The organism is Nocardia pseudobrasiliensis NBRC 108224 (assembly GCF_001613105.1).
In the GTDB taxonomy this organism is placed as follows: Bacteria; Actinomycetota; Actinomycetes; order Mycobacteriales; family Mycobacteriaceae; genus Nocardia; species Nocardia pseudobrasiliensis.
In genome coordinates, this window is record NZ_BDBS01000027.1 from 57672 (window position 1) to 173014 (window position 115343).

The following is a 115343-nucleotide window of genomic DNA, read 5'->3' on the forward strand; positions in this document are numbered from 1 at the left end:
GTCGAGCGCGCCGTCGCACGACGGGCTCGCGGGCGCCTCGGCGGCGGACTTCTGGAACAGATCGGCGATCGCGGCCTGCGTGTCCTTGTCGTCGACCTTGGCGACGGAGTTCGACGAACAGCCGACGGCGATCAGGACGGGCAGCAGGAGCAGCAAACGACGCATATGCGGTAAACCCTTCGACTTCTTCGGTCGGTGACCCCTCATCGGTCACCGAAGCTAAGAAGTGCTATCACGCTTCGCGGCTGTCGGCCACACGAAGGGGAAGTGCGTGATAGTGCCGCTGTTGCTGGTCAATTGCGACAACCTCAGATTAGGCACAATTCCGCGGTTTGTACGCAGAACGGACAGACTCACAGCGAATTGTCAGCATTCGCGCTCAGTTGCCCTGCGCGGCGGTGTATTTCGCGCCGAGCTCGCGGAAGCGATCCATCGCCCGAGCGGCGTGCTCGCCGTCGTTGACGCGGATGGCGAGCATCGGCGCGTACTCGTCACCGGCCAACTCCAGCCGGGCCCAGGACTTCTTGTCCGGGATCGACACGCCGCGAATATCGCTCCAGCGGAAGTCGGTGTCGCCCAGGATGTTCCGGATCGACACGCCGCCGGGACCGACCCGCACCCGAGGCCGCGTCAACAACAGCACCGCCCCGGCCAGCAGCAGGCCGAAGCAGACCAGCGCGACCTGATCGGCCACGCGCAGATTCACCCCGGTCGAGGTGTGCGGGGTCGCGAGACCCGCGATGGTGAAGGCGATCGCGATGACCGCCGCCACAATGCGCGCGGTGCGCGCCGAACGCCGCGGACGGACGATCAGATCCCATTCGGGTCCGTCGCCGTCGGCCCGCGGCGGTTCGCGCTTCCAGATTCGGACGACCGGCACGCGATCACACGCCCTGGCGCAGCGCCCGCAGGGTCAGGGCCGCGTCCAGCGCGGCCGCCGCGGCCTGTTCGCCCTTGTCCTCGGCCGAATCCGGCAGCCCGGCGCGATCGAGCGCCTGATGCTCGGTGTTGACCGTCAGCACCCCATTGGTCACCGGCGTGCTCTCGTCCAGCGACACCCGCGTCAGCCCCGCCGTCACGGCATCGCACACATACTCGAAATGCGGTGTCTCCCCGCGGATCACGACACCCAGCGCCACCACCGCGTCATGACTGCGGGCCAGGGCCTGCGCCACCACCGGCAACTCCATCGCCCCCGCACACCGCACCACGGTGATCTCCTCGACACCGGCCTGCCGCGCCACCCGCTCGGCATTGGCCACGAGCGTGTCGCAGATCTTGGTATGCCAGCGCGAGGCGACGATACCGAGCTTCAGCTCCTTGGCATCATCCAGCGCGAAATCCGGTACGCCAGTACCGCTCATCGTGAAGCTCCGCCTTTCTGTGTTTATTTGCCGCGCCTTCGGCGCGGCGGTTCGCGGCCCCCTGAGGCTCGGTTCTTCCCTCCTCCGCTTCGCTCCCCCGCTCCGTCAGTCCAGAAGTGAGCCGGGGCCGCGAACCTTCAGGTGCGGGGCCTCAGGACGATACGGAACCCTTGCGCTGTCCCATCATTGTGCTGTCTCGCCGAGGTCCAGGTCGTCCAGGCCGACCAGGTCGTGGCCCATGCGGTCGCGCTTGGTGCGTAGGTAGTGCAGGTTTTCCGGTGTGGCGCGGACGGGCATGGGGACGCGTTCGGTGATGCTCAGGCCGTAGCCGTCCAGGCCGACGCGTTTGGCCGGATTGTTGGTCAGCAGGCGCATCGAGGTGATGCCGAGGTCGACCAGGATCTGGGCCCCGGTGCCGTAGTCGCGGGCGTCAGCGGGCAGGCCGAGTTCGATATTGGCGTCGACGGTGTCGTGGCCGCTGTCCTGCAGCTGGTAGGCCTGCAGCTTGTGCATCAGGCCGATACCGCGGCCCTCGTGTCCGCGCATGTACAGCACCACGCCGCGGCCCTCCTTGGCCACCATCTCCATGGCCGCGTCCAGCTGCGGGCCGCAGTCGCAGCGCAGCGAGCCGAACACGTCGCCGGTCAGACATTCCGAATGCACCCGCACGAGCACATCCTCGCCGCCGTCGACGGTGAAATCGCCGAGTACCAGCGCGACGTGTTCGACCTCGTCGTAGATGCTCTTGTAGCCGACCGCGCGGAAAGCGCCGTGGCGGGTCGGAATCCGGGCCTCGGCGACCCGCTCGACCTGCTTCTCGTGCTTGCGCCGCCAGGCGATCATGTCGGCGATGGAGATCAGCGCGAGATCGTGCTCGTCGGCGAATACGCGCAACTCCTCGGTGCGCGCCATATCGCCCTCGTTCTTCTGACTGACGATCTCACAGATGACGCCCGCGGGTCCGAGCCCGGCCATGCGCGCCAGATCCACGGCGGCCTCGGTGTGGCCGGGGCGGCGCAGCACGCCACCGTCCTTGGCGCGCAACGGAACCACGTGTCCGGGACGGGTGAAGTCGGTGGACTTGGCCAGCGGATCGGCCAGCAGCCGCATGGTGGTGGCGCGGTCGGCGCCGGAGATGCCCGTGCTCACACCCTCGCGCGCGTCCACCGACACGGTGTAGGCGGTGCCGTGCTTGTCCTGATTGACCGCGTACATCGGCGGCAGGCCCAGCCGATCGCAGTCCGCACCGGTCAGCGGCACACAGATGTAGCCGGAGGTGTAGCGGATCATGAAGGCGACCAACTCGGGGGTGGCCTTCTCCGCGGCGAAGATGAGGTCGCCCTCGTTCTCGCGGCCCTCGTCGTCGACGACGACGACCGCTTTACCCGCGGCTATATCGGCGACGGCGCGCTCGATGGTGTCGAACCTGGTCACGTCTGTTGTGCTCCATCTCGATTTCGGTGCCACTCAACCCTACGGCCTGGGCAGCGGCGTCGGTTCAGCGGGCGAATCACCCACGCTGCTGCAGCCGTTCCACGTATTTGGCGATGATGTCGACCTCGAGGTTGACCGTGGCGCCGACCGGGGCGGCGCCCAGGGTGGTCAGTTCTCGGGTGGTGGGGATGAGCGAGACCTCGAACCAGTCGCTGTGGCCGGGCTCGCGGGCCTCGTCGACGCCGATGCCGGAGACGGTCAGCGAAATACCGTCGACGGTGATCGACCCCTTCTCCACCACATAGCGAGCGAGGTTGTCGGGCAACGAGATTCGCACCACCTCCCAGTTCTCCGCGGGGGTGCGCGACAGGATGGTGCCGGTGCCGTCGACGTGGCCCTGCACGATATGCCCGCCCAGGCGGCTGTTCACCGCGGCCGCGCGCTCGAGGTTCACCTTCGAACCGGCGTCGAGTTTGCCGATGCCCGAACGGTTGAGCGTCTCGCCCATCACATCGGTGGTGAAGGAATCGCCGCCCACGAGGTCGACGACGGTCAGGCAGACGCCGTTCACGGCGATGGAATCGCCGTGCTTGGCATCGGAGGTCACCAGGGGGCCACGAATGGTCAGCCGGGCCGAGTCGGCCAGCGGCTCGCTCGCGACGATCTCGCCCAGTTCCTCGACGATGCCTGTGAACATCTCAGTCTTCTCCCGTCACCGATGCCCGCAGCTCGGGCCTCCCGCTTGCGCCAACAGCCGGGACCGCGCGGCTGTTCCCGCCGCCGAACCCGTGCGTCATCAGCGTAACGACGCCGGGTCGTAGGCAACACCCGGCCGCCGGGTTCGGACTTCGATTCCGTGAAACGCCGAAGAAGCAGACGACAAGACCCGCAAGGGGGGATAACAAATAAATTTGCCCCGAAATTCACCGGCTTGCCATACCCGAAGTTATTCGATAAGGAATTAATCCGACCGGTCCGAAAATACGCCCCGATAGTTTCCTGCACGGCGATTCGAACGCCCAGATGATAGGGGTGAAATGGAATGTTTACCCAATTGACGACGCGCTTACACGCAAAGCTTGCGTCTCGACAGAATCGGCAGCAATATTGTTATGCAGTTGATTCCAAACGTTCAACTTCTGCGAACAACAGGGGGTAGGCGTGACCACGTTTCTCGATTCGACACTCGAGGCTCGCTGCCATCAGTACCGAAGCGAATTCCATCTGCCGGCATCGATCGACCCGGCCTCACGCCACATCCTGCTGGAGATCGGTACGCGCTACTGCGCCGTGACCATGCCGGCCGAACTGGGCGAGCATGTGCGGCAGCGGTTGCGACAGGCCGAGCTGGCCGGGCCGATCGTCCATCATCCGCGCGCCGGACGCTGGACCTTCATCACCGGCGCCGCCCGCCCGGGCGCGCTCACGACGTCGATCTCGGCCGAGCTGTTCCGGCTCTACGCGACGGTCGCCTGCACCGGCAGCCAGGTGGTGCTGCCCTCGGCCGACGACGAGCGCACGGGTTACCGCACCTGGATCCAGGCCCCCGAATCGGCGGCCGCCGTGCCGCCGCTGGAGGCGGTCGTCGACGCCGCCCGCGCGGTCGGGGCGCGAAAACCCCGGGCGCACTGACTAGTTCGCGGCCTCCACCGCGACCACTCGGTCCCGCAGCTTCGCCACGGTGGCGGACGGATCCTCGGTGCCGTACACCGCGGAGCCCGCGACGAAGCAGTCCACGCCAGCCTCGGCGGCCTGTTCGATGGTGTCCATATTGATGCCGCCGTCGATCTCGACCACCAGGCGCAGTTCACCGGCATCGACCAGATTGCGCACGATGCGCGCCTTGTCGAGGACGTGCGCGATGAACGACTGCCCGCCGAATCCGGGTTCGACGCTCATCACCAGCAGGGTGTCGAAGTTGCGCAGGATCTCGAGGTACGGCTCGATCGGGGTGTTCGGCTTGACCGACAGTCCGGCCTTGGCCCCGGCCGCGCGGATATCGCGCGCCACCGCGACCGGATCGTCGGTGGCCTCGGCGTGGAAGGTCACGTTGTAGGCGCCCGCCTCGGCGTACGGCGGCGCCCAGCGGGCCGGATCCTCGATCATCAGATGGCAGTCCAGCGGAATGTCGGTGACCTTCAACAGACTCTGCACCACCGGCAGCCCGAGGGTGAGGTTCGGCACGAAGTGGTTGTCCATCACATCCACGTGCAGCCAATCCGCACCCGCGACCGCGTCGACCTCCTCGGCCAGATGCGCGAAGTCGGCGGACAGGATGGACGGGGCGATCATCGGAGACGGGCGATGGAACGACGCGTTCGCGGAGGTGGACACAGGCGCAGAGTGTAGCGATGCCCGGTCACAGCATGGACACTGCGGGGATACCCCCGATTACCTGCGGCGAATTTGGGTAGCCTTCTCAGGGTGATCAATATTTCGGCGGAACAGGGACTGCGCAGTACCCCGGTGGAGATCGGCGTTGCCGCTACCGTGTCACAGTTGCCGATCGTGCGCGGACTCGCCGAAACCCTCGTGCTACTCAGCGATTTCACGCTCGACGAAGTGGCCGACATCCGGCTCGCGGTCGACGAGGCCTGCTCGACCCTCATCGCGCTGGCCGCACCCGGCACCACACTGCAGTGCCGGTTCACCGTGGGCGACAAGGATCTCCTGGTGCGCGTGACCGGAGTCGCCGCGAGTGAGGGCCTGCCCGACGAGCACGCCTTCGGCTGGCATGTGCTGCGCACGCTCACCGACGAGATCGCCGCGAGCCAGCAGGCCTTCGACGAGCAGCTGTCCGGCTACCCGACGATCGTGGAATTCCGGCGGGTCCGGGGGAAGGCGTAGTGGCTGACGAGGACACCGTGTTCGATTCCACTCCCGCCCAGCCGGCCGATCCGGCCGAACCCCCGGCGGCGATGGAGGCGGTCGCCACCAACGAGACCACCGACGACGAGAACGAGAACGACGAGAACGAGATCGACACCGACGAGGTGGAAGAGGTCACCCAGTCGGTTTCCGGATATGACGACGTCACAGCGCTTTTCGAACAGCTGGCCGCGGCCGCTGACAACGCGCAGCGCCGGGCCGTGCTACGCGCGGAGCTGATTCAGCGCTGCATTCCGCTGGCCGACCATATCGCCCGTAAGTTCAGCGGCCGCGGTGAGCCGTTCGACGATCTGACCCAGGTCGCCCGTGTCGGCCTGGTGCACGCGGTGGATCGCTTCGACATCTCGCGCGGTTCGAACTTCCTGTCCTTCGCCGTGCCGACGATCATGGGCGAGGTCCGCCGGTACTTCCGCGACAACACCTGGGCCATGCGGGTTCCCCGGCGTGTCAAGGAGACTCATCTGCGCATCGGCGCGGCCATCGACGCGCTGTCGCAGTCGCTGGGCCGCTCCCCCACCGCCAAGGAGATCGCCGTCGAACTGGGCATTTCCGCCGACGAGGTCACCCAGGCCGTCATCGCGGGCAATGCCTATCAGCCCTCCTCGATCGATGCGGTCTCGGTCGGTCGCGATTCGGAGGCCTCCCTGCTCGACACGCTCGGCGAGGAGGAGTCCCAGTTCGACCGCGTCGAGGAATATGTGGCGATCCGCCCGCTGCTGGCGGGCCTGCCCGAACGCGAGCGCCGGATCCTGACCATGCGTTTCTTCGAATCCATGACCCAGACCCAGATCGCCCAGCGCATGGGCATCTCCCAGATGCACGTTTCCCGCATCCTCGCCAAAACCCTCGCCCGCCTGCGCGAGCAGTCCGCCCGGGAGTGAATCGTTGCGTACGATCATGATCACCTAAGCCCTCGGGAGTCAGGGGATCAACGTGCCGCAGGGATTGCCGTTCGAATCGCTGTACCGGCACGGTTTCGCGCGGGTCGCGGTGGCGGTGCCGCGGCTGCGCGTGGCGGATCCGGAGTTCAACGCGGAACAGACGCTGCTGCTGGCTCGACGGGCGGCCGCGGACGGGGTGATGCTGACCGTATTTCCCGAGCTCGGCGTGTCCGGTTACACCGCCGATGATCTGTTTCATCAAGACGCGCTCGACCACGGCGTCGAGCGGGCGTTGGCGCGGATCATGGCCGCCAGCGCCGAGCTGGCGACCGTACTCGTCGTCGGCGCGCCGGTGCGCACGCAGGGGCGGCTGTTCAACTGCGGCATCGTGATTCGAGGCGGGCGGGTGCTCGGGGCGGTGCCCAAGAGCTATCTGCCCAACTATCGCGAGTTCTACGAGAAGCGGCAGTTCGCGGCCGCGCGGGAGGCGCTCGACGAGCACATCACGATCGCCGGGCAGCGCGTGCCGTTCGGCGCGGATCTGCTGTTCACGACCGATCTCGACGGGTTCGTATTCCATCTGGAGATCTGCGAGGACGGCTGGGTTCCGTTGCCGCCCAGCGGTTTCGCGGCGCTGGCCGGGGCGACCGTGCTGGTGAACCTGTCGGCGAGCAATATCGTCGTCGGCAAGGCCGACTATCGGCGGCAGCTGTGCACCTCGCATTCGGCCCGCTACATCGCGGCATATCTGTATTCGGCGGCCGGGCACGGCGAATCGACCACCGATCTGGCCTGGGACGGGCAGGCCCTGGTCTGCGAGAACGGTGAATTGCTCGCCGAGGGAGAACGTTTCGCCGATCATCCGCAGCTGGTGACCGCCGACCTGGACCTGTGTCGCCTGGCCGCCGACCGGCTGCGCATGACCAGCTTCGCCGACAATGCCGGTGACCACCGCGACCGGCTCACCCGCCTGCGCCGCATCGCGGTCGAGCTGCCGATCCCGTCCGAGCCCGTGCCGCTGCGCCGCGAAATCCCGCGCTTCCCCTACGTTCCCGCCGATCCGGCGGTCCGCAACGAACGCTGCGCCGCGGTGCACCACATCCAGGTCGAGGGCCTGAGCACCCGCCTGGCCGCCACCGGTTCCGAACGCGTGGTGATCGGCGTATCCGGCGGCCTGGACTCGACGCTGGCCCTGATCGTCGCGGTCAAGACCATGGATCGCCTCGGCCTGCCGCGCTCGAATGTGCTCGCCTACACCATGCCCGGCTTCGCCACCGGCTCGCGCACCCGCACCGACGCGCATCGGCTCATGCGCGCCCTGGGCGTATCGGCCCACGAGATCGATATCCGCCCGTCGGCGACCCAGATGTTGAAGGATCTGAATCACCCTGCCGCGCAAGGCGTTCCGCAATACGACGTGACCTACGAGAACGTCCAGGCGGGCGAGCGGACCTCACATCTTTTCCGCCTGGCCAACCAGAACCACGCCCTGGTCCTGGGCACGGGCGATCTGAGCGAACTCGCGCTGGGCTGGTGCACCTTCGGAGTCGGCGACCATATGGCGCACTACAGCGTCAACGCCTCGGTCCCCAAAACCCTCATCAAATACCTCATCGCCTGGGCGGTCGACACCGGCGAGTTGGGCACGGCCGCCGACGAGGCGCTGACGTCGATCCTCGCCACCGAGATCTCACCGGAACTGGTTCCCGCGCAAGCGGATTCGACCGATGACTCCCAGCCCGGACAAAGCTCGGAGGCCACCGTCGGCCCCTACGAACTACAGGATTTCCACCTGTACTATCTGCTGCGCTTCGGCTACCTGCCCAGCCGCATCGCCTACCTGGCTCGGCACGCCTGGTCCGATCGGACGCGGGGCCGCTGGCCGGATCTGATCCGTCCCGAGGATCGCAACGAATACGATCTGCCGGCAATCAAACATTGGCTCGCCGAATTCCTGCGCCGCTTCATCCAGACCAGCCAGTTCAAACGCTCCACGCTGCCCAATGCCCCGAAGGTCGGCTCCGGCGGATCGCTGTCGCCGCGCGGTGACTGGCGAGCGCCCAGCGATGCGGTGGCCACCGCCTGGCTGGACGAATTGGATCGCAACGTGCCCTAGGGCGTCTTCTTCAGCTCCTCGGCGAGCATCACGATGATGCCGCTGGGACCGCGAACATAGGTCAGCTTGTAGAGGTCCTCGTATGTCGCCACGCCACGAAGCGGACGGCAGCCGTGCCGCGCGGCGATCTCGAGGGCCTTGTCGATATCGTCGACGGAGAAGGCGACGCGGTGCATGCCGATGTCGTTGGGACGAGTGGGCTTCGACTCGATCGCTTCGGGGTGGATGTACTCGAACAGCTCGAGGCGACCGTTACCGTCCGGCGTCTGGAGCATCGCGATATTCGCGTGGTTGCCATCGAGGTCGACGGCCGTATCGGTCCACTCACCGCTGACCGTGTCACGGCCGACGACCGTGAGGCCCAGGTCGGTGAAAAAGGCGATCGCCGCCTCGAGGTCGCGAACGGTGATGCCGACGTTTTCCAGTTTGATCGCCATGCCTCGCATGCTAGCCGGGAGTCGCGATCGCCTGGCCGCTGTTTCCTTCAATCTCGCGTTGGACCACTGCAATTGGCGGATCGTCCGGGAATGAATCAGCGCCGCACCGCGTTTCGACGATGTCGTGATCGGCCCGGTGCCGATCGGAAGCCTGGACGAGTTCGATCCCCAGATCACCCTCGGCCCGAAACCACGCCCGCCCGGCGGCGCGCCCTGTTCACCGGAGCACCGGGATCCAGGGCGCCCGAGCCTGCCTCAGACGACGGTGAAGTTGCCCTCGCTGTTGAGCGCCTTCTGGATCTCCTCGGCCTTCACCTGATGGTCGGCCTCGACCGTCACCTTCGAAACGCCCTTCATATTGAGGTCCACGATCACCGAGTGCACATCGGGGATGGTGTGAATACTCTTCTCGACCGTACCGACACAGCCCCAGCAATGCAGCCCGTCAACGGAGAATGTTGCCTTCGACATGCGTTTCCTCCCGATCTCGTGAATGGAGCGCGGAGTACTGACCATCGGCACCGGGGCCGACCCGGACCGGAGTCTAACCCCTCTCATACCGATCGGCTATATCTCGGGCGACATGCGCCGATCGGTCGAGTCTCGGGCCGCGGCGTGCGTCGATCGACTACATCTCCGGCAGCGGTTTACGCAGGGCCGCCATGAACATGGCGTCCGTGCCGTGGCGGTGCGGCCACAGTTGGGCGGCCGGACCGTCGCCGAGGTCGCCGACGCCGGGCAGCAGGTCGCGGGTGTCGAGCTGTTCGGCGCCGGTGCGGCGCACCAGGTCGGCCACCACCGCGACCGTCTCGGGCAGGTGCGGCGAACAGGTCGAGTACACGACCACACCGCCCGGGCGCAGCAGATCCCATGCGGCGGTAAGCAATTCGCGCTGGAGCACGGTGAGGTCGCGGACGTCGGCCGGGGTGCGGCGCCAGCGGGCCTCCGGGCGGCGACGCAGCGCGCCCAGGCCCGTGCAGGGCGCGTCGACCAGGATGCGGTCGTAGCCGGGTTCGAGGCCGCTGTCGCGACCGTCGACAACGTGTACGGTCACCGGCTGCCCGGTTGTCGCGGTGCGGACCAGCGCCGCGCGATGCTCGGCCGGTTCGACGGCGTCGACGTGGAAGCCATCGATATCGGCGAGCGCGCCCAGCAGGGCCGTCTTACCGCCCGGTCCGGCGCACAGATCCAGCCAGCGGCCGCCGTCGGGGCCCAGCAGCGGTGCGCGGGTCAGCGACAGCGCCACCAATTGACTGCCCTCGTCCTGGACCGCGGCCATCCCCTCGCGCACCGGTTCGAGTTTGCCCGGATCGCCGCCGTCGAGATACACCGCGTACGGCGACCAGCGGCCCTCCTCGCCCCCCGTGACAAGGGCCAGCTCCTCGGCGGTGATTTCGCCCGGACGGGCCACCAGATGCACGGCCGGTCGCTCGTCGTCGGCAGCCAGCAGATCGCCCAGCTCACCCGCGCGCGCACCCAGCGCATCCGCGAAGGACTGCGCGATCCAGACCGGATGGGCGTATTCGAAGGCCAAGCGCCCCAGGGGATCTCGCGGCGCGAGATCGCTCACCCACTGTTCGGGCGTACGCTCGGCCACCCTCCGCAGCACGGCATTGACGAATCCGGCCTTACCGGAACCGAATTCGGCCCGCACCAGATCCACGGAGGTATCCACTGCCGCATGCGCACCCACCCGGGTCCGCAACATCTGATAGGCCCCCAGCCGCAACACATCCAGCAGCGGACCATCGATCTCCGCGACCGCCCGCCCAGCGCCCGCCGCGATCACAGCATCGAGCAACCCCAGCGACCGGCACGCCCCATATCCCAACTCGGTGGCGAACGCCGCATCCCGCCCGGACACCTTCCGCTCCCGAAGCAATGCGGGCAGCACCAGATTGGCATAAGCGTCCCGCTCCCGAACCGCCCGCAACACATCCCGAGCCACCAACCGCGCGGCATCGACCGCCGACTCATTGCGAGCACGCCGATGGCCCGAACCGCTCCGATCCCGCCCCGAACCGCCCGCCTGCGAGCCCGCGCCACCTTCCCGACCGGGCCGTCCCGCCGAACCCGAACGATCCTCCCGCGCAACGAAGTTCGTCCCCGCCGCGCGCCCCCCAGAACGCCCACGTATGTCGCCCTCGCCCCGACCACGCCCGCTACGCCCCGAGCCACCGGTCGCTTGCTGCCCCCGCTGCGATTCAGCCCCCGCTCGTCCCGCGCGCTTCGCGCCACCGCCACCATCGGCCCCAGCCCCGGCGGAAGACTTCCCGGCGCGATTGGACCCATTGCCGCCGTTCGCCTTCATCCTCGCGGCGAACTTCCCCGCGCGCTTCGACCCATCACCGCCATTGGTCTCCGCCCGCGCGGCGAACTTCCCCGCGGGCTTCGACCGGTCACCGCCATCGGCGCGCCGCGGGTGGGATCCGCGATCGTCTCCGTCGCCCAGCCCCGCCGACGATTGCGCGGAATCGCCCGCGCCGGTTCGCTTTTCGCCGTCTCCCCGCTCCGGGCGGGTCATCCGATCACCGTGCCCGGCTGCAGGCGGGCGCCGCGGGCCCAGTCCAGGGCCGACATCATGCGCTTGCCCTCGGGCTGCACCTCGGTGAGGCGGACGGCGGTGGTGGCGGTGCCGACGTAGACGCCCGATTTGCGGACTTCGACGGTGCGGTTGGGCAGTGACTCCTCGACCAGTTCGACCGGGGCGAGTTTGAGGCGTTTACCCTCCACCTCGGTCCACGCGCCGGGGGCGGGGGTCACCGCGCGGATGCGGCGGTTGATCGCGAGCGCGGGCTGATCCCAGCGGATGTGGCCCGCGTCGGCGTCGATCTTCGGCGCGTAGGACACGCCCTCGGTCGCCTGCGGAACCGCCTGCACGGTGCCGTCCTCGATGCCGTCCAGGGTCGATTCCAGCAGGTGCGCACCGGATTCCGCGAGGCGATCCAGCAGAATCCCGGCGGTGTCGGTGACCGCGATCTTCTCGGTGAGCACGCCGAAGACCGGGCCGGTGTCGAGTCCGGCCTCGATGCGGAAGGTGGACGCGCCGGTGAATTCGTCACCGGCCATTATCGCCGCCTGCACCGGCGCGGCGCCGCGCCAGGCGGGCAGCAGCGAGAAGTGCAGATTCACCCAGCCGTGGCGTGGGATGTCGAGCACCTGCTGGGGCAGCAGCGCACCGTAGGCCACGACCGGACAGCAGTCCGGGGCCAATTCGGTGAGCTGGGCGATGAATTCGGGTTCCTTGGGCTTGTGCGGGGTCAGCACCGGAATGCCGTGCTCATCGGCCAACCGGCCGATCGGCGAGCGGGTCACCTTGCGACCTCGGCCCGCCACGGCATCCGGCCGGGTGACCACCGCGACCACCTCGTGACGCCCGGATTCGATCAATCGCCGCAGCGAGGGCACGGCCGGTTCCGGCGTGCCCGCGAATACCAAGCGCATCAGCTGCTCCGCTCCGCCGCCGCGGCGGCCTTGGTAGCGGCCACCTCGGCGGCCGTCATCACCGTCTTACCCGTGGTGAACCACTCCGATTCGCGCACCGCGCGCATCGCCTCCTTGCGTGTCGCCGGATTCAGACGGTCCAGGTACAGCACACCGTCCAGATGATCGGTCTCGTGTTGTACGCAGCGCGCCAGCAGCGCCTCACCCTCGAATTCCACTGCGGCGCCGGTCATATCGACCCCGCGCGCACGTACTCGCAGCGCGCGGGTGACGTCGTGGCGCAGCCCCGGGATCGACAGACAGCCCTCCGGCCCGGTCTGCTCCTCCTCGCCGAGCACCTCGTAGGTCGGATTCACCAGATGCCCCTTGGCATCGCCGGTGTCGTAGACGAAAACCCGCAGACCGACCCCGATCTGCGGTCCCGCCATACCGACACCGCCGCTGGCGTGCATGGTGTCGGTCAGGTCGGCCACCAACTGGCGCAGTTCCCTGTCGAAGGAGGTGACCTCGTCCGCGCGAGCGCGCAGGACGGGATCGCCGAACAGGCGAACAGGCTGGACGGTCACGAGAAACTCCCCGGGCGAGCGAATACGGACGTCTCATTTTACGGACGCCGTTCGATCAGGAGTGCGCCCCCAGGATGACCTCCGGGATTCCGGTGCCCAGCGGCACGAATTTGCAGACCGGTTCCCGCGCGTGATCAGGGTCGAGGGCGTTGAGCAGCAACCGCTGCACATAGGGGTCGTAGACCATGTGGAAATGCCCGGTCAGGTTGATCGGACACAGATCCTGCAGCACCAGATTCGTCGCCCCGGGACCGTGCAGGGCGATGTTGTCGAAGGGCTGGATCATCTCGTCGACCCGGCTGCCGATCGTGGTGTAACGCACACCGGCGACGGTGTCGCCGCCCGCGTTCAGCTCCACCATGAACGGCGCGCCCTGCGCCTGCTGCACCGCGGCCTTGGAGGTGACCTTCTCGAACGCGTCCCACAGCGGCGGCACCGCGTTCGCGGCCGGAACCAGGCCGTACATGATGCCGCCGTAGCTGGGCGAGGCCAGGCCGATCCACTGCGCGACCTTCTCCGCGCCACCGGCCTTGTTGACGTAGAAGCGAGTCACGGTGGCGCCCTGGGAGAATCCGACCAGATCCACCTGCGGCGCACCGGTCGCCGCGAGCACCCGATCGACGAATTCGCCGACCTGGCGGACCGACAGGCGCAGATCCTCGGTCCCGTAACTGGTCGCGCCGGGCTTACCGCCGTAATTCAGCGCGAAGACACAGAAACCGGCGTCGTGGATCTGGGGCGAGATCGCCGACCAGTCGGCGTAGGCGGACGCGTCGGTGCCGTGGGCGAGTACGACCGGGCGGGGATGTTCGGCGGTCGGTTTGCAGCCGAAGTCGTTGGCCCCCAAGGGAGCCGCGTCGGGATGGGCCTTCACATACCACGACGCGGTCAGATGTTCCGGCTGCACCGGACCGTACTGGGTGGGCACGAACGCGGGATGGTAGGGGGCGTCGTCGGATTTCGGATCGGCCAAGGCGGACGCGCCGGTGCCCAGCACCAGCGCGCACACCGCCGCACCCGTGATCATTCGCCGCCGCCGTTGTGAAATACCCTGAGCCAACCGACTCCGCCGCTGTACCATGTCACGATCATTCCGCATGAATGTCGGAATTACGCGCCGCGGCACAGCGTTTCGGAGCCGCTACTTTTCCTGGGTATCGTCGTCGGCCAGGATCCGGTAGAGCGCACGCCGCGCCTCGGTGAGCACCTCGGCCGCCTTGTTCGCCTGCTCCGGAGTTCCGGCGCGAGCCACCTGCGCGACCGCGCCCATCAGCTGACCGACCAGCTCGCGCAGGTCCAGCGCCTGATCGCCGACGCCGTCGCGGACCTCCTGCCAGGGATCGCCGAGTTCCTCGCTGTGCGCGCTGATGTATTCGGTGCCCTCATCGGTCAGCTTGGCGGTCTTGCGACCCGAGACGCGCTCGATGACGACCAGACCCTCGTCCTCGAGCTGCGCCAGCGCCGGATAGATGGAACCCGGGCTGGGCCGCCAGACATCCTCACTGCGCTCGCGGATCTGTTGAATCAGTTCGTAGCCGTGCATCGGACGCTCCTGCAACAGCAGCAGGATCGCCGCGCGTACATCACCGCGGCGACCCCGACCGCCGCGCCCGCGGGCCCGGCCGAAGTGCGCGCCCGGACCGAAGCCGGGACCGAAATCCGGACCGAACGGTCCGAATTCGCCCCCGAAGCCACGCCGGCCGCGCGGGTGACGGTGGAACTGTTCGGGGCCGCCCACTTCGCGACCCGGACGACGGCCGCGCCAACGGCCGCGCATCTCCATGTTCTCCATGTTTTCCATGGCTAGCCTCCTCAGGCTGGTTCTTACGTTGACGCTATTGACGATATATCGGCAATGCATCATCGACAAGTGTGAGGAGGCACACGAACCGACCGACTCGTACTATGCGGTCGATACCCAGTTGCCGTGGAATCCAGCCGGTACCCGATGCGGCAGATGCACTCGCGCGACGTCATCGAGCGTGCCCGCATCCAGAATGGCCAGGTCGGTGGTGTCGGAGGCCGCGTCGTAGACGAAGCCCATCAGTACGCCGTCGTCCTCGGCGGAATCCGGGGCCGAGGGCTCGAATACGAATTCACCCAGGGCCGTTCCGGGCTGGAACGACCGCACGGCCGTGGTGCCGCCGATCAGATCGTGCTTGTACAGTTCCGCGCCGCCGTCCAGTCCGGCGCCCACGCCCGGTGCGTAACCATAGCGATGCCGCTTACCGAGCAGACGCTCGTCGACTCGCGGGAACTCCTGCGGGCGATCGTCGATCGGACCCTGGCGAACCTTGCCGGAATCGAGGTCGACCTCCCAGCGATCCAGGGTCGGCGGGCCGTCGTTGGGTCCGGTCAGATCGGCGTCGAACATCTTCGGATGCCGGATCACGTCCAGCACGATGACGCCGCCCTCCTCGTAGGCGTTCATCGGATGGAAGACATAGCAGGGCTCGATGTCGAACCAGCGCACGTCCGCGTTGCCGCCCGATCGCGGCATGACGCCCAGCCGCGCCCGATAGCGCGAATTCCAGCGGTAGGGCATCCGACGCACGCGTGGGACCCGATGATTGCGCGCCGCGGGCGGATTCGGCAGCGGCACCCGGCCGACCATGGCCGACAACATCAGTCGCACCGGCAGCCGCAGCAGGCGCGGCACCGAGATCTCCGCCGCTTGGCGCGGATCGAAGGTGACCGGCAGATCGTAGAAGATCACATAGTTCTCGGTGAGCGAGAAATCGTGCATCATCGGCGCACCGCCGACCTCGATGTCCACGGTGCGCTTGGCCCGGCCGTCGGTGCCGATGATCGAGTACTGCACCCTGTTGCCGCGGTTGAAGGTATACGAAACCGCGTGCATGTCACCGGTTTCCGGGTCGTGCTTGGGATGGGCGGTATAGCCGCCGGACAGGGTTCCGTCGAAATCGCAGACACCGACGGTGTCGAGTTCCTCGGACAATTCGTAGTTGGCCAGCCCCGCCTCGACCAGCGCGATCGTGCGACCGGCATGGCCGATGACATTGGTGTTGGCGCCCATGCCCGCGACATTCTCCAGTCCGGGCAGCGGCTTCTCGCCGAGCGCGGCGGAGGTGACCGGACCGCGCACGAACCGGTTGCGATACCACTCGGCCCGTCCGTCGCGCAGACGCACGCCGTGCACCATGCCGTCGCCGAGGAACCAGTGGTACAGGTCGCGATCCAGTTCACCGACCGGATTCGGCCCGTTGCGCAGATAGCGGCCGTCGAGATATTCGGGTATGGCCCCGGTGACCAACAGATCGGTGAGCGTGTGCTCCTGCTGGATCGGCGCGAAGACGCCTTCTAGATAGCGATTGCCCATGGCGAACCCCCAGTGCGGAATAACATCGTTATGGGCTTAGAATAACGGCGTTATGGAGGTGTGGCAACGGTGAATTCCCGCTCTCGGCCGTCGAATTCGGCCATGCGCGAGCAGTTGATCGAGGCCGGGATCCGGCTACTCGAGACCGACGGTCCCGAATCACTGCAGGCCCGGCGGATCGCGAGCGCGGTCGGCGCGTCGACGATGGCGGTGTACACGCACTTCGGCGGCATGACCGAGCTGTCCAGTGCCATTGTCGCCGAGGCGTTCACCCGATTCGGCGCGGCGCTGGCGGCGGTGCCGCCGAGCGCGGATCCGGTGGCCGACTTCTTCGTCATGGGTTCGGCCTACCGCGGCTACGCGCTGGAGAATCCGCAGCGCTATCAACTGATGTTCGGACTGGCCGCACCAGCCGAGGCGCCCGCGAAATCCTGCGATTTCACGTCCGGTCCGGTCACCGAGGGCATCGGCGCGGAGACCTTCGAGCAGTTGGTCGCGGTGGTCGAGCGCATGATCGCCGCCGAGCGGATTCGCGCCGACTCCGCACGCGAGGTGGCGGCGCGACTGTGGAGCCTCATCCACGGCGTTGTCCTGCTGGAACTTTCGGGCAATTTCGGCGACGAGGGACGGGCGCTGGGGACAGTCCTGCTGCCCGCGACGGTCGACCTCCTCGCCGGAATGGACGCCGATCGAGCGCTACTGGACGCGTCGCTGCGACAGGCCGCAGAGACGATCGCGCACCGGGAGAGCTGAATCTCAGGGCACGGATATGTGGCGAGGACAGCGAAAGACCATGGCGCATGGGAACCTCGAGTCGGCGGGTCGGCACTCAGCGACGGGCTCCGGGACCTGGATCCACCCACGGCTAGCACTCAGCCGATGTCGATGGGATCTATCTGCACGCGTAGCGGGGCGTCGGAGCGGTGGGTGCTGCGTACGGCCTGGGCGGCGATCAGGGCACGGGACAGCGTGTTGCCGCCGGAGCGGTTGACTCGCAGGATCATTCGTTCGACCTCGGCGGGGGAATCGCCGGAGGAGAAGGGTTTGCGGGCTCCGAACGGCAGCGGGACCGGGCCCAGGACTTCGACCTCGGGGGGAAGTTTCGCCTCGCCCAGTAGTTCGGCGATCGAGTCGGCCGTGCCGTCGATCGCGGCCAGACGCACCGCGGGCGGGAAGCGGACCTCGCTGCGGGCCGACAGCTCGAAATCGGCGTGCCCCACCGGATCCCATCGCACCAGCGCCTGTACGGTCGGCACCGCCGGATCGGCCATGACGATCACCTGACCGCTCGACCGAACCAGCGCCGCCGCGGACATCCAGCGCCGCAACGCGTCCTCGGCCGCGCGCAGATCGGCCCGACCCAGCAGCGCCCAGCCGTCCAGCAGCAGCGCCACCCCGTATCCCCCGGGCGCGGTCGGCTCGGCGCCGATCGTCGCCACCACGACCTGCGGTCCCTCCGGCACCGAATCCAAGACGGCCGCACCCCCGGACCCCCGGATCGGCACTCCCGGAAACGCTCGCCCGAGCTCCTCCTGGGTCCGCGCCGCGCCGATCACCACGGCCCGCAATGCCCGCGAGCCGCAGGACCCGCAGCGGAACGCCGCCTCGGTCTTCCCACACCAGCGACAGTTCGGACTGTGCGCGACCTCCCCGGAGGCATTGCGGGAGAGCGCGACTCCCGTATCCCGGGCAGACCCCTCCAGCACCTGCGCACGGCCGCCGGGATACCCCTGCCGATCGGCCGAACGGCCACCGTCCCGCTGATCGGTGGGCCGAAAACCGAGCGTCTGTTGTTCGGCCGAATCGGAAGCCCGGGCCTGGCCGCCAGCGTGCTGATCGGCCGAACGGGACCGATCCGACGTCCGGGCATCTCGTCCGGGCCGATCGGGCTGTGCGCCAGCGCTTCTCGTGCGGCCGGTCGGGGCATTGTCGGGCAGGGCCAAGGGGCCGTTGCAGTGTCGGCAGCGCGCGGGGGTGCGGCATTTCGCGCAGGACAGGGCCGGGACGTAACCCCGGCGCGGGACCTGGACGAGGACGGATTCGCCTGCCGCGAGGGCCTTTCGGGCGGCGGTGAAGGCGATGCCCGGGATTCGGACCGCTCGGGCGACGGGGTCGCGTTCCAGCGCGATATCGCTGTCGCCCGGGGCGCTGATGCGAGGCATGTGCTCGCGGATCACGGCTCGGTCGGCCAGTAGATCGTGCGCCCAGCCGGATTCCACCACCGCCTGCATTTCCGCGGTCCGCGTGAACCCCCCGGCCAGGAACGCCGCCCCCGTCTCGTGCGCCCGCAGCATCGCCACCTCACGCGTATGCGGATACGGCGCGCGCGGCTCGGCGTACATATCGTCCCCGTCGTCCCAAACGGCAATCAGCCCAAGATCTTTCATCGGCACGAACACCGCACTGCGAGTCCCCACCACCACCCGAGCACTCCCCCGCAACGCCGCCAGCCACCGCCGATACCGAGCCGCGGGCCCCAACCCCGCCGCCAAGCCGACCACGACATCCCCCAGCAACTCCGTACAAACCCGCAGCACCCGATCCAAATCCCGCTGATCCGGCACCATCACCACGGCACTACGGCCACCCTCCACGGTCACCGCCGCCAACTCCGCCAACCGCCGAGCCCACTCCTCCCCCGGCACCGCCTGCCAAGCCGCCCGCGGCCCCCGCCCTTTCCCCAAAGCACTCAGAAACGACTCGGCATGCCGATACTTCGCCCACCCGGAGTACCGCGAAATATCAATGGGGGCTTCGCCATCGGACCCAGCGGAAGCATCACCCTCCGGGGAGGAAACCGATCCGAGCCGGGCATCCGTCGTCGATGAGAAATCCATCCCAGGCGAAGGGGCCATCTCAGTGCGTTGCCGGGCAGCGTCGGGCGGATCGGCCGAGTCCTCCGCTCCCGCAACCTGATCAACGGCACTCACCGAGTCTGACCGGGTTGCGACTTCGGCCTGGTCGGTATCGGCGTCATCGTCGGCGGGGAGGGCGGCGGTTTTGGATTTCGCTGGTTCCGCTTCGGCCTTCGCGTGGCGTGGCGGAATGGCCAGGCGGAGGACGTCGGCTCGGGTACCGGCGTAGCGGGCGGCTACGGCGTTGACGAGGGTGAGGGTTTCGGGGGTGAGGACTTGTTCAGGGGAGACTACCCGTTCCAGGCGGACGAGTTTGCCGGTGTGGTCGGAGGTTTCGAGGCGGGCGAGGATGAAGCCGTCGATGAGGCGGCCCGAGAAACGCACGCGGACGCGCACGCCGGGTTGAGCGTGCGCGTCCAGTTCGGGTGGGACCAGATAGTCGAAATCCCGGTCCAGATGGGCCGGTTCGAGCAGCGGCAGCACACGCGCGATGGGGCGCGCTACTGCCGCCGCTTCCGGCACCGGAGGGGTGACCAATCAGAGGCCGACAGCTGCGCGCAGCTTGTCGGCACGGTCGGTGTGCTCCCAGGGCAGGTCGACGTCGGTGCGGCCGAAGTGGCCGTAGGCCGCGGTGGGGGCGTAGATCGGACGCAGCAGGTCCAGGTCGCGGATGATCGCACCGGGGCGCAGATCGAAGACCTCGGCCAGGGCCGCGGAAATCTTTGCCGGGTCGACCTTTTCGGTGCCGAAGGTCTCGACGAACAGACCCACGGGCGCGGCCTTGCCGATGGCGTAGGCCACCTGGACCTCGACCCGGTCGGCCAGATCGGCGGCGACCACGTTCTTGGCGACCCAGCGCATGGCGTAGGCGGCCGAACGGTCGACCTTCGACGGATCCTTGCCCGAGAACGCGCCGCCGCCGTGACGGGCGTAGCCGCCGTAGGTGTCGACGATGATCTTGCGGCCGGTCAGGCCCGCATCGCCCATCGGACCACCGAGGACGAACTTGCCGGTCGGGTTCACCAGCAGGCGGATATTCGAAGTGTCCAGCGGCTCAGGCAGTTCCAGATCGGCCAGCACCGCATCGACGACCTTCTCGCGGATGTCGGGGGCGAGCAGGTTGTCCAGATCGATATCTGCCGCGTGCTGGGTGGAGATGACCACGGTGTCCAGCCGGACCGGGCGGGTGCCGTCGTATTCGATGGTGACCTGGGTCTTGCCGTCCGGACGCAGGTACGGCAGCACACCGGACTTGCGAACCTCGGTCAGCCGCCGCGAGAGCCGATGCGCCAGCGCGATCGGCAGCGGCATGAGCTCGGGAGTCTCCTTGGTGGCGTACCCGAACATCAGACCCTGATCGCCCGCGCCCTGCCGCTCGATCTCGTCGTCGGAACCGCCGACGCGCGCCTCGTGCGAATGGTCAACGCCCTGAGCGATATCCGGCGACTGCGCGCCGATCGCGACGTTCACGCCGCAGGACGCGCCGTCGAAGCCCTTGGCCGAGGAGTCGTAGCCGATCTCGAGCACCTTCTCGCGCACGATGGTCGGGATATCGGCGTAGGCCGACGTGGTGACCTCACCGGCGACATGGACCTGGCCCGTTGTGACCAAGGTCTCCACGGCGACACGGCTGCGCGGATCCTGCGTGAGCAGCGCGTCGAGAATGGAATCGCTGATGGCATCACAGATCTTGTCCGGGTGACCCTCGGTCACGGACTCGCTAGTGAATAGCCGGCTACCGGACGTGCGCACAGTTAATCCCTCTCCCTCAACGGGTTTCTGTCTCCGGATCGCGGCGGTAACGGCATGAGGTCATCGCGCGGTCCTTCGACTCAGACTATTCCAAACCACCGACGGGGTGGGCGATGACGCCGCTGTCGCGACGCCCCCACCAGCGACATCACCTCCACAGGGCTCCGTTTCGGCGGCCGGTGCGCTGACGCACACAATGCCATGACGCATGGTGTGCTGTTTTTCAGGATATGCCGGAACCGGCGGCGCGTCAGCGCAGCAGGGGTCCCAGCGCATCCAGCACGCGGCTGGCCAACAGGGCCTTCGATCCATGATCGAGAGCCTGTTCGGTGCCGTCGGCACCGAGCAGCCAGCCGTCGTTGTTATCCACTTCGAAGGCCTTACCCTCGCCGACCGCATTCACGACCAGCAGGTCACAGCCCTTCCGCTTCAGTTTCGCACGGGCGTGGGTGAGTACATCGCCCTGTTCGTCCCCGGTCTCGGCCGCGAAGCCGACGATCGCCAGCCCCGGCAGCCTGCCGTCTCGCCGAGCCTGCACCAATCCGGCGAGAATGTCGCGGTTTTTGGTCAGGTCGATCGAATTCGGCTCTCCGGCACCCTTTTTGATTTTCGCGGCCGCGACGTTGGCGGGGCGGAAATCGGCCACCGCGGCGGCCATGATGACGGCGTCGGCCCCCGCGGCGTGCTTGTCCACCGCGATCCCCATCTGCTCGGCCGTGGTGACATGAACCACCTCGACACCGGCGGGGGGTTCGAGGCCGATGGTATTGCCCGCGACCAAGATCACATGCGCGCCGCGCTGCGCGGCCACCCGAGCCATGGCGTAACCCTGCTTACCGGAGCTGCGGTTACCCAGGAAGCGCACCGGATCCAGCGGTTCGCGCGTACCGCCCGCGGACACCACCACGCGACGGCCCTCGAGATCCCGGGGAATCGCGTCGACCCGTTCGAGCAGCAGCGAGGCCAATCCGAAGATCTCCTCGGGTTCGGGCAACCGGCCCGGACCGGTATCGGCGCCGGTGAGCCGACCGGCGGCGGGTTCCATCACGGTCGAGCCGTGCGCGCGCAGCGTCGCCACATTCGCCACCGTGGCCGGATGCTCCCACATCTCGGTGTGCATGGCCGGAGCGAACAGCACGGGACATCGCGCGGTCAGCAGCGTCGCGGTCAACAGATCGTCGGCACGGCCCATCGCGGCGCGCGCCATCAGATCGGCGGTCGCCGGGGCGATCACCACGAGGTCGGCCTCCTGGCCGATGCGCACATGCGGAACCGCGGGGACATCGGCGAATACGCCCGTGTCGACCCGGTTTCCGGACAGCGCCTCGAAGGTCGCCTTCCCGACGAACTGCAGAGCGGAATCCGTCGGGATCACCCGGACGTCATGCCCGGTCTCGGTGAATTTGCGAATGAGGGAACAGGCCTTGTAGGCGGCGATACCGCCGCCCACGCCGACAACGATCCGCATCTGACTACGCCTCTTCGGGTCCGGGTGCTAGGGCGGGGGCGGCGGCGTGCGCTCTACTCGCCTTCGGAGTGCTCGAGCAGATCGGAGTGGATCTCGCGCAGCGCCACCGACAACGGCTTCTCCTGCAGGCCCGGCTCGACCAGGGGGCCCACGTACTCGAGGATCCCGTCGCCGAGCTGGTTGTAGTAATCGTTGATCTGGCGGGCCCGCTTGGCCGCGTAGATGACCAGCGCGTACTTCGACGACGTGCGCTCGAGCAGCTCGTCGATCGGCGGGTTGGTCAGGCCGACCGGGGTGTCGTACGCGGGCGCGGTCTGGGTGTCGCTCACTAGTGAGGCTCCTGCGGGTCTCGGATGATGTGAGTTCGGCCGGATCCGGCCGCGCTCATCGTGAATTTGTGCTAACGAACAACGATACCAACTGCCCGCAGGCGCTGGTCAGCTCGTCGTTCACGATCACGGTGTCGAACTCGTCACAGGCGGCCAATTCCATCCGCGCCGTCTGCAGGCGACGCTCGATGACCTCCGGCGATTCGGTGCCGCGCCCGGTCAGTCGGGCGACGAGTTCTTCCCAGGTGGGCGGCGCGAGGAAGACCAGATGCGCTTCCGGCATCACCTTGCGGATCTGCCGCGCCCCCTCGAGATCCACCTCCACCAGAATGTTCTTGCCCGCCGCGACCGCATCGCGCACGGGTGCGGCCGGAGTTCCCGACCGCTGCAGGCCGCCGTGAATCTCGGCCCACTCGAGCAGTTCCCCCTGTTCGATCATGGCGTCGAACTCGGCCCGGGTGACGAATCGGTAGTCCCGGCCGTCGACCTCCCCGGGCCGGGGTGCCCGAGTGGTGGCCGACACACTGAAGACCAAGTCCGGCAGTCGTTCTCGGACGCACCGGACGATCGTGGACTTGCCGACGGCCGAGGGGCCGACCAGTACTACCAGCCGACCCTTCTGCGTGTGCTCGACCACCCTCGTGATCAGGCTTGGTCGAACTTCTGCAGCAGCGCCTTGCGCTGCCGATCGCCCAGACCCCGCAGGCGACGGGTGGGGGCGATCTCGAGCTCGCTCATGATCTCGGCGGCCTTGACCTTGCCGACCTTGGGCAGGGCCTCGAGCAGCGCCGACACCTTCATCTTGCCCAGGACCTCGTCCGTCTCGGCGTCCTTCAGGACCGTCTTAAGGTCGGTGCCGCCACGCTTCAAGCGCTCCTTGAGCTCTGCCCGAGCGCGGCGAGCGGCAGCCGCCTTCTCCAAAGCAGCGGCGCGCTGCTCGTCAGTCAGCTGGGGAAGGGCCACGGTTCCTCCGTCTCATCGTTCATTGCATGATCTCCCGCCGGTAACCCGGCGGTCTGTGCGACCGTACCCACGCCGCGTGCCGATTGCGAACCCACCCCCCAGGTCAGCGCCGGATTCGGGCACGGTATCGCGCGTGTGGACAACGATCCGAGGGGGCACGACGCGATATCGCAGATCCTACCGCCGATCTCGCGATTTACGTCATGACCTGGGTTTTTTCACCCTCTGACCGGCGTTGTCGCAGTACAGCCGGGGTACCCGCGGTGGATGTAACCGGGCCGTTATCCCGCGACCTGGAATTTTCTTGAAATCCTCGGCGTGTCGCGAATTTTTGCCCCCGCGTGTCGCGCGTCACGCCCCGACCGCGTTCCGAGTCGCGTGACCGAATCGATGGCAGCCGCGCGCGCATGGCTCGAAATGCGGTCTCACAGGCCCCCTGACGCGGGAAAACATATGGCCGCGGTTCCCGATTCGATCGGGGGTTCGAAAACCGTAGCGGGCCACAGAAACAGAACAGGCCGGTCTCTTTTCGAGACCGGCCTGTTCCATGGTCACGCCTGCAAGAAGGCGAACTCCTCGTTGAGCTGATGCACCCTGGTGCGCAGCGCCGCGACCGACGGCCCGGACGCGAGGACCTCGCGAGATACATTGGGCAGCACCGCCGTATAGCTGTCCGGCGATACGAGCGCCCGGATCGACTCCGCTCCCCCGCCCTGCGCTCCCACGCCGGGCATGAGGATCGGACCGTTGAGCTTGCTCAGATCCGGGGCCTCGGTCAGCGTCGCGCCGACGACCACGCCCACCGAGCCGAACGCAGCGCCCACATTGCAGGCGGCCGCGTCGTCGACCATCGTCTGCGCGACCGTGCGCCCGTCGGCGGTAACCGTGCGCTGCAGGGCGGCCGCCTCGGGGTTGGAGGTGGCCGCGAGCACGATCACGCCGCGCCCGCCCGCCATTGCCAATTCGATTGCGGGAGTAAGCGATCCGAAGCCGAGGTAGGGCGAGACGGTGACCGCGTCACTGGCCAGCGGACCATCGCCGAGCCAGGCCGCCGCGTAGGCGGCCATGGTCGACCCGATATCGCCGCGCTTGGCGTCGGCCAGCACGAGCGTGCCCGCCGCGCGCAACGCCGCGATCGTGTCCTCGAGCACCATGAGCCCGCCCGAGCCGTATGCCTCGAAAAAGGCCACCTGTGGTTTGACCACCGCCACGCGACCCTCGAAGGCCTCGACGCAGATATCGGAGAAGCGCTTGAGCCCCTCGACGTCCTCGCTCAGGCCCCAGGCGCGCAGCAGCGACGGATGTGGATCGATACCAACGCACAGCGAACCGTGCCGCGCGGTGGCCTCCCGCATCCGCTCACCGAACGAGGTCACCGGGCCTCCGCGTCGGCGCCGGCGAGGGCCGGCTCCGGCTCGAGCAGCTCCTCGTCGATCACCAGGGGATTGCGGCCCATCGGCGGGGTGGCGCGGAAGCCGACGGTCGAGTAACCACCGACCTTCCGCATGCCCCGGATGTCACCGCCGCCCGGCAAGGCGGCCTCACCGGTCTCGACAGCGCGGCGCTTACGGGGCTTGACCCGCCCTGCGCCCACCGGCCGGGCACCTGCCCCAAACCCGATGGCTCCCACCGTTACGTTCCTCTCCTGAGTCAGCCACGCAGTACGGCGTGCAGCTCTTGCAGTGAGCGCACCCCGATTCCGCCGTTGATCGTTGCCTCGATGCCCTGCACGGCCGCGGCCGCGCCCTGCACAGTCGTGATGCACGGGATGTTCGCACCCACCGCGGCGGTTCGGATCTCGTAGCCGTCGACCCGAGGTCCGGAATTGCCGTAAGGGGTGTTGAACACGATGTCGATCTCACCATCCTTGATCTGGTCCACGATCGTCGGTGCGTCGGTAGGCGACGGCTCCGAGTGCTTGCGCACCCGTTCACACGGAATTCCGTTGCGCCGCAACATTTCCGCCGTTCCTTCGGTAGCCAGAATTCGGAAGCCCAGGTCGTGCAGCCGCTTGACCGGGAACACCATGGCTCGCTTGTCGCGGTTGGCAATCGACACAAACACCGTACCCTCTGTCGGCAGTGAGCCGTAAGCCGCGGTCTGACTCTTGGCGAAAGCCGTACCGAAATCGGCGTCGATACCCATCACCTCGCCGGTCGACTTCATCTCCGGCGACAGCAGCGAGTCGATTCCCGAGCCGTCCGGTCGGCGGAACCGGTGGAACGGCAGCACCGCTTCCTTCACCGCGACGGGCGCGTCCATCGGCGCGTGGCCGCCGTCGCCCTCGGCGGGCAGCATGCCCTCCTTGCGCAGCTCGGCGATGGTGGCGCCCAACATGATTCGCGCCGCGGCCTTGGCCAGCGGCACCGCGGTGGCCTTGGAGACGAATGGAACCGTCCGGCTCGCGCGGGGATTGGCCTCGAGCACGTAGAGCACGTCGTCCTTGAGCGCGTACTGCACATTGAGCAGGCCGCGCACGCCGATGCCCTTGGCCAGCGCGGTGGTGCTGCGGCGCACGGCCTCGATATCGCTGCGGCCCAGGGTGATCGGCGGCAGCGCACACGCCGAGTCGCCGGAGTGGATACCGGCCTCCTCGATATGTTCCATCACGCCGCCGAGGTAGACCTCCTCGCCGTCGCACAGGGCGTCGACGTCGATCTCGATGGCGTCCTCCAGGAACCGGTCCACCAGCACCGGATGATCCGGATTCAGCTCGGTGGCCCGGGAGATATAGCCCTCGAGCGAGGCCTCGTCGTAGACGATCTCCATACCGCGCCCGCCGAGCACGTAGGACGGCCGCACCAGCACCGGATAGCCGATGCCCGTCGCGATCTTCTTGGCCTGCTCGACCGTGGTGGCGGTGCCGTACTTCGGCGCGGGCAGTCCGGCCTCGACCAGCACATGCCCGAATTCGCCGCGGTCCTCGGCCAGGTCGATCGCCGCCGCGGAGGTGCCGACCACCGGCACGCCGGCGTCGGAGAGCCGCTGCGCCAGGCCCAGCGGGGTCTGCCCGCCCAACTGCACGATCACGCCCGCGACCGTGCCCGACTCGCGCTCGGCGTGATACACCTCGAGCACATCCTCGAAGGTCAGCGGCTCGAAGTAGAGGCGATCGGCGGTGTCGTAGTCGGTGGAGACGGTCTCCGGATTGCAGTTGACCATTACCGTCTCGTATCCGGCGTCGCGCAGCGTGTGGGCGGCGTGCACGCAGGAGTAGTCGAATTCGATGCCCTGGCCGATGCGGTTGGGACCCGAACCCAGGATGAGCACCTTGTCGCGCTCGAGCTGCGGGGCGACCTCGGATTCGGCCGCGGGATCCAGCTCGTAGCTCGAATAGTGGTAAGGGGTCTTGGCCTCGAATTCGGCCGCGCAGGTGTCGACGGTCTTGTAGACCGGCCGGATGCCGAGCCGGTGACGCAGCTCGCGCACGCCGTCCTCACCCGCCAATTCCGGTCGCAGCGCGGCGATCTGACGATCGGACAGGCCGTTGTGCTTGGCGAACCGCAGCAGCGGCTCGTCCAGTACCGGCGCGGCGAGGATCGACACCCGCAGATCCACCAGGCCCGCGACCTCGGCCACGAACCACGGGTCGATCCCCGAGGCGGCCGCGACCTCTTCGATGCTCGCGCCCAGTCGCAGCGCCCGCTCGACCTGATACAGGCGGCCCTCGGTGGGCACGCGCAGATCGTCGAGGATCGCGGCCGGATCGGTCCACTCGCCGTCGGGCTGGGTCCAGAAGCCCGCGGCCTTGGTTTCGAGCGAACGCAGCACCTTGCCCAGCGCCTCGGAGAAGTTGCGGCCCAGGCTCATCGCCTCGCCGACCGACTTCATGGTCGTGGTCAGGGTCTCGTCGGCGCCGACGAACTTCTCGAAGGCGAACCGCGGCGCCTTGACCACCACGTAGTCGAGCGTCGGCTCGAAACAGGCGGGGGTTTCCTTGGTGATGTCGTTGACGATCTCGTCGAGGGTGTAACCGATGGCCAGCTTCGCGGCGATCTTGGCGATCGGGAAGCCGGTCGCCTTGGACGCCAGCGCGGACGAGCGCGAGACGCGCGGATTCATCTCGATGACGATCAGGCGACCGTCGCGGGGGTCGACCGCGAACTGGATATTGCAGCCACCGGTGTCGACGCCGACCTCGCGCAGGATGGCGATGCCCAGATCGCGCATCTTCTGGTATTCGCGGTCGGTGAGGGTCATCGCGGGCGCCACGGTCACCGAATCACCGGTGTGCACGCCCATCGGGTCCACGTTCTCGATCGAGCAGACCACCACGACATTGTCGCGGCCGTCGCGCATCAGCTCGAGCTCGTATTCCTTCCAGCCCAGGATGGATTCCTCGATGAGCACATTCGCGGTCGGCGAGGCCGCGAGGCCGCCGCCGGCGATGCGATCGAGGTCGGCATCGTTGTAGGCCATGCCCGAGCCCAGCCCGCCCATGGTGAACGAGGGCCGCACGACCACCGGGAAGCCCAGTTCCGCAACGGTTTCGCGCACCTCCTCCATGGTGTAGCAGACCCTGGAGCGGGCGCTCTCCCCGCCGACCTTGGCGACGATGTCCTTGAACTTCTGCCGGTCCTCACCGCGCTGGATGGCCTCGAAGTCCGCGCCGATCAGCTCGACGTTGTACTTCTCCAGTACGCCGCGCTCGTGCAGCGCGACCGCGGTGTTGAGCGCGGTCTGGCCGCCCAGCGTCGCCAGAATCGCGTCGGGGCGCTCCTTGTCGATGACCTTCTCGACGAATTCCGCGGTGATGGGCTCGACGTAGGTCGAGTCGGCGAACTCCGGATCGGTCATGATCGTGGCGGGGTTGGAGTTGACCAGCGATACCCGCAGGCCCTCCGCCCGCAACACCCGGCACGCCTGGGTGCCGGAGTAGTCGAATTCGCAGGCCTGGCCGATCACGATCGGGCCCGAGCCGATCACCAGGATGTGCTTCAAATCCTCGCGGCGTGGCATCAGACTCCCTCCATGAGACCGGCGAAGCGGTCGAAAAGATAGGCGGCGTCGTGCGGACCCGCGGCGGCCTCGGGGTGGTACTGCACGGAGAAGGCGCGACCGTCGACCAGCCGCACGCCCTCGACCGTGCCGTCGTTGGCACAGGTGTGGCTGACCTCGGCGACGCCGAAGGGAGTGTCGAAGCGCTGTCCGGCCTCGCCCTCGAGCGCGAAGCCGTGGTTCTGCGCGGTGATCGAGATCTGTCCGGTGGCGTGGTCGACGACCGGCACGTTGATGCCGCGGTGGCCGAACTTCATCTTGTAGGTCTTCAAACCCAGCGCACGGCCCAGGATCTGGTTGCCGAAACAGATGCCGAACAGCGGAAGCCCCTCGCCCAGAACGGCTTTGGTGAGATCCACCGCGGCGTCCTGGGTGGCCGGATCGCCCGGACCGTTGGACAGGAACACACCGTTGGGCTCGAGTTCCTTGATCTGGTCCAGCGTCACATTCGACGGGACCACGTGCACCCGCATACCGCGCTCGGCGAACATGCGCGGGGTATTGGTCTTGATCCCCAGATCGACCGCGACGACGGTGAACCGATGCGCGTCGGCGGGCTCGATCGTGTAGACGTTGTCGGTGCTGACCTCCTCGGCCAGATCCGCGCCGAGCATCGAGGCCTGGCCGTTGACCCGGGCCAGCAGTTCGTCGGTCGAGGCGTCGGCGGCCGAGCCGGAGAAGATGCCCGCCTTCATCGAACCGCGCGAGCGCAGATGCCGCACCAGCGCGCGGGTGTCGATCCCCGCGATGCCGACCACGTGCTGGCGTTCCAGCTCGTCCTGCAGCGTGGTGGTCGAGCGCCAGTTCGAGGCGCGCTTGGCGGGGTCGCGCACGGCGTAACCGGCGACCCAGATCTTCTGCGACTCGTCGTCCTCGTCGTTCCAGCCCGTATTGCCGATCTGCGGGGCCGTGGCCACCACGATCTGGCGGTGATAACTCGGATCGGTCAGGGTCTCCTGATATCCGGTCATCGCGGTGCAGAACACCGCCTCGCCCAGGGTCTCTCCGGTGGCCCCGAAGGACGCGCCGCGGAATACGCGACCATCCTCGAGCACCATCACAGCGGTCGAACCACTCATGCTCTCTCGTCTCCCGTCGTCGTGCCGGTCGTGTTCGCCGTCCAGGCCGGATACACCGTCTTGTCGTCCCCTCGGAATCCGGTGTCCACCTCGGTCCCGGTCGGCAGTTTCCAGCGAATTACCAGCACACCCTCTGCTGTCATCACCTTGCCCGCATGTCCCCGCTCGGTACGCACCGCGGTGATGGATTCGTTCGGAATCCAGATCGCCGCCGCACCGTCGCGCTCCAGCAGGATGCCCCGCTCGAAGCGGGTGAGCTCCGCCGTGGCCCGGAACCCCAGATCGCCCACCGCGATTCGGTTCTGCCAGCTCGGGGCCAGCGTGGTTCCGGTGTAGAGGCCCGTGGTCGGTTCCAGCAGTTGCGCGCCCAGTTCGGCGGGCACCGGCGGCAATTCACCGACCGAGGCCGCCTGCTTGCGCGCCTTGTTCTGCCAGGCCCGATACATCAGCCACAGGCACAGCAGAAACAGTGCCAGCAGCCCGAGCACCCACAGCAGTCGCTCCATTTACAGACCCACTCTCGCCTTGCCGTCGCGAGCCGTGATCCGCCCGCGCAGCAACGTCGCCGTCACCCGCGCGGGCAGGGTCATCGCCTCGAAAGGCGTGTTGTCGGAAATGCTCGCGAGCTCCGTTGCCCGCACGGTCCATTCCGTCTCCGGATCGACCAGCGTCAGGTTGGCCGGTTCGCCGACCGCCAGCGGCCGGCCCTGATCATCCAGACCCGCGATGCGCGAAGGGTTCTCGCTCATCACCCGCGCCACCCCGCGCCAGTCCAGCAGCCCGGTGCGCACCATCGTCTCGACGATGACCGACAGCGCGGTCTCGAGTCCCAGCATGCCGGGGCGGGCGGCGGCGAATTCGCAGCACTTGTCCTGTTCGGCATGTGGGGCGTGGTCGGTGGCCACGCAATCGATGACGCCCTCGGCCAGCGCCCGGCGCAGCGCCTGGGCATCGCTGGCCTCGCGCAGCGGCGGATTGACCTTGTTGACCGCGTCGTAGGTCTCCAGCCGCGAATCATCGAGCAGCAGATGATGCGGGGTGACCTCGGCGCTGATCGAAATGCCTTGGCCCTTCGCCCATTTCAGCAGTTCGACGGTGCCCGCGGTGGAGGCGTGGCAGATGTGCACGCGCGCACCGGCGTCGCGGGCCAGCAGCGCGTCGCGGGCCACGATCGACTCCTCGGCCGCGCGCGGCCAGCCGTGCAGACCCAACCGCGCGGCATTCGGGCCCTCGTGCGCCACCGCGCCCTTGGTCAGCCGCGGCTCCTCGGCGTGCTGGGCGATGAGCACACCGAGGGTGTTCGCGTACTCGAGCGCCCGCCGCATGATCAGCGGGTCGTAGACGCAGTGGCCGTCGTCGGAGAACATCCGCACCCCGGCCGCGCCCGCGGCCATGGTGCCCATCTCGGCCAGTTGCTTACCCTCGAGGCCCACGGTCACCGCGCCGACCGGATAGACGTCGACCAGGCCGACCTCCTGCCCGCGCCGCCACACGTGATCGGTGACCACGACGCTGTCGGCGACCGGGCTGGTATTGGCCATGGCGAACACCGCGGTGTAACCGCCGAGCGCCGCGGCGGCCGAACCGGTTTCGATGGTTTCGGTGTCCTCGCGGCCCGGCTCGCGCAGATGCGTGTGCAGGTCGACGAAACCGGGGAGCAGGATCTGCCCGGTTCCGTCGATGACCTCCGCGTCGGCCTCGTCCAGATCCGCGGCGATCTCGCGGATCTCACCGTCGACGATCAACACATCGACGGGTTCGCCCTCGCCGTACAGGCGGACACTCTTGATCACGATATTTCTCATGCCACCGCCTCCCCGGCTCCGATCAGCAGGCGGAACAGCACCGCCATGCGCATGTGCACGCCATTGGTGACCTGTTGCAGCACCGCCGCTTTCGGCGAATCGGCCACCGAGTGCGCGATTTCCATACCGCGCAGCATCGGACCCGGGTGCAGCACCACCGCGTGCTCGTCGAGCAGCGCCAGACGTCGCTCGTTCAGTCCGTAGTTGATCGAGTACTCGCGCGCCGACGGGAAGAATCCGCCGTTCATCCGCTCGGCCTGCACGCGCAGCATCATGACCGCGTCCGCCCCCGGCAGTTCGGCGTCGAGGGAGTGCGAAACCCGCACGGGCCAGGCGTCCACGCCGACCGGCAGCAGCGTACGCGGCGCGACGAGCACCACCTCGGCTCCGAGAATGCTCAGCAGGAACGCGTTCGAGCGGGCCACCCGGCTGTGCAGGATGTCACCGACCAGCACGATCCGCTTATCCGCCAGATCGCCGAGGCGCTGACGCAGGGTGAGCGCGTCGAGCAGGGCCTGGGTCGGATGCTCGTGCATACCGTCGCCGGCGTTGATGATCGCCGGACCCACGCCCGCGTAACCGCCGCGCCCGGAATCCAATTCGCCGAACCAGCGCGCGATCTGATGGGCCGCGCCGGAGGCCGGATGCCGCACGATCAGCGCGTCGGCGCCCGCGGCGTGCAGAGTCAGCGCGGTATCGCGCAGCGATTCGCCCTTGGACACCGAGGAGCTCGAGGCGCTGACATTGATCACATCCGCGCTCATCCACTTGCCCGCGACCTCGAACGAGACCCGGGTCCGAGTGGAGTTCTCGAAGAACACGGTCATCACCGTGCGCCCGCGCAACGTCGGCAACTTACGCACCTCACGCCCCAGCAGGGCCTGCTCGAAACGCTGGGCATCATCCAGCAATTCGGTGGCGGCGTCGCGATCCAGATCGGTGACGGAGAGAAGATGCCTCACTTCCCCTCCCCCTGATGCAGATACACGCTGTCGCGGCCGTCGTGTTCGGTCAAGAGCACGGAGATGTCCTCGCTGCGGGCGGTCGGGACGTTCTTGCCGACGTAGTCGGCGCGGATGGGTAGTTCGCGATGGCCGCGATCGATGAGCACCGCCAGCTGCACCGCGCGGGGACGGCCCAGATCGCGCAGGCCGTCGAGGGCCGATCGCACGCTGCGACCGGAGAACAGTACGTCGTCGACCAGAACCACCAGCGCGTCCTCGATCCCACCCTCGGGCACCGAGGTGCGCTCGAGCGGGCGGTGCGGGCGATTGCGCAGATCATCGCGATACAGGGTGATGTCCAGCGAGCCGACGGCCGGGCGCACGCCGGAGAACTCCTCGATCCGATCGGCCAGCCGTGTGGCCAAACCGGTTCCGCGCGTGGGGATTCCGATCAGCACTACGCGAGGGATGCTGGGATCCGCGGAGTCGAGGGCGGTCTTCTCGATGATCTGATGCGCCATGCGCGCGATGGTCCGGCCGACATCCTGGGCGGACAACAGCTCACGCCCGGCCCGCACCCATTCGGGATCGTGCCGCTGCGAATATTCGCCCGCGCTCGACCTGGCGGCCCGGTCCTCGGGCACGCTCATGCCGACCTCCTTCCCCGCCTCACCGGACGGTCCTTTAAAGGATGTCTTCCGGCGGGAAACTCTAGCAGCGCGCCCGCGATCGACCGCCATCGGGGGTGGCCGGTGTGAGGGCCGCCACCTGGGCGAATACGGACATATGGGCATGCGACGGCGACCGCTGAGTTCGCGCCACGGCATGGACATCGCCGATTCGCCTGGCAACCATGTGGTAATCCGCAGGCAGAGGAGGTGCGACATGCGTATTCGAATCGCCGCCGGCACGATCCTGATCGTCGCGGCGACCGCGGTGCCACTCGGCGTCGGCACGGCGTCGGCCGTCTCGATCGGACCCGACGCCATGACCGACGGCACGGCGCTCTCGCTCACCCACGAAGAGACCGCGGCCGTATCCCGGATGAGGCTCGGCCCCGCGATCGCCCAGCTCGTCCCCGGCCGCGGCTGGACCCCGGCCGGGCGGGCCGATCTCGCCGAGACATTGACCTCGGCCGCCGACACCGCCGCGACGAAGCCGGGGGCCTATCTGTTCGTCTCGCTGGTGGGCGATCCATCCGACCCGGACCATGTCGACGCCGGATACCGAGAGCCGACGGGCCCGTGCTGTGTCGAATCGCATTTCACCGTGGTCGCGCAGCAGTGATTCATCCGGTGACCGTCGCGAGCACCCGGGCGATGACGGCCGGGTCGGTCAGCAGGTCGTTGTGCTTCAGACAGCCGGTCTCGATATTGGTCGCACCCGCCAGCTGCGCGCTGTGGTGCGGCACGACCTGCTCGTCGCACGACGACCACAGCGCGGTGTAGGCGGTGGGGCCCGGCGTCTCGACGCCGGAGTTCAGCTTGGTGATCACATACGAACCGGGCGTCATATCCCGGCACCCCTGATCCCAGGTGGCGCACAGCCAGGCCACCTCGGTGCCGTGGTTCGGGCTCGCCAGTGTGACCAGATGCGAAATCCGGTTTCCCCCACCGAATTTCGCGACCCAGCGCGCCGACAGACCGCCCAGGCTGTGGGCGACGATATCGACCCGGCCCGCACCGGTCTGCCGCAGCACCTGATCGACATAGGCGCTCAGCTGCCCGGCGACCACCTCATTGGTGGATCGGGCCGTGTCGTAGTCCCAGGCGAACATCCGATCGGCCGGATAGCCGCCGGTGCGGAACGCCGCCTGCGCCGAACCCCAGACTCCCGCATCGGCATTGCGGCCGTGGATGAAGATCACCGGCGTGGCGGGCGCGCCGGCCCGGGCGGGCGCGGCGGTCGTCATACCGCTCAGCGCGGCAGCGACGGCCAGGACGGCAATGAGCAAGCGGCGCACCCGCGTAATCCCCTCGTTGATGAAACCCGTTCGCACGCAACAGATATCACAGGCACGCGCCGAACGCGCGCGAAACGGCCACAGCCGCGTTCGTACGCCGTAAATCTCCGTATGCCATGCTGTCAGGGTGAGCAATGAAGCTGACTTCTCCGAACCGCGGCGCATCACCTTCACCGGGTACGGCGGCATCACGCTGGCGGGCGAGTCCTGGGGACCCGAGGACGGCCCGCTCGCGGTGTTCCTGCACGGCGGCGGCCAGACCCGCCACTCCTGGAAGGAATCCGGGGCCGCGCTGGCCAAGGCCGGCATGCGGGCGGTGCTGCTCGACGCGCGCGGACACGGGGAAAGTGACTGGGCGCCCGACGGCAACTACCGCCGCGAGGCCATGACCGCCGATCTGCTGGGCATCCTCGCCGAACTGGGCCGCCCCGCGATCGTGGTCGGCGCGAGCATGGGCGGATTGACCGCGCTGCTGGCCACCGCGCGCCCGGGCAGCGAGCGTATCGCCGGACTGGTGCTGGTCGATGTGGTACCGCGGCCGGAACACAAAGGCGTCGAGCGCGTCCTGAACTTCCTCGGCGCCAACCCCGAGGGCTTCGCCAGCCTCGACGAGGCCGCCGACGCCGTCGCCGCCTATCTGCCGCATCGCCCGCGCCCGCGTACCACCGAGGGTCTGCGCCGCAATCTGCGTCTGTGCGAGGACGGCCGGTGGTACTGGCACTGGGATCCGGCCATGATGTCCGGCGGCGGCGAGGACGTCGAACGGCATACCGAACTGCTCGAGCAGGCGGCCCGGCAGCTGAGCATCCCGGTGCTGCTGGTGCGCGGGCGGCTGTCCGACGTGGTCAGCGAGCAGGGCGTGGCCGAGTTCCGAAACCTGGTGCCGCATATGGAGTACGTCGAGATCGGCGGCGCGGCGCATACGGCCGCCAGCGATGTCAACGACGAATTCTCCGACGCCGTGGTCGATTTCGTCCGCGCCCACCTCGAGACGCGCTGACCCGCTACAGCGTGACCGGAGCGCCGTACACCACGGCACTGGTCGGACCGTTGTCGGTGAACAGGACCATCCGCACATACATACGCACCGACACCGGTCCCAGCGCCGCGGTCACGGCGACCCGGGTACCCGAAAGATCCGCGTACGCGGCCGAACTCGTCATCGCGAACTTCGCGAGGCTACGGTCCACGACGCCACCCGGGTCGATCACCACCTTGGCATCCTCCTCGGGCCAGGCCGTCCCCCCGGATCCGACCGAACCGCCCGGTGCGACCGCGCCGGTGGGATCGACGGCGACCGTGGGCCCGATGGTGATATTCGCGGCGGGCGCGTTGCCGATCAGCTGCACGCCCCACAGCGTTGCGGGCCGGGCGAATTCGAGGCCCACATCCAGAATCGCGCCCCGAACCCGCGCACCGATCGGCCCGTCGACCGAGCCGATACCGATGCCGTCCACGAACGCCTCCCGGCTGAGCGGATTGCCGTCCAACGCCGGCACCGCACGCACCCGGGTATCGGCCGAACTGACGGTCAGCGCGAATCCGTCTGGCGTACGCACACTTTCATGCTGGTCGATACGGATCTCGGTCGCGTGCGCCGAGCCCGAATCCGGGGCGGCGACCGCCAGCGCGGCGGCCACCAGAACCGTCGTCACACCTCTCACGGCTGGGGCGACACCGGTTCCGGCACCGAGAACGGATGACCGCCGAGGATGAACGGCACCGGTTCGGGATCCGGCACATTCACCGCGGGGGCGTTCGAGCCGCCCCCGGCCGGATCGCCGTCGGCCCACGCCACCGCCGCCGGGCCGATCGCGACCGCAGCCAGCGCCAGCACGCACGCCATACGCACTCTGTTCACGACATCGCTCCTCTCACAGTTGAACCGGATCGCTGTACACGACCCGGGTGATCCGACCGCCGTCGGTGCTCATGCTCATCCGCACATAGATCCGCAGCTGAACCTGCCCGATCGCCCCGCTCACCGCCACGCGCGTACCCGAAAGGTCCAGATACGCACCGGGATTGGACAGCGCGACCTTGGCCACGCTGCGCTCGACGCTGCCGCCGGGGCGCAGGTTGACCTTGACCGCGTCCGAGGGGATCACGGTCACGTTCACTCCGCCGGATACGCTCACATTCGGACCGCCCGCGCCCACACCCGCGGTCACGGTGTTGGTGACCGACAGGCTCGGGGTGGCGATATCGACCTCGACTCCGGTGAGCGCCACCGGATATCCGATCTCGAAGCCGACATCGAGCACCGCGCCGCGCACGGTCGCGCCTGCGGGACCGTCGACCTGCCCGACCGCGATGCCGTCGAGGAAGGCCTCACGACCGAGCGGACTGCTCTCCAGCGGCGGCACGCTGCGCACCCGGGTATTGCCCTCGGTGACCATGACCGAGTAGCCGTCCAGGGTGTCGGCTCTTTCCTGATGGTCGATCCGCACGCCCAGCGACGCCGGATCCACGAACCCCGCGGCCGCGGGCGTCGCACCGGCGACCACCGCGACGCCGACAGCGCCGACAGCGGCCACCAGATATCCCGCGCGACCAATTCCTCGCCACGGCGACACACGAATATTCACGCCGACTCCTGCTCGAATCGCTGAAATGTAGCTGCAATCTCCCCGACGCATTACGAATGCAGATGCAAATTGATCGCGTCGATAATATCCGATAGGGATATTACGGGTTGGTTAACTTTCGGGGTACGCCGCGTTGAATCCTGCAACTTGACGCCGACTTATCGCTACCACCTGGAACTATCTGTCAGGACGTGCTCGGGATCACAGCGCCTACCGTTGGCCGGACAGAGGCCTAATACCAAGCTAGAGGCAGGTGCGCTACGCGGTCGCCGGACCTCCGATCCACAGCGTCGACGCAATCCCGAATGAACCGGAGGTTAATACACAGAGATTCAACCATTACCCCGCTCACGAAGTCGCATTCGGACAAATCAGTCACCTCCGGTCCGAAATGGCGGAATTCCAATACCGAAAACGTGATCTTGGCCACAGCCGAGATATATTTGCTTGTAAATTACGGAATTCCATCGCATACCATCACCTCGTATTCGCGATGGACGCATTTCGAATACGCCGTCCACAACCCGACACAATGTCTAACGAAGGAGTAGTGCAATGGGCACTGAGACCAAGGAACTGATCGATTTCTCGCAGGTCGAGATCATCGACTTCGCCGACTCCGTCAGCATGCCGGAGGTCGGCGCCTCGAGTGGCTGGGTCTGCTGCTCGTCGTCGAGCTCGTCGTCCTGCTGCTGAGTTAGGTCCGTCGCCGGAGCAACGCTCGGAGCGAGAACCTGTTCGCTGTCGGAAACGGGGAGGTCGATGTGGTCGGGATCGGATTCGAGACGGATGACCGGCAAGTAGTAGCCGTGCTGCGTCACACCGTCGATCCGGTGTTCCGGTGGTTGCGTGACGGCCACGGCGTATTCGATTCGTATCTTCGGGGGGCCCTGGACGATTCGTCCGCCCTGCGGATCACGATCTGCACTCGCGCCGGGGACTTGACCGATGCCATCGGGGACTGGATCGGCAATGCCGCGGGTGTCCAACCCGATTCGATCGCCTACCACGCCGTCACCGAGCCGGTCGATCATCAACCGGTCCGGACCCGTATGTCCGAAGGCCTGCTGCGGTGGAGTGCGGAGGCCGGCGACCGTACTCCACTGCACTGCGCGGTCTCGCTCATGTCGGCGGTCGCCGATCTGCATCCGGCCGGGCGCGCGCACGGACTGATCTCGTTCAAATCCCATGTCGAGGGCCTGTCCAACAATCTGCTGTCCCCCGACAACCGCCAGCGGCTCGACGCCACCGCGCGCCGCTGGATCGATGCCGAGGCGGACTGGCTGGGCCAGACCGCCGAAGCGGCCCATTCGCCGTGGACGATCCCACTGGCCTGGTCGTTCGGCCACTTCCAGGCGCTCGGCGCCACACCCGCACCCGCGGCGTCCGGCGCGGCCGTGCGCTCGCGGTTCCACACCACCTACGGCGAACTGATCGACGACTACGACGAGCCCTGGTTCCGCGCCCTGCGCGAACTGCTGAGCTTCGTCTACGCGAATCTGTTCCCCCTCATCGGGATCGGCCTGAAACTGCGCCTCGCCGCGGCCACGATCCTCACCGAATACAGCGCGCGGACCGGCTGGGATCCCGCCGCGATCTTCGCCAAGCTCGACCGCGAGGCCACCCCACCGGACCTCGCCCACTACGCGCCCACCCGATACGAAGGGATCGACGTCTCGCTATGAGCAACCGCGGCCAGGCGATATCGTTCACCGTCGCCTCATTGATCCTGCTGTTCCTGCTGAATACGGCCTATCCCACGCTGTGGCGCCACGGTTACCGCCTCGCCTTCGCGTATCTGTGCGTACTGGTCGTGATCAGCCTCGCGACAACGGTTTTCGCCTGGCGCAGCCCGCCCGCGCGACCGGGCGCACAGCCGCAACCGGCCCGGATGAACTTCACCTGGATCGTGGTGATCGAGGCCGCCGCGCTGGGGGCGGGCAATTCCTACATCCTCAACAACCACTACGACTCGGTCTGGATGGTGCCGTGGTCGGCCTTCGTCGTCGGCGCGCACTTCCTGATCATGATGTGGTCGTATCGGCGGCCCATCTACGGCGGTATCGCCGCGGCGATCCTGGCCGGCACGGCCGTCGGGGCCGTCGCGGGCGCCAGCGGCTATCGGCACGGCATGGTGGCCACGGTGCTCACGGTGCTGTTCACGACGCTGACCGCCTCGTTGCTGATCGCCTACTCGCGCACCCCGCGCGGATCCACCGCGTGAGGTCCGGTTCATGAAGACCCCGCTACCCCTGGCGGCCCTGCGGCGCAATGTCGTCGCGTATCGGCCGCTCGCGCCCGAGTCGACGCGCGACTGGTGTGTCGAATACCGTGCCGTCCTCGACGAATCCGCGACCGTCGCCGGGGAACTGCACACCCTGGCCTACCGGGCCGTCGCCGATGTCGACGCCGATACCGCCCGCGTCCTGGTCGATCTGCAGCGCCGCCTGCGCGACGGCAGACGCCTGCCCGATCTGCCCGAGGCGCTGCGCGCCGATATCCGCCTCGCCGACGCGGCCACCCGCCACGCCAAGCTGCGGCGGCGACTGGCCGAACTGGAACAGGAACTGCACGACACCGCCGAGGACCGGATCGCCGACGAACGCGCCACGCTGGCAACGCTTCTCATGCGACCGGAATTCGCCGAGACCGCCGCCCTGAGCTCCCCCGACCAGTACCGCGGGGTCACCGGCTACGCCGCCACCGGCGGCCGGGACCGCTCCAAGAGCGCCCGTCGCGCCGAACATCGATTACTGGATCTGGCCTATCGAGCCATGCTGCGCACCACCCCGTTCGGTCGGCTCACCGCCGTCAGCGTGCACCCCGACGACGCCGCGAGCGGCAGCTCACTGTGGGAGCTGGCCGGCGCCGCGCCGACCGGAATCATCCGCGTACTGCATCCCTCGTTCTCCCAGCAGTATTCGATCCAGGGCGGCGAGCGGCCCGGATCGCGATGGCAGCTCAATCACAGCGTGTCGCGCGCGCCGGACTCCGGTGTCGTCCGCTTCGCGGCCGTCGGACCCGATGGGCTGGTCCGCCAGATCCGTTTGCCGGAAACGGCTTTCGTGCGCGCGCTGCTCGCGGTCGCCGACACCGGACCCATGCCGATCGACGAGCTGACCGCGCGGCTGGCCGAACAACTACCCGGTCCGAGCGCGCAGGCTCTGACCGGGGCCGTGGACAATTGCGTCACCAACGGCCTGCTCGTCCCCGCCCCCGACACCTTCCGGCCGGTGACCTCACTGGATCTCGACGACGAATTCGGCCGTGATCTGGCCGACGCCGCCGCGGCCACCGGCGACGAGCGGGTCCGGCGCATCCTCGAGGTGCGTACCGCGCTCGAGACCCGGGCGACCGTCGTGGGCCGCCCCATTCAGCCCACGGTGTACGAGGATTCGCTGGCAGCGCCGACACCGACCGATCTGCGGGCGGCCCGCGACTCGATCGACGGCCTGGACGCAAGTCTGCGCCTGCGCTCGGTCTACGACCGCAATGTCGATCTGCGCCTGATCAGCACCGCCGCCTACTGCGAACTGTTCGGCGCGGATCAGCAGCTGCCGCTGCTCACGGTCGCACGCACGCTGGTGGAGAAGACCTACACCCGCTATCAACTCGCGCTGCGCGACGATATCGCCGAGCGCGATCTGGGCCGACTGGTGCACAGCCCGGCCTATCCGACGCTGCGGGCGCTGCGCCACGAAATCGACGCCGCGGTCGGCGAACGCGTGCGCGCGGCGGCGAACGCGCCCGAGGTGCGCTACTCACCCACCGATGCGGCCGCCCTGCTCGCCGCCGCACCGGCCGAGCTCGATGAGCTGTTCGAGCTGTCGTACGCGGTGTATCTGCAACGGTTTCCCGGGGGCGTCGTCGTCAACGACGGCTATGCGGGTAACGGTTCGATGCTGGCCCGCTTCCTGCACGACCGGATTCCCGAACACGCGGGCGCGCTCGACCTGTTCCGCGACCGAATCCGCGCGTGGCCGCGCCCGATACAACAGGTCACCGATCTGCACGGCATGTCGGTCAATCACTGCCCAGCCCTCACCCCGGAGACCGCCACGGCGCAGCGGTGGTCACGGCTGCGCCTGCGGGTGCGTCCCGACGGGCTCGGCCTCGAGATCCTCGACGAGGACGATCGTCTCGTCGCGCCGATGTCGTTCGGAACCGGTATGCCGGAACGGTTTCCGTATCACGTGCGGCTGGTGAGCTGGCAGCAGCTCGGCGGGCGGCTGATCCGTACACCGATGACGGCCCGGCATCGGGCGGTCGGCGCGGATCCGGATCGGGTGAGCGCGGTACCGCGGCTGCGCGTGGGCGATGTGGTGTTGGACCGCCGCCGCTGGTACGGCCTGACGCCCCTGTTCGCGGGACTGCTGTCCGAACGTCGCCCGGCGCACGCCCTCGCCGGACTACGCCGCCGCTGCGCGGAATTCGGCCTGCCCGAACAGTTCTTCGTCAAACGCGATCTGTGGCGGATCGATCCGCAACGCCCGCACCCGAAACCGGTCTTCGTCGACGCGGCGAGCCTGCTGTCGGTGAGCACCCTCGGCAAACGCCTCGGCGACGAGCGGGACTTCACCCATATCGAGGAGGCCCTGCCCGCCGGATATCCCGGCCGCGCCGCCGCCGAGATCGTGCTGCACGAGGACGTCCGCCGTGTCCGCTGATCGCTATCTGGTGTTGCGCCCCGGCGTGCACGTCGCACATGTGCCCGGCGAGGGCACGTTCTTCGGCGGCAGCGTGGGCAAATTCGTATTGAAGACCGCCGTGCGGGCCGATGAGGTCTTCCTGCGCTACGAACCCGAACTCGTGCGCGGGATCGCCGAGACCGAGTTGCGCGCCCACTGCGATCGCCGCGGCGACGATCCCGATTCGGTGCTGTCGCTGATCCAGGTGCTGGTGCACCGCGATCTCGTGCGAGTGCTGGATCCCAACGGATTCGACACCTTCGTCGGCCAATCGGAATGGTCGGCGCGGCATCCCGGGATCAGCGCCGAGATCGATGGCCGCCTGTCCGATCCGGAGACCGCCAAGGCCCGGCTGGCGAATGCGACCGCGGTGGTCGAGATCGACGAGGAGCATCGCGAGCCCGTCGCGGCGACATTGGCGCTGTGCGGCATCTCTCGCGATCGAATTCGCTTCTCCGACACCGCATCCCGGGATCGGATCACCGTGACCGCGGGCGCGGCGATCGGCATCGGTGAGCTCGACCTCACCGACTGGCCCGCGGTGATTCTCAGCGGCACCGGCGATCCGGGCGGCAATCGACTCGCCCTGCTGCGCGAGCGGCTGCGCTGCTGGCGGCCCGAACTGTCGGATGCCTCGCGCCCGGCCGCGCGCTCGCTCGCGCCCCGCCTGGCCGCCCTGGCCGCGGTCGAGGAACTCGCCGGACTCACCACCGGCACGGCGCAATTCGTGTGCGCGGAACCACTGACGGTCGACCGGGTGCGGTACCCGGCCACCGGCGACGGCACCGGCGACACCCTGTCGCTGGCCCAATACTGGCAGGGCGACTGGAGTTTCGGCGTGCGCCTGGTCGACGGCGACCGGCTGCCGCAGCTACCGGTGCGCACCGCGGCGGCCCGGTCGGTACGCGCGGCGGCGGCCGCGGTCCCGGATCAGGTCTGCTGGGCCGCCGAACACGATGCGGCGCGGGTGGAGGCGGTGCTCGCGGCGGCCCGGGTGGACCTGTCGGTCGGTACGCGGCCCGGCGAGATCGCCTGTGCGGGAACGTCTCCCGAACTCGCGGTGGCCGACGGATACCTACGGGCGGCCCCGCTGACGCACTGGCGGCCGCATCAATACTCCGAGGTCGAGGCGATCCTCGCCCGTCGGATGTGGGTCGATCTCGAACAGCGTCTGGTCGATCGGGTAGAGGTCGCGATCGCGCCGGTGGGCGACACGGGCTGGCAGGCGTCCCGAACCCGTTCGCGCGGTGGGGAATTCACGGCCTTCGGCCGATCGGTCGAGGAAGCGGTGTTCTGCGCGGTCGCCTCGGCCTTCGTCGCGGCGCTGCTGGCCGACGAACCGGTGGGCTATATCGCGACCCCGGCGGTCAACACCATGGCGCTCAATGCCCTCGACGCCGCGGAACTCGACCGGCTCACGATGACATTGCACACGACGTTTCCCGAACTCGCGCGGCGCACACCACGATTCGCGGAGCCGGACCCGTTCCACGGACACACCCCGATCCATGCCGCGGTACTGCCGATCGGAGCGCACGATGTCTGACCCGACCGGTTACCGCGCCATTCACGGCGCCGATTTCCTGCGGCTGCACGATCATTGCCGCCGCACGGCCGCCGCCGGTACGCCCGCGCTACCGGTGTACGCGCTCGGCGATCGCGTCGCGGTCGGCCCCGGCTACCGCGGCGGGGACCGGGCCTGCCTGGGCTGTCTGGAATATCGCCTACGGCTCGCGACCGACGCGGCGAATCTGACTCACCCGTGGGTACGCCTGTGGTCGGGCACTCCCGCATTGTCGGTCCGGCTGACCGTCGAGGCCGTACTCGCCGATCTGCAGGGGACCGACACCCTGGACTCGAGCGACGCGACCCAGCCGTGCTACCTCATCGATCGGCGTGGCGCGCGACTGCACCGCCTGCACCGATCCGTGGGCTGCTACGCCTGCCGCCACCGCGCTCAGCACGAGCCCGCGGCCGAGGCATCGCTCGGACCGAGCTTGCGTGGCGCCCGCTTCCAGGACCGCGCACCGCGTGACGAATTCGTCCACGCCCTGCACGACGACCTGGTCGGCCCGATCACCGGCCTCGTTCGGGTGCACACCGCCTACGGCGCGATGACCGGAGCCATGCTGCCGCAGTCGCCGAATATGGGCTTCGGCCGGGCGATCCGCTTCGATCAGGCCGCCTTCGTCGCGGTGATGGAAGCCTATGAGCGGCTGTGCGGTCACCCGTTCACCGCCGACCGTCTCCTCTCCCGCCACGAACTGCCCGATACCGCGATCCTGCTCGGCGAACTCGACCTCGGCGGCTACCACGACGACCAACTGGCCGCGCGCACCAGCCGCATCCGCACGCCGCGCGCTCCGGCGCGGCTGTGGGTCGCGGGACGCACGGCCGTCTCGGGCCAGATCGTCCACGTCCCGGCCGATATCGCCTTCTACAACTACGAACCGGCCTTCGGCGTGGACTACCATCGCGCGCGCCGCAGCCGGGAACGCGGCCGCGACAAGGACTTCCAGGAATCCTCGAGCGGTTCGGCGCTGGGCGCGAGCTTTGCCGAGGCGGGCCTGCACGCCCTGCTCGAGGTGCTGGAGCGGGATGCGTTCCTGCGCTTCTGGTATCGGCGCGACGTGCTGCCGAGGCTGGCGCTCACCGCACTGCCGCCCACACCGGCCGAACTGGTCGAGGAGATCGCCGCCGCCGGCTTCGAGCCGATCGCGGTGGTCATGCCCGGCCCGGGTGGCGTCGCGGTGCTGGGGGCCTTCGCCTTCCAGCGCGACGGGCGCTTCCCGTATGTGTTCTGCGCGGCCGGATCCGGACTCACCTGGGAGGCCGCGCTCACGGCCGGGCTGTGGGAACTGGTCAATATCATCCGCACTCCGCGCGATCGCACCCACGCGCAGATCGCCGCCGCGCTCAGGACCCGGTGGGACGTGCGGACCATCGACGATCACATCGATTACCACCTGCTCCCCCACAACGGGTTCCGGGTGCGTGCGAAATGCCGCGGCCCGCGGCTGACCCTGTCGCAACTGACGCGTTTCGCTCCGAATCCGGAACTTCCGCAGTCGCTTTCGGCGCTGGAGCTGATCGCGGCCATTACCGAGCGGCTGCACCGCGCCGGTCTCGGCGAACCGGTGTTCATCGATCAGGGCAATGTCGAGCTCACCGATCTCGGCCTGCACGCCGTCAAATGCGTCGTCCCCGGCGCGCTGCCGATGACCTTCGGTACCGCGCATCTGCGAGTGAGAGGACTCGAAACCTTGCGCACCATCGGCCGGGCGGATCTGCTCCGCGACACGCGCCAGCTCGAACCCCATCCGTTCCCGTGACCGCCGACGGCCTCTCGGCGATCGATGTCGCGCGCCGATTCGGCATCGCGAAGAATGTCGCCGCCGCGGTCCTGACACCGGGCGCGGAGATCGACTCCTCGGGCGCCACACCCGGGCCCGTGGTGCGCTCGGCCGCCGCCGGGGCGGCCGAGCGCGTCCTGGCCGCCACACCGTACGGGGAGGCCGCCGTCGCACCGCGCGTGGCCCCGGACGCGGTGCTGGCCAATGCCTTCCGGGTACGCCGCTACGAGCGCTCCGGCGAGTACGCCTTTCACGCGGCGCTACCCTCGGTGCGGGCGAAATACCCGGTGGCGCTGCGCGATCGAGACGGGCTGGTCTACGACCCGTGGGCGGACACCTGGAACGGCGAACCCCGCACAACCACGGCCGATTTCACGCTGGAGGGGTGGGCCGAACGGCTGCCCGATTTCTACGGCCCGCTGCGCACGGTGCTGATCCGCCTGGAAATCGGTTTCGCCCTGCGGCACTGCGCGGAGATGCTGGCGATCTTCCGCCAGCGCATCGCCGACATCGATCCCGGGCTCACCGAATCACCTCCCGCCGTGCGCTTCTCGGTGGCCCAAGAGGACGGTGCGGTGCCCCTCGAGCGGCGCGGCACGCCCGCGGGCGCGGGATCCTGGAGCGGCGTACTCGGGCGGCGCAGCGCGGGGCGCATGCCGCGCGGGCTGCCGGGCATGTATCTCACCGCCTCCCCCGGCTGCACCGGCGACGAACTGCGCTATATCGCCGACTGGCTGCTACCCGCGCCGAATGCCCTGGGCGACAACGATTCGACGCTCACAGTCGTCTATCGAACGAGTACCGATCGCTGGCGCGTCATCCGGCGCGGTCCCGGCGCGGGCGCGGTCACCGGCGAATTCCCCTCCGCGTCACTGGATCGTATCCTCGCCGGGCACGGCGGCCCGAACACCGCGCGCAACGGCAACTATCTGCACCGCGCCGAACTACTGGTCTTCGTGACCGCGGATCTGCTGCGCATCCACCGGCTCGGCGGCGAGGACGCCGTCTACCGGTCCTACGTCGCGGCCGGATGGCTGATCCAGGGACTCACCTATCCCGCCGCCGCGGCCGCTCGAATTCTGCGTCCCACCCGCAGTTTCGACGATGTCTCGGTCACCTCCGCCCTGGACCTGCCGCGCGAACACCATGTCCTGCTCGCCTGCGTCGTGGGCCGCTCACCGCAGCAGGGAATCGAGGTGCCGCTGTGAGCACGCCCGCTTCGGTCCACATCCACCTACCGGCCTTCGACCCCACACTCGAGGACACGGTGATCACCGAATTCGCCACGCGGTACCCGCACGACGACTGGTTCTTCCTGCGCTACTGGCTGCACGGACCGCATCTGCGCGTGCGCGCCCTGCACCCCGCACATCTGACGGATCTGCGCGACGCGGCCGAAAAGGCTTTCGCCACACACGTTTGCGCCACATCGGGAATGGACCAGGCGCGCTACGAGGCGACCGTGGGCGCGCTGGCACGGGCCGGTGAGGGCGGCCGGTCCATAGATCCGGGCGCGGTGCGCCCGCCCGGAGTCGTATCCGCGCAATTCGTTCCGGAGTACGACCGCTACGGCGGGCGCGAGCGCTATCCCGCGATCCTCGAGACCTTCGTGCGCTCCACCCGGATCGCGCTGCCCACGCTCTACAACGCTACCGCCAACACCCGCATGAACGCCGCGCTGCATTTCCTGCTGCGCGTATTGGCCGAGCGCACGGCCGAATTCGGGCCCGCGGCCGCGCATGCCCTGGCCACCGCCGGGCGACAGTTCTGGCAGCGCCGGGAGGCGGCCACACCGCCCCCGATTCCGGAGGTCCTCGTCGCCTCGGCCGGGCGGACCTATCGAGCGCTGTTGCGCGACGGCGCGACCGATCCGCAGTTCCCGCCCGAATCCGAACCAGCCGTAGCGATCTCGATCATCCACATGCACAACAACCGCCTCGGCTGCGGCGGCCGCCCCGAAACGATCCTGTTCCGCCTCGCCGAGGCCGTGACCGAAACAGAGGACCCCTGATGGATTTCGGCGTTTCCTTCCTCCCCGACGTCGGCCCCGCTCAGCTCGATCCGCGGGTCTACTACGACAATGTGCTCGAAATCAGCCGAGCCGCGGACGATCTCGGCCTGCGCTATGTCAAGATGACCGAGCATTTCCTGCATCCCTATGGCGGCTACTGCCCGAGCCCGTTCATGTTCCTGTCCGCGGTCGCCGCGCAGACCCGCCGCATCCGGCTCATGACCGGCTGCACCCTGCCCAACTTCCACCACCCGATCAAACTCGCCTCGTACGCGGCCATGGTCGACGCACTGAGCCACGGTCGCCTCGACGTCGGCTTCGCCCGCGCCTATCTGCCCTACGAATTCGACGCCTTCGGAATCTCCATGGACGGCAGCCGGACCCGCTTCGCCGACACCGTGCGCGCGGTGGTGGGTCTGTGGGAAGCCGAACGCTTCTCGATGTCGAGCGAATTCTTCGATATCGCCGACGCGACGATCCTGCCGCGACCGGTGCAGCCGCACGGCATCCCGACCCTGATCGCCGCGGTGCGCACGCCCGAGAGCTTCGCGACCATCGGCGCGGACGGTCACGGTCTGCTGGTCACCCCGGGCGGACTGGTCGCCCCGGTGGAGCTGATCCGCCGCTACCGCGAATCCTTCGTGGCCCGCCGCCCGGCCGTGCCGAAACCGCGCGTGGTGATCAGCCTGCCGCTGCTGATCGACGCCGATTCCGATCGCGCCGCCGACCTCGCCGACGCCTGTCTGGGCGAATACGTGCGGGTGTGGTCCGACGCGGTCACCGCCTGGGACGATCGCTCCTCCCGCGACTACCAGAGCTATTCGGGGATGGCCCAGTTCCTGCGCGCGATGACCGGCACCGAACTGCGCCTGACCGGCTCGGCGATCGTCGGAAATCCCGGCGAGGTGGTGGACGCGATCGTCGCGCTCGACGAGAAATTCGACGGCCTCGACACCGTGCTGTGGCAGCTCGACTACGGGAACCTGCCGCGCGAGGCCGCACTCACCAGCCTGCGACACCTCGTCGACGACGTCGTCCCCAAACTGCCCGCGCGCCTGCGCTGAACGATAGGACCGCCCTTGCATCCGCTACTGGAAATCGAAGGCCTGACCGTCACCCTCGGCGACCGCGACATCGTCTCGGGGGTGAGCCTGAGCGTCCAACCGGGCGAATCGGTGGCGCTGCTGGGCGCCAACGGCGCCGGTAAGACCACCCTGCTCGACGCCGCACTCGGCATCGGGCCCAGCAGCACCGGCTGGGTGTCGATGTCGGGACTGCCCCCGGCGCAGGCGGTCGCCGCCGGGCGGGTGACGGCGTGCCTGCAGGACGGTGGCCTGCTGCACGATCTCACCGTCGCCGCCATGATCGACTATTTCGCCACCCTCGCCGGGACCTCGTTCGGCGGGGTCGACCGGTTCATGGACCGATTCGGCCTCACCGCGGTGGCCAAATCCAAGATCGCGGTGCTGTCCGGCGGTGAGCGGCGACGGCTGCAGGTGGCGCTGGCCCTGAGCACCGCCGCGCCGCTGGTGATTCTCGACGAGCCGACCGCGGCCATGGATGTCGAAGCGCGCGCGGCCATTTGGGACTACATCCTGGAATATCTCGACGGTGAGCGGGCGCTGCTGTTCTCCACGCATCTGATCGAGGAGGCCGAGCGCTACGCCGATCGGGTGATCTTCCTGCGCCAGGGCTCGATCGTGCACGACACCACGGTCTCGGCCCTGCGCGCCGACCACGCGGAATTGTCGGTGATCACCGCGCGCCTGCGGCAGCCCTGCTCGACCGCCGAACTGCGCTCGCTGGCCGGGACACCGCAGGTGAGCGTGCGCGGGCGGCTGGTGGAGGTCATGACCCGCGAGCCGGATGCGGTGCAGCGAATCCTGGTCGCGCACTCCGGCTTCGACGACATCCGGGTCGAGCGCGCCTCGCTGGAGAAGATCCTGTTCGGCACCCCCGGAGGAGAGAACTGACCATGTCGACCCACCTGCTGCCCCGATGGATCGGCCTGGACCTGCGCCGCATCGCCCACAACGGCCGCTTCGCGGCCTTCTCCCTGATCCTGCCCGCCCTGTTCTTCGTGATCTTCGGCATTCGCGACGATCTGAAGACCTACCACTACCCCGGCGGCAATGCCACGGCCTACGTGATGGTCTCGATGGCGGCCTACGCCTCGGCCATGGCCTCGACCTCGGCCGCGGCGCAGATCTCGGCCGAACGCTGGCAGGGCTGGGTGCGCCAATTACGCGCGCTGCCACCGTCGTTGCACAGCTATGTGGTGGTGCGCGTCGCGGTCGCTGCGGTCCAGGCGGCGATCTCGGAGATTCCGGTGTTCGCGCTCGGGGCGCTGCTCGGCGCGCAGATGAATACCGCGGGCTGGATTCTGTGCCCGATCGTGTGCTGGCTCGGATCGATGATGTTCGCCGCCTTCGGCGTCGTCATCGGATTCACCATGCGTTCCCAGAACGCCATGCAGATCGTCGGGCCCGGACTGACGCTGCTGGCGGCCCTCGGCGGGTTGTTCGTGCCGATCAATTCCGGTCCACTGCAGATCGTTTCGGCCGTCTCACCGCTGTACGGCGTCGGCTTCCTGGCCCGCCAGCCGATCGTGCAGTCCACCGCCGTCGCGGGCGCGGTCGTCAACATCACGGTCTGGTTGATCGCGGCCGTACTCGCCAGCGGCTGGGCGGTGAGCAGACTGGTCGGGCGAACCGTGCGATAGTCGCCTACCCGCCGGGGCATCGCGGTGTGACCAGACCGGATTCGTAGGCGGCCACGACGGCCTGGGCGCGGCTGTTGAGTTCGAGTTTGGTCATCACCCGGTTGACATGGGTCTTGACCGTGCCCTCGCTGATACTCAGCCGCCGGGCGATGTCGTTGTTACCCGCCCCGGTGCCGACCAGCCGCAATATCTCGCGCTCGCGCGTGGTCAGCGCCTCCAGTTCGGGGCACAGCGCGGGTTCGGCCGATTCGCCCTGCCGCAGATAGTTCTCGATCAGCCGCCGGGTGACCGTCGGCGCGAACAGCATGTCCCCCTCGGCGATCGACCGGATCGCGCCCAGCAGCCGTTCTGGTTCGGAATCCTTGAGGATGAACCCCGACGCGCCCGCGCGCAGCGCCTGGAAGACGTACTCGTCGAGGTCGAAGGTGGTCAACACGAGAATCCGCGGCCGCGGATCGCATTCGGCGAGGATGCGACGGGTGGCGGCGATGCCGTTGACGCCCGGCATGCGGATATCCATCACCACCACATCGGGTTTCGTCTGCGCGGCCAGCGCCACGGCCCGCTCACCGTCACCGGCCTCGCCCGCGACCGACAGATCCGGATCGGCGTTGAGCAGGGTGACCAGGCCCGCGCGGATCAGCGGTAGATCATCGACGACAAGTACGCTGATCATCCGCCGGGTAAACCTCCGAAGCACACCGACCAGGGCACCGCCAACTCTACCGTGTATCCCCCTTCGGCCCGCGGCCGCGCGATGAGCGTTCCGCCGTAAACCCGCGCGCGCTCGCGCATTCCGAGCAAACCGTGTCCGCCCGCGGCGGGATCCCGCGCGACGATCGAGCCCCGGTCGTTGGTGACGGTCGCGGTCAGCTTCCGCGAATCGCGATGCACCGCGACGGTGACCCGGCACGGGCCCGCGTGCTTGATGACATTGGTCAGCGCCTCCTGGATGACGCGATACACCGTGAGCTGCAGGCCCGTCGGCAGATCGTCGACCGATCCGGTGATTGTCAGGGTGGCGTCCACGCCTACCCCGCGAACCCGCTCGATCAGCGCCTCCAGCCGACCGAACCCGGGGGCCGGTTCGGCGTCGGGCGGGGAATCACTGGTGCGCAACAGCTTCAGCACCCGACGCAACTCCTCCAGGGTTTCCCGGCTGGTGTCGCCGATGGTGTGCACGGCGGCCCGGGCCGCGGGCGGGTCGCTGTCGAAGACGTACTTCGCCACCCCGGCCTGCATGGAGATCACCGAGATGTGATGGGCGACAACATCGTGCAGCTCCCGGGCGATCTCGATCCGTTCCTGGGAGACGGCGTGTTCGATGCGGAACCGCTGCTCGCGCCGCAATTGCTCGGTGGCCTCGGCCAATTGCCGATTGCGCAACGCCAGCCGCCGCGACACGCTCGCCAATACCCACACCACCGGCGGCATTCCGAGTCCCTGGGCGATCGCCACCGCCGCCGGTATGTCCGGTAGCCAGGCGCTGTAGAACAGCACCGCCCCGAACAGCACCGCACCCACCGCCGTCTGCCGGACCGAGCGCGTCGCCGCCAGGGTGTAGAAGGCCACCAGCGGCCCGTACACATTGAAACTCGGGTAGTAATCCAGCGTCAGGTACGCCAGGTACCCGGCCGCCGACGTGACGAGCGTGAGCATCGGCGCGATCCGACGCGCCGCCAGCGGCAGGCAGACCCACCCGGTCAGCAGGAACGCCCACGGATCGAACCGCAGAAATCCCGCCGGTTCATATGCGCTGCCCACCCAGCAGGTGGCACCGAACAGGATCAGGGCCACGGCCGCATCCATGATTCGCGGATTGCGCCAACTCAGCACGGGCCCATCGTATGAGACCCGGCGACAACACAATTGCATTCGGGTGACCACTACAGCCCAGGTTTACCCGAGATCCTTTCCTGGATGGATGTGCCCGGACGCCGATCTGTAATAACGTGTTCGGCGGGTGGGGATTCACCGGGGAGGGTGAAAAACGATGGCTGGGCAAGCGAAGCCGGCGCCGAGGGCGGAGGGGACTCCCGGACTGCCGGGTACCGAACCCTATATCTGTCTGATGGTCGTCGAATCCGACGATCGAAAGCCCGGCGGGTCGATCCGTTGCGGTTTCGTCGTCACGGCGCGGGCCGCGCCGAAGCTGACCGACGCGATCATCGCCGAACTACCGGCGGTCGGAACCAGAAGACCGAGTTCCGGGTGGATCCATATCGCGCAGACCCGTTCCAGATTCGGGCCGGACGGCATCACCCGGTTCCGGCTCGGCTGGCAGGATGTCGCCGGGAACGGTCGCTACCTCATCACACCCGGGCTGCCGCCGATCGCGGTCGCGACCGATACGAAACTGCTGCGGGCGCTGATCGATACCGGAATTGCCCAGGTGGCGCGAGCCATTCGCGAAGAATACGAATGAGCCATAGGCGCAACCGATTACGGCAATTGCCAGGGCAGTTCGGCGAGCGCGGCCAATTCCGCGGCGTCGTACTGTCCGTGGACCCCGGGCAGGGCGGCGAGGTATTCGATGACCCGCTCTTGGTCCCACTCGTGCGCCTCGCGCAGCCCCGCGGCGAGCATGGCGAGATATCCCGGCGCGGGACGACGCAATCGTACCGTCGCGGGATCCCAAGGCGCGGTGAAGGTTACGATCGGACACCCCTCCAGATCTCCGACGTGCAGCAGCGTTTCGTAGCGTCCGGATCCCAACCGCAGGCATCCGGCGGCCAGCAATTGATCCAGATCCGGTTCGTACCATTGCCCCGGCACCCGGTACATCTCCTGGGTGAGCAGATCCGCGAACTGCGTGCGGCCGAGCAGATATCCGCGCGCCGCGGCCCCGACCGGCCAATCGGGCTCGGGGCTGTCGGCATAGAACGCGACGCCACCACCCCACACCGGGCTCTGCCAGGCGAAGTAGATCGTCCCGGGCAGGCGCAGCGGCACGGTCCGCCGCGGCGGTGTGCCGTCGCGGAATCCGGGATAGGTGTGCGCGGTCCAGGGCGGCGTACCGCCCGCGATGTAGTACGCCAGCCTGCGCGCGTGGAGATTGGAACCGTATGCGGCGTACCAGATGTGTCCGTCGTCGATGGATTCGATGATAGTCACGCCGGTCGCGGCCGATGAGTTCGCGCGGCCCGACCGGTCTGCACTGACGAACCCGGCGATCGAGCGGAGGAGAAACCGTGCGGGACGATGTGTGGTCGATGGTGCACGCGGAGCGCTGGGCGCTGATCGAGGATCTGTCGCGGCTCGACGACAAGCAGTGGGAGACGCCGTCGCTGTGCCCCGGCTGGAGTGTGCGCGAGGTGGCCGCGCATCTGGTGAACGCGGCCCGCACAACACGGCTGAGCTTCGTAATCGGGCTCGCCCGCGCGGGATTCGACTTCCACCGCCAGAACGCGCGCGGGGTGGCCCGTGAGCTCGGCGCGTCGCCGCAGGAGACATTGCGGCGGCTGCGCGGGGTCGCGGATCGGCGGAGCACTCCCCCCGCACCCCTCGACACCCGTCTGGTCGAGGAGGTCGTACACGGCGAGGACATCCGTCGCCCCCTGGGACTCACCCGCGCCTACCCGCAGGACGCCGTCCTCCGCGCGCTTCGCCTACAGGCGCGCACCTCGGCATCCTTCGGCGGCGCCAGGGAACTGCTGCGCGGCGTCCGGGTGGTGGCGACCGACGCCGATCTGTCGATCGGAGACGGTCCACAGGTGCGCGGGGCCGTCCTGCCGTTGCTGCTGGCGGTCAGTGGTCGGCCGGTGGGACAGGACGAACTCGACGGGCCCGGCGTGGCCGCGTTGCTCAGAACACGAAACGATTGAGCACGTCGTAGTCACGCAGCGGGGTCGCGCAGACCAACCGATACATCAGCCGTTGCGCGGTGGCGGGAATCTTCTCGTACCCCGCCAGCGCCGATCGACGGTCCAGCAGGCGCAGTCGCGGATTCCATCGTTCCAGGTCGTGGCCGTCCCGAATGCCCCAGGTGACAATGCCTTTGGTGAACAGTTTCGACAGCCGCGGACCCATGGGCGACAACGTGTCGAACAGCATCTCTCCCTGCGGAAACCGATCGGTCAGCCGCCGGAGCAGCGCGCGCACCTCGGATTCGCGCAGGTACATGAGCAGTCCCTCGGCGACGATCAGCGCGGGACGGTCGGTCGGCGTCTGTTCCAGCCAGCCCGCATCGGTCACCGACGAACCGATCATGCGATAGCCGTCACCGTCGCTGTAGAGCTTGCGCCGCAAGGCCACGACGCCGGGCTGATCGACATCGAACCAGCGCACCTCGCGCGGCGGCCGCAGCCGGAACGCCCGCGTGTCCATACCGCAACCCAGATGCAGTACAACGGCATCGGGGTGACGGCCGAGAAACTCCGCGCACCAGGCATCCAGCTGCGCGGCCCGCAGGGCGACCACCCATTGATTCGTCCCGGGCCGCATGGCGCGATGCATCCGGGCCCAGTCGTAGTCGATCCGGTCCACCGCCGCCGCGTCGTCGCCGAGAACAGGTCGCGAGAACCCTTGCGGCCCAGCAATCTTCACGCGCATCTACCATGAGTCCATGACGGGTACGCCAGAACGATTCGGTTGCGCAGCCTGCTACGGGGACGACGAGCACGCGACGTGGCAGCACTTCCGGAACAATTGCCCACGCGACCGCAACCTCGTCGAGGACTCGCATTTCATCGTCGGCCTGCTGCACTGTGGGCAGTGCGATCAGCGATTCGTCTCGGTCTTCACCGAATTCATCGACTGGACCGCGGGCGAGGACCCGCAGTACACCACGATCATGCCCCTCACCGAATCCGAGGCCACCGCCCTGCTCGACGGCAGTCTGCAGGTTCACGCCATCGGCGACCTCGGCGCGAATCGCCAACATCTGCACCATGATTGGCCCTCGGGCACACCTCCGCAGCTGTCCTGGGGCCGTGGGAGGTTCCCGATCGTCGAGGGCCGCTGAGCGCTCTCAGCGCAGATCGCAGTCGCCGCCCAGGACACGGTACGCGAGGGTGGTGAGATGTTCGCCGGTGACGAACGAGCGGGCCCGCATCAGCGACAGCGCCACGGCGGGAGAGCAGCCGTGATCCGCCGCGACCATTCCCATCGCGCGGTGCAAGACCAGTAACCCGTCGTCATCGTCGGAGGCGGGGGCGCGAATGCCGAGTTCGGCCACATCACCATCGTCGAGACCGTTGAGTATGGTTTCGATCAGCGCATCGGCCAGGCATTCGGCGGCCCGGGGCATATCGAGATCCAACTGCGGCCGGGCAGCGAAGGCGCACAACGCACCGCTCTGCGCGCCCGCCCCGAGAAAGGGGACCGCCACCACCACGGCAATGCCCAATTCGGCTGCGGCCGGGCCGAATATCGGCCAGCGATCGATCATCTCCGCACCCACGGCCGTCACCGGTCGCCGATCGGCCACCGCGGACCGGGCCGGACCGTCGCCGAGGGTCAATTCCACATTCTGAGCCGTCCACGACAGTCGATCCGACGCCGCGACCATGACCTCACTGTCCTGCCGGTCGAACAGCGTCAGCCCCGCGCTGTCCATCGATAATTCGGACGCGACCGCGGCCATCAACACCGGCAGGACATTCTCCTCGGGACGCTCCGACCAGCGTTGCAGCTGCATCGCGTGGTGGCGATACAGCCGAGCGCACGCCCGATGCCGATTCTCGATTTGCCTGTGCAGATGGCCCAGGCGCAATCGCAACGACCGCAGGCTCTCGGGAGGAAGTCGGGCCTCGTTCTCGAACCGCGCGGCCACTCCGGCGGCGCGAGCCGCCCGCCGGAGCTCGTCGCTGAAGCGGGCCCACGCCCGACCCACCGAACTCTCCGAATCGGATGACATCAGCGATAGCCTGATGCGCTCATGATGGAAAGTCTGTCCCGAACAACACCCCCAACGCAACGCACACTCCGCAGCGAATCGATTTTCACAGCTCGATTCGTTCGATTTTCGGTCCCCCGGTTTCGGACGTTATCGACGCGGGTAATCAACTGCCTCGCTCGCTACCCGAAAGCCTTACGACTCGGGTTATTTCGATGACATAAGACGGGTCGGCCCGGACAGCGTCCGGGCCGACCACGGTGATCTCGGTCAGTTACGCCCGGTGACTTCCTGGGCGATGGCCGCGAGGCGGGTCTGAGTGGCCGAGACCACGCCCTGACGGTTCTTGTTGGCCTCCTCGTAGGCGAGGATCGCGCGCAGGTCGGACGGGTCGGACAATTCCTTGATCGCCGCGACGGCCTGGTTGACGGTCAGCTCGTCGTAGCGCGGGACGGGCAGCTCATCGGGTTCCAGGACGCCGGTGGCGGTCCGGACCGAATGCAGCGCATCGGCGGTGGCATCGGCGCCCTCGCGACGGGCGACCCGTTCGGCGGCCTCCAGCGCGGCGTCGCGGGAGGCGGTGACGGTCTTGACCGCGACACCACCCGCGTGTGCGCCGCGCGCGAGCAGCTCGCTGAGCGCGGGCGGGGTGGTCCGGAAGGCGTCCAGGGCCCGGTCGATGCCGCGAGCGGACAGGGTCACCGGGATATTGACCAGCTTGACCGCGGTCCCGGCGGCCGCCTGAACCGGGGTGCGGCGCAAGGCCGCCGGTCCGCCGAGGGCATCCTCGGCCAGAACCGTGGTCAACCACTCCACGGTCGCGGTGTGCGCGGTGATCAGCCGCTCCGCCAGGGCCGTGACCTCCGGCTGCTGTGCCGTGGTCGCGAGGGCCTTCAGGTAGCGGGCGCGGTCGAGGAGCTGGTGTTCGAGCATGAGGTCGCCCAGCAGGGCCTCGTCGAAGGGCTGGGCCTGTTCGACCAGCGCCTTGACCGCCGCGACCGCGCGGCCCAGCAGGGGGCCGACCAGCTGCGGGACGCCGCCCAGGCCGCGGATGGCCGCCTCGATCGCCTCGGCGCGGGCGCGGGCATTGTCGGCGTTCTCGGACAGTTCGCGACGTACCGCCTCGGTGCGGGCCTGCGCGATTCGCGTTGTGGCGATCTGGATTTCGGTGTTGGTGAGATCGCGGACAGCGCGCAGCTGAGCCAGCAGAGTTGTGGTGTCGTGTGTGCTCATGGGATCTCGTCCTTCAACGTTGACGCATAGAGGGGGGCGCAACGGTGCACCGCTATCGGGACTACCCAGCCTCGAGGGCGGGTAACAGATAAGAAGGGGCGGGTAACGGATGGGAGCGAATCAGAGCGACACGGGAACCCCGTCGGCGAGCCACTGGCGGATCTGCCGCGCGGCGCGGTCGGCGACCGGGTGGCCGGGCGCTCGGGTGACCAGATCGCTGAGGGCGAACATATCCAACACCCGACCCAAGTAGCCGAATTCGGCTGGGGCGCCGAGATCTTCGGGAAGGTAATCGGCGAATGCCGCGGCGAAGCCGCGCAGGAACGGCTGCGGATAATCACCACCGAAGCGGACCATATTGGCGGCATCGGCATACGGACAACCCGAATAGCTGAACTCCCAATCCAGTACCGCATCGACACGCCAACCCGCCGAAATACGGCTGACGAGTAAGTTTTTCGGATTCATATCCGAATGCACCAGGCGGGCTTGATCATCCACCGCCGCCAGCGCCGGCGCGTGGGCGGCGCACAGTTCTGCCCATTCGGCGCGCTCCGACAGTTCCAGGCGCTCATCGGGAGTCGCGGTCATGCACCGCTCGGCGAACACGGGCAACTGCTGCGACCACGGCGGCTCGGCCGAGAGGGTCAGCTCGGAATCGCCGAAGAATCCCGGCCGATCGAATCGCACCGCGCTGATACCCGCCGCCACCCGGCCGACCTCCTCGCCCAGGACGTGAAAATCCCGGTGGCTCAGGGTTTTATCCGTCAGCACCCGGTCGAGCGGCGTCCCCGCCACATAGTCGAGCAGCATCATCGAATGCGGTTCGTCGGCCGACGACGCCGTCACGGCGATCACCCCCGGCACCGGAACATGCCGCCCTGCCGCCGACATGACCGCCGCCTCGATCCCGTGCTCACCCATCCCCATCCGAACCACCACCGAGCGCTCGGACAGGACGAACAACCAAGTCTCGTGCGAGTATCCACCCGCCAGCACCCGGCGCTCGAGCACCCGGTCGCCGAGAATCTCACCGATCCACTGCTTCTCCTCCCACCGCATACGCTCAGTGTTCCTCATCGGCCCCGGCCGCGGAAAGATAGCTACGCTGTCGCCATGCCCGCTTCCCCGCGACTGGTGCAGCTGGTGGTCTTCGACGGCTTCCAGTTGCTGGATCTGTCCGGGCCCGCGGATGTCTTCAACGCCGCGGCGGTACTGAGCGGCAAACCGCTCTACGACCTGGAGATCGTGGCCGCGCGACCCGGACCGATCCGAGCGTTCAGCGGCCTTGAGGTCACGGCGACCCGCACGCTCGGCGATACCGCGGCGACCGCGGACACCCTGATCGTGACGGGCGGGTTGACATTCGATCCGGCGCGGTCCGATACCGCCCTGGTCGAGGGCATCCGCGACAGCGCGCGCCGGACCCGGCGCATCGGATCGGTGTGCACGGGAGCGTTTCTCCTGGCCGAGGCCGGCCTGTTGGCCGGGCGTCGAGCGACCACGCACTGGGCGGGTGGAGCGGTGCTCGGTGAGCTGTATCCCGATATCCGCGTCGAGCCGGATCGGATCTACGTCCGCGACGGGGAGATCTGGACCTCGGCGGGAGTCACCGCCGGTATCGACCTCGCCATCGCCATGGTGGCCGACGATCACGGCACCGATCTGGCCCGGGAGATATCGCGCTGGCTCGTGGTCTATCTACACCGTCCCGGAGGACAGAGTCAGTTCAGCGCCCCGGTCGCGGCCGGACCGCCACGCCGGACACCGATGCGCGCGCTGCAGATATGGATCGAGGAGAATCTCGCATGCGATCTCACCGTCGAGGCCCTCGCACGGCAGTCGGGTATGAGCACACGCAACTTCTCCCGGGTATTCGCCGCCGAATTCGGTTCCACCCCAGCCCGTTACGTCGAGCGGGCGCGCGTCGCGGCCGCGCGACGTCTGCTCGAGACCAGCGATTACACCCTGGATCGAGTGGCGGCCGAGGTCGGGCTGGGCAGGCCGGAAACGCTCTATCGGACATTCCAGCGTCAGCTCGGCGTGGCTCCGGGTGAGTATCGGCAGCGGTTCGCCCGTCGCTGGCCGGATCTGCAATAAATGTGTCGTGGCGGCCGCCCGGTCCGCTCTCGCATGCTCGATGCATGCAGATTGCGTTCGTGACCTACCCCGGAATGACCGCGCTCGATGCCATCGGCCCCTACGAGGTCCTGCGCGCACTTCCGGATGCCGAGGTGCGTTTCGTCTGGCACGAGATCGGCCCGATCACAACCGATTCCGGCGTGCTGATGCTGGGCGCCACCCACTCGTTCGCGGAAACGCCCGCACCCGACATCGTCCTGGTTCCGGGTTCGGGGGCCGCGACGGCGTCCACCGCGCGGGATGAAGGGCTCCTCGACTGGTTGCGGACGGTCCATGCGACGACATCGTGGACGCTGTCGGTGTGCAGCGGCGCGGTGATCCTCGCCGCGGCGGGACTACTGGAGGGCAAGAGCGCGACCACCCATTGGCGCGCACTGGATCTGTTGCGGCCGTTCGGGGTTCGACCTCAGGCGGACGCGCGCATCGTCCACGAGGGCAAGATCGTCACGGCCGCCGGTGTCTCGGCGGGGATCGACCTGGGACTTTTCATGGCGGGCGAGATCGCCGGGCGAGCGTACGCCGAGGCGATCCAGCTGTCCCTGGAGTACGACCCGCAACCGCCGTTCGACTCGGGGCATATCAGCAAAGCGTCGCTGAAGACCAAGGCCCAGGCGCACAAGATCATGATGCGGCACGGCATGTTCCGCCCGGCCGAGATCACGGCGGCCACGAGGTTGGCCTGGGATACGGCCTTGTCGCGGCTGTCCGCACGCGTTCGCGAATAACTCCCGCGGACGACCATCGCCGAACTGCGCGAGCGGTTCGATCTCGAGGGCGCGATACGTTCCTGCCGACGATGCACCAGCGGGGTCTAAACGCATTGCCCCCGTTCAGGGTCGAAGTGCGTGTCCGGCGGGCAATTGCGCTCGTAGGCGTTCGTCCGGGCGACGCACGACATGAACTTGGTGGTGTCGCCCGTCGGGTGGGGGTAGTTGCCGTCCTCTTTGTCCGAACAGTCGTACCAGTCGACCAAGCGATCTTCATCAGGCATGAGTGAATCCCTTCTCAGTGCTGGTATCGGGTTGCTCCATCAGAGCACGCGAACAGTGTTCGGTGTCGGGCTTTCCATGAAGCGCCCCTCCTCCCGGGCGCGTCGGCCGCAGGTCGAATGCCCTGCGGCACAACCGTTCCGACACGCCGGAAACAACTCACCTCCACGTGAGACACGGTCTAAGGCCGCAGTCGGTCGGTCAGGAACCCTCGGAAATGCGGGCAGGTCATGATGTCGTCGTGGGTGCATTCGCCCGAGAGCATGTCGAGTGCGGCCTGGGCTCGGGCGATTCGGGCCAGCAGCTCGTCCCGGTGGCGGGCGATGAGTTCATTGCGGGCCGGGGCGGAACGGGCGGCCAGGATGGTTCGGATGTCGGCGAGGCCGAAGCCCGCGTCCTTGGCGATCAGGATCGCGGCCACCCGGTGTACGTCGGCGTCGGTGTAGCGGCGGCGATCCCCCGCGCGAGCCGGGGTCAGCAGACCTTCGGACTCCCAATGTCGCAGCACATGGGTCGGCAAGCCGAACCGGGCCGCCACCTCACCGATTGACTTCATGTGCACATTAAGTCGCAGACTGATCGACATGTCTACACTGCTCAGCCTGCTCGACGCCTTCGACGAACTGCCTCAGGCCCGTGACGTGCGTGAACGGACCTATCAGGGATTGGGCGACGCGGTGGTCGATGTCGGTTGCGGGGGTGGGCGGGCCGTCGGCGAACTGCTCGCGCGCGGGGTGCGGGCCATCGGCATCGATATGGACGCCGACATGATCGCGGCCGCCGTCGAACGCTGCCCCACAGGCGAATTCCACGTCGGCGACGCCACCGCGCTGCCGCTGGACGACGGCTCGGTGACCGGCTACCGCGCCGATAAACTCCTGCACTCGCTCCCCGAACCCGAACTGGCCGTTCAGGAAGCCCGCCGAGTCCTGGCCCCGAACGGCCGCGCGGTCCTCACCGGCCAGGACTGGGACACCTTCCTCATCGACTCCGACGATCCGGCCCTGACCCGCAGCCTCATCCACGCCCGCGCGGAGCGCGTATCCCACCCACTGATCGCCAGACGATACCGAAACCTTCTGTTGGACACCGGCTTCACCGATATCGTCGTCGAAATACACACGATCGTGTGGACCGACGCCACGGCGCTGCACATGCTCGCCAATATCGGCGGCGAGGGCGCGTGGCTGGACGAGCAGACCGCCCGGGCGCGCGAGGACCGGCTGTTCGTGGCCCTGCCGATCTTCGTCGTCTCGGGCATACGCGCGGATTGATGGAACCCGGCCACTTTCCCATGATCGGATAGAGCCCTGCCGACGGGACGATCAGGCTCGGTCGAACCCGCCGCCGCGCAGGCTCGCGGTGAACTCGTCCCACTCGGCGGGGGTGAAGATCAAGGCCGGTCCGGCTGGGTTCTTGGAGTCGCCGGGGCTCATAGCACTACTTTACCCGGCACAAATGTCGTAGCCTTGAGCACTAAGCCAGACTCATGCTCCGTACTCTTTCGCGAGCCTCAAGATCCGGAGGCGTGATTCATTATGGTCCAGCGCTATACGATCGATTTCTTTAGCCGCGTATCGGTACCGGCTCAGCTCCGCTTCGCGTTCCAGATACAAATCACCCACGAACCCCTCGACGTACACCAACGGAGGCTCGATCAGCTTGGTGAACGAGAGCTCTGAGAACTCGAGGAAGACGAAGGGGCCTGTTGTGGAACCGAGGTGGTGTCGAGCGTCGAAGGGCACCAATCGAATCGAGACGTTCGGCAGCTCCATGCGAGTCAACAGATGCTCCATTTGTTCTGCCATTACTCCGCGGCCGCCAACCTCGTCTCGCAGCGCAGCCTCGGAGAGGAACACATTGATCGTGAACGCACCTTCCTCCAGTCGCGTCCACCTGTGCCGGGCGATTTCTATTCGCTTCTCAATCGTTTCGGGAGATATTTGAGGATCCTCGGTCCAGGCTAGAGCGCGCCGATACTCCGGCGTCTGAAGCAATCCCGGCAAGAGCGCATGCCGCCATATCATCAACTGACGGACTGACTCCTCGAGGTGGAGATAGTACTCGAAGTGATAGAGAACAGCATCGGCGTGAGCGCGCCACCACCCGCCGCCCTGCTTGCCGATCACCCGGGCCTCAGATGCCAGTGCCAGGATCGTCCGGCGCTCCTCATCACTGACCCGGTAGCCATCACACAGTGCGTTCATGAAGAGATCGTTCGCAGATCTGAGCGACAGTCCGTCTTCCAGACGTCCCATTGTCTGCGGCGATATCCCGATGATACGAGCCGCCTGTGCCTGGTTGATCCTCGCCCGCTCTCGCATCATGTTCAGCTGCCGTCCCAGTGTCCGACGCGCGAGAGTAGAGCCCACTGCTGCCATGTCGTGAACCTCGCTAAACATCGAGTAGTTTTTTGGAAGGCCCCACCATGGAAGTCTTCGCTTAGCAAGGGGTTTCGCCGAACGAGCGCTTCCGCAGCCCAGGATAACCGGAGTAAAACGGAAAGCAACAACAGAATCGGAGAATCGATTTACGAAAGGACTGATCGCGCAACTGTTTTCGTGGCGCGCCGCTGGGCGGCGACGTCGCGATAGCGCGCGGGGCCGAAGGTTCCGAAGTACTCGGTGAAGATATTGCGAGTGCGGCGGGTCGGCAGGCCCATATCCGTCAGGAGGGCATCGATGTGGCGGGTGAGGTGCTGGCCGATGTAATAGCCCTGTGGGCGGGCGGGGAATTCCGCGGCGAGCCAATCCTGCGCTTGCTGGATCTCGGCGGTCATCTCCGCGGTGGTCGGTAATACCAGCTCGCCCGCGAAGACCTGAGCGAGCCAATGCGCGGACATTTCGGCGGTGAGCGTGCACGCGGTCGAGCTGGCGAAACCGATACAAGCCAGGCGTGGTTCGGTGGGTGAGAGGATATGGCGGTACAGCGCGAAACGACCGCCGGGGGCCACCGCCTCGCGCAACTCCGGTGCGAGGAACCGGAGATCCTGCCGGAATCCCGTGGCGCAGACGACAATATCGGCGGTTACGCGCTTACCGCTCGCCAACACCACCTCATCGCCGTCCAATGCCGCCACCCTATCGCGCAACATATCCACGCGACCGGCACGCGCCAGCGAATAGAACTCCGAGACGAAGCCGAGATTGTCCCGGCCGCGATCGAATGGTTCATCGGGCACCATCGCGGCGGGCATGCGCAGGAGCGTCCGGAACAAGCGGCCGATGAACCGCCAGAACAGCCACGGCAGTACCGCTCCCGGCCCGTGCAGGAAACGCTCCACCCGGTTGAGCCGATAGTACGGAACGAACATCTCGGAGATACGTCCCAGCGTGAAATGATCCGTGGGAATCCCACCGGGCAGATAACGTGGCACCATCCAGTGCGGGCGACGGAATACCAGCGTGGACCGTCGCCCGTACTTGGCGGCCCAGGTGGCGGCGTCGAGCGCCGACTTCCCCGCACCGACCACGACGACGCGCTTGTCCTCGAGCAATGCCGGATCGGTGACCGTGCTGGAGTGCATGACAGCGCCGGTAAAGCTCTCTCCCCCTTCGAATTCCGGCATTACCGGCACGGAATAGGTCCCCGCGCACACCACGACGTAATCGCAGTCGAGCCGGATCGCACCGTCGGGGCCGCGCGCCTCAACCTCGAAACCGGTGTCGTTGCGCTCCACTCGGAGCACCTCGGTCGACAGCCGCAGCAGGTCACCGAGTTCGAACCGGGCGACATACGAGCCGAGATAATCGCGCACCTGCTCGGCGGTGGGAAACTGATCGGCGGAAGGATCCCAGAGATGGTCTGTATAGACATAGGTCTGCTGCGAATTGTTCGTGCGCAGACCGGGATACGCGCGTGATTCGGCCCAGACGCCGCCGATCATGGGCTCTTTCTCGATTACCGTGACATCGAACCCGTCGTCGCGCAGAATGCGTGCGGTCACCAGACCGGAGATGCCCGCACCGACGATCACGACGCGTCCGAATTCCACCGACATACATTCCCCCCGTGAGGCGACCCGGGGAAGTCTATCGGCTCACTGTTGCACGCGTAACCCTCGCAGGGGCCACCAAAACCATTGGCCCAGCCGCATCGCCACCGCGGGCAGCAGGAAGGTCCGCACCACCAAGGTATCAAGCAGCAAACCGATTCCTATGATGGAGCCGATCTGCATAATATTGGCATTACTGCTGGTGACCAGCGCGAACATGGTGATGCCGAATACAATCCCCGCGGTGGTCACCACGCCCCCGGTCCCGGCGAACGCCCGGATCAAACCGGTAGCCAATCCCCCGCCCGCCTCCTCCTTGAATCGCGAGGTGAACAGCAGGTTGTAATCGGCCCCGACGGCGACCAGCGCGATGAACGTCAGCGGCGGCACGGCCCAGTGCAGCGGCTGCCCGAGCAGATGCTGCCAGATCAGTACGCCCACTCCGAGCGCCGAAACATACGACAGCAGTACGGTTCCCAGCACCGCCACCGCCGCCACGAGACTGCGCAGCACGATCAGCACGATCAGGAACACCAGGATCAGCACGATGATCATCAGCAGCCGGAAGTCGTGATCGGCGATGACCTGGATATCGGCCATCGTCGCGCCGACGCCGCCCACCGACACCGAACTCCCCTGCAGCGAAGTGTCTTTGATCGCCGCCTTCGCCGCGGCGAGGATCGCACGGGACCGATCGATGCCCTGGCCGCTGAAGCTCTCGTTCTCCCCGTACACGATGACCCGCGCGGTGCGCCCGTCACCGGAGATCAGCAGCTTCATCGCTGTCTGGAAGCGCGGATCGGAAAGGGCCTGCTGCGGTAGATGAAACGGGCCCGAGCCCATGGCCGTGGTATCGCGGCCGATGTCCTGCAGATAGGCCGTGATATCGCGCAGCTGCGGAACCAGCAGGCGCACCGTGGCGATCATCGCGCTCGCCATCGTGCGCATCTGCGCGATCGAATTCTCCATCGCCGGAATGCCCTGTCCCAGACTGGATATGGCGCCGGAGGTGAGATCGGTCCCCGCCGAGAGCTGATCCAGCGCGGTCGACAGCTGCCCGACGGCGTCGAGCGAATCGAACAGCTGCCTGGCCGTACTGCAGGCCGGATCGTTCCCGCAGTTCGGATTGCCGTCCACGAAGGGCCTTGCGGGACCGACGGTTTCGGTCACGGTGGATGCCAGCTGTTGCATCTGCTGGGTCTGGGTACGCAGATCCCCCATACCCGCCGACAGCCCGCGCAGGCCCGCGCCGCCCGCGTCGACCTGCCGCGACATGGCGTCGAGCCCGCCGATCAGCTGCTGCAAGCCTCCGGTGAGCGAGGACAGATCATCGAGCCGCTGCTCGATCACCGAGGAACTCAGATCCAGGCGATTGCCGATGTATCCGGCCTGATACAGCACCGAGCCCTGTTCCAGCCGGGTACCCAGCGGACGCGTAATGCTCTGCACCGCACTGACATCGGCGATCCGAGCGACACTCGCGCTCACCTGTTCCACGGCGGTCAGATCCGAGGCGTCGCGCAGATCGTGGTCGGCGGAGATCAGCAGGAAATCCGGGGACATCCGGTTCTTCGGGAAATGCCGGTCGGCGGCCTGATAGCCGAGATTACTCGCAGTGTCGTCGGGCTGCATGGCCCGTTCGTTGTAGCTGATCCGAATACTCGGCAGCGCCGCGGCGCAGACCAGCAGTAGGGCGAGGCAGGCCGTGGCAATCGGGATCGGCCAGCGCGCGACCGACGCGCCGATGCGCCGCCACCGCAGCGGTGAGCGGGTGGGCCGGGGTTCGAGAAAGCCCAGATGCCTGCAGATTTCGACGAGAGCGGGTGTGAGGGTGAGCGCGGCCGCGCCGCCGACCAGCATGCCGATCGCGCAGGCCATACCGGACGTGCGCAGCAGGCCCAGCTGACTGGTCCGCATGCAGGCGCAGGCGGCGGCGATCGTCAGAGCCGAGGCGAGGATCACCGGCGCGACCGATCGGAACGCGTTGTGATAGGCGTCCAGATACGCCCGGCCCGCGCGGCGACCCTCCTGATAGCGGCCGAGGAAGAAGATGGCGTAATCGGTCCCCGCGCCGAGGATCATGGCCGAGGCGAGCGCGCTGGCGAAGATCGATACCTCGATGACGCCGTGCTCACCCAGCAGCGCGATCACCGCGCGGGCGACCGCGAGCGCGATGCCGACCGTCATCAGCGGCACCGCCGCCGCGACCAGCGACCGGTACACCACGAGCAGCAACAGCAGAATCAGTACGCCCGTGACGACGGTCAGCACGACCATGCTGTGGTCGGCCGTGGCGATCTCGTCGCCCGCGGTGGCCGACGGTCCGGTCACGAAGACATTGAGGCCCAAGGGTTTCGGGTGCGCCGAGACGATCGCGCGAACGGCCTCGATGGACCGCTGCGCCTGGGTGGTGCCCATCTCGCCGGTGAGGCGCAACATGACGTAGGCGGCCTTGCCGTCGGCGCTCTGATTCGCCACCGCCGTCTGCGGATTCGACCAGACGTCCATGGCCGACTGCACATGCGATCGGTCGCGCTGCAATTCGGCCAGCAACTCGCTGTAGTACCGATGATCGGCGTCGCCGAGCGGATCCTTCGGCCGTTCCAGCAGTACGAAAACGACATTGTTGGTATCGGATTCGTGGAAATCGGCGCCCATTTTCTTCAACGTGACCGCCGAGGCCGCATTCGCGGGCACGAATTCCCGCGAATGATCGGCGATCACCCGCTCCAACTGCGGAATCGCCAGATTCATCGCCCCGGCCAGTCCGACCCACGCGAGGACCACCAGTGGAGCCCAGCGCCGCACGAGACCGCCGACTGTCGGCCGTCCCACGCCCGCCGACGCACTACCGTCCCTACCGCGCAGAATACCGATGAGCGCGATCACGAATCGTCGCGCGGCGGTGAACACCGCGAATCGGCGCAGTGCCGCCGCGCAGGTGCGTTCGTCCTTCTGAAGCATCAGACGACCTCTCGGACTAAACCGTCACCAGATTGCAGCCCACCGCCGCGCGCGGCCCGGCGGCCGAATCGCGGGCCTGTTCCTTACCGTCCACGAGAATGCGGCAGGTCAGCGCGCCCTGCTCGGATTGCGCGACCACACCGGCCGGAATGGGTCGTCCGCCGGTGCGGATCTCCCGCGTCCACGGCAGCGATTGCGAGACCCGCTGGGGCGTGGACCGGTCGTCGAGATACACGATCTGTCCGGGGGCATCGCCGGTGACCTCGTAGACGACCGCGCGATCGCCCATATCCACATTCACGGCTCGACCGCCGCGCGGCTCGGCGGGCCCGGCCACCGCGACGTCCTTGCGCTGGGAAACGATCAGCCCGACAACCGTGAGCGCGGCGACCACGACGACCACGATCCAATACCGAGCCAACCGGGACGGCCCCGGCGATAACTCGATTCGACCGTTCTGCCGCTTCACGTGACAGACCGTAACACTTAAATTTCCGGACGGAACGGTCGTGTGACGCAGGTTATTACGCCGCGTAGTAAGTGGCAGTTGTCACCTATTGCAGGTGATGATCTCGAATCGCGCCACTGAGATCCGTGCCGTTGATATTCAGATACAACTGCCGCTCGGTGACCGACAACGACATGGAATTGCGCCGCTCGAGCACCGCGACGGCCGCATCGATGAATTCCCGCTCGAAACTGTGCAGCACGATATCCTGCACCCGGTGAATCTTCTTGCCGGACAACGCGTTACGCACCTTCTCCGGATCACGATGGGTGTAGATCACCAACCGCTCGGCCGATTTACTCCCCCGATGAATCCGATCCGCATCGGGCGCACCGATATCGATCCAGGTCGTGATCCGCCCTGTGAGATCGCGCACGAGCACCGCGGGCTCATCGGTCGAAGAGACGCCGCCGTCACTGAACGCAATGCCCTCGGTGTATTCCAGGCAGTACGCCAACAGCCGAGTCACCATGAACTCGGCGGTCTCGGATGGATGCCGGGCGACCCGCGACTCCCACTCCTCGTAGACGCCGCGATCGACATCGGACAGCTGGATGGTGAAGGCGTAGAGGGTCGCACCGAGGGCCATAGGAGAAGAAGCTTAGCGCCGAGGATCAGACCGCTCGCTCGGTGAAGCGCCTGGCCACCGTTTCGCCGAGCGACTCCATCGCCGCGAGCAGCGGGGCGTAATGGGTTTCGACGCGCTCGCCGTAGGCGGGGTCGGCCACACGTGGGTGGCCGACCCCGTAGACCGCCTCGGGGGCGTATTCGAGGACGTACTCCTGGGTGCGGGCGGTCTCCTCGTCGAACAGGTCGCGCACCAGATGCAGGCCCAATTCGATACTGCCGCTGATGGGTCCGGCCGTGAGGCGATTGCGGTCGCGCACCACATTGGCCTGTTCGGGAATCGCGCCGACCAGCGGGAGCAAGTGGTGGGCGTGGTGATTGGTGGTGGCGCGATAGCCGTCGAGCAGGCCCGCCGCGCCCAGCAGCAGTGCGCCGGTGCAGATTCCGCCGAGGAACCGCGTGCTGTCGGCGCGATCGGCGAGGAAGTCGAGGGTTTCGGGATCGTCGAAGGTCTCGTGTCCGACCGCGCCCACCAGCAGGGCGTCCAGATCCTGCGGACAGTTACCGAAAGTGGTGGTGGCATGGGCGGGCAGAGGCGGGAACGCGGGTACGTCGTCGAGGGTCTTGCCGACGAAGTGGAACTCGACCCCGGGTAGCAGCGCGAACGCGGTCTGCGCGCCGAGCACGTCGAGCGGCATCCAACCGGGCGCCACCAGGATCGCGATATTCACCGGATCCTGCCGGGGCGCAACGGGGTTGTTCATCAGGTGGTCATCCCTTCATTGGCAGGCGGGTCGTGGTCGACCGGCCTGTCACAACTTTAAGGCTAACTGTAAGTTCGCGTATCGTCCCATTTTCGAGACGCCAAACCAAGCGCTTGCTACCTTCACGGGATGATCCCCACGATCGTCTGGGGCACCGGCAATGTCGGCCGCGCGGCCGTGCGCGCGGTGTCGGCCCATCCGGCGCTGTCACTGGCCGGTGTCCTCGTCCACAGTCCGGACAAGGTCGGGCGCGATGCCGGGGAGTTGGCCGGACTGGACCGCGAACTCGGGGTCGCGGCCACCGACGATGTCGCGGCCGTGCTCGGCGCCGGGCCGCGGGCGGTGGTCTACGCGGCCTCCGGCGATATCCGTCCCGATGCGGCGCTCGACGATGTCGTCGCGGCCATCGAGGCAGGGGCCGTGGTCGTGACGCCCGCGCTGTACGCGTTCTACGACCATCGCAGCGCCCCGGCCCAGGACCGGGAGCGGGTGCTGGCCGCGATCGCCGAAGGCGGCGGCTCGCTGTTCGTCTCGGGTGTGGACCCCGGCTGGGGCAATGATGTGCTGCCGCTGCTGCTCAGCGGATTGGGTGGGGAGATCGACGTGCTCCGCTGTCAGGAGATCTTCGACTACACCACTTACGATCAGCCCGATTCGGTGCGCTATCTGGTCGGCATGGGTCAGCCGATGGACTATCAGCCGCCGATGCTCGCCGCGGGCGTGCCGACCATGGTGTGGGGCGGGCAGATTCGACTGCTCGCCCGAGCGCTGGACGTCCCACTCACCGATATTCGCGAAACCCTCGAGCGGCGTGCGCTGGACCGCACGGTCGTCACCGAGCGCATGGGCGAATTCGCCGCGGGCACCCAGGGTGCGGTGCGCTTCGAGGTGCAGGGCATCGTCGACGGCGAACCGCGCTTGGTGATCGAACACATCACCCGCATCGATCCCGGCTGCGCGCCGGACTGGCCCACCCCGCCCAATGGCGAGGGGGCACACCGGGTCATCGTCGAGGGCCGCCCGCGCATCGAGGTGACCGTCGAGGCGAGCGACGAGGACGGCAACAGCTCGGCGGGCGGCAATGCCACCGCGGTCGGGCGGCTGGTGGGCGCGATCGACTGGCTCGCCGCCGCCGAACCCGGACTCTACGACGCGCTGGAGGTTCCGCTACGACCGGCGGCCGGCGCTCTCGGAAGGAGCAGCTCATGATCATCGATGTGCCCGAGGGGCGCGATCCGATCGAATACGTCTGGGGCGAGATGGTCCCCGGAATCGGCCCCGCCGCATCGCAATTCGCCCTGGCGGTCTACTCGCACAGCACGCTGGGTCTGCGCGAATTCGAGGCGGCCCGACTGCGGATCGCGCAGATCAACGGCTGCCTGTTCTGCCAGGACTGGCGCACCGAACGCGATGGACAGAAGGTCGAACCGGAATTCGCCGACGCCGTGGCCCAGTGGCGCACCACCGAACTGTTCGACGATCGCACCCGCCTGGCGGCGGAGTACGCCGAACGATACGCCCTGGACCACCACGGCTTGGACGAGGAGTTCTGGACCCGATTCCTGGACCGGTACTCCCAGCGTCACGCCGTGGAACTGACCATGTGCCTGGGCTCATGGCTCGGCTTCGGACGCCTCAACCGCGTCTTCGGTCTCGACGCGGTCTGCGTCCTGCCGAGCCATCCGCGATCCTGAACTACAGTTCGGCCAGGCCGCGCTCGAGATCGTCGAGCCCGAGCGAACCCATCGACAGCGCGGCCATATGCCACGCCTTCAGATCGAAGTCCGCGCCCTTGGCCGCCTCGGCCGCGGCCCGCCCGCGCCGCCAGGCGCGCTCGCCCAGCTTGTAGCCGATGGCCTGGCCGGGCCAGCCCAGATACCGCACGATCTCGCTGTCCAACAGCGCCGACGGCAGGCCGCAGTACAGGCCGAAGAACTCGCGGGCCGGTCCGGGCGTCATGATCTCGCCGGGCCGATACGGCGAATGCGAGGGGAACTCGAGTTCCAGATGCATACCGATATCGAGGACGACCCGCAGCGCGCGCAGCATCTGCACATTCAGGTAACCGAGCCGGTGGCCGGGATCGGTGAGGTAGCCGAGTTCGTCCATGAGCCGTTCCGCATACAGCGCCCAGCCCTCGACGTTCGCGCTCACCAGGCCCAGGGTCACCTGGTACTTCGACAGCGATTCGGCGAGGTAGATCCACTGGCCCAGCTGCAGGTGATGGCCGGGGACACCCTCGTGGTACCAGGTCGACACATGCTCCCACTCCGGGAAGCGGGTGCGTCCGAAGGCAGGCAGCCAGGTGCGACCGGGGCGGGAGAAATCCAGTGACGGCTGGGTGTAGTAGGGCGCGGACGCCGTACCGGGCGGGGCGATCCGCGATTCCACGCGCAACAGCGGTTCGGCGAGATCGAAATGGGTGCCGTTCAGGTCGGCGATGGCGCGATCCATGAGCTGCTGCAGCCAGATTCGGGTCTCCTCGACCCCCTCGATGGCCGGGCCCTCGGTGGCCAACCACTGCATCGCCTCGCTCGGCGTCGCGCCGGGGCGGACCCGCTCGGCCTCTTGGCGCATTTGCGCGGCGAGCTCGTGGAACTGCTCCCAACCCCAGGCGTAGGCCTCGCGCAGATCCAGATCCGCGCCGTTCCAGTAGCGGGCCAGCAGGCTGTAGCGCTGTTCGCCGACCGCGTCGGGCGTGCCATCGGCCGCGGGCAGATATTCGGTGCGCAGCCAGTCGCGGATCTCGGCGATGGCCTTGGCCGCCGCCAGCGCGCCGGTCTCGAGCTCGGCGTGCAGGGCCTGCGGTGCGGGAGAGATCAATTCACCGAACCAGCCGCCGGGACGGCTGCCCGACAACCACTCCTCGAGCTGCCCGATCACGGTGGTGACCTGACGCGGCGCGGCCAGCAGGCCGCGGTCCCTGCCCGCGGCAAGGCTGTCGGTGTACTGCCGCACGGCCACCGGCATCCGCCCCAGGCGCGCGCCGATATTGCGCCACTGATCGTCGGTGTCGGTGGGCAGCATGGTGAAGATGCCCTGCAGCAGATGCAGCGGGGAGTCGATATTGCGGATCGTGCGCAGGAACTCCCCCGAATCGTGCACCGCCAGTTCGGCGGTCAGGCGTTCGCGCAGCAGCGTGGCGCAGCGCTGTTCGCCCAGTTCGTCGGGAATGTCGGCGGCGTCGAGCTCGGCGAGTACCCGGCGCGCCTGCGCGGCCGCGGCCTCGTAACCCGCCGGGGAGTAATCGGGGAGCCGGTCGTCGGCGGGATCTCCCAGTCCCAGTTCGACCGCGATGAGCGGATTCAACTCGGCCATCGTCGTCACATGCCGGTCGGCGATCTTTTGCGCGGAGGTCTCCTGAGCCATGGTTGCCATTCTTACCGAAAACAGTTGTCTCCCAACATTTTTTGGGGCACTTAATTGATGTTCGATTGTTCAGGACACCTGTCGAACAACGCACGCGACGCGTTGACTTGCGGGACGGACGGCATGATCTAGCGGGAGGGTGGCGTGTCCGAGTTTTCTGTGCAAGGCATCGGTATCTCGAAGTTGGTGGCGGAGTTCGGAACTCCGCTCTACATCTACGACGGGGCCGTGATCGAACGCACCTATCGGGATCTGCGGGCGCGCCTGCACGACAGGATCGACATCTTCTATTCGCTCAAACCGAATCCGAACATCAGCGTGGTGCGACTGCTGCACCGGGCCGGGGCCCTCGCCGAGGTCTGCTCCCCGGGTGAGCTGGCCAGTGCGCTGCGGGCCGGGGTCGCACCCGGTGACATCCTTTATACCGGTCCGGGTAAGAGCCGCGAGGATCTGCGGCGGCTCATCGACCTCGACATCCGGGCGGTGATCTGCGAATCCTTCGACGAACTGGCCGATCTGGACGAGCTGGCGGCCGAGGCCGGACGGCGGCCGCGGGTGCTGCTGCGGGTGAATCCGGCGTTCGGGGTGCGCGGCGGCCGGTTGACGATGGCCGGTAAGCCCCGGGAGTTCGGCATCGACGAGGAGCAGGTGCTGGCCGCGACCGATCTGCTCGCCCGCCATCCGCATCTGCGGATCATCGGCATCCACTGCTTCACCGGCACCCGCATCCTGGACGCCGGGGTGGTGGTGGACAACACCCGCCGCATCCTCGATCTGGCGACCAAGGTGAGCGAACAGCTCGGCATCACAATGGAATTGGTGGATATCGGCGGCGGCATCGGAATTCCCTACTTCCCCAACGAGCGCGAGGTCGACCTCGACGTACTGGCCGAGGGCGTCAATGCCGCGGTCGCCGAATTCGGGCTGCGGTATCCGGATGCGCGAATCGCGATCGAACCCGGGCGATTTCTGGTCGGCCCCGGCGGAACCTACGCCGTGCGGGCGCGGTCGGTGAAGACCTCGCGCGGAGAGCGCTTCGTCATCACCGACGGCGGCACCCATCAGCACATGTCGGCGGTCGGCACCGGCACCTATCTCAAGCGGAACTTCCCGATGGCGCTGCTGAGCGACCTCGATCGGGAATCCGCCGGGCCGTGCACGGTGACGGGGCTGCTGCTCACGCCGACCGACATCATCGGCAAGGATGTGGAGCTGCCGCCGATCGCGCGCGGGGAGGTGCTCGGCGTATTCCAGTCCGGCGCCTACGGTCCCAGCGCCTCGATCACCCATATGAACGGGCGCGGCTATCCGGCCGAGGTGCTGGTCCACGAGGGTCGCGCGCATCTGATCCGCACGCGCGACACCGAGGACGATCTGTTCACCCATCAACATCTGGTGAGCTTCGACGAGGATCCGCTGGTGCGGGAGATCCACGAGGTGATCCGGCGCACGGCGGGCGGCGAATCCGGCGCGGTCGGCGAAATCACCTCCGAGACACTGCTGTTCGACGATCTGGCGCTGGACTCGTTGTCGATCGTCGAACTGCTGACCCGGCTCGAGGACGAATTCGGCGTGCGCGTCGATCCGCACGAGCTGAATCCGGACACCGTGCGGACGGTCGGTTCCCTGACCGAATTCGTCGTCCGTGATCGGCGCGAATCGTGAACGACGCCGGGCTGTTGCACGAGCTGCTGGACGAGCGCGCTCGGACGACGCCGGACGGCAGGGCCGTCACCGCGGGTGAATCCACGCTCACCCACGGCGAATTGCGCGAGGCGAGTCTGCGCCTGGCGGGCTGGCTCGACGCGGTCGGCGTGCGGCGCGGCGATCGGGTCGCGCTGCGGCTGCCCGCCTCGGCGCCGACGACCGCGGTGCTGTACGCGGTGTCGCGGCTCGGGGCGGCGTTCTGTGTGCTGCACGAGCAGGTCCGCGGGCCCGCGCTCGAACATGTGCTGCGCGATCTGGAACCCGCGGTCCTGCTCACCGATGATCCGGACGCGCCGGCCGAGGTCGCGGTGTACGGCAGCGCCGAAATCGGCCGCGCGGCGGCCGAATACGCCCCGATCGTCGAGACGCCCGCGGTCGCGACGACCGATACCGTCTGCCTGATCTACACCTCCGGCAGCACGTCGCTGCCGAAGGCCGTGGTCACCGAGCATCGACAACTGCTGTTCGCGGCGCGGGCGATTCAATCCGAGATCCGTTACGCCCCGGGCGATACCGTCTTCGTCCCGCTGCCGCTGGCCTTCGACTACGGCCTGTACCAACTGTTCCTGGGCGCGATCAGCGGCGCGCACATCTGCCTCGGCGCGCCCGCCGAGGGCGGGGTGGCGCTGCTGCGCGGTCTCGAGCGCGCGCGGGCGACCGTGCTGGCCGCGACCCCGCCGATCGCGGAAACCCTGGTGTGGCTGCTCGGCCGGGCCCGCAGCATTCCCGGCACGCTGCGGCTGCTCACCACCACCGGCGCGGCCATGCCCGCGCATACCGCCCGCGCCCTGCGCGCGGCCCTGCCCGCGCTGCGCCTGCAGATCATGTACGGGCTGACCGAATGTAAACGGGTGGCGATCATGCCGCCGGACGAGGATCTGCGCCGCCCGGGCGCGTCGGGCCGACCGCTGGCCGGTACCGAGGTCGTCGTCCTCGATCCCGGCGATATCGAACTGCCACCCGGCGAGATCGGCGAATTCGTCGTGCGCGGACCGCATGTGATGGCCGGATACTGGCGGCGCGCCGAACAGACCGAACGCTGCTTCGGCGACACCACCGACGGGCGGCGGTTCCTGCGCACCGGCGATTTCGGCTGGCTGGACGCCGACGGCTACCTCTACCTCGACGGCCGCCGCGACGATGTCTACAAGGAGCGCGGCCACCGGGTCAGCGTGCTGGAGATCGAGGCGGCCGTGCGCGAGGTGCCCGAGGTGCGCTCCGCCGCGGTGGTCCCCCCGGGCCCCGACACCCACGCCGTACTGGTGGTGTCGGGTCCGGTGATCGCGGCGGAGGTGCTGACCCGATTGCGGGCCTTGATCGAGCCCTACAAGGTCCCGCGCCGCTGCGTGGTGATCGAGACGATGCCGCTGACTGGCAACGGCAAGGTCGATCGCGCCGCGGTGGCCGAGCTGATCGGGGCGGTCCGGATCACTTCGTGAAGTACCAGTCCTCGGGCGCGCGGCCGGTCTGCACCGCCGGGAAGGCCACGCCACCGAGGTTTTTGGCGACGACCTCCATATAGGTGCGCAGCGGCATATTGATCTGCCCGGGCAGGGTCCGGGTGGCGTACTCCTCGTAGTCGGCGAACGCCTTCTTGTCGTCGGAGTGCAGGGTGGCGTTGATCAGCTCGGTGAGCTTGGGATCGTTGTAACTGCCGATATTGGCGCTCGAACCCGGCAGCAGCAGCTGATCACCGGTCGGCACGGCGTTGTACTGCTGGTAGCCGAAAAAGCCGATCTGCCAGTCGCACGCCGGACCCGAACCGTGGCAGTTGCTGATGTCGTCCATCACCGTATTGAATTCCTGCCCCTTCAGATCGAAGACGATTCCGGCCTGGGCGGCGTCGGACTTCCACTGCTGCACGACCCGGCCGTAGATCGGGTTGCCCGTGGAGTATTCGAGAGTGAACTGCAATCTGGTGCCCGCCGCGACGCCCGCACCGCACTGGTTGTCGGCCGCGCCGGGATTGGTGCAGGTCATCACGCCACCCTGATCTGTCCAGCCGTGTCCCGTCAGCAGCGCCCGGGCCTTCGCCTTGTCGAAAGGATATGGGCCCGAACCCCGTTCGGCGTCGGCGATATAGGGATTCTCCGGTTTGATGGGCACCGGGCCGGTGGTGATCGCGCCGTAACCGCGCATCGCGGAGTCGACGTCGGTTTCCTGATCCAGCGTCAGTTGCAGGGCTTGGCGGATGTAGAGCTGATTGAAGGTGGCCCCGAATGTCGGATTGGCCATATTCAGAATGGAGGTGCTCCAGCCCCAACCGTAGGCGGGCACCAGATTGTAATTGGCCTGCAACGGATTCGTGGACGGCAGCTCCTGCGACGCCTTCTTCTCCGGAAGATTGGTCACCTGGACCGAACCCACCGAAATGGCGTTCCCCGCGCGCAGTGTATTGAAGGCGGCGTCGGTGCTGGTGAACGGTTCCATCCTGTAGTGCGCCAGACGCGGCTTGTCCGGTCCGCTGTAGGACGGATTCGGATCGAACGAGATATGGCCCTGCGCATCGAAATTCGTCAGATGCCAGGGGCCGTCGACGACCTGCCACAGCGGATCGGTGGCGTAGGTGGACAGGTCCTTACTCTTCTCGTACAGATACTTGTAGACCGCCTCGCATTTTGATTGGTCCTCGGCGCAGCCGCCGCTGCCCGGCGCGGCCGCGTCGGAGGTCTTGTCCCAGGCCAGCGGCAGCGGCGTGATCTGGACGAGCTCCTGTCCGGTGAACCAGGTCGGGGAGTAGGAGTCGTTGAGCTTCAGGGTGATCTGCCGCGGACCGGTCGCGGTCACCGATCGCACATTGTCGGGGAACTGGCCGACGACGTACTGGGCGAAGTTCTGCTTCTGCGACAGCAGCAGATTCATCCAGAACTGGACGTTCTTCGCGTTGACGTCCTCACCGTTGGACCACTTGTAGGGCTTGATATCGATGGTGACCGTGGTGTTGTCGTCGCTGAACTTCGGCGGCGCGGCCAGACTCTTGGTCTCGTTGAGGCCGATGCCGCCCTGCGCGTCGCCGAACCAGTAGAGCGGGCGGTACATCAGATACTGCAGATCGCCCGTGGCGTACCCGCTGTTGTGGGCCGCGTCGTAGAACGGGAAGATCCAATTCGGCTGGGTGCCGGGCGCTTCGGCGAAGACCGCGGTGCCACCCTCCTGCGGCGCGCCGCCCGAATGCGTACCGCCCGAACCACATCCGGACAGCACCGATATCGCGAATACGAGCGCACCGACCGCGCTCGGTAATCTTCTCACCCTCATCCCCGGACTTCCTCTCTGTGGGGCACATCCTGCGCCGGCTCACCGGCCAGCGGGAAATGGCAGGCGGCCTGATGACCGTTTGCGCCGAACGGCCGCATCGGCGGCTCCTCGTGCGCGCAGATCTCCTGCGCCAGTGGACATCTGGTCCGGAATCGACAGCCCGACGGTGGGTTTCGCGCCGACGGCAGCTCCCCCGCGATGACGCCGAGGCGCTCGCGCGCGGCCCAGGGATCGGCGATCGGGACGGCGCCGATCAGGCCGTGGGTGTAGGGGTGGCGCGGGGTGCGATAGACCTCGGCGGCCGGACCGGATTCGACCAGTTTGCCCAGATACATCACGCCGATCCGGGTGGACAGATAGCGCACCACCGACAGGTCGTGGGAGATGAACAGGTAGGTCAGGCCGTGGCGGCGGCGCAGATCGCTCATCAGATTCAGGATCTGTGCCTGGATCGAGACGTCCAGCGCCGACACCGGTTCGTCGGCGACGATGAGTTTCGGTTCCAGCGCCAGCGCGCGGGCCAGCGCCAGGCGCTGGCGCTGGCCGCCGGAGAACTCGTGCGGATAGCGTTCGGCCGCGGCCGCGGGCAGGCCGACCTCGCCGAGCAGTTCCCGCACCCGGGCCGCGCGCTGCGCGCGGGTTCCGACGCCGTGGATCACCAGGGGTTCGGCGATTACGGTCCCGGCCCGCATGCGGGGATCCAGGGAGGAGTAGGTGTCCTGGAACACCAGATGCGTATCGCCCTCGATGGCGATACTGCCTCCGGTCGGGGTTTCCAGGCCCACGACGCAGCGGCCGATCGTGGACTTACCGCAGCCGGATTCGCCGACCAGGCCGAAGGTTTCGCCCGCGGCGACGGAGAAACTCACATCCGCGATCGCGGATATCGCGCCGACTCGTCGGCGCAGGATCGCGCCCGAGGTCACCGGAAAATCCTTGACCAGGTTTCGCACGGTGAGCAGCGGCGGCGCGACCGCGGCGGCCGGGGCGTCGAGTACGGCGGGTGCGCGGCCTGGTTCACGCACATCGATGCGACCGGTCGGTTCTGTCAGTTCGGAATCGCCGACCGGGTGAAAGCAGGCGTAGTCGTGGCCCGCGATCTCCCCGCGCAGCGGTGGCTCCTCCGCGCGGCAGCGGTCGGTCGCATGGCGGCAGCGCGGCGCGAATCGACAGGCGCGCGGGGGATCGAGCAGTTCCGGCGGCAGGCCCGGAATGCTGTACAGCCGGTCGCCGGTATCGGCCGAATTCTCCGGCAGCGCTTCGAAAAGCGCCTCGGTGTAGGGGTGGCGCGGATTGCCGAACAGCTGTCTGGTGTCGGTGAGTTCGGCGATGCGCCCCGCGTACATCACCGCGACTCGATCCGCGCGTCCGGCCACCACGCCGAGATCGTGGGTGACCAGGATGACGGCCATGCCGACCCTGGCGCGCAGTTCATCGATGAGCTCGAGGATCTGATGCTGGATGGTCACGTCGAGCGCGGTGGTCGGCTCGTCGGCGATCAGCAGATCCGGCTCGCACACCAGCGCGCGGGCGATCATGACGCGCTGGCGCATTCCGCCGGAGAGCTGATGCGGGTAGTCGTTCGATCGCTCGGCCGCGCGCGGCAGCCCGACCAGGCCGAGCACCTCGAGCACGCGCTCGCGGCGGGCCGCGGGCGAGAGGTCGGTATGCAGTTCCAGCGGTTCGCCGACCTGCCTGCCGATGGGCAGGGTTGGATTCAGCGAGCTCAGCGGGTCCTGGAAGACCATGCCGATCCGGCCGCCGCGAATCCGGCGCAACTCCGGTTCGGGCAGCCGCGCGATGTCCTCGCCGCCGAGCAGGATGCGGCCGGAGGCGATCCGGCCGCCCTCGGGCAGCAGCCGCAGGATCGACAGGGCCGTCATGGTCTTACCGCAGCCGGATTCGCCTACCAGCCCGAGTAATTCGCCACGGCCGACCCGCAGCGACACCCCGTCCACGGCGTGCACGACGCCGTCACGGACTTCGATCGTGGTATGCAGATCGTCGAGTTCCAGTACCGGCTCGGTCATTTCAGCGCCTCCGCAGCCGGACCTCGAGCGCATCGCGCAGCGCGTCGCCGAGGAAGTTGAAACCGATGACGACCAGCATGATCGCGATACCCGGCGGCAGGATCATCCACCAATAGCCGTTCTGCACGAATTCCGTTGCGTTGGAAAGCATATTGCCCCAGTCGGCATGCGGCGGGGCCATGCCGAGGCCGAGATAGCTCAGCGCGGCGACGAGCAGGATCGCGTCGGCCACCTGGAAGGTCGCGTTCACCACGATGGTGCCGATCGCGTTGGGCACAATGTGCCGCACGATCGCGCGGCCGTTGCCGCCGCCCATCATCGTGACGGCCTGCACGTATTCCCTTGTGCGCAAGGACAATGTCTCCCCGCGCACCAGCCGCGCGGGGGTCAGCCAGGCCGCGAAGGACACCACCACGATCAGCAGCCCGACCGAGGCGGTGAAGATCGAGGACAGGATCAGCAGCAGAAACAGCGTCGGAATCGCGAGCAGGGTGTCGACCACGCGCATCATCGCCGCGTCGAGCACGCCGCCGACGAAACCCGCGATCGCGCCCCACAACGCGCCGAAGACAGTCGCGATGATCGAGGCGGCCACCCCGATCTCGAGTGAGGCGCGTCCGCCCGCCATCAATCGGCCGAGTTCGTCGTAGCCGACATCGTCGGTGCCCAGCGGATGCGCGGCACTCGGCGGCTGATTGGCGCCCGCGAGATCGGTGGTGATCTGGTCGGTGTGATATATCAGCGGGCCCACGAAACAGAACAGCAGGAACAGCGCGATCAGCCCGAGGCCGACCAGGGCCAGCTTGTTCTCGAGCAGCGCTCGGCCGGGAACGTTTCGTGTGATATCGGTCATCAGTACTTCACCCTCGGATCCAGCACGGCGTAACCGATATCGGCGAGCAGCGAACCCACGACGGTCGCGATAGCGACCAGCAGGCCGATACCCAGCAGGATCGGGTAGTCGTGCACCTGCGCACCCTGGACGAAGATGAAACCCATCCCGGGATAGTTGAACACCTGCTCGGTGATCAGCGCGCCCGCGAACAGGTTCGGCAGTGTGATGCCGAGCAGGGTGACGATCGGGATCAGCGAATTGCGCAGCACATGCCGCAGCAGCACCCGGCCGTCGCTCGCGCCCCCGGCCAGCGCGGTGCGCACATAGTCCTGCTGCAGGTTCTCCATCACCGACGAGCGCACATATCGACTGAAGGAGGCGATGGTGATCAACGCCAGTGTCGACACCGGCAGCACCAGCCCGGAGACCTGACCGAAGATCTCGGCGAGGCTGTCACCGTTCGGCCCGACCGGCGGGAACCAGTGCAGTTCGATGGCGAACAACAGGATCAGCAGTTCGCCGAGGAAGAAGCTCGGCATGGCGTAGAACGCGAACGACAGGCCGGTCACGGTGTAGTCGCCGAGGGTGTTGCGGCTGCGGGCCTGATAGATCCCGATCGGCACGGCCACGATCAGGGCGACCACGGTCGACAGCGTCATCAGGATGAGTGTCTTGGGCAGATGCTCGGTGATCACATCCAGGACCGGCTGATTGAGCTTGTAGGAATAGCCCAGGTCACCGTGCAGAACACCGCCCGCCCAGTGCAGGAACTGGGCGAACAGCGGCCGGTCGTAGCCGTTCTGGTGCATGAAGGTGTCGATCTGCTGCGGGGTCGCCTTGGGCCCGAGGATCGCGCGGGCCGGACCGCCCGGCAGCAGCTGCAGCAGCGTGAAGGTGAGGACGGCGACCAGCACGACGACGATGACCGACTGCAGCACGCGCCGGAGGAGATATCCCGTCACCATGCGCGAATGTTAGCCATGTGAAATGCTTGCGTCCACGGATTCGACGCAGCCAGATTGTTTCAATTTGCCTGTGCGGCAGCCGATCTCTCGCCCTGCAGAATTCCGCGGCAGCGGGCACAATGCGGACTCGTGTCAGTGTCTCGCCGCAGTCTGTTCCAGCTCGGCGCCGGTCTCACGGCCGCCGCCCTGACAACCACCCGTCCGATCACCGCCCGCGCCGCGGTACCCGCGGGCCGATTCGAGTTGACCGCGCCCTCGACCACCCTGCTCTGGCGCAAATCACTGCACGACGAGACCGTCCTGCAGTCCTTCGCCGTCGACAACGCCCACGGGCATATCTACGCGGTGCAGCTGAAGAACGGCGGCGGATCGGATGCCGCCGGGGATCTGTGCCTGACCAAACTGTCCGAGAACGGGTCGGTGCTCGGCCACATGTATCTGATGGGCTTCGGGCACGGGGTGCAGATCGGGGTCGAGCCGTCGGGATCCTCGGCCTTCCTGTGGACCGAGACCGATGCGGCGAGCAATGGTGGCAGCGCACGGGGCACGCGACTCGGGCGGTTCGAATTCGCCGACGGCCGCACCCTCACCGCATCCTCGCCCGAACTCACCAAGTACAGTCCGGTGGCCGGTGCGAGCATCACCACCTGTGCGATCGATCCCTCGACCGATCGGCTGATCATGCGCTATTCGGATGGAAATGCTTTCCGCTACGCGGTATTCGAGCTGGCGACGGTGAAGGCGGGCGGGACGACGCGGCTCTACGACATCGCCCAGCCCGACGATCTGGGCACCTTCCAGGGCTACACCGCCTACGGCAACTACCTCTACCTGCTGAGCGGAAACGCTTACGGCGACGACAATCCCCCGCCCGGCAACACCTACATCACCAGTGTCGATCTGCGCACGGGCGCGCGGGTGCAGCACGAGCTGAGCCAGGCGGGGAAGTCGCTGGACTATCGCGAGCCGGAGGGCATGGCGATCCAGATCGCCTCGGGCGCACCGCGACTGTGCTTCGGATTCGCCTCCGGCGCGCCGAAAGGCCGTCAGGCCAACGTCTTCTACAAATACGAACTCGTCGACAGGTAGTGAGTCGTCACTTGGTGGGCAGCGCCTCGCCGCGCTGGGCCCGCAGGAGTTCGCGGCGCTCGCGATCCTTGATCCACCAGGTGCGCGCGCCCGGTTTGCGGGCCTCGTAGGCCAATGTCCGAATAGTGCTGCGGCAGACGAATTCCTTGCCGAGCGCGGCGAGCCATCCACTCAGGTAGAACCGCGTCGCCTTGTCGTTGCGCCGCGACAGCTGCGTCACGCCCGCGCGGCGGCCCAGACTGATGTTCTGGCCGACGGATCCGACGTCCAGCGGCGCGGGCTGCGTGCCGGCGATCCTGCTGAGCACGGTCTCGGCGGCCTGCGGACCCAATTGCATCGCGGTCTGACAGGCCATTCGAACCGGCAGATCCGACGGCGCGGCGGCGTCGCCCGCCGCGATGATGCGGTCGTCGTCGACACTGGTCAGCGTCTCGTCGGTGCGCAGACGGCCCACGGCGTCGGTGCTCAGGCCGCTGCGGGCGGCCAGATCCGGTACGCCGAATCCGGCGGTCCAGATGGTCACCGCGCTCCGCAGTTCGCGGCCGTCGGCGAGTCGGATGGTATCGCGAGTCACGGCTTGTACCAACGTATCCGGGCCCTCGACCACGGCCGCGCCGAGCTTGTTCAACCGACGGGCGACCGCCCGCCGACCGCGCGGATGCAGGTACGGGCCGAGCTCGCCGCCGCACACCAGGGTCACCGCCCGGCCCCGCGCGGCGAGTTCGGCGGCGGTTTCGATACCGGTCGGACCGGCGCCGATCACCGTCACCGGGGATGTGGCAGGCGTCGCGTCGAGGACCGGCAGCAGTCGGTGCGCCTGCTCCAGATCGGCTATCGGATAAGCGAATTCGGCCGCACCCGGCACCTGCGGGTCGGCGCTGCCGCTGCCCACGGCGTAGATCAGATAGTCGTAGCCGACCGTATCGCCGGAGCTCAGCGTCACGCGGCGAGCGGGCGCGTCGATCCGGGTCACGGTGTCGACCACCAGCCGCACGCGCTCGGCCAAAACCTTGCGGTAGTCCACGACCGCTTCGCCGGTGCCGGTGATCAACTGGTGCAGGCGGATTCGCTCCACGAAGGTCGGACGCGGATTGATCAGTGTCACGGTGACGTCGCCGCGCTGAGTCAGGCGGTTGGCCGCCATGACACCGGCGTACCCCCCGCCGATCACGATCACCTCGATGTTCTCGGTCATAGTGCCCTCCTTCGCCATTCGCGGTACCACCGCTCCCCCGACCAACTTCACCGACCAGGCTAGCGAAAGCCCCGAGCAATATCTCGAATGGAACCGATCCGAACCGGCCCAACCAGAACCCGGTCGAGGCGGGCCCGATTCCGTATTCGATCGTGCGGCCACCCAGTTCATGGAATTCGTACTGGCGACGCTGGACTGGACCATCGACGGGGACGCGGTGCGGGGCGACGCGCTCACCACTCCCCCAGGCGCGCGCCTCGCCCCGACCCACTTCCGCGACCGGCTGCGGTCGCGGTATCCGCTACGGCACCAGTGAGGGCTGATCCACCACCAACAGCCACGATCCGTCGGGCTGGCGACGGGCGATCTCGACGGTCACCTCACCGGTGGTCAGGGTGGTGGCCGTCAATGCCAGATCGCCGCTCACCAGCGCCGGATGCTGCCTGCCCGGCGAGAGCGTCGGCGCCGCCGCGACGAACTGCTCATACACCTTGCGGATCTCCGCATGTCCGGTCGCGAGGTGGCCGGGCGGGAATTCCAGCACGGCGTTCGGCTCGTACAGCGCCACCAAACCATCGACATCGCCCGCGTTGGCGCGCTCTATGAAGTACTTGCCCAGGTCGTTCGGTTCGGTGGCCACGTTCTTGTTCGTCATACTCATAAGGCTGCCAACCAATCACGACATCCTGTGTCATGTATTTCCGCGAAGGTTTTTCGTATGCGTGCCGACCGATTGGTCTCGCTGGTGCTGCTGCTGCGCCGCCACGGTCGGTTGACCGCGCCCGCGCTGGCCCGCGAGCTGGAGGTGTCCACCCGCACGGTGCTGCGCGATATCGAGGCGCTGTCCGCGGCCGGTGTACCCGTGTACGCCGAACGCGGGCGGCACGGCGGTTTCGCACTGCTACCCGGTTTCCGAACCGAGCTCACCGGACTGAATCACGACGAGACCCTCGCCCTGCTGGTCGCCGGATCACGGCGCGGCGCACAGGCTTTCGGCCTCGGCGCGGCACTGGCCTCGGCCATCCGCAAGGTGGTCGACGCGCTGCCGGAAAGCCACCGGGACACCGTCGCCGGCGCGGCCGAGCGATTGCTCATCGATCCGGAGATCGACCTGTTCGAACGTCCACTGGCCGCCGGGGAGGCGCCCGACGCCGTGCTGACCGAGGTCCGGCGCGCGGTAGTGACCGGTCACAAACTGCGCATTCATTACGCCGCGGTGGGCCAGACCCCGCGGTGGCGCACGGTCGACCCGATCGGCCTGGTCACCGTCCGAGACCAGGGCTACCTGCTGGCCATGCGATCCGGCGCGGACCGCACCTACCGACTGTCCCGAATCCTGGCCGCCGAGGAACTCCCCGACCCCGCGCAACGCCCCGACCGCGTCGATCTGGACCGAGCCTGGCAGGAACGCAGCACACGATTCCGCGCGAGCGGCGATCACATCACCGTACTGGTTCGGGTGAAACCCGCACGGCGAGAAGAACTCCTGAGCACCGCCCTGGCCGTCCGCGTCGAGGAACTCGACCCGGACGGCTGGCTGCGCCTACAGGTGACCTTCCAGGACCCGAAACACGCCGAATGGGCGCTGTGGCAACTCGCCACGGACGCGCAAGCGCTGGAACCGCGATGGTTCCGCACCTCCCTGCGCGACCACGCCGCCGCGATCGCCACCTGGTACGGAATGCCGGACCGATGAATTGCGGACCGATCCGCCGTCCATGTTTCCGGAGATACCGAAGGAGACTCTCATGACCAAACCGTTCCGATTCGGAGTCGTCGCCCCGCTCATGACCGACCTGCCGACATGGCGAGATCGCGTGCGCCGCATCGCCGACAGCGGCTACTCGACGCTGCTGGTGCCCGACTTCCCACTGACCCAACCGGCGCCCGCCCCCCTGCTGGCCACCGCCGCGACCCTGACCGACCTGCGGATGGGCACATGGGTGTACGCCTCGCCGCTGCGCGCGCCCTGGCTCACGGCGTGGGAAGCGCATTCGCTGTCACGGCTCACCGACGGCCGCTTCGAAATGGGCATCGGCACCGGACGACCGGGAATCGAGGACGAGTTGCGTGACAAGGGCGTGCTCGCCGCACCGCCGAGCGAGCGACTGGGACAGGTCCGCGAGACCATCGAGCGCTTGCGAGAACTCGACGGCCCCGACCATCACACCCCGGTGGCCATGGCCGTACTCGGCCCGAAGGCCCGCGCACTGGCGGCCGAGGTCGCGGACACGGTCACCTTCGCCCTGGGCGATCAGTCCCGAACCGAGGTCACACGCCTGGCACACGAGTTCCGCACCGCCGAAAACCTCGAACTCGCCCTCGCCGTCCCCGTCATCGGCGACTACGTCGCACCCCATATGGCACCCCCCGACACCGACCCCGCCGCCCTCCGCGCGGCGGACGCGCTGACCGTCCTTCCGGACGATCCCGCGGCCGCCGCCGACGAAATCCACCGCCGCCGCGAGGAAATCGGCTTCTCCTACTTCATCTTCGGCGCCGACTTCGCCGAAAGATTCGCTCCGATCGTCGCCGAACTCGCCGGACGCTGACCGCCTCAGCGCAACCGATTATCGCCGTCCTGGATCGCGTCGATCTGGTCCTGAACCACCTCGGCGCGCGCTACCAACTCGATCCGGTCGGGCTCGGTGAGACTCTCGGCGCCGAGTTTCTCCATGACGCACGAGAGCGCCGACCGTAAGTCCTCCAGTTTGCTGTCCGACTCCACGAGCCTCACCCTACGTCGAACCCGCCGAACGTCCGCGCGCGCCGATGAGTTTGTGGCTCAAGGCCGGTCGAAACTCGTGACACCCTAGGAAAGGACACCGCCATGTCGGAGCTTCTCGTCGACTTCATCACCTCCCTCGACGGCTACGCATCGGGCGAGGGATGGCCCGGGTTCTGGGGCCTCGAGGGGCCGGAGTACCTCGCATGGCTCGGCGAGCAGCCCAAGGCCACCTACCTGATGGGAGCCAACACCTACCGCCTGATGTCGGGCTTCGCCGCCGGCGAGGTCCCCAATGGCCAGGACGAGTTCCGGCCCGAGGAAGAGGCGTCCGTCGACGAGCTCACCCAGGCATCCAAGGTGGTGTTCTCCTCCTCCCTCGAGGAGCCACTGACGTGGGCCAACTCCACACTCGTCCGCGACGACGCCGTCGAGGCGGTCCGCGCCATGAAGTCGAGTGGTTCGGGGCTCCTCACCACGATCGGCAGCCTCAGCCTGTGCCGGTCCCTGCTGCGAGCCGGACTCGTCGACCGATTCCGGGTCGTGATGTTCCCCGTGATCACCGGCGCCACAGGCGCAGAACGCATCTACGACGGCTATCCGGACATCGCCCTCGACATGCTCGAGCACCGCACCTTCGACGACCGCATCCAACTGGTCGAGTACAAGCCCCGCGTGCTCGAGCACCCACCGCTCGGCGCATAGCTGAACCCGATGCCGAAACTTGTCGGCGAGGCGGCGACATGGCTTCGCGGTCTGGGCATCGAGCAAAATCGCTACAGCCGCACCGGCATCAGCAGCGATGTCGAGCGAGCCGAGTGGATGATCAGCGGGGTGATCGGCCCGTCCAGGCGGAGGTGCAGTTGCCCCTCCCCAGCGGCGTCCATGGCCTCGAGGATGAACTCACGATTGACCGCGATACCCTCCGTACCGTCGGAGATCACGATGTCGCCGCGGTCGTCGGTGGACAGGACGACGGTCTCGAATTCGATCCCGTCCGCATCTCGTCGCTGGGTGAGGGAGGGACCGTTCACGATGGCATGTCGCAGCCGTCCTCCGATACGGACGCCCTCGGCGTCCTCGGACGGCATCAACCTGCGATAGTCGGGAAACACCTCGTCGATCACCGTGGCGGTGCAGGTCAATCCTCCCGCCCGCGCGGTTACGGTGTCGCCTTCGATGGTCAGCACTACCCGCGCGGCCTCGGTTGCGGCGATGCTGTCGAGGAAGGCAGCGGGCACAGCCGCCGCGCACGCGGGGCCCTCGACGTCGGCGGGTGCGGGTGCGACGGCGAGCCGGTATCGGTCGGTGGCAACAAGATTGACCGTACCGGCGATGGTGTCGAGCAGCACACCACCGAGCGCCGGCAGTGCGGGGTCGGTGCTCACAGCGAAACGAACCGCTGCCAGAGCCGTACGGAAATCCGATCCGGTAAAGGTCAGGGTCGTAGTCATCGGGGACTCCTTCGTATTCAGTAGTGAGTGGATGTCGGACAGTTGCCGACGGGCGTCGGCGAGACCTTGTTCCAAGCGTTCGAGGTGCGCGGCGAGCAGGACATCGACGCGTTCCGGCATATGCCGGGAAGCCACGATCTGCTTGATGTCGGGCAGGGGCATCCGGGTACGGCGCAACCGGCAGATCAACTGCGCGATCACCACCTGATCGCCGGAGTACCAGCGGTAACCGGTGTTCGGATCGATGACCGCCGGTGTCAGCACACCCGCACCGTCATAGAACCGCAGCGCGCTGATAGTCAGCCCACTCATGCGCGCAAGCCGACCTATCCCGTAGAAGCCCTCCATGGCACCAAGCATCACCTCTCGACTCGGTCGAGGGTCAAGCCGATCAGCGACACAAATAACGGTTAGGTAGGCGTGCCGTGCGATGTGACTCACTCCGCGGTTCAGCTCAGCAACACACGGCAGCGCTCGGAGGTGCTCAGAAGGGGGCGAGACCGGCGAGTTCGACGCGGTTGGTCACACCGAGTTTCGGGAAGGCGCGATAGAGATGGTGGCCAACGGTTTTCGGGCTGATGAAGAGTTTGGCCGCGATGTCCTTGTTGGTCGCGCCGGTGGCGGCCAGACGCGCCACCTGAAGCTCCTGCGGGGTCAGGGCCGCAGCGGCGTTCCCGGGGCCGGGTTCCGGTCGCGGTGCACCCTCGCCCGCGGCCCGCAGTTCGCCGCGAGCGTGCGCCGCCCAGGGAAGGATCCCCAGGCGATCGAAGGTCTCCACGGCCGAGCGCAGATGCGTGCGGGCCTCGCCGGTACTGCGCCGACGGCGCAGAAATTCGCCGTACAACAGGGCGGTACGGGCGTGATCGTACCAAAGCCCTTCGGCGGCTTGCAGTTCCAGCGCTCGCACATAGGCGGCGTCGTCGGAGTGCAGCATGGCCCGCGAGCGCAGCGCGATCGCCTCGGCGAACGGCGAACCGAGTGCGGCCGACCAGCGTTCGATCTCCTCGACCGCCCGCGCGGCTCGTTCGGGCTGACCCGCGCGCACGGCGGCCTCCACCAGATCACGCAGCAGATGTACCCAGTGCCCCCGAATGCGGTTGGGTATGCGGTGCAGGGTGTCCAGACGATCCAGCGCCGATTCGTAGCGCCCGTGGCCGAGATCGAGCAGGCTCACCGCCCACTCCCGGTGGACGTACTCGACGAAACTGTCCTGCCCGGCCGACACCGAGGGCAGCGCCAGCAATTGCCGGCACCGCTGTTCATCGCCGCGGATCGCGGCGATGAGGGCCAGGTAGTTCTCGCTGATCGAAATCGTGTTGAACTGGCCGATATCGCGCGACACCCGCACGGCCTGGGTGGCCAGATCCTCAGCTTCCCGAACTCTGCCCAGCATGATCTCGGCGCTGGCGGCGAATACCGCGGCGGTCGCGAACCGGCCGATCATGCCCTGGTCCTGGGCGTAATCCAGCTCCCGGTGCGCGAGTGCGCGCGCGTCTTCGACATCGCCGATCAGCATCGCCTGCCCGATGACGTTCAGCGCGAGGTCGTGACCGGCGTGGGCCTGTGCCACCGCGCGCCGGATCGAGGCGATGCCCTGCGCCAGCTCGTCGGTCTGCAGCTGCAGCGCCCCGTCGATCGCCTCCAGCAGGAGCTCTTGCTGTTGCTTCGGTAATGCCAACTCGGCCAGCCTGTTTCGCGCGGTGTGCGCGGTGGTGGCATCACCTAGATACCAGGACGCGCGGGCGGCCTCGATGAACATCGGCCCGGCCCGCTCGGGTTCGACAGCGGCGACCTCCTCGGCGGCGGCGAGCAGCGAGTCCCGGGATTTGCGCAGATGTCCCGGCTCGAATTCGATCATCGCCTGCACCCAGCCCAGTCGCGCCCGCAAGCCGGTACCGAGCGGCAATTGTCCGGCCTGCCGCGCCAGCTCACCGGCATGCTGGTAGCGACCGGCCGCCGCCGCCCATTCGGTGGCGAATATCATTCGGCGGCTGCGATTCTCGGGATCGGGAGTCAGCGATGCCGCGCGTTCCATCGCGGCCGAGGCCGCCGAATAACCCGCGCGATTGACCGCGCGGTAGGCCGCCGACTCCAGCAGGGCGGCGATCTCTTCGTCCAGTCCGACCGTCGCGGCCGCCAGATGCCAGGCCCGGTGGTCGGGATCGTGTTCGGACACCGAGGCCAGCGCGGTGTGCACGGCCTGCCGGTCGGTGAACGCCGCGCCGTGATAGACCGCCGCGCGCACCAGCGGATGCCGGAACCGAACCCGTTGCGCAGTCACCTCTATCAGGCCCGCGACCTCGGCCTCGGTGATCCCGGCCCGGTCGACGCCCAGGACCTCGAGGGCCCGCAGGACCAACCCCAGATCCCCCGCCGATTCGGCGGCGGCGACCAGCATCGCGGTGCGCGAGGCCGCCGACCGCTCGTTCACCTGCTGCCGGTAGCCGCTGGACAGGCGGAAGGGCAGCGGCAGCGGCCCGATCGGCAGCGCGTCCAGGTCCATGCGCGGAAACTCCAGCAGCGCCAGCGGATTTCCCGCAGCCTCGCGCAGAACGCGCACGCGCGCCTCGCGGCTCAGGCCGGGCCACCGGCTGGTCAGCAGTCTGTCGGCGGCTGAACCGTCCAGGGGCGGCAGCGGCAGGCTCGCCACGCCGGGCAGGCTGGACTCGCCGCGGCTGGCGAACAACAGCACGACGCCTTCCGCGCCGAGCCGTCGCGCCGCGAAGCGCAGCGCCGCCGTCGATGCCGGATCCAGCCACTGCACATCGTCGATCACGCACAGCACCGGCGTGCGGTCCGCCAGTTCCGCCAGCAGCGACAGGGTGGCCAAGCCGACCAGGAAGTTGTCGACCTGTCCGGCCGTGGCGGTCAGGCCGATCACCGTGCGCAGGGCCTCGGACTGCGGCTGCGGCAGGGCGTCCAGCGGGAGCGCGTCGAGGTGACCACCGGCGGCCGTGAGCAATTCCTGAAGCCCGGCGAAGGGCAGCTCGGATTCGCCCTCGACGCCCGCGCAGCGCAGGATTCGCCAAGTGCCGTCGGTGAGTTCGACGGCGCGATCCAGCAGCGCGGTCTTGCCCCCACCCGCTTCCGCGACGATCTCCAGAGCCGCGCTCTGGCCGGAGCCGGCCTGCGCCAGCAGGATGCTGATCCGCCGTTCCTCGAGATCTCGGCCGAACAGCATGGCCGTAGCCTACTGGTCTGCGCAATTGGCCAGCAAATCGACGGATGCCCTAGGGCAGATGACCGATTGTGCGCCACAGTAGCGCTTCCTAATCTCGGTGATCGACGCCCGGAACCCGTCGATGTCACGGTTGCGGGCCCGGCGTCGTCGATCGAGCAAGTACTACGGCTCAGGAAGAGAACGAGATCGAATATGGCCAACGAGAATCTACGCACCGCTGTGCGCGGCGGCGTGCTGCTGCCGGGTGATCCGGATTTCGACCGGGCGGCGCAGCCGTGGAATACGGCGGTGACGCAATCGGTCGCCGCCGTCGTCGAGGCCGCCGACGCCGCCGATGTCGCCGCGGTCCTGGAGTACGCGGCGGACACGGGGCGCGCGGTGGTCACCCAGCCGACCGGGCACGGCGCGACCGGCGATATCGATGACGCGATCCTGCTGCGCACCGGACGTTTCGACAGCGTCGACATTGATGCCGAGCGCCGGGTGGCGCGGGTCGGCAGCGGCGTGCGGTGGGGGCAGGTGCAGGCCGCGGCGGCGGCGCACGGGCTGACCGGACTGGCCGGAAGCAATCCCGTGGTGGGCGTCACCGGCTACACCCTGGGCGGCGGATTCGGCTGGTTTGCAAGGAAATACGGCTGGGCCGCCGACGCGGTGCGGGCGGTCGAGATCGTCGACGCCGCCGGGCGGGCGCAGCGGGTCACCGCGGACTCCGATCCGGAACTGTTCTGGGCGCTGCGCGGCGGCGGCGGCGATTTCGCGATTGTCACGGCGTGGGAGCTCGAACTGTTCCCGCTCCCCCAACTCTACGGCGGACGCGTGATGTGGTCGGCCGAGCGGAGCCGGGAGGTCTTCGACCTGTTCACCGAACTCACCGACGACGCGCCCGCCGAACTGTCGGTGTGGTTGCAGCGCTACGAGATTCCGGGCATGGCCCCGACCGTCGCCCTCGATTTCGCCTACCTCGGCGATCCGGCGCAGGGCCGCCGCCACACCGCCCGGCTCGATTCCCTCGACGGCGTCATCGCCGACACCCGCGGTCCGCTCACTCCCGCCGAGATCGGGCGGATCACCGCCGAACCCACCGACCCGAGCCCGTCGCTGTCTCGGGGCGAGTTGCTCACCGACCTCGACGACGCGGTGGTCAAGACGCTCATCGATGAGCCGGTCGCACCGCTGCTCAATATCCAGATCCGCGGCCTGGGCGGGGCGCTCGCCCGGCCTCTGCCCGACGGCGGCGCGCGCGGCCCGGTGACCGAGCCCTACGCGCTCTATCTACTGGGACTCGGCCTGCCCCACCTGCTCGGCGATATCGACAAGCGGTTCGGCGAGATCACCGACGCGCTGGGCTCGCACATCACCGGCGCCAAGCCGTACACCTTCCTCGCCCCCGGCGAGTCCGCTGCGGCGGCCTTCGATGCGGACACGCTGGCGCGGTTGCGTGAGATCAAGCGGAATCGAGATCCGCACAACGTCATTCGCGCCAACTTCCCGGTGCTGGGCTGAACGCGATGAGTTCTGTTCCCGCATCCGACGCGCGGTGGGGCGATCTGCTCACCCGCGAACGCCTCGGCGTCACGATCGTGCTCGCCGGCGGCACCGCCCTGTACGCCATCAGTAGCTATGTGACCGCGAGCCTGCTGCCGACAGCGATCGACGAAATCGGCGGTGCGCAGTATCTGGCCTGGGCCACAACGGTATTCGTCGTCGCCTCGATCGTGTCCTCCACGCTGGTGGGCACGCTGCTGTCCACACGCGGCCCGGTTGGGTCCTACCTGACCGGATTCCTGCTGTTCTCGATCGGCACCGTGGTCTGCGCGGCGAGCCCGTCGATGGCGCTGCTGCTGGTGGGCCGCGTGATCCAGGGGCTGGGCGGGGGTCTGCTGATGGGGTTGGGGTACGCGGTCATTCATCAGACCTACCCGCCCGGGCTGCGCGCCCGGGCGGCGGCGCTGGTGTCGGCGATGTGGGGCGTGGGGACATTCGTCGGCCCGGCGCTGGGCGGGGCGTTCGCTCAGCTCGGTCCGTGGCGGCTGGCGTTCGTATTCCTCGCGGTGATCACCGTGTCGATCGGGGCGATCGTGCCGTTCGCGCTGCGCGGGACCGAGCGGTCCGGCCACGCGCAGCGGGTTCCCGTCGTCTCCCTCACGCTGTTGATGGCCGCGGCGGCGACGGTCAGCGTCTCCGGTGTGCTGCCGCGCGGCGGCTGGACGCTGACCGGCATCGGCGCGGCCCTGCTGATCGTGGCCGCGTTCCTGATCTGGGAACGCCGGGCCACGGTGACGGTGCTACCCCGGCTGACCTTCGCGCGGCATTCGCCGCTGCGCTGGATCTACCTGACCATGACCGCGCTGGCCATAGGCATCAGCCTGGAGAATTTCGTCCCGCTGTTCGCTCAGGAATTGGGCGGCCTCGCGCCGCTGGCCGCCGGATTCGTCGGCGCGGCAGCGTCATTGGGCTGGACGCTGGCGCAGGTGTCCAGCGCGAGCGCGACGCGTCCCACCGTCGTCGCCCGGCTGCGGGTGGCGGGTCCGGCGGTGCTCACCCTCGGCCTGACCCTCACCGCGCTCACCCAGATTCGGGAGGCGGGCCTGACCGACCTGCTGGTCTGGGTGGTGTGGATGATGGTCGCCGGTTCCGGTATCGGCCTGGCCTGGCCGCATCTGTCCGCGGCGGTCATGGCCAGCAGCCCCGATCCGGCCGAGGCGCAGCAGGCCGCGGCCGCGATCGGCACCGTACAGCTGATCGCCACCGCTTTCGGCGCCGCCATCGCCGGTGTGCTGGTCAATCTCGGCGAACCGTCCATGCTGCGGTCGGCCCGTTTCCTGGAATTCGGATTGGCCGTCATCGCCGCACTCGGTGTGGTGGCCGCACTGGCCGCGCAGCGCGCCGCTGCCCGTACCGAGACATCGCGAGGACGGGCTCCCGCCCCGTCTCTCGGCTAGCCGAACCCACGACCGGTCTGGAGGACCAATGACCCGCACGACCATGAAGGCCGCCCGCATGCCTCGGCCCGGCCGAGCCGCCGACCTGACGATCGACACCGCGCCCTATCCCCGCGCCGCGGTCGGCGACGTCATCGTCGAGGTGCACTGCGCCGCATTCACTCCCGGCGAATTGAGCTGGGAGCCAACATATGTCGACCGCGCCGGACGGGATAGGACACCGGCGATTCCCGCGCGCGACGTCTCCGGCGTCGTCGTCGAACTCGGCTTCGGCACCAACCCCAGCGATCTGCGCGTCGGCGACCGCGTCTTCGGCATGATCGACCGCTACCGCGACGGCGCCGCCGCCGAATATGTCGCCGTCGAAGCCCGCGACCTCGCCCTGGTACCCGACGGAGTCGAACACAGTCAGGCGGTCACCCTACCGATGTCCGGCCTGACCGCCTGGCAGGCGCTGATGGTTCACGGCGGACTCACCTTCGGCCAGCGCGTGGTCATCCACGGCGCGGGCGGCGCCGTCGGACAACTGGCGGTGCAGATCGCCCGCAACGCGGGCGCGGAGGTCATCGGAACCGGCCGAGCCTCCGACCGACGACTCGTAATGGACTCCGGCGCAACAACTTTCCTCGATCTCGCCGAACACCCCCTGGCCGCGCTCAGCGGCACCGCAGACCTGGTCTTCGACATGATCGGCGGCGAAATCCTGGCCCAATCCACAGCCCTCATCGCCCCCGGCGGCACCCTGGTCTCCATAGCCGCCCCACCCGCCAACCAGCCCCCCACGGGCCGAGCCGTCTATTTCATCGTAGAACCGAACCGCCCCCAACTCACCGAACTGGCCCGCAGCCTGGCCGCCGGAGAGCTCACCGTTCCCACCCCCGTGCTCTATCCACTCACCGACGCTCCGAAAGCCTTCGCGGACAAGGAGAACGGCGTTCCGGGAAAGTTCGTGCTGTACAACGAACACGCGTGACCTGATCCCCCGAACGGGGCTCACAGAGCGTTCCACGCGATTGATGTCAGCCAGCCCGATGGACACCGCGGAGCTCTCCGCGCCCGAACCGGTTACAACGCGATACCCATCGCCCACATCGCGGCAACCGGTTCGGGCTGGTCCGAACCATCACCGGCGAGCTCAGGTGAGGTAGACGGCCACACCGACCGTTGCGACACACGCCACGGCCAATGCCTGCAGAGCGCGGTCGCCCAGCACGATCTCCTCGGGTTCACCGGCCTCGCCGCCATCGACGTCGACCGCGTAGCGCAGCACGGCGATCGTGAAGGGAATCATCGAGATCGCGAACCACAGATTGTTCTTGTGATCGGCCTCGAACGCCCACAGCCCGTAGAAGACCACAACCGCAGTACCCGACAAGGCCCAGACAGAACGCAGATAAGTGGGCGTGTAGTACTGCAGCGACTTGCGAATCTTGGCCCCGGTGTCCAGCGCGATCTTCAACTCGGCATAGCGTTTACCCGCGGCCATGAACAGCGATCCGAAAGCCGCGATCAACAGAAACCATTGCGACAGATGGATATTGGCCGCCGCACCACCGGCGACCGTGCGCAGCAGGAATCCCGACGACACGATGCAAATGTCGAGCACCGCATGATGCTTGAGCCCGAAGCAGTAGGCCAGTTGAATCGCGATATAAGCCGCCATCACCACGGCCAACTGCCACGACGCGACGAAAGAGAGGACGATCGAACCGGTCAGCAGCACCGCCGACAGTACGTAGGCCAGAGGCACCGGCACCACACCGGCGGCGATCGGCCGGAAGCGTTTGGTCGGATGCGCCCGGTCGGCCTCAACATCGAGCGAGTCGTTGACCAGATAAATACCCGAGGCCGCCAGGCAGAACACCACGAACGCGATACCGATGTGCAGGACGCGAGTGAGCTCGGAGATGGCGAAGGTGTCGGTGCCCGGGATCGTGCCCGCGGCCAGCGGCGCGGCCAGTACCAGGACGTTCTTCACCCACTGACGCGGCCGCACTGCTTTGACCAGGCCCCCGGCCAGGGTCTGGGGCGGTCCGGCGAGGACGGCCTCGTCGAGTTCGATGGTGGTCGGTTCTTCGCTCATATCAACCTGACTGCTTCCTGGCGGCACGAATCGCGCTCTGCGGCTGGCACTACGCTTCGACGGCCCGCGATTTGTGGTGCCCCGCAACACCGCCGACGACATACTCCCAAACACCGTCCCCCATGTCTCGGGTTCAATCGTCGACAGGAGCGTCGACAGGAGCAGGATTCGCCGGTTGCCCACGGCCTCGGCAACGCCGTCTTCGGACGACTGCGCCATCCACGCGCAATGGCAATGCCCGCTCACTCCGCTGGTCAGGCGGTCCGCGCAGCTGGATCGACTGCGGCTCAATGCGACTGGAAATGCCGAATGTTCCAGTGGTCCGCTCAGGGTTGTCGGGGCTTCACTCGGGGCTGCCTCCGGTTGGATAATCTATTTCGTGAAGGCCTCGATAAAAGAGCCACGGCTGGATCTTGGTTCCGTACGAATACCGTGGCCGCCTACGCCGCACCCGAATCCGGTGGACTGTGGGAGCAGATCTTCCCCGAGCTGCGGGAACTCAGCCCAGGAAAACACGCTGTAGGCCGCCCACTGGCCGTTCTCGTCGCGGTCGGCCGAGTCGAGGAACAGAATCCCGGCGTCGGCAAGGAGCGAGCGCGCTTGAACATATGTTCGAAAGCACGTAAATTCGGTCGCATGTCGATACCGCTGCAGGGTTCGCTGCTGGACGGATTCGGGGACATGGAGCTCGGGGCGCTGCGGGAAGCGCGGCGCACCGAGTTGGGCGACGGGGCCTGGGTGGATGTGCTGCCCGGATGGTTGCGAGGCGCCGATGTGTTGTTCGAGCGTCTGGCCGTCGGGGTGCCGTGGCGAGCGGATCGGCGGCAGATGTACGACCGGATGGTGAATGTGCCACGGCTGCTGCGGTTCTACGGTGAGGGCGAGGCGCTGCCGGATCCGGTTCTCGACCAGGCGCGCGATGCGCTCAGCGCGCATTACGATGCGGAACTCGGCGAACCCTTTCGCACCGCGGGGCTGTGCTACTACCGCGACGGCAACGACAGCGTGGCCTGGCACGGGGATACCGGCGGGCGCGGGGCGACCGACGACACCATGGTCGCGATCGTGTCGGTCGGTGCGGCGCGCGCACTGCTGCTGCGGCCTCGCGGCGGCGGTGCGAGCATCCGATATCAGCTTGGACACGGGGATCTGATCGTTATGGGCGGATCGTGTCAGCGCACCTGGGAGCACGCGGTGCCGAAGACCCAGCGACCGGTCGGCCCGCGCATCAGCATCCAATTCCGCCCGTACAACGTGCACTGACCGACGGCCGGGGGCGAAATCGTCGGACCGGACCGATAGATTGGCGGTATGAGCACCATCGGGGCGGGAATCTTGTCGGTGATGCCGTTGCACTCCATCAGCGAGGTACACGGCGAGAGCGGGCTGCGGCAGCGACTGGAACTGGAGAGCGAGAAGCTGTCCGAACCGGAGAAGGTCGGCGCCGCTTTGGATCTGGCGTCACGATTACATCGCGACGACCGCTACGGCCGCGAACCGTATGTGAACCACTTACTGCGCGTGGCCATCCGGATCGTCAGCCACTACGAGGTGCGCGATACCGAGGTCGTCGTCGCGGGACTGCTGCACGATTCGGTCGAGGACCATCCCGGCGAACTGGCGGGCGATCGCCCCGGCTCCCCCACCGACGCGGCCCTCGCCGAGGTGGGCGACCGCTTCGGCGAGCGCGTGGCGAATATCGTTGCGGCGGTCACGAATCCGATCCACCAGCCGGGCGTCGACCGGCACGAGCAGTACCGCGAGCATGTGGCCGCCAGCCTGGCCCGCGACCCCTGGGCCCGGGTGGTCAAGATCTCCGACTTCACCGACAACGGCGTGGGCATCGTCTACGCCACCGGCGGCGTCCAGCGCCATCTGGCCACCAAATACCGCCCGCTCACCAACGTCTACCGCGATCTGGTCACCCGCCCCGACACTCCGCTGGCCGAACACGTCAAACAGCACATCCTCGATCAACTCGATCGCGCCGACGAACGCTTCCACGCCATCCTCGGCGAGGACGGTCCGTCGAAATGATGACGCCGAGCGGCATTTCCGCTCGGTAGCGTCGGTGCGGTGCCGACCCTCACCCGACCGAGCCGGACCCTCCTCCTCACCGCGGCCGCCGTCTACCTCGCGGCGATGGTCGTATTGCTCATCACCGGGCACACCGACCTGCGGCATTCGAGCGACACCACCGACACCACGCCCATCCTGATCCTGTGGCTGCCCGCGATCGTGGGTTCGGCACTGATCTGCCTGCTGCCACCGAAATCCCCACCACCGGAAGCGCTTTCGAACCGGGATCCGCGCACGACGGCCGGACAGGTCTGGATTTTGGCGGCCCTCGCGATCGCCTTCGCCGTCGCACTACATCTGGCACCCGGGACGACCCTCTGGTTCATCGGCCTGAAATTCGTTCTACTGCTGGCCCTTCCGTTGCTGCTGCGAGCGGTCACGATCGGCGAATGGGCCCGGATCGACACCCGCGGCCGCTGGCTGCGACCGCTGATGGTGGTCGCGGCGTTCGCGGTGACGGTCGAGCTCGTCTCGCCGTGGACCGATCCGGTCGCACCGGATGCCGTCACCCTGGCCGGAGTCTTCGTGATCAACGCCGTGGTCGAGGAGATCTTCTACCGGTTCTGGCTGCAAACCCGGCTCGAAACCCACTACGGCCGCTGGCCCGCGATCGCGATGACCTCGGTGCTGTTCGCCGCCTGGCATTCCGCGATCCACGGCGGCGCGGGCATACTCGTCGATCTGGCCGCGGCCGTCATCGATATCGGCGTCACCGGCCTGTTCCTCGGCTATCTCTGGTCGCGCTATCGCAATCCGTGGTTGCAGATCCTCGTACACGGCCTGATCAACGCGCCGATCGGGATGCTCGTGGCAATGGCGTGAGTCAGGACCGGCGCGCGAAATCGGGGGCGTGCTCCGGCAACACCCCGCGCCCGACCAGGTACGGCGGCACGCCGCGAATAATCGGAAGTCGTCGGAAAACCCGCAGCGGCAATGGGGTTCGCTCGGAATTCGAGACGTTCAACCGTCCCGACACCGCCGGTCCGATCGCGACCCTGTGCAGGAACCGCTGCATCGTCTGGGTGGCCACGGTCGGCACGATCCGCCGCCGCTGCACGCGGGCCAGATCCTCGACGGTGAGATCACCGGCCAGCAAGCGCGGCACCAGGATTCGCGCCGCCGCGACGGCGTCCTGCACCGCCAGATTGATACCGACCCCACCCACCGGCGACATGGCGTGCGCGGCATCGCCCACACACAGCAGCCCGTCGGCGTACCAGTGGTCGAGGCGGTCCAGCTGCACATCGAGCAGTTTCACATGATCCCAGTCCGGGACGGCCTCGGTCCGATCGGCAAGCCACGCAACAACTTCGGCCATACTGCGCACGATCTCGGTGACCGGCCCACGCCGCAGTTGCTCGTCGCTGCCCTTGGCGATCAATGTCGCGCACTGCCAGTAATCGCCACGATCGAGCATGATCGCGACCCGATTGGCAGCGAGGACCGGAACCGCGCCCGCCGGATCGGTGTCATTGCGTGGAATGCGGAACCACCACACGTCGAACGGGGTGGCCCACCGCCGTGAACCGAGCCCGGCCGCCTCACGCAGCATCGAGGTGCGGCCGTCACAGGCCAGTACGAGATCGGCCCGGATCTCGCCGCTGCCACCGTCTTTCGTGCGATAGCGGACACCCGCCACGCGGCGACCCTCGTGCAGCAGATCGATCGCCTCGGTATTCATCCGCAGCCGGAAACTCGGTTCCTGGTCCGCGGCGCGGGCGAGCAGATTCAGCAGATCCCACTGCGGCACCATCGCGATGTATTTGTGCCGCCCGGGCAGCCGATCGAAGCTGGCGACGGTGGTCATACCGCCGCGCAGGGGTAGTTGGACCGAGGTCACCCGGCGCTGCGGAAGTTTCGCGAACTCCTCCCCCAGACCCAGTTCGTCGAGCAGATCGAGGGTGGTCGGATGCACGGTGTCACCGCGGAAATCGCGCAGGAAATCGCCATGCTTCTCCAGGACCGTGACATCCACTCCGGCACGAGCGGCCAAGAGGGCGAACACAATTCCGGCGGGACCGCCACCGGCGACGAGACAGGTCGTGCGTTCCATCGGGACATCCCTTCGGGTCGCAGCGCGGATATCCCGATGGTAGGCCCGTCGACGTCGACGCTCAGACGCTTTCGCGATGCAGGATGAAGAAGTACGGCTCGGACAGCCCACGCAGATCCATCACCCCGAGCAGGGTCCGGTCGTCGACCAGCCGGAAAATGTCGATGATCGGCAGATGGTCGTAAACCATTGCGGCACTGATTTTTCCGCGATACTCCAGATTGCGCAGGCGGGCCCTCGGCGCGCGGGTGCGCAGCAGCGGGCGCAGGATCGGCAGCAGGGCGCGGGCGGCCCGCATCCCCGACAGCGGGATCCGACCGGCCAGGCCCAGCGGCACCCGGCGTGGATCGACCGCGAACACCGCCGCGTCCGGACCGGCGAACAGCAGCGGCTGCACATTGTCAGGACTGTCGAATTGCTTACCGTACCAACCGGATTCGACCAGCACCCCCGCCCATGGATGGCCGGTGTCGAGTTCGTCGCCGCTCCAGCGTCCGGTGGTGATCTCGTCCACCCGCACGGCGGGCAGCGAGTCGAACAGCTCCCACGCCTGCTGCGGGGTGCAGCCGCCCTCGCGCAGCCCGCGCAGCCGCGTGGCGGGTGTTTCGACGTCGGCCATTCGTCCTCCTCGACGTAGCGACCGAATGACATGGTCGTTCTCACGATATCTCACCGCCCTCGTGGCGCCGGACGACGTGACACAGGCCACGCCGATCAACTCTGGACCTCGAGCGCGGTTGAGGAACCAGGATCGGTGTCATGACCGCAGTGCAGCACGACGCCCCGACTGTGTCCGATACCAGCGTCGATCGCGCCGACGATATCGTCGCCATCCACGCGATCATCGGGCGTGTCGAAGCCGGGTACAACACCAACGACGCCGAACTCATGATCGGCGACTTCATCGACAACGCCGTGGTCGTCAATGCGATGGGCGCGCTGCTGACCGGCCGCACGGCCCTGTTGGAATCCAGCCGCGCGGGTCTGGCCGGATTCTTGCGGGACGAATACGTCACCTACGAGCCGCTCGCGGTGACCTTCCTGCGGCCCGATATCGCCTTCGCGCACAAATACGCTCGCGCGACCGAGGCCGACGGCACGCTCATCGACCAGGAGCCGGCCATGATCGCCCTCTACGTCCTGGTGAAGGAGAACGGCCGCTGGTGGGCGGCCGCGCGCCAGAACACCCAGATCCCCCGGTCCGCCTGACGACCGGGCCGGCGGCCGTCCCATACGGCCGTCGCCGCCCCCGCTGCACCCACGTACACCCGGCAGCGGGGGCGACTACTTTGTCGCGCCGGACCAGGTCTGATCGCGCACGCCGGTGAGTTCGACGCTGGCTTGCCAGAGGCGAGCCGCGGTATCGGGGTCGGTCATATGGGGTTTCGGAGTTTCGCGATGCGGCGCGCCGCGCAGGCCGAAAACCCGTGGGCCCCACAGTTCGCCGCCCGCGATCCGCGAATCCAGGACCGCGCGCACAATCGGCCGAGCGCCCGCGTGTTTACCGTGCAGCACCGGACCGGCGGGAATCCCGCGTAGCCGTTCGGCGGTGGTGCGGGTGAAAAGCGGTGGGCGCGAGGGCGTCAGCGAGTCCAGCGCGCCGCCGGGATGGGCGACGATGCTCGCGATGCTGGCGTCACCGGCCCGCAGTCGGCGATCGAGTTCGAAGCCGAACAGCATCTGCGCCAATTTCGACCGGCCGTAGGTCCGTTTGGGTTCGTAGTCGACTTCGGACTGGAGATCGATCAGATCCAGTCGCTCCGTACGGGCCGCAAAGCTGCCGACGGTGACGACCCGGGCGCGCTCGGCGGCCGCCAGCAGCGGCGCGAGCTGGTGGACCAGCGCGAAGTGGCCGAGATGGTTTGTCGCGAACATCATCTCGTACCCCTGCGGACTGAGGCGGCGGTACGGATCGGACAGCAGCACCCCCGCGTTGAGCACGACCGCGTCGAGTCGATCGACGGCGAGGGCGTCCACCGCCGCCGGAAGCGTGGACAGATCCGCGAGATCCAACGCGATCCGGCGCACGCGCGCCTGGGGGATCCGCGCGCGAATCGTCGCCGCGGCCAGTTCGGCCTTGGCCGCATCACGACAGGCCAGCACGATCGAGGCTCCCGTGGCGGCGAGCTGTTCGGCGACGAAGTATCCGATGCCCGCGTTGGCGCCGGTGATCAGGTACGTCTCGTCGGCGACCCGGGTCGAGGCGGAATTTGTCATGGTCCGACCGTCCCAAATCGCTCTTGCAGCGCACTCACACGACACTGTCGTTGCCCCTAAAACATTGGGGTACAACGCATTTGGTCTTATCGATGCAATCTCGCCGCTGTTAGGATCGTGCGGTCGACGTCGACTGGCCAGGCCGAATGACACTCCCGGCGCGACCTACCGGCGCTCCGGGACCGACCCCGTTTCACGAGATACGCGGGTCAAGGTCCGACGAAAGGCATACTCATGACACATATCGCTGGCGCCCTCGCCACGGCCGGCGCGATCCTCGCCCTCACCTTCGGCGGCGCCACCACCGCCGGCGCGGATCCCGCGGTCGCGGCCCCGGAGGCGAAGGGCACCTTCGTCTACACCGACCACGGCCACCGCCAGGAATTGCGCGATCCGAAGAACCAGAAGTGCTACCGCATCGACGGTGACGGCATGGCCCGCAACAACACCAACCGCGTCGCGGAGCTGTACCGCAACGACGACTGCCGCGGCACCGCCACCGAGGCCATGGCCCCCGGCGAGCGCGAACGCGATGTCAAGTTCCACTCGGTGCGCTTCATCAAGTAGCCACACCCCGTCACGCGTCGTTTCGTGACGGTATCTGATTCCGGGTCCGCTCCCTCCGCAGTGTCCGCGGAGGGAGCGGACACCTAGGCTTCGGAGAACCTTCCGAATCGGAGGCGACGACGGGAGCGACATTCCTACAATCGAGCATGGAGCAGCCGAGACGAGGCGACGGCCGTTCGCGCGTTCGATGGCTACCCTGGGCGGAGTGCAGACAAGTCTCCTGCCGCATGTGGCCGCGGCGAATTCATTGACTGGGCGGTGGTGCGCGGTCGCGGGTAGTGATGATTTCGTGCTGTCGGGCTGCGGGTTGTGGCCGCTGCTGGGGATTCTGGCCTCGGCGGCGAACGAGCCCGCGCGGACCGAACTGGCCGGAGCCGTCGGGTTGGCGGCGGGCGACGCACAGAAGGCGGCCCTGCGATTATTGGACGAGTTGGCCGCCAGCGAGACCATCGCGGGCGCGCTCGGAGTGTGGGTGCGCGAGGATGTGCGACTGCGTGACCAGTGGGCGGCGTCGCTGCCGGACGGGACCGTCGAGAAGCTGACCGATCAGGCCGCTCTGGACGCCTGGGCCGCTCGGCACACCGCGGGGCTGATCCCCCGATTCCCGTTGGATATCACCTCGGAGACGCTGCTCGTGCTGGCGACCGCGATCGTCGCGCGCACGGCATGGCGCGACACCTTCGACGACGATGTGCTCGAACCGCAGGACGGGCCGTGGCACGGGCATCGCGGGCCGGGGCTGTCGCGGTACTCGCGCCAGCTCGACGACGTGAACCTGCTCGAGGCCGAGACGCCGGTGACGCGCGTGATCGTGCGCGGCATCGGCGACCTCGATGTGCATCTGCTGACCGGCCCGGGAACACCCGCCGAGATACTGGGAGCGGGCCTGGGCGCACTGGACGGCTCGGTGGCGGCGCGAACCGACCTGCCGATCGGCGTTCAGGGGCCGGGGCTGAACGTGCGCGAGATCCGAGCGGTCTCCGATACGCTGCGAATTCAGCTGCCGCCGTTCGAGGTTCGCTCCTCGCATCGACTGCTCGACCAGGCCGATCTGTTCGGATTGCGAACCGCCGCCGCCGACGGCGCGCAACGCTTTCCCGAGATCTCCGACACCCCGCTGTTCGTCGAGGACGCCGCGCAGGACGCGCTCGCCCGCTTCACCCGCGACGGCTTCGAGGCGGCCGCGGTGACGGCGATCGCGATGGCTCGCGCGGTATCCATGCCGATTCCGCGCCCCGCGCTGGAAATCTCGGTCACCTTCGATCGACCGTTCGGCTTCCTGGCCGTGCACCGGCCGACCGGACTGGTCATCGTCGCCGGGTGGGTCGCCCGGCCACCGGCCTGAGCACCGAATGTCGGAACAGGTCGACACCTCGGCGGACGAGGCGGTCCAGACGCGCGCGTCGCGCCGATTCGACACCCTGGATTGGATTCGGCTCGCACTGCTGACGGCCGGGCTGCTGTGCGTGGTGACCGGGCTGCTGCCGCGAGCCGATGCCACCGCCAATCTGCGGCGGATCGGGCCGCTGCTGCTGTTTCTCACCGGCGTGATCGTGCTCGCGCAGCTCGCGCGCCGGGCACTGGTCTTCGATGTGATCGCCCATCGGCTGGCGATCATCGGGCGCGGCAACTACGCGGCGCTGTTCGTACTGTGCGTGCTGTTCGCCGCGACGACCACAATGGTGCTCAACCTGGACACCACGGCCGTGCTGCTCACGCCGGTCATGCTGGCGCTGGCCGTCCCCGCTCGCATCGCACCGCTGCCGCTGGCCATGACGACGCTGTGGCTGGCCAATACCGCGAGCCTGGTGCTGCCGGTCTCCAACCTCACCAATCTGCTCGCCGCCGATCGGGTGGGGCTGGACGGAGTCGGGTTCGCGGCGAGAATGTGGCTGCCGCAACTGGTTTCGGTGCTGGTGACGATGGTGTTCCTGTGGGTCTGGTACTGGCGGCGACGGCATCGCGGGGCCGATCGCTATCTGCCGCCGGATCCGGTTCGCCCCGCCGACGGGCGACACCGCGTGCTGTTCTACGTCACCGGCGCGGCGTGCGTGTTGTTCGTCGCGGCGATTCCGATGGTCGGCGATCGGATCGGATTCGCCGCGGCGGGCGCGGCCGTCGTGGCCGTGATCGCCTTCGCGCTACTCGATCGGTCGGCGCTGCGATTGTCGCTGATCCCTTGGCGGCTGCTGGTTTTCGTGGTCGGGCTGTTCCTGGTGATTCCGACGCTCGGCCGGCTCGGGCTGTCCGATCTCATGGGGGCGCTGATCGGTGGCGATCCCGGCGCGGCCGGTGCCTATCGAGCGGCCGCGGCCGGTGCGGGGCTGTCGAATCTGGCCAATAATCTGCCCGCCTACACCGCCGGTGAGGCGGTCATTGCGCCGGATCATCGAAATCAATTGCTGGCTTTGCTGATCGGCACCAATATCGGCTCGATCGCCACGCCGTGGGCGTCACTGGCGACGCTGCTGTGCCTGGAGTTCTGCCGCACGCACGGGGTTCGGGTGCCGATGACGCGGTTCGTCGCCACCGGGCTGGGGCTGGCGGTGGTCGCGACGGCCGGGGCGGTCGCGGCGCTCTACCTCACCTGATTCTTCCCTTCCTCATCGGGACTTGACGAACAATGTGCGCTTGACCGTACACTGTGCGGTATACGGAACACTGTACGGAAGGAACGTTCCATGAACTTCGATATGCCGCGCTGGCAGGCCCGTTTCGACGAGCTTCGGGCCGCCCATCACGTCCCGGGCGCGACGCTGGCCATCCTGGTCGACGGCCGGGTTCACGCGTTGGCGACGGGTGTGCTGCATCGCGGCACCGGGGTGGCGACCACGCCCGATTCGATCTTCCAGTCCGGATCGATCGCCAAGGTGTACACCGCGACACTGGTCATGCAGCTCGCCGAGGCCGGACTCGTCGATCTGGACGCGCCGATCGTGGACGTCCTACCGGAGTTCGGCACGGCCGATCCGTCCGCCACCAAGATCATCACCACGCGGCAGCTGCTGTCCCATACCGGCGGGCTCACATGCGATTTCACCTTCGACGGCGGCCGCGGCGACGAGTGCTTGGCCCGCTATGTGGCCGCCGCACGCGAGGTGGCGTTGGATTGCCAACCGGGAGAGGCGATTTCGTATTCCAGCGTCGGATACAACGTGCTCGGGCGCCTCGTCGAGGTCCTCACCGGCCTGACCTGGGACGAGGCGCTGAAACAGAAGTTGGTGGACCCGCTCGGGGTCGAGCACACCATGACGCTGCCGGAGGAGGCGCTGCGCTTCCGGGTAGCGATGGGGCATCTCGGCGAACCGGGCCGCGAACCCGATCCGGCCCCCGCCTGGGACATGATGCCGCGCAGCGCTGGCCCCTACGGCCGAGTCCTGGTGACCGCCGGTGACCTGGTCCGATTCGCACGCCTACATCTCGAGGGCGGACTCGCGGCCGACGGCGCTCGAATCCTGTCCGCCGACACCGTCGCGAGCATGCAGCGGCGGGTGATCGACACCCCCGACAAATGGACCGTCAGCTCGGACGGCTGGGGCCTGGGCTGGACGCTCTACGACTGGGACGGGGTATCCGGCTACGGCCACGACGGCGCGTCGCTGGGGCAGTACTCCTATCTGCGCATCGTGCCGTCCGCGGGCGTGGCGGTGGCGCTGATGACCAATGGCGGCGGTGCGCGGGAACTGTACGCCGAGCTGTTCCGCGAGTTGCTGGCCGAACTGGCCGCTGTGCGGATGCCCGCCTCATTCGCTCCCGCGGCCGAGCCGACGACCGTCGATATGACCCCCTACCTCGGCAAATACGTTCGAGAAGGCGTTGCCATCACGATCACCGCCGATCCCGTTCCGCATCTGCGCTACGAATTCACCGGAGGTATGAAGGATTTCTCCCCACCTCTGGAAGCCGAGTTGGTATCGGTATCGGACCGCGTCTTCGCGGCCGCGGGCCAAGGGCCCTTCGCCGAGGCCTGGATGCCCGTGGTGTTCGACCGGCTGCCCGACGGAACGGTCTGCTGCTATATCGGAATGCGTTGCGCCCCACGGGTTGCCGAATGAGGACGGGTCCCGGCCATCGGCCGGGACCCGCTGTCGTTCAGCCGGTGATCTCCCACTCGTAGACCGTCAGCTTCGAGGCGCCGGTCGTGTGGATGGGGTCGGTAAAGATCAATTCCGTTGCCCGGTCGAGACTTTCGGCCAGGACGACGTAGGCTCCGCCGCTGCCGTCGGTGAACCGGCCCGTGCAGTCGAGGTTGCCGGCGGCCCGGACCTCGGCGAGCCAATCGCGATGCGGCTGGATCACCGAGTCGTCCCACCGGTCCGTGCGCATGGCCAGAACCAGATACTTGCGCATCTACGCCTCGTCGTTCGGGGTGGCGCGCGTCGCGGCGGCCGCGGCACGCACCTGCGGCGCGACCAGCACGACCTGGCCGAGTACGCCGTTGACGAAGCTCGGCGAATCGTCGGTGGACAGCTCCTTGGCCAGTTCCACCGCCTCGTCGACGGCGACCACGGGCGGCACGTCGGAGGCGTGGAACAGCTCCCACACCGCCACGCGCAGGATCGCGCGGTCCACGGCGGGCAGCCGCGACAGCGTCCAATCCTGCAGATAGGACTCGATTGTGCCGTCCACCCGATCCAGGTCGTCGGCGACGCCTTCGACCAGGATGCGGGTGTAGGGGTTCACCGGCGCCACCGACTCGTCACGGGCCGACAGCTGCACGCGCTCGTCGAGCAGGTCGGCCGCGTCGACATCGCGGGCCTCGGCCTCGAACAGCAGGTCGACCGCGCGACGGCGGGCCTTGTGCCGCGCGCCGAGCTTCTTGTACTGGGACTTCTTGTCCCCGGGCTGATCCGCCACAGTCACCAGATTAGGCGTTGACGCGGCCGAGGTAGCTGCCGTCGCGCGAGTCGATCTTCAGCTTGTCGCCCTGGTTGATGAACAGAGGCACCTGGACCTCGGCGCCGGTCTCGAGGGTGGCCGGCTTGGTGCCCGCGCTGGAGCGGTCGCCCTGCAGGCCGGGCTCGGTGTGGGTGACGGTGAGCTCGACGGTGACGGGCAGCTCCACGTAGAGCACCTCGCCCTCGTGGGTCGCGACCTGCACCGACATATTCTCCAGCAGGAAGTTGGCGCTGTTGCCGAGCACCTTGTCCCCGATGTGGATCTGATCGAAGGTGTCGCCGTCCATGAAGATGTAGTCCGACCCGTCGTGGTACAGGTAGGTCATATCCCGGCGGTCGACCGTCGCGGTCTCGACCTTGACTCCGGCGTTGAACGTCTTGTCGACCACCTTGCCGGACAGCACATTCTTCAACTTCGTACGCACGAAGGCGGGACCCTTACCCGGCTTCACATGCTGGAACTCGACGATCTGCTGGAGCTGATTGTCGATCTTCAGCACGAGGCCGTTCTTGAAGTCGCTGGTGTCCGCCACTGTCCTCGGATCTCCTGTTCGTAGGGCAACCGGCGTCAGTCGACGACGGTCAAGTCTTTGGTGGTGAGCGTAAGCAGCTCGGGGCCCCCCTCGCGAACCACGAGCGTATCCTCGATGCGGACACCGCCGCGGCCGGGGAAGTACACACCTGGCTCGACGGTCACCGCCACGCCATCGAGCAGTGTACCCGTGCCGGTTTTGGCGATTCCGGGCGCTTCGTGGATCTGCAGGCCCACGCCGTGCCCCAGACCGTGCACGAACTGCTCACCGTGGCCCGCCTGCTCGATGACCGATCGCGACGCCGCGTCGACAGCCGCACAGGCCACTCCGGGTTCCAGCGCTTCTCGACCGGCCCGCTGCGCCTCGTGGACCAGCTGGTAGACATCGCGCTGCCAGTCGCTGGGCTCGCCCAGTACCAGCGTGCGGGTCATATCGGAGTGGTAGCCGTCGACCACCGCGCCGAAGTCGAGCTTCACGAAATCCCCGGCCGCGAGTACCGCCCCGGTCGGACGATGGTGCGGGACGGCCGAATTCGCGCCGGTAGCGATGATCGTCTCGAATGCGATCTTCTGCGCGCCGTGTTCGAACATCAGCCACTCGAGTTCCCGCGCCACCTGCTGTTCGGTGCGACCCGGACGTAATCCGCCGCGCTCGAGCAGGGTGGCCAGGGCCGCGTCGGCGGCGGCGCAGGCGGCACGCAGACGGTCCACCTCGTAGTCGTCCTTGACCTGGCGCTGCTGTTCGACCAAGCCCGGGACGGCCACGAATTCCAGGCCGGTGCCCCAATCCAGGAAGCCGCGATGCTGATCCACGGTGACCACATGACTTTCGAAACCGACGCGGCCGGTTTGCCACTCCCCCGCCAGTTCCACCAATCGGCGCGCGCTGGCCCGCGCGATCTCCGCACGCAGGTCGGGCACCTGTTCGGCCACCTGGGTGGCGTAGCGGCCGTCGGTGCAGATCAGGGTCCGATCCTCGCCGCTGTCCCAGGCGTAGACCAGTAGCGCCGCGTTGGATCCGGTGAAACCGGTCAGGTATCTGACATTCACCAGATCCGTCACCAGCAGGGCATCGACACCGTTCTCCACCAACAGGTCCCGCAGCGCGGCCCGTCGGGTCGCGTGATCGGGACGGCGCACACCGTGATCAGACATGGCCTCCACGCTACCGCGACCGGATGTCCGTCCGGACATCTCGTTCAGCGCCCTATCGGCTCGCGACACGCCTCGGGAGCTGGGCGAATCCGTCCGAGATGCCGGATTCGCACACATACTCTGTTCACATCGGTCGAGTTGTCCACATTTTGCGTTCGGGTCCCCCACGCTCGGCCGCGACGGCGCACGATCGGGACATGACCGCCATCGCCCTCGCCTTGCTGGCCCTGTGGTGCACGACGCTGAGCGTCATCGACCTACGCACCCACCGATTACCGGATCGGCTCACCCTCCCCGGTGGATCGATGGTGCTGGGCTATGCGCTGTTCAGTGATCGACTGGTCGCCGCGGTGGCCGGAGCGCTGCTGCTGGCGGTGCCGTATCTCCTCATACATCTGGCCGCACCGGCCGCCTTCGGCGCCGGGGATGTGAAGCTCGCCGTCGGGCTCGGCGCGGCCGCCGCCTGTGGCGGTGCGCACGCCTGGACGTGGGCGGCGCTCGGCGCTCCGATCCTCACCGCGTTCGGCGGCGGCGCCGCGACCCTGGTGCGCGCCTACCGATCACACGCGCCGCCCGTCAATCCCGCTGTGCCGCATGGTCCTTCGATGTGTTTCGCCACGATCGCCGCGTTGCTGGCAGCGCCGTAGTCCCGATCGCCGGGGCCCACGACCCGCATCCGAGCGAGCCGCCGCGGCGCGCGGCCGATCCGACCGGATGTCCGACCGGAGGTTTTGACGTGGAAAGATGGATGCCGTGTTGCGCTGGATAACTGCCGGAGAATCCCATGGTCCCGCCCTCGTCGCACTTCTCGAGGGGATGGTGGCCGGTGTCGAGGTGACCTCGGCCGATATCGCCGCACAGCTGGCGCGCCGCCGCCTCGGTTACGGTCGCGGCGCCCGAATGAAGTTCGAGGCCGACAAGGTCACCATTATCGGCGGCGTCCGACACGGCAAGACGATGGGTGGCCCCATCGCCGTGGAGATCGCGAACTCCGAATGGCCGAAGTGGACCGAGGTCATGTCCGCCGACCCCGTCGACGAGGCGGAACTGGCCGAGCTGGCCCGCAATGCGCCGCTGACCCGACCCCGCCCCGGCCACGCCGATTACTCGGGCATGTTGAAGTACGGGTTCGACGACGCCCGCCCGGTGCTCGAGCGCGCCAGCGCCCGAGAGACCGCGGCCCGGGTGACCGCAGGCACGGTCGCACGGGCCTTCCTGCGCCAGGCCTTCGGCGTCGAGGTCATCTCGCATGTGGTGTCGATCGGAACCGCCCAGACCGCAAGCGGTTTGGTGCCGACCGCCGCGGATCTGGCCGCCATCGACGAGAGCCCGGTGCGCGCGTTCGACAAGCAAGCCGAGGCCGAGATGATCGCCGAGATCGAGGCCGCCAAAAAGGACGGCGACACCCTCGGCGGTGTGGTCGAGGTTGTGGTGGAGGGCCTGCCGGTCGGGCTGGGCTCGTTCACCAGCGGTGAGAACCGACTCGATTCGCGACTGGCCGCCGCGCTCATGGGCATTCAGGCCATCAAGGGCGTCGAGATCGGCGACGGCTTCGAGACCGCGCGCCGACGCGGCAGCCAGGCGCACGACGAAATGCGCCCCGGCCCCGACGGAGTGCTGCGCTCGACCAACCGCGCGGGCGGGCTCGAGGGCGGCATGACCAATGGCGAACCGCTGCGGGTTCGTGCGGCGATGAAACCGATCTCCACCGTGCCGCGTGCGCTGTCGACGGTGGATATGACCACAGGCGACGAGGCCGTCGCGATCCATCAGCGTTCGGACGTATGCGCGGTTCCGGCCGCGGGTGTGGTCGCCGAGGCCATGGTGGCGCTGGTCGTGGCCCAGGCCGCGCTGGAGAAGTTCGGTGGCGATTCGCTGCCCGAGACGCTCGACAACATCACCAGCTACGTGAAACGGATCAACGCGCGCCCGCATATCCCGGGCACCGTGACCTCATGATCGTGCAGACCGACCCGCGCCGGCCGTGTGTGGTGTTGGTCGGCCCGCCGGGGGCGGGTAAGTCGACGATCGGTCGCAAGCTCGCCAAGGAGCTCGGGGTCGAACTGTTCGACACCGACGCCGGGATCGAGGACGAGACCGGTCGGACCATTCCGGAGATCTTCGCCGACGACGGTGAACCGGAGTTCCGGCGCATCGAGGAGCGCGTGGTTCGTCGGGCGATTCTCGCCGAGCGCGGCGTGGTGTCGCTGGGCGGTGGCGCGGTGCTGTCGGCCAACACCCGGCAGCTGCTGCACGGCCGCACGGTCGTATATCTGGAAATCAGTGTGGCCGAGGGGCTTCGGCGCACCGGCGCGAGCAACAATCGTCCGCTGCTTGCGGGCGACGACCCGAGCAGTAAGTACCGCAAGCTCATGCATGAGCGCCGCCCGCTGTATCGGGAGGTGGCCAGCGTGCGGGTCCGCACCGACGGCCGCAGCCCCGGGCGTGTGGTCCGCAACATCATGGCGAAACTGGATCTGGAACCGGTCGAACCAGATCCGTCGACCACTCCGTCCCGCCCGGCAGACGGCGAGGGCACCAGCCGTCGCGCCCGCGCCCGGCGTCGCCGTCGCGCCCGCACCGCGACGAACAAGGCGAATTCACCGTCGACTCAGCAGGAAACCACCGCCGACCAGAACGGCGAGGCCACACCGCAGGCCAACGAATCCACCGATGGGGCAAGAGAATCCGCGCCCCGCCGTCGCTCTCGCAGGTCACGGCGAGGCGGTCGGCGCCACCGCAAATCCACTGCGGCCGATGGAACGCTGCCCACCACAGCGGATTGCTTCCCCGCGGATGCCATCGTGTCGTCGAACGGGCCGCTGACGGGCGTCGGCGGACCTGGCGGGACGCCAGGACCCGCCGCCGTCGACGAATCCGGCCCGACCACACAATCCGCGGTCGCCAGCCGACGCCGCAGGACCGCGGCAGTCGGCGAATCTGCGACGACCGCCGCACCCACTGACGCGGGAAGGAACGGCGCAGCCGCGGCAGACCGCGAACAGGCACGAGCCGCCACATCCGGGTTGCCGGACCATCCGAGTAGCCCCGCGGTCACGACGGAGTCCACAGCTCCGGCCGTCGCGAATGGCGATCGTCGACGCCGACGTCGCACTACCCGTGCTTCCGGTGCGCCCGGACTACCCACTGCCATCGTTCATTCCGAGCCCGCGCACGCGACTCCCGAAACGCCGACCACCGCGGAATCGTCGGCGTCGCAAGACGCCACACCGGGCACAGGCCGGTCACGGCGCAGCGCGGTTCGCGCGGCCGGTCCACCGATCGTCGCCGCGCCGAGCGGGTCGACGAGTTCCTCCGATCGCCCGCAATCGTCGAACTCGCATCCCATTGGGAACGGCACCAATTCGCCCACGTCGCAAGGAAATTCGACCGCGACAGGCGACGCGGCAGTACCCCGCAGCACCCGGTCGAACGACGCGCCCGTCCCATACGAACACGAGAAGAATCGGAGCAGCTGCCATGAGTGAGCCGACCCGCATCGAGGTCCGCGCCGCCGACCCGTACCCGGTGATCATCGGCCGGGGCCTGCTGGGCGACCTGGCCGATCAGGTGGCCGGACAGCAGGGCGCGCGGACGGTCGCGATCTTCCATCAGCCTCCGCTCACCGAGACCGCCGAGGTCGTGCGGCAGGCACTGGTCGACAAGGGCCTCGACGCGCATCGCATCGAGATTCCCGATGCCGAGGCCGGTAAGGATCTGCCGGTGGCCGGATTCTGCTGGGAGGTACTGGGCCGCATCGGCCTGACCCGGCAGGACGTGGTGATCAGCCTGGGCGGCGGAGCCGCGACCGATCTGGCGGGATTCGTGGCCGCCACCTGGATGCGCGGGGTCAAGATCGTGCACGTGCCGACCACACTGCTCGCGATGGTCGACGCGGCCGTCGGCGGTAAGACCGGCATCAACACCGAGGCGGGGAAGAATCTCGTGGGCTGTTTCCACGAGCCGACCGCCGTGATGGTGGATCTGGCGACGCTGGAGACGGTGCCGCGCAACGAGATCGTCGCCGGGATGGCGGAGATCATCAAGGCCGGTTTCATCGCGGATCCGGTGATTCTGGATCTCATCGAGCGCGACCCGCAGGCGGCCCTGGATCCGTCCGGCGATGTGCTGCCCGAATTGGTGCGTCGCGCGATTCAGGTCAAGGCCGACGTGGTCTCCGCGGACCTCAAGGAGGCCAGCCTCCGCGAGATCCTCAACTACGGCCACACCCTCGGACACGCCATCGAACGCCGCGAACGCTACCGCTGGCGCCACGGGGCCGCGGTCTCGGTGGGCCTGGTGTTCGCCGCCGAACTCGGCCGCCTGGCGGGTCGCCTCGACGACGCCACCGCCGACCGCCATCGCAGCGTATTGGAAAGCGTCGGCCTACCCACCACCTACGACGCCGACGCCCTGCCCCAACTTCTCGACACCATGCAAACCGATAAGAAGACCCGATCCGGTGTCCTCCGTTTCGTGGTCCTCGACGGTCTCGCCAAACCCGGTCGCCTCGAGGGCCCCGACCCTTCCCTCCTCGCCGCCGCCTACGCCACCATTGCCCGCGAGGACACCCCGGCCGGAGGCGCGATCCTGCTGTAGCTCACATACGGTGTCGACCATGACCGATCACCCGTGGGAGCCGCCGCTGGCGGGCAATGAGGTCGACCATCTGCTCGGGGCGTTGCGCAGGCTGCGCACGACCTTTCGGTGGAAGGCCGATGATCTCGATGAGGTGGGTTTGCGGACCCGCGTTGGGGCTTCCGCGCTGACACTGGGTGGGTTGCTGAAGCATCTCGCGGCCGCGGAGGACTACATGTTCACCGCCAAGCTCAGCGGTGAGCCGATCGGTGCGCCCTGGGATGCGCTCGGGTGGGATGGCCGCTCGAGCTGGGCGTTCACGTTCGATACCCGCGATCACACACCGGAGGAGCTGTACGCGCTGTGGGACGGCGCCATCGCGCGGTCCGATGCCCGGCTCGGGGCCGCCCTCGCCGCGGGTGGACTCGATCAGCTCGTTCACGTGTCCTGGCCGGACGGTCGCCGGGCCAGCCTGCGACGGCTCGTCTGCGACCTGATCGAGGAATACGGCCGCCACACCGGACATGCCGATCTGCTGCGCGAAGCCGTGGACGGGCGCGTCGGGGAGGATCCGCCCGCCGGATGGCGACCCGTGAGCGGCGGGGCTTAGCATGCTCCGAATCCGTTGCGGTGCAACCGAATACGGCCCTAGGCGAGAATGGGACTACCGGGCCTCCGCGAGGGGATCATCGAGCCCGGGACCCACCGACCGACAGGCCGACCTTCCGCACATCACCTGCGAGATGATCGACGCGTCCGAGTCGATCGCTGATCCCGGCACCGATCGAGGTGACCCCCGAGGGATCACACAGCCGAAGCCGTAGCCTGCGGCACCGCCGCCTCGGCCTTGCGATTCTCCCGTCCGACCAGGAATCGCCCCGCCGCCACCCCGGCCATCGCCGGAATGAAGATCAGCAGAATGATGAACGCCGCCCCCGCGGTGATCTCGAAGATCAAACCATTGCCGCCCAGATCGAACTTCGGCACGAAATCCAGCAGCCAGGCGACCACACCGCTGCCGAGGCCGCCCACCACTCCCGCTTTGAGCCAGCGCATGGTCAGGTCCGCGCCGCCGCGGTCGGGATCGGGGTTGGCTCGTCGGTCGACGCGGCCGTCGATCAGGCCCCAGGCGATACCGGCCGCGACCAGCACGATCAGGCACAGAGTTCGCATCCATGCGCCGTGTGTCGGCGAGTAGACCATCCCGAAGCCGAGCACGACCCGCAGGAACACCGTCAGCGCTCCGAGGACTGTGGCGCGCAACACCCACGCATTCATGTCGACCACCCTAACCTGACGAGGAACTCGGAAAAACAGTAACCGGTATCAGTTGTCCAATGCGGCAGCCATCGCCTGGCGTGGCGCGGGTTTCCCGGTGAACTGCTCGACCTGTCCGTAGGCCTGATTCAACAGCATCTGCAATCCGCTGATCACGGTATTTCCCG

The 115343-nt window shown here is 67.8% G+C and carries 116 protein-coding genes and 1 pseudogene (2 of these 117 cut by a window edge); 48 read left to right on the plus strand and 69 right to left on the minus strand.

Going from position 1 to position 115343, the window contains the following annotated elements; genetic code table 11:
- From NP4_RS21150 to NP4_RS21170, 5 genes are all read right to left on the minus strand, one after another.
- A protein-coding gene (locus NP4_RS21150) for a DUF4333 domain-containing protein (protein WP_068000378.1) crosses the window boundary here: on the minus strand, positions 1–165 show its 5' end (the start). 351 nt of this gene lie to the left of the window's left edge; only the first 165 of its 516 coding nucleotides appear in the window; the start codon lies at positions 163–165; its stop codon lies off the left edge, out of view.
- A 214-nt stretch (positions 166–379) separates the two neighbouring features.
- Positions 380–880 (minus strand): PH domain-containing protein, encoded by a 501-nt coding sequence (locus tag NP4_RS21155; protein ID WP_068000381.1) that lies wholly within the window; start codon positions 878–880, stop codon positions 380–382.
- Between the two features lie 4 nt (positions 881–884).
- On the minus strand, positions 885–1364 hold the full coding sequence (gene ribH, locus NP4_RS21160) for a 6,7-dimethyl-8-ribityllumazine synthase (RefSeq protein ID WP_068000384.1): 480 nt from the start codon (positions 1362–1364) through the stop codon (positions 885–887).
- Between the two features lie 183 nt (positions 1365–1547).
- On the minus strand, positions 1548–2798 hold the full coding sequence (locus tag NP4_RS21165; protein ID WP_062511846.1) for a bifunctional 3,4-dihydroxy-2-butanone-4-phosphate synthase/GTP cyclohydrolase II: 1251 nt from the start codon (positions 2796–2798) through the stop codon (positions 1548–1550).
- 76 nt (positions 2799–2874) lie between these two features.
- Positions 2875–3495 carry a riboflavin synthase gene (locus tag NP4_RS21170; RefSeq protein WP_068000388.1) on the minus strand — a complete coding sequence of 207 codons (621 nt, stop codon included), beginning with the start codon at positions 3493–3495 and terminating at the stop codon, positions 2875–2877.
- Between the two features lie 464 nt (positions 3496–3959).
- Here NP4_RS21170 and NP4_RS21175 point away from each other — a divergent pair, with 464 nt between their 5' ends.
- Complete coding sequence (locus NP4_RS21175; protein ID WP_068000391.1) at positions 3960–4430, plus strand: hypothetical protein; 471 nt, start codon at positions 3960–3962, stop codon at positions 4428–4430.
- On the opposite strand, the gene rpe is transcribed toward NP4_RS21175, so the two are convergent.
- On the minus strand, positions 4431–5090 hold the full coding sequence (rpe, locus tag NP4_RS21180) for a ribulose-phosphate 3-epimerase (protein ID WP_068000394.1): 660 nt from the start codon (positions 5088–5090) through the stop codon (positions 4431–4433).
- A 132-nt stretch (positions 5091–5222) separates the two neighbouring features.
- Here rpe and NP4_RS21185 point away from each other — a divergent pair, with 132 nt between their 5' ends.
- Genes NP4_RS21185 through NP4_RS21195 form a run of 3 tightly spaced genes read left to right on the plus strand, consistent with a single transcriptional unit; the run spans position 5223 to position 8684 of the window.
- Entirely contained in the window at positions 5223–5645 is a 423-nt protein-coding gene (locus NP4_RS21185; RefSeq protein ID WP_068000396.1) for an ATP-binding protein, read from the plus strand.
- Positions 5645–6568, plus strand: coding sequence for an RNA polymerase sigma factor SigF (locus tag NP4_RS21190; protein ID WP_245997517.1), 924 nt, complete (start codon positions 5645–5647; stop codon positions 6566–6568). Before NP4_RS21185 ends, NP4_RS21190 begins: the two co-directional genes overlap by 1 nt.
- Before the next feature lie 52 nt (positions 6569–6620).
- The gene (locus tag NP4_RS21195; RefSeq protein ID WP_068000400.1) at positions 6621–8684 is read left to right on the plus strand and encodes an NAD(+) synthase; all 2064 of its coding nucleotides are present in this window, start codon (positions 6621–6623) and stop codon (positions 8682–8684) included.
- On the opposite strand, the gene NP4_RS21200 is transcribed toward NP4_RS21195, so the two are convergent.
- The 8 genes from NP4_RS21200 to NP4_RS21235 form a co-directional block, all read right to left on the minus strand.
- Positions 8681–9121 (minus strand): VOC family protein, encoded by a 441-nt coding sequence (locus tag NP4_RS21200; protein ID WP_068000401.1) that lies wholly within the window; start codon positions 9119–9121, stop codon positions 8681–8683. The genes NP4_RS21195 and NP4_RS21200 overlap by 4 nt on opposite strands.
- Before the next feature lie 255 nt (positions 9122–9376).
- Complete coding sequence (locus NP4_RS21205; protein ID WP_062511839.1) at positions 9377–9592, minus strand: heavy-metal-associated domain-containing protein; 216 nt, start codon at positions 9590–9592, stop codon at positions 9377–9379.
- Between the two features lie 157 nt (positions 9593–9749).
- Positions 9750–11258, minus strand: a complete 1509-nt coding sequence (locus NP4_RS21210; RefSeq protein ID WP_068000717.1) for an RsmB/NOP family class I SAM-dependent RNA methyltransferase — start codon at positions 11256–11258, stop codon at positions 9750–9752.
- Positions 11259–11641: 383 nt separating this feature from the next.
- Positions 11642–12565 carry a methionyl-tRNA formyltransferase gene (fmt, locus tag NP4_RS21215; protein ID WP_068000405.1) on the minus strand — a complete coding sequence of 308 codons (924 nt, stop codon included), beginning with the start codon at positions 12563–12565 and terminating at the stop codon, positions 11642–11644.
- Entirely contained in the window at positions 12565–13131 is a 567-nt protein-coding gene (gene def, locus NP4_RS21220; RefSeq protein WP_068000408.1) for a peptide deformylase, read from the minus strand. Before def ends, fmt begins: the two co-directional genes overlap by 1 nt.
- Before the next feature lie 55 nt (positions 13132–13186).
- Positions 13187–14158: an esterase/lipase family protein gene (locus NP4_RS21225; RefSeq protein ID WP_068000411.1), complete on the minus strand. Its 972-nt coding sequence runs from the start codon at positions 14156–14158 to the stop codon at positions 13187–13189.
- Positions 14159–14272: 114 nt separating this feature from the next.
- A complete protein-coding gene (locus NP4_RS21230; RefSeq protein ID WP_068000413.1) occupies positions 14273–14932 on the minus strand; it encodes a PadR family transcriptional regulator in 660 nt (219 codons plus the stop codon).
- Positions 14933–15034: 102 nt separating this feature from the next.
- Positions 15035–16471 carry a carotenoid oxygenase family protein gene (locus NP4_RS21235; protein ID WP_068000416.1) on the minus strand — a complete coding sequence of 479 codons (1437 nt, stop codon included), beginning with the start codon at positions 16469–16471 and terminating at the stop codon, positions 15035–15037.
- 69 nt (positions 16472–16540) lie between these two features.
- Between NP4_RS21235 and NP4_RS21240 the strand changes: the two genes are divergently transcribed.
- Positions 16541–17224 (plus strand): TetR/AcrR family transcriptional regulator, encoded by a 684-nt coding sequence (locus NP4_RS21240; RefSeq protein ID WP_245997524.1) that lies wholly within the window; start codon positions 16541–16543, stop codon positions 17222–17224.
- Between the two features lie 119 nt (positions 17225–17343).
- On the opposite strand, the gene NP4_RS42690 is transcribed toward NP4_RS21240, so the two are convergent.
- From NP4_RS42690 to pyrR, 14 genes are all read right to left on the minus strand, one after another.
- Positions 17344–19809, minus strand: a complete 2466-nt coding sequence (locus NP4_RS42690; protein WP_245997531.1) for a primosomal protein N' — start codon at positions 19807–19809, stop codon at positions 17344–17346.
- 54 nt (positions 19810–19863) lie between these two features.
- Positions 19864–21078, minus strand: coding sequence for a methionine adenosyltransferase (metK, locus tag NP4_RS21250; protein ID WP_082876064.1), 1215 nt, complete (start codon positions 21076–21078; stop codon positions 19864–19866).
- A gap of 250 nt (positions 21079–21328) precedes the next feature.
- Positions 21329–22546, minus strand: coding sequence for a bifunctional phosphopantothenoylcysteine decarboxylase/phosphopantothenate--cysteine ligase CoaBC (coaBC, locus tag NP4_RS21255; RefSeq protein ID WP_068000425.1), 1218 nt, complete (start codon positions 22544–22546; stop codon positions 21329–21331).
- Between the two features lie 53 nt (positions 22547–22599).
- Positions 22600–22875 (minus strand): DNA-directed RNA polymerase subunit omega, encoded by a 276-nt coding sequence (gene rpoZ, locus NP4_RS21260; RefSeq protein ID WP_068000429.1) that lies wholly within the window; start codon positions 22873–22875, stop codon positions 22600–22602.
- 55 nt (positions 22876–22930) lie between these two features.
- Entirely contained in the window at positions 22931–23512 is a 582-nt protein-coding gene (gene gmk / locus NP4_RS21265) for a guanylate kinase (RefSeq protein WP_068000433.1), read from the minus strand.
- A gap of 8 nt (positions 23513–23520) precedes the next feature.
- Positions 23521–23838 (minus strand): integration host factor, actinobacterial type, encoded by a 318-nt coding sequence (gene mihF, locus NP4_RS21270; RefSeq protein WP_062511827.1) that lies wholly within the window; start codon positions 23836–23838, stop codon positions 23521–23523.
- A 551-nt stretch (positions 23839–24389) separates the two neighbouring features.
- Complete coding sequence (pyrF, locus tag NP4_RS21275) at positions 24390–25214, minus strand: orotidine-5'-phosphate decarboxylase (protein WP_068000436.1); 825 nt, start codon at positions 25212–25214, stop codon at positions 24390–24392.
- Positions 25211–25345 (minus strand): hypothetical protein, encoded by a 135-nt coding sequence (locus tag NP4_RS42695; RefSeq protein ID WP_255285532.1) that lies wholly within the window; start codon positions 25343–25345, stop codon positions 25211–25213. Before NP4_RS42695 ends, pyrF begins: the two co-directional genes overlap by 4 nt.
- A 143-nt stretch (positions 25346–25488) precedes the next feature.
- Entirely contained in the window at positions 25489–28797 is a 3309-nt protein-coding gene (gene carB, locus NP4_RS21280) for a carbamoyl-phosphate synthase large subunit (RefSeq protein ID WP_068000439.1), read from the minus strand.
- Positions 28797–29915: a glutamine-hydrolyzing carbamoyl-phosphate synthase small subunit gene (carA, locus tag NP4_RS21285; protein WP_068000442.1), complete on the minus strand. Its 1119-nt coding sequence runs from the start codon at positions 29913–29915 to the stop codon at positions 28797–28799. Before carA ends, carB begins: the two co-directional genes overlap by 1 nt.
- Complete coding sequence (locus NP4_RS21290; protein WP_068000445.1) at positions 29912–30421, minus strand: PH-like domain-containing protein; 510 nt, start codon at positions 30419–30421, stop codon at positions 29912–29914. The genes carA and NP4_RS21290 overlap by 4 nt, the downstream gene beginning before the upstream one ends.
- Entirely contained in the window at positions 30422–31720 is a 1299-nt protein-coding gene (locus tag NP4_RS21295) for a dihydroorotase (RefSeq protein ID WP_068000448.1), read from the minus strand. It abuts the gene before it with no gap.
- Entirely contained in the window at positions 31717–32682 is a 966-nt protein-coding gene (locus tag NP4_RS21300) for an aspartate carbamoyltransferase catalytic subunit (protein WP_068000450.1), read from the minus strand. Before NP4_RS21300 ends, NP4_RS21295 begins: the two co-directional genes overlap by 4 nt.
- A complete protein-coding gene (gene pyrR / locus NP4_RS21305) occupies positions 32679–33314 on the minus strand; it encodes a bifunctional pyr operon transcriptional regulator/uracil phosphoribosyltransferase PyrR (protein WP_068000453.1) in 636 nt (211 codons plus the stop codon). Before pyrR ends, NP4_RS21300 begins: the two co-directional genes overlap by 4 nt.
- 235 nt (positions 33315–33549) lie before the next feature.
- On the opposite strand from pyrR, the gene NP4_RS21310 reads away from it, so the two are divergent.
- The gene (locus NP4_RS21310; protein WP_068000455.1) at positions 33550–33951 is read left to right on the plus strand and encodes a hypothetical protein; all 402 of its coding nucleotides are present in this window, start codon (positions 33550–33552) and stop codon (positions 33949–33951) included.
- 1 nt (position 33952) lies between these two features.
- Here the strand turns inward: NP4_RS21310 and NP4_RS21315 are convergent, their stop codons facing one another.
- The gene (locus tag NP4_RS21315; RefSeq protein WP_211335840.1) at positions 33953–34663 is read right to left on the minus strand and encodes an esterase/lipase family protein; all 711 of its coding nucleotides are present in this window, start codon (positions 34661–34663) and stop codon (positions 33953–33955) included.
- Positions 34664–34754: 91 nt separating this feature from the next.
- Between NP4_RS21315 and NP4_RS21320 the strand changes: the two genes are divergently transcribed.
- Positions 34755–35627 (plus strand): alpha/beta fold hydrolase, encoded by an 873-nt coding sequence (locus tag NP4_RS21320; RefSeq protein WP_068000458.1) that lies wholly within the window; start codon positions 34755–34757, stop codon positions 35625–35627.
- 4 nt (positions 35628–35631) lie between these two features.
- Here the strand turns inward: NP4_RS21320 and NP4_RS21325 are convergent, their stop codons facing one another.
- From NP4_RS21325 to NP4_RS43555, 4 genes are all read right to left on the minus strand, one after another.
- On the minus strand, positions 35632–36282 hold the full coding sequence (locus tag NP4_RS21325) for an MspA family porin (RefSeq protein ID WP_068000461.1): 651 nt from the start codon (positions 36280–36282) through the stop codon (positions 35632–35634).
- Positions 36283–36287: 5 nt separating this feature from the next.
- Positions 36288–36488 carry a hypothetical protein gene (locus NP4_RS41690; RefSeq protein ID WP_169813777.1) on the minus strand — a complete coding sequence of 67 codons (201 nt, stop codon included), beginning with the start codon at positions 36486–36488 and terminating at the stop codon, positions 36288–36290.
- A 13-nt stretch (positions 36489–36501) separates the two neighbouring features.
- Positions 36502–37215 carry an MspA family porin gene (locus tag NP4_RS21335; RefSeq protein WP_068000467.1) on the minus strand — a complete coding sequence of 238 codons (714 nt, stop codon included), beginning with the start codon at positions 37213–37215 and terminating at the stop codon, positions 36502–36504.
- 536 nt (positions 37216–37751) lie between these two features.
- Complete coding sequence (locus NP4_RS43555; RefSeq protein ID WP_068000470.1) at positions 37752–38036, minus strand: hypothetical protein; 285 nt, start codon at positions 38034–38036, stop codon at positions 37752–37754.
- Between NP4_RS43555 and NP4_RS21345 the strand changes: the two genes are divergently transcribed.
- The 10 genes from NP4_RS21345 to NP4_RS21390 are packed head-to-tail and all read left to right on the plus strand — an operon-like array spanning position 38025 to position 49989.
- Entirely contained in the window at positions 38025–38900 is an 876-nt protein-coding gene (locus NP4_RS21345; protein WP_068000473.1) for a hypothetical protein, read from the plus strand. The genes NP4_RS43555 and NP4_RS21345 overlap by 12 nt on opposite strands.
- On the plus strand, positions 38897–39439 hold the full coding sequence (locus tag NP4_RS21350; protein WP_068000476.1) for a hypothetical protein: 543 nt from the start codon (positions 38897–38899) through the stop codon (positions 39437–39439). The genes NP4_RS21345 and NP4_RS21350 overlap by 4 nt, the downstream gene beginning before the upstream one ends.
- Before the next feature lie 10 nt (positions 39440–39449).
- On the plus strand, positions 39450–41882 hold the full coding sequence (locus NP4_RS21355) for a lantibiotic dehydratase family protein (protein WP_068000479.1): 2433 nt from the start codon (positions 39450–39452) through the stop codon (positions 41880–41882).
- Positions 41872–43449: a hypothetical protein gene (locus NP4_RS21360; protein ID WP_068000480.1), complete on the plus strand. Its 1578-nt coding sequence runs from the start codon at positions 41872–41874 to the stop codon at positions 43447–43449. The genes NP4_RS21355 and NP4_RS21360 overlap by 11 nt, the downstream gene beginning before the upstream one ends.
- A complete protein-coding gene (locus tag NP4_RS21365; RefSeq protein WP_068000483.1) occupies positions 43442–45235 on the plus strand; it encodes a TOMM precursor leader peptide-binding protein in 1794 nt (597 codons plus the stop codon). The genes NP4_RS21360 and NP4_RS21365 overlap by 8 nt, the downstream gene beginning before the upstream one ends.
- Positions 45232–46464, plus strand: coding sequence for a nitroreductase family protein (locus NP4_RS41695; protein ID WP_068000486.1), 1233 nt, complete (start codon positions 45232–45234; stop codon positions 46462–46464). Before NP4_RS21365 ends, NP4_RS41695 begins: the two co-directional genes overlap by 4 nt.
- The gene (locus NP4_RS21375) at positions 46461–47267 is read left to right on the plus strand and encodes a lantibiotic dehydratase C-terminal domain-containing protein (protein WP_068000489.1); all 807 of its coding nucleotides are present in this window, start codon (positions 46461–46463) and stop codon (positions 47265–47267) included. Before NP4_RS41695 ends, NP4_RS21375 begins: the two co-directional genes overlap by 4 nt.
- Complete coding sequence (locus tag NP4_RS21380; protein WP_068000492.1) at positions 47267–48331, plus strand: LLM class flavin-dependent oxidoreductase; 1065 nt, start codon at positions 47267–47269, stop codon at positions 48329–48331. The genes NP4_RS21375 and NP4_RS21380 overlap by 1 nt, the downstream gene beginning before the upstream one ends.
- Before the next feature lie 15 nt (positions 48332–48346).
- A complete protein-coding gene (locus tag NP4_RS21385) occupies positions 48347–49240 on the plus strand; it encodes an ABC transporter ATP-binding protein (RefSeq protein WP_068000497.1) in 894 nt (297 codons plus the stop codon).
- Positions 49241–49242: 2 nt separating this feature from the next.
- Positions 49243–49989: an ABC transporter permease gene (locus tag NP4_RS21390; RefSeq protein WP_068000500.1), complete on the plus strand. Its 747-nt coding sequence runs from the start codon at positions 49243–49245 to the stop codon at positions 49987–49989.
- 4 nt (positions 49990–49993) lie between these two features.
- Here NP4_RS21390 and NP4_RS21395 read toward each other — a convergent pair whose 3' ends face one another.
- The gene (locus NP4_RS21395) at positions 49994–50665 is read right to left on the minus strand and encodes a response regulator (RefSeq protein WP_068000504.1); all 672 of its coding nucleotides are present in this window, start codon (positions 50663–50665) and stop codon (positions 49994–49996) included.
- Complete coding sequence (locus NP4_RS21400; RefSeq protein WP_169813778.1) at positions 50662–51825, minus strand: sensor histidine kinase; 1164 nt, start codon at positions 51823–51825, stop codon at positions 50662–50664. Before NP4_RS21400 ends, NP4_RS21395 begins: the two co-directional genes overlap by 4 nt.
- Positions 51826–51982: 157 nt before the next feature.
- Here NP4_RS21400 and NP4_RS21405 point away from each other — a divergent pair, with 157 nt between their 5' ends.
- Positions 51983–52414: a hypothetical protein gene (locus tag NP4_RS21405; protein ID WP_147287908.1), complete on the plus strand. Its 432-nt coding sequence runs from the start codon at positions 51983–51985 to the stop codon at positions 52412–52414.
- Positions 52415–52431: 17 nt separating this feature from the next.
- Here NP4_RS21405 and NP4_RS21410 read toward each other — a convergent pair whose 3' ends face one another.
- A complete protein-coding gene (locus NP4_RS21410; RefSeq protein WP_114755573.1) occupies positions 52432–53103 on the minus strand; it encodes a histone deacetylase in 672 nt (223 codons plus the stop codon).
- Positions 53104–53201: 98 nt separating this feature from the next.
- Here NP4_RS21410 and NP4_RS21415 point away from each other — a divergent pair, with 98 nt between their 5' ends.
- On the plus strand, positions 53202–53813 hold the full coding sequence (locus NP4_RS21415) for a maleylpyruvate isomerase family mycothiol-dependent enzyme (RefSeq protein ID WP_068000729.1): 612 nt from the start codon (positions 53202–53204) through the stop codon (positions 53811–53813).
- Here the strand turns inward: NP4_RS21415 and NP4_RS21420 are convergent.
- Positions 53794–54534, minus strand: a complete 741-nt coding sequence (locus NP4_RS21420) for a class I SAM-dependent methyltransferase (RefSeq protein WP_245997533.1) — start codon at positions 54532–54534, stop codon at positions 53794–53796. The genes NP4_RS21415 and NP4_RS21420 overlap by 20 nt on opposite strands.
- A 19-nt stretch (positions 54535–54553) precedes the next feature.
- On the opposite strand from NP4_RS21420, the gene NP4_RS21425 reads away from it, so the two are divergent.
- Entirely contained in the window at positions 54554–54952 is a 399-nt protein-coding gene (locus NP4_RS21425; RefSeq protein ID WP_068000513.1) for a hypothetical protein, read from the plus strand.
- Positions 54953–54958: 6 nt separating this feature from the next.
- Here the strand turns inward: NP4_RS21425 and NP4_RS21430 are convergent, their stop codons facing one another.
- From NP4_RS21430 to NP4_RS21440, 3 genes are all read right to left on the minus strand, one after another.
- On the minus strand, positions 54959–55846 hold the full coding sequence (locus NP4_RS21430; RefSeq protein WP_068000516.1) for a hypothetical protein: 888 nt from the start codon (positions 55844–55846) through the stop codon (positions 54959–54961).
- A 249-nt stretch (positions 55847–56095) separates the two neighbouring features.
- Positions 56096–57058, minus strand: a complete 963-nt coding sequence (locus NP4_RS21435) for a DUF8129 domain-containing protein (RefSeq protein ID WP_068000519.1) — start codon at positions 57056–57058, stop codon at positions 56096–56098.
- 120 nt (positions 57059–57178) lie between these two features.
- Complete coding sequence (locus NP4_RS21440; RefSeq protein WP_068000522.1) at positions 57179–58120, minus strand: phosphotransferase; 942 nt, start codon at positions 58118–58120, stop codon at positions 57179–57181.
- A gap of 54 nt (positions 58121–58174) precedes the next feature.
- On the opposite strand from NP4_RS21440, the gene NP4_RS21445 reads away from it, so the two are divergent.
- Positions 58175–59158, plus strand: a complete 984-nt coding sequence (locus tag NP4_RS21445) for a GlxA family transcriptional regulator (RefSeq protein ID WP_068000526.1) — start codon at positions 58175–58177, stop codon at positions 59156–59158.
- Positions 59159–59202: 44 nt separating this feature from the next.
- Positions 59203–59925, plus strand: coding sequence for a DJ-1/PfpI family protein (locus NP4_RS21450; protein WP_068000529.1), 723 nt, complete (start codon positions 59203–59205; stop codon positions 59923–59925).
- A gap of 86 nt (positions 59926–60011) precedes the next feature.
- On the opposite strand, the gene NP4_RS21455 is transcribed toward NP4_RS21450, so the two are convergent.
- Both NP4_RS21455 and NP4_RS21460 read right to left on the minus strand, forming a co-directional pair.
- Positions 60012–60191, minus strand: a complete 180-nt coding sequence (locus NP4_RS21455; RefSeq protein ID WP_068000532.1) for a carbohydrate-binding module family 14 protein — start codon at positions 60189–60191, stop codon at positions 60012–60014.
- Between the two features lie 179 nt (positions 60192–60370).
- Positions 60371–60745: a helix-turn-helix domain-containing protein gene (locus tag NP4_RS21460; protein WP_068000537.1), complete on the minus strand. Its 375-nt coding sequence runs from the start codon at positions 60743–60745 to the stop codon at positions 60371–60373.
- A gap of 28 nt (positions 60746–60773) precedes the next feature.
- Here NP4_RS21460 and NP4_RS21465 point away from each other — a divergent pair, with 28 nt between their 5' ends.
- Positions 60774–61463, plus strand: a complete 690-nt coding sequence (locus tag NP4_RS21465) for a methyltransferase domain-containing protein (RefSeq protein ID WP_068000540.1) — start codon at positions 60774–60776, stop codon at positions 61461–61463.
- A 51-nt stretch (positions 61464–61514) separates the two neighbouring features.
- On the opposite strand, the gene NP4_RS40080 is transcribed toward NP4_RS21465, so the two are convergent.
- The 7 genes from NP4_RS40080 to NP4_RS21495 all read right to left on the minus strand — a co-directional run bounded on the left by NP4_RS40080 (position 61515) and on the right by NP4_RS21495 (position 68986).
- The gene (locus tag NP4_RS40080) at positions 61515–61625 is read right to left on the minus strand and encodes a DUF397 domain-containing protein (RefSeq protein ID WP_082876075.1); all 111 of its coding nucleotides are present in this window, start codon (positions 61623–61625) and stop codon (positions 61515–61517) included.
- Positions 61626–61676: 51 nt separating this feature from the next.
- The gene (locus NP4_RS21470; RefSeq protein WP_169813779.1) at positions 61677–62570 is read right to left on the minus strand and encodes a helix-turn-helix domain-containing protein; all 894 of its coding nucleotides are present in this window, start codon (positions 62568–62570) and stop codon (positions 61677–61679) included.
- 149 nt (positions 62571–62719) lie between these two features.
- A complete protein-coding gene (locus NP4_RS21475) occupies positions 62720–64183 on the minus strand; it encodes a flavin-containing monooxygenase (protein ID WP_169813780.1) in 1464 nt (487 codons plus the stop codon).
- Between the two features lie 45 nt (positions 64184–64228).
- A complete protein-coding gene (locus NP4_RS21480; RefSeq protein WP_082876077.1) occupies positions 64229–67147 on the minus strand; it encodes an MMPL/RND family transporter in 2919 nt (972 codons plus the stop codon).
- A gap of 16 nt (positions 67148–67163) precedes the next feature.
- Positions 67164–67616 (minus strand): MmpS family transport accessory protein, encoded by a 453-nt coding sequence (locus NP4_RS21485; protein WP_169813781.1) that lies wholly within the window; start codon positions 67614–67616, stop codon positions 67164–67166.
- A gap of 85 nt (positions 67617–67701) precedes the next feature.
- Entirely contained in the window at positions 67702–68244 is a 543-nt protein-coding gene (locus tag NP4_RS21490; protein WP_068000553.1) for a YaeQ family protein, read from the minus strand.
- A gap of 25 nt (positions 68245–68269) precedes the next feature.
- The gene (locus NP4_RS21495) at positions 68270–68986 is read right to left on the minus strand and encodes a DJ-1/PfpI family protein (protein WP_068000556.1); all 717 of its coding nucleotides are present in this window, start codon (positions 68984–68986) and stop codon (positions 68270–68272) included.
- A gap of 129 nt (positions 68987–69115) precedes the next feature.
- Between NP4_RS21495 and NP4_RS21500 the strand changes: the two genes are divergently transcribed.
- Together NP4_RS21500 and NP4_RS21505 are read left to right on the plus strand one after the other, a co-directional pair.
- Positions 69116–70195 (plus strand): NAD(P)H-dependent amine dehydrogenase family protein, encoded by a 1080-nt coding sequence (locus NP4_RS21500; RefSeq protein ID WP_068000559.1) that lies wholly within the window; start codon positions 69116–69118, stop codon positions 70193–70195.
- On the plus strand, positions 70192–70680 hold the full coding sequence (locus NP4_RS21505) for a carboxymuconolactone decarboxylase family protein (RefSeq protein WP_068000562.1): 489 nt from the start codon (positions 70192–70194) through the stop codon (positions 70678–70680). Before NP4_RS21500 ends, NP4_RS21505 begins: the two co-directional genes overlap by 4 nt.
- A 1-nt stretch (position 70681) precedes the next feature.
- Here the strand turns inward: NP4_RS21505 and NP4_RS21510 are convergent, their stop codons facing one another.
- Positions 70682–72355, minus strand: a complete 1674-nt coding sequence (locus NP4_RS21510; protein ID WP_082876079.1) for a DUF885 domain-containing protein — start codon at positions 72353–72355, stop codon at positions 70682–70684.
- 144 nt (positions 72356–72499) lie between these two features.
- Here NP4_RS21510 and lysA point away from each other — a divergent pair, with 144 nt between their 5' ends.
- Together lysA and NP4_RS21520 are read left to right on the plus strand one after the other, a co-directional pair.
- On the plus strand, positions 72500–74020 hold the full coding sequence (lysA, locus tag NP4_RS21515; protein ID WP_169813782.1) for a diaminopimelate decarboxylase: 1521 nt from the start codon (positions 72500–72502) through the stop codon (positions 74018–74020).
- Positions 74017–75501, plus strand: coding sequence for a class I adenylate-forming enzyme family protein (locus NP4_RS21520; RefSeq protein ID WP_068000569.1), 1485 nt, complete (start codon positions 74017–74019; stop codon positions 75499–75501). Before lysA ends, NP4_RS21520 begins: the two co-directional genes overlap by 4 nt.
- Here NP4_RS21520 and NP4_RS21525 read toward each other — a convergent pair.
- Genes NP4_RS21525 through NP4_RS21540 form a run of 4 tightly spaced genes read right to left on the minus strand, consistent with a single transcriptional unit; the run spans position 75491 to position 81150 of the window.
- On the minus strand, positions 75491–77314 hold the full coding sequence (locus NP4_RS21525) for an ABC transporter substrate-binding protein (RefSeq protein ID WP_169813783.1): 1824 nt from the start codon (positions 77312–77314) through the stop codon (positions 75491–75493). The two genes, NP4_RS21520 and NP4_RS21525, sit on opposite strands and share 11 nt — an antisense overlap.
- A gap of 2 nt (positions 77315–77316) precedes the next feature.
- A complete protein-coding gene (locus NP4_RS21530) occupies positions 77317–79350 on the minus strand; it encodes a dipeptide ABC transporter ATP-binding protein (protein WP_082876081.1) in 2034 nt (677 codons plus the stop codon).
- A gap of 1 nt (position 79351) precedes the next feature.
- On the minus strand, positions 79352–80203 hold the full coding sequence (locus NP4_RS21535; protein WP_068000577.1) for an ABC transporter permease: 852 nt from the start codon (positions 80201–80203) through the stop codon (positions 79352–79354).
- On the minus strand, positions 80203–81150 hold the full coding sequence (locus NP4_RS21540; protein WP_068000580.1) for an ABC transporter permease: 948 nt from the start codon (positions 81148–81150) through the stop codon (positions 80203–80205). Before NP4_RS21540 ends, NP4_RS21535 begins: the two co-directional genes overlap by 1 nt.
- 129 nt (positions 81151–81279) lie before the next feature.
- On the opposite strand from NP4_RS21540, the gene NP4_RS21545 reads away from it, so the two are divergent.
- Entirely contained in the window at positions 81280–82239 is a 960-nt protein-coding gene (locus tag NP4_RS21545) for a phage baseplate protein (protein ID WP_082876082.1), read from the plus strand.
- Between the two features lie 7 nt (positions 82240–82246).
- Here NP4_RS21545 and NP4_RS21550 read toward each other — a convergent pair whose 3' ends face one another.
- Positions 82247–83434, minus strand: a complete 1188-nt coding sequence (locus NP4_RS21550; RefSeq protein ID WP_068000583.1) for an NAD(P)/FAD-dependent oxidoreductase — start codon at positions 83432–83434, stop codon at positions 82247–82249.
- Here NP4_RS21550 and NP4_RS21555 point away from each other — a divergent pair.
- The gene (locus NP4_RS21555) at positions 83421–83750 is read left to right on the plus strand and encodes a hypothetical protein (RefSeq protein WP_147287909.1); all 330 of its coding nucleotides are present in this window, start codon (positions 83421–83423) and stop codon (positions 83748–83750) included. The genes NP4_RS21550 and NP4_RS21555 overlap by 14 nt on opposite strands.
- On the opposite strand, the gene NP4_RS21560 is transcribed toward NP4_RS21555, so the two are convergent.
- On the minus strand, positions 83736–84089 hold the full coding sequence (locus tag NP4_RS21560; RefSeq protein WP_211335841.1) for a YybH family protein: 354 nt from the start codon (positions 84087–84089) through the stop codon (positions 83736–83738). The two genes, NP4_RS21555 and NP4_RS21560, sit on opposite strands and share 15 nt — an antisense overlap.
- Before the next feature lie 63 nt (positions 84090–84152).
- On the opposite strand from NP4_RS21560, the gene NP4_RS21565 reads away from it, so the two are divergent.
- On the plus strand, positions 84153–85130 hold the full coding sequence (locus NP4_RS21565; RefSeq protein ID WP_068000588.1) for a helix-turn-helix transcriptional regulator: 978 nt from the start codon (positions 84153–84155) through the stop codon (positions 85128–85130).
- 52 nt (positions 85131–85182) lie between these two features.
- Positions 85183–85986, plus strand: coding sequence for an LLM class flavin-dependent oxidoreductase (locus tag NP4_RS21570; protein ID WP_068000741.1), 804 nt, complete (start codon positions 85183–85185; stop codon positions 85984–85986).
- A 5-nt stretch (positions 85987–85991) separates the two neighbouring features.
- Here NP4_RS21570 and NP4_RS21575 read toward each other — a convergent pair whose 3' ends face one another.
- Positions 85992–86162, minus strand: a complete 171-nt coding sequence (locus NP4_RS21575) for a hypothetical protein (RefSeq protein ID WP_156524929.1) — start codon at positions 86160–86162, stop codon at positions 85992–85994.
- Between the two features lie 102 nt (positions 86163–86264).
- Between NP4_RS21575 and NP4_RS21580 the strand changes: the two genes are divergently transcribed.
- Positions 86265–86864: a dihydrofolate reductase family protein gene (locus NP4_RS21580; protein ID WP_068000593.1), complete on the plus strand. Its 600-nt coding sequence runs from the start codon at positions 86265–86267 to the stop codon at positions 86862–86864.
- 71 nt (positions 86865–86935) lie between these two features.
- Here the strand turns inward: NP4_RS21580 and NP4_RS21585 are convergent, their stop codons facing one another.
- The gene (locus tag NP4_RS21585) at positions 86936–87973 is read right to left on the minus strand and encodes a DNA polymerase III subunit beta family protein (protein WP_082876083.1); all 1038 of its coding nucleotides are present in this window, start codon (positions 87971–87973) and stop codon (positions 86936–86938) included.
- A 124-nt stretch (positions 87974–88097) separates the two neighbouring features.
- Positions 88098–90794 (minus strand): helix-turn-helix transcriptional regulator, encoded by a 2697-nt coding sequence (locus NP4_RS21590; protein WP_068000599.1) that lies wholly within the window; start codon positions 90792–90794, stop codon positions 88098–88100.
- Between the two features lie 192 nt (positions 90795–90986).
- On the opposite strand from NP4_RS21590, the gene NP4_RS21595 reads away from it, so the two are divergent.
- Genes NP4_RS21595 through NP4_RS21605 form a run of 3 tightly spaced genes read left to right on the plus strand, consistent with a single transcriptional unit; the run spans position 90987 to position 94709 of the window.
- Positions 90987–92297 (plus strand): FAD-binding oxidoreductase, encoded by a 1311-nt coding sequence (locus NP4_RS21595; protein WP_068000604.1) that lies wholly within the window; start codon positions 90987–90989, stop codon positions 92295–92297.
- Between the two features lie 5 nt (positions 92298–92302).
- Positions 92303–93736, plus strand: a complete 1434-nt coding sequence (locus NP4_RS21600) for an MFS transporter (protein ID WP_068000608.1) — start codon at positions 92303–92305, stop codon at positions 93734–93736.
- 28 nt (positions 93737–93764) lie between these two features.
- Positions 93765–94709 (plus strand): NADP-dependent oxidoreductase, encoded by a 945-nt coding sequence (locus tag NP4_RS21605; RefSeq protein ID WP_245997540.1) that lies wholly within the window; start codon positions 93765–93767, stop codon positions 94707–94709.
- Between the two features lie 162 nt (positions 94710–94871).
- Here NP4_RS21605 and NP4_RS21610 read toward each other — a convergent pair whose 3' ends face one another.
- Positions 94872–95819 (minus strand): decaprenyl-phosphate phosphoribosyltransferase, encoded by a 948-nt coding sequence (locus NP4_RS21610; RefSeq protein ID WP_068000611.1) that lies wholly within the window; start codon positions 95817–95819, stop codon positions 94872–94874.
- 636 nt (positions 95820–96455) lie between these two features.
- Between NP4_RS21610 and NP4_RS21615 the strand changes: the two genes are divergently transcribed.
- Genes NP4_RS21615 through NP4_RS21625 form a run of 3 tightly spaced genes read left to right on the plus strand, consistent with a single transcriptional unit; the run spans position 96456 to position 98720 of the window.
- Entirely contained in the window at positions 96456–97082 is a 627-nt protein-coding gene (locus tag NP4_RS21615; RefSeq protein ID WP_068000746.1) for an alpha-ketoglutarate-dependent dioxygenase AlkB, read from the plus strand.
- Between the two features lie 48 nt (positions 97083–97130).
- A complete protein-coding gene (locus NP4_RS21620) occupies positions 97131–97856 on the plus strand; it encodes an HD domain-containing protein (protein ID WP_068000614.1) in 726 nt (241 codons plus the stop codon).
- A 39-nt stretch (positions 97857–97895) separates the two neighbouring features.
- Positions 97896–98720 carry a CPBP family intramembrane glutamic endopeptidase gene (locus tag NP4_RS21625; protein WP_082876084.1) on the plus strand — a complete coding sequence of 275 codons (825 nt, stop codon included), beginning with the start codon at positions 97896–97898 and terminating at the stop codon, positions 98718–98720.
- 1 nt (position 98721) lies between these two features.
- Here the strand turns inward: NP4_RS21625 and NP4_RS21630 are convergent, their stop codons facing one another.
- Positions 98722–99951 carry an FAD-dependent oxidoreductase gene (locus tag NP4_RS21630; protein WP_068000617.1) on the minus strand — a complete coding sequence of 410 codons (1230 nt, stop codon included), beginning with the start codon at positions 99949–99951 and terminating at the stop codon, positions 98722–98724.
- Positions 99952–100012: 61 nt separating this feature from the next.
- The gene (locus NP4_RS21635) at positions 100013–100570 is read right to left on the minus strand and encodes a DUF4334 domain-containing protein (RefSeq protein WP_068000620.1); all 558 of its coding nucleotides are present in this window, start codon (positions 100568–100570) and stop codon (positions 100013–100015) included.
- Between the two features lie 140 nt (positions 100571–100710).
- Here NP4_RS21635 and NP4_RS21640 point away from each other — a divergent pair, with 140 nt between their 5' ends.
- Entirely contained in the window at positions 100711–101160 is a 450-nt protein-coding gene (locus tag NP4_RS21640; protein ID WP_068000624.1) for an SgcJ/EcaC family oxidoreductase, read from the plus strand.
- 75 nt (positions 101161–101235) lie between these two features.
- Here the strand turns inward: NP4_RS21640 and NP4_RS21645 are convergent, their stop codons facing one another.
- On the minus strand, positions 101236–102168 hold the full coding sequence (locus NP4_RS21645; protein ID WP_068000627.1) for an SDR family NAD(P)-dependent oxidoreductase: 933 nt from the start codon (positions 102166–102168) through the stop codon (positions 101236–101238).
- Between the two features lie 234 nt (positions 102169–102402).
- On the opposite strand from NP4_RS21645, the gene NP4_RS21650 reads away from it, so the two are divergent.
- The 4 genes from NP4_RS21650 (at position 102403) to NP4_RS21665 (ending at position 106790) form a co-directional block, all read left to right on the plus strand.
- Positions 102403–102735 (plus strand): hypothetical protein, encoded by a 333-nt coding sequence (locus NP4_RS21650; protein WP_068000630.1) that lies wholly within the window; start codon positions 102403–102405, stop codon positions 102733–102735.
- Positions 102736–102940: 205 nt separating this feature from the next.
- Complete coding sequence (locus NP4_RS21655; protein WP_082876085.1) at positions 102941–104080, plus strand: serpin family protein; 1140 nt, start codon at positions 102941–102943, stop codon at positions 104078–104080.
- Positions 104081–104087: 7 nt separating this feature from the next.
- Complete coding sequence (locus NP4_RS21660) at positions 104088–105326, plus strand: ArsB/NhaD family transporter (protein WP_068000635.1); 1239 nt, start codon at positions 104088–104090, stop codon at positions 105324–105326.
- 90 nt (positions 105327–105416) lie between these two features.
- Positions 105417–106790, plus strand: a complete 1374-nt coding sequence (locus NP4_RS21665; protein ID WP_068000638.1) for a serine hydrolase domain-containing protein — start codon at positions 105417–105419, stop codon at positions 106788–106790.
- A gap of 37 nt (positions 106791–106827) precedes the next feature.
- Here NP4_RS21665 and NP4_RS21670 read toward each other — a convergent pair whose 3' ends face one another.
- From NP4_RS21670 to NP4_RS21685, 4 genes are read right to left on the minus strand one after another with little or no spacing between them, the layout of a single operon-like run.
- Entirely contained in the window at positions 106828–107085 is a 258-nt protein-coding gene (locus tag NP4_RS21670; RefSeq protein ID WP_062511758.1) for a YciI family protein, read from the minus strand.
- Complete coding sequence (gene nusB, locus NP4_RS21675; protein ID WP_068000641.1) at positions 107086–107592, minus strand: transcription antitermination factor NusB; 507 nt, start codon at positions 107590–107592, stop codon at positions 107086–107088.
- A 10-nt stretch (positions 107593–107602) separates the two neighbouring features.
- Positions 107603–108166 (minus strand): elongation factor P, encoded by a 564-nt coding sequence (efp, locus tag NP4_RS21680; RefSeq protein ID WP_062511756.1) that lies wholly within the window; start codon positions 108164–108166, stop codon positions 107603–107605.
- 35 nt (positions 108167–108201) lie between these two features.
- Entirely contained in the window at positions 108202–109320 is a 1119-nt protein-coding gene (locus NP4_RS21685; RefSeq protein WP_068000752.1) for an aminopeptidase P family protein, read from the minus strand.
- Between the two features lie 197 nt (positions 109321–109517).
- Here NP4_RS21685 and NP4_RS21690 point away from each other — a divergent pair, with 197 nt between their 5' ends.
- The 5 genes and pseudogenes from NP4_RS21690 (at position 109518) to NP4_RS21710 (ending at position 114508) form a co-directional block, all read left to right on the plus strand.
- Positions 109518–109967 (plus strand): prepilin peptidase, encoded by a 450-nt coding sequence (locus NP4_RS21690; protein ID WP_068000645.1) that lies wholly within the window; start codon positions 109518–109520, stop codon positions 109965–109967.
- A 106-nt stretch (positions 109968–110073) separates the two neighbouring features.
- Positions 110074–111279 carry a chorismate synthase gene (gene aroC, locus NP4_RS21695; RefSeq protein WP_082876097.1) on the plus strand — a complete coding sequence of 402 codons (1206 nt, stop codon included), beginning with the start codon at positions 110074–110076 and terminating at the stop codon, positions 111277–111279.
- Positions 111276–111794 (plus strand): annotated as a pseudogene (locus tag NP4_RS42705) (shikimate kinase); the annotation flags it as partial. The gene aroC and the pseudogene NP4_RS42705, both read left to right, overlap by 4 nt.
- Before the next feature lie 1006 nt (positions 111795–112800).
- Complete coding sequence (gene aroB / locus NP4_RS21705) at positions 112801–113919, plus strand: 3-dehydroquinate synthase (protein WP_068000650.1); 1119 nt, start codon at positions 112801–112803, stop codon at positions 113917–113919.
- A gap of 19 nt (positions 113920–113938) precedes the next feature.
- Positions 113939–114508, plus strand: coding sequence for a mycothiol transferase (locus NP4_RS21710; protein WP_068000653.1), 570 nt, complete (start codon positions 113939–113941; stop codon positions 114506–114508).
- A gap of 194 nt (positions 114509–114702) precedes the next feature.
- Here NP4_RS21710 and NP4_RS21715 read toward each other — a convergent pair whose 3' ends face one another.
- Both NP4_RS21715 and NP4_RS21720 read right to left on the minus strand, forming a co-directional pair.
- Positions 114703–115176: a B-4DMT family transporter gene (locus NP4_RS21715; RefSeq protein WP_169813784.1), complete on the minus strand. Its 474-nt coding sequence runs from the start codon at positions 115174–115176 to the stop codon at positions 114703–114705.
- A 48-nt stretch (positions 115177–115224) separates the two neighbouring features.
- A protein-coding gene (locus tag NP4_RS21720; protein WP_068000660.1) for a shikimate dehydrogenase crosses the window boundary here: on the minus strand, positions 115225–115343 show its 3' end. It continues 742 nt past the right edge of the window; 119 of the gene's 861 nt are visible here — the last part of the coding sequence; the start codon falls outside the window, past its right edge; it ends in the stop codon at positions 115225–115227.

Bases quoted from the DNA above. Each gene is read 5' to 3' on its own strand.
- ribH (WP_068000384.1), bottom strand. From the start codon at position 1,364: ATGAGCGGTACTGGCGTACCGGATTTCGCGCTGGATGATGCCAAGGAG.
- NP4_RS21170 (WP_068000388.1), bottom strand. From the start codon at position 3,495: ATGTTCACAGGCATCGTCGAGGAACTGGGCGAGATCGTCGCGAGCGAG.
- rpe (WP_068000394.1), bottom strand. From the start codon at position 5,090: ATGATCGCCCCGTCCATCCTGTCCGCCGACTTCGCGCATCTGGCCGAG.
- NP4_RS21200 (WP_068000401.1), bottom strand. From the start codon at position 9,121: ATGGCGATCAAACTGGAAAACGTCGGCATCACCGTTCGCGACCTCGAG.
- NP4_RS21205 (WP_062511839.1), bottom strand. From the start codon at position 9,592: ATGTCGAAGGCAACATTCTCCGTTGACGGGCTGCATTGCTGGGGCTGT.
- fmt (WP_068000405.1), bottom strand. From the start codon at position 12,565: ATGCGCTTGGTATTCGCGGGCACGCCGGAACCGGCCGTGCCCTCGCTG.
- NP4_RS21225 (WP_068000411.1), bottom strand. From the start codon at position 14,158: ATGATCACGGGTGCGGCGGTGTGCGCGCTGGTGCTGGGCACCGGCGCG.
- NP4_RS21230 (WP_068000413.1), bottom strand. From the start codon at position 14,932: ATGGAAAACATGGAGAACATGGAGATGCGCGGCCGTTGGCGCGGCCGT.
- NP4_RS21235 (WP_068000416.1), bottom strand. From the start codon at position 16,471: ATGGGCAATCGCTATCTAGAAGGCGTCTTCGCGCCGATCCAGCAGGAG.
- coaBC (WP_068000425.1), bottom strand. From the start codon at position 22,546: ATGCGGATCGTTGTCGGCGTGGGCGGCGGTATCGCCGCCTACAAGGCC.
- NP4_RS42695 (WP_255285532.1), bottom strand. From the start codon at position 25,345: ATGCGGAAGGTCGGTGGTTACTCGACCGTCGGCTTCCGCGCCACCCCG.
- carB (WP_068000439.1), bottom strand. From the start codon at position 28,797: ATGCCACGCCGCGAGGATTTGAAGCACATCCTGGTGATCGGCTCGGGC.
- carA (WP_068000442.1), bottom strand. From the start codon at position 29,915: ATGAGTGGTTCGACCGCTGTGATGGTGCTCGAGGATGGTCGCGTATTC.
- NP4_RS21290 (WP_068000445.1), bottom strand. From the start codon at position 30,421: ATGGAGCGACTGCTGTGGGTGCTCGGGCTGCTGGCACTGTTTCTGCTG.
- NP4_RS21295 (WP_068000448.1), bottom strand. From the start codon at position 31,720: ATGAGAAATATCGTGATCAAGAGTGTCCGCCTGTACGGCGAGGGCGAA.
- pyrR (WP_068000453.1), bottom strand. From the start codon at position 33,314: ATGAGCGTGCCCGAGGACCGGGCCGCCAGGTCGAGCGCGGGCGAATAT.
- NP4_RS21310 (WP_068000455.1), top strand. From the start codon at position 33,550: ATGCGTATTCGAATCGCCGCCGGCACGATCCTGATCGTCGCGGCGACC.
- NP4_RS21350 (WP_068000476.1), top strand. From the start codon at position 38,897: ATGAGCAACCGCGGCCAGGCGATATCGTTCACCGTCGCCTCATTGATC.
- NP4_RS21355 (WP_068000479.1), top strand. From the start codon at position 39,450: ATGAAGACCCCGCTACCCCTGGCGGCCCTGCGGCGCAATGTCGTCGCG.
- NP4_RS21365 (WP_068000483.1), top strand. From the start codon at position 43,442: ATGTCTGACCCGACCGGTTACCGCGCCATTCACGGCGCCGATTTCCTG.
- NP4_RS21380 (WP_068000492.1), top strand. From the start codon at position 47,267: ATGGATTTCGGCGTTTCCTTCCTCCCCGACGTCGGCCCCGCTCAGCTC.
- NP4_RS21390 (WP_068000500.1), top strand. From the start codon at position 49,243: ATGTCGACCCACCTGCTGCCCCGATGGATCGGCCTGGACCTGCGCCGC.
- NP4_RS21395 (WP_068000504.1), bottom strand. From the start codon at position 50,665: ATGATCAGCGTACTTGTCGTCGATGATCTACCGCTGATCCGCGCGGGC.
- NP4_RS21405 (WP_147287908.1), top strand. From the start codon at position 51,983: ATGGCTGGGCAAGCGAAGCCGGCGCCGAGGGCGGAGGGGACTCCCGGA.
- NP4_RS21415 (WP_068000729.1), top strand. From the start codon at position 53,202: ATGGTGCACGCGGAGCGCTGGGCGCTGATCGAGGATCTGTCGCGGCTC.
- NP4_RS21425 (WP_068000513.1), top strand. From the start codon at position 54,554: ATGACGGGTACGCCAGAACGATTCGGTTGCGCAGCCTGCTACGGGGAC.
- NP4_RS21430 (WP_068000516.1), bottom strand. From the start codon at position 55,846: ATGTCATCCGATTCGGAGAGTTCGGTGGGTCGGGCGTGGGCCCGCTTC.
- NP4_RS21435 (WP_068000519.1), bottom strand. From the start codon at position 57,058: ATGAGCACACACGACACCACAACTCTGCTGGCTCAGCTGCGCGCTGTC.
- NP4_RS21440 (WP_068000522.1), bottom strand. From the start codon at position 58,120: ATGCGGTGGGAGGAGAAGCAGTGGATCGGTGAGATTCTCGGCGACCGG.
- NP4_RS21445 (WP_068000526.1), top strand. From the start codon at position 58,175: ATGCCCGCTTCCCCGCGACTGGTGCAGCTGGTGGTCTTCGACGGCTTC.
- NP4_RS21450 (WP_068000529.1), top strand. From the start codon at position 59,203: ATGCAGATTGCGTTCGTGACCTACCCCGGAATGACCGCGCTCGATGCC.
- NP4_RS21455 (WP_068000532.1), bottom strand. From the start codon at position 60,191: ATGCCTGATGAAGATCGCTTGGTCGACTGGTACGACTGTTCGGACAAA.
- NP4_RS21460 (WP_068000537.1), bottom strand. From the start codon at position 60,745: ATGAAGTCAATCGGTGAGGTGGCGGCCCGGTTCGGCTTGCCGACCCAT.
- NP4_RS21465 (WP_068000540.1), top strand. From the start codon at position 60,774: ATGTCTACACTGCTCAGCCTGCTCGACGCCTTCGACGAACTGCCTCAG.
- NP4_RS40080 (WP_082876075.1), bottom strand. From the start codon at position 61,625: ATGAGCCCCGGCGACTCCAAGAACCCAGCCGGACCGGCCTTGATCTTC.
- NP4_RS21470 (WP_169813779.1), bottom strand. From the start codon at position 62,570: ATGGCAGCAGTGGGCTCTACTCTCGCGCGTCGGACACTGGGACGGCAG.
- NP4_RS21480 (WP_082876077.1), bottom strand. From the start codon at position 67,147: ATGCTTCAGAAGGACGAACGCACCTGCGCGGCGGCACTGCGCCGATTC.
- NP4_RS21490 (WP_068000553.1), bottom strand. From the start codon at position 68,244: ATGGCCCTCGGTGCGACCCTCTACGCCTTCACCATCCAGCTGTCCGAT.
- NP4_RS21495 (WP_068000556.1), bottom strand. From the start codon at position 68,986: ATGAACAACCCCGTTGCGCCCCGGCAGGATCCGGTGAATATCGCGATC.
- NP4_RS21500 (WP_068000559.1), top strand. From the start codon at position 69,116: ATGATCCCCACGATCGTCTGGGGCACCGGCAATGTCGGCCGCGCGGCC.
- NP4_RS21505 (WP_068000562.1), top strand. From the start codon at position 70,192: ATGATCATCGATGTGCCCGAGGGGCGCGATCCGATCGAATACGTCTGG.
- NP4_RS21510 (WP_082876079.1), bottom strand. From the start codon at position 72,355: ATGGCTCAGGAGACCTCCGCGCAAAAGATCGCCGACCGGCATGTGACG.
- NP4_RS21530 (WP_082876081.1), bottom strand. From the start codon at position 79,350: ATGACCGAGCCGGTACTGGAACTCGACGATCTGCATACCACGATCGAA.
- NP4_RS21535 (WP_068000577.1), bottom strand. From the start codon at position 80,203: ATGACCGATATCACACGAAACGTTCCCGGCCGAGCGCTGCTCGAGAAC.
- NP4_RS21540 (WP_068000580.1), bottom strand. From the start codon at position 81,150: ATGGTGACGGGATATCTCCTCCGGCGCGTGCTGCAGTCGGTCATCGTC.
- NP4_RS21555 (WP_147287909.1), top strand. From the start codon at position 83,421: ATGTTCTCGGTCATAGTGCCCTCCTTCGCCATTCGCGGTACCACCGCT.
- NP4_RS21550 (WP_068000583.1), bottom strand. From the start codon at position 83,434: ATGACCGAGAACATCGAGGTGATCGTGATCGGCGGGGGGTACGCCGGT.
- NP4_RS21560 (WP_211335841.1), bottom strand. From the start codon at position 84,089: ATGACGAACAAGAACGTGGCCACCGAACCGAACGACCTGGGCAAGTAC.
- NP4_RS21565 (WP_068000588.1), top strand. From the start codon at position 84,153: ATGCGTGCCGACCGATTGGTCTCGCTGGTGCTGCTGCTGCGCCGCCAC.
- NP4_RS21570 (WP_068000741.1), top strand. From the start codon at position 85,183: ATGACCAAACCGTTCCGATTCGGAGTCGTCGCCCCGCTCATGACCGAC.
- NP4_RS21580 (WP_068000593.1), top strand. From the start codon at position 86,265: ATGTCGGAGCTTCTCGTCGACTTCATCACCTCCCTCGACGGCTACGCA.
- NP4_RS21585 (WP_082876083.1), bottom strand. From the start codon at position 87,973: ATGCTTGGTGCCATGGAGGGCTTCTACGGGATAGGTCGGCTTGCGCGC.
- NP4_RS21590 (WP_068000599.1), bottom strand. From the start codon at position 90,794: ATGCTGTTCGGCCGAGATCTCGAGGAACGGCGGATCAGCATCCTGCTG.
- NP4_RS21595 (WP_068000604.1), top strand. From the start codon at position 90,987: ATGGCCAACGAGAATCTACGCACCGCTGTGCGCGGCGGCGTGCTGCTG.
- NP4_RS21600 (WP_068000608.1), top strand. From the start codon at position 92,303: ATGAGTTCTGTTCCCGCATCCGACGCGCGGTGGGGCGATCTGCTCACC.
- NP4_RS21605 (WP_245997540.1), top strand. From the start codon at position 93,765: ATGACCCGCACGACCATGAAGGCCGCCCGCATGCCTCGGCCCGGCCGA.
- NP4_RS21610 (WP_068000611.1), bottom strand. From the start codon at position 95,819: ATGAGCGAAGAACCGACCACCATCGAACTCGACGAGGCCGTCCTCGCC.
- NP4_RS21615 (WP_068000746.1), top strand. From the start codon at position 96,456: ATGTCGATACCGCTGCAGGGTTCGCTGCTGGACGGATTCGGGGACATG.
- NP4_RS21620 (WP_068000614.1), top strand. From the start codon at position 97,131: ATGAGCACCATCGGGGCGGGAATCTTGTCGGTGATGCCGTTGCACTCC.
- NP4_RS21630 (WP_068000617.1), bottom strand. From the start codon at position 99,951: ATGGAACGCACGACCTGTCTCGTCGCCGGTGGCGGTCCCGCCGGAATT.
- NP4_RS21635 (WP_068000620.1), bottom strand. From the start codon at position 100,570: ATGGCCGACGTCGAAACACCCGCCACGCGGCTGCGCGGGCTGCGCGAG.
- NP4_RS21640 (WP_068000624.1), top strand. From the start codon at position 100,711: ATGACCGCAGTGCAGCACGACGCCCCGACTGTGTCCGATACCAGCGTC.
- NP4_RS21645 (WP_068000627.1), bottom strand. From the start codon at position 102,168: ATGACAAATTCCGCCTCGACCCGGGTCGCCGACGAGACGTACCTGATC.
- NP4_RS21650 (WP_068000630.1), top strand. From the start codon at position 102,403: ATGACACATATCGCTGGCGCCCTCGCCACGGCCGGCGCGATCCTCGCC.
- NP4_RS21660 (WP_068000635.1), top strand. From the start codon at position 104,088: ATGTCGGAACAGGTCGACACCTCGGCGGACGAGGCGGTCCAGACGCGC.
- NP4_RS21665 (WP_068000638.1), top strand. From the start codon at position 105,417: ATGAACTTCGATATGCCGCGCTGGCAGGCCCGTTTCGACGAGCTTCGG.
- NP4_RS21670 (WP_062511758.1), bottom strand. From the start codon at position 107,085: ATGCGCAAGTATCTGGTTCTGGCCATGCGCACGGACCGGTGGGACGAC.
- NP4_RS21685 (WP_068000752.1), bottom strand. From the start codon at position 109,320: ATGTCTGATCACGGTGTGCGCCGTCCCGATCACGCGACCCGACGGGCC.
- NP4_RS21690 (WP_068000645.1), top strand. From the start codon at position 109,518: ATGACCGCCATCGCCCTCGCCTTGCTGGCCCTGTGGTGCACGACGCTG.
- aroB (WP_068000650.1), top strand. From the start codon at position 112,801: ATGAGTGAGCCGACCCGCATCGAGGTCCGCGCCGCCGACCCGTACCCG.
- NP4_RS21710 (WP_068000653.1), top strand. From the start codon at position 113,939: ATGACCGATCACCCGTGGGAGCCGCCGCTGGCGGGCAATGAGGTCGAC.
- NP4_RS21715 (WP_169813784.1), bottom strand. From the start codon at position 115,176: ATGAATGCGTGGGTGTTGCGCGCCACAGTCCTCGGAGCGCTGACGGTG.